Raw genomic sequence first — 115,343 nt, forward strand, 5'->3', positions numbered from 1 at the left:
TCGCTTTAGCATTTACTATGATGTGGCTACCAATGTGGGCTGATTAATATATATACTACAAAGATCAACAGCCCCTAGTATAATTTAAATAAATAGAACTAACAGCGTTAACTACAATTCTATGTATATAAAATCAAAGTATAAATTATAAATATCTCAGATATTCATTTATTTATCATCCTATCTGTATACAATATCAGCGGCTATTAAATAAGGTACACTCATAAGGTACAACCATGAAAAAACAGATCAGCTTATTGGCACTTTTATGCACCGCTTCTGGTGCCTACGCAGAATCAGCACCTAAAAATGTAATTTATATGATTGGTGACGGCATGGGTCCGGCTTACACCACGGCTTATCGCTATTTTAAAGATGACCCTGCAACAAAAGAAGTAGAAGGCACGGTTTTTGACACTATTTTAAAAGGCATGGCTCATACCTACCCTGACGACCATACTTATGTAACAGACAGTGCAGCGGGTGCTACAGCGCTTAGTAGCGGTCATAAAAGTTATAATGGCGCGGTTGGTGTAGATACAGACAAAAAACCAGTTAAAACTATGCTTGAAATAGCAAAAGAGCGTGGTATGACAACAGCGCTTGTTGTAACGTCACAAATAAACCATGCAACACCTGCTAGCTTTACAGCTCACAATGAATCTCGTTACAACTACGATGATATTGCCAACGATTATATTGATAATAAGATTGCTGGTAAATTACCCGTTGATTTAATGCTAGGTGGCGGTACTAAATATTTTATTCGAGATGACCGTAATTTAGTTGAAGAATTTAAAGCGGCAGGTTATCAATACGGTGACGATATTAATAATCTGGGCCAAATCACACAAATACCTGCCATTGGTTTGTATGCAAGCAAAGGCCTGCCATTTGCACTTGATATAAACCCAACTCGCCTTACTCAGTTAACATCTAAAGCGCTTGGTTTACTAGATAACCAGAACGAAGAAGGCTTTTTTGTGATGATTGAGGGCAGCCAAATTGATTGGTGTGGTCACTCTAACGATATAGCCTGTGCGATGGCTGAAATGGACGACTTTGCTAAATCAATCGAAAAAGCAAAAGCGTACGTTGATAAAAATAAAGACACTATACTTGTAGTTACAGCCGATCACTCAACGGGCGGCTTAACTATTGGTTCGCACGGCCAATTTAAATGGGAAACAGACGTAATTAAAGGTGTTAAGGCAACGGCTAGTAAGTTAACAGACAAACTTATGGAGTCTAAAGACTTAAAACCAGTATGGACTGCTAACACCAATATTGAATTTACAACCGAAAACCAAATCAAACTAGAGCAAGCTAAAAAAATGGGCGAAAAAGCGCTTAATTTAGCTGTTAAAAGTATTATTAGTGATGCGAGCTTTACTGGCTGGACAACCGGCGGACACACCGCTGTAGACGTTCAAGTATTTGCCTATGGCAAAGGCAGTGAGCAATTTATTGGCTCACAAAATAATACTGATATTGCCGATAAGCTAATTGGCTTTATTGAACAGTAATACCAATCCGCAATAATACTTAATCAATTTGAGGGGTTAAATCTGACGTTAACTACGTTAAAAATTTCTGATATAGAACAACTAAATAACGAAATTTTTGCCTTGTTATCGACACGATTTTCTTCCCTCAAAATAGATCACTTAATTAAGCGAATTGGTATAATTTCACCTCGTTTTTAACACAAAAAGCCCGAACACATGTTCGGGCTTTTTATTGAATTTTATCGCTGTATTTATCTAAAACGTTTGAATGAGCTTTAAGCGTATATATCAACGCCTATTAAATTTTGTACTTCGGCTCTGCGTTCTAAATTGGCAAATTCAGTATAAGTAGAAATCGCTTTACTTACTTGAGCTGTCGGTTGGTCGTAAATTGTTTGGCTGTATTCATTGCTTTTAGCACTACTTTTAAACAGTTGATTAGCCAGTTCGACGCCCTCGACACTGCTTTTTACATAATCGGTATTCGTTTTTTGAGCAGCCGGCTGGTCTAATAAACTCTGTGGTTTATTAGTAACAACTTTAGTAGGGCTAACCCTACCCGGAATATCTCCGGTAAAAAAACCTGAACCAATAGGCAGCGTCATTACGCGTCTCCAACCTTAATATTGCATAAAATTATGATTTAAAAACAACCAATTTGCAAATAATATGATTACTCACGTCCTGGTAGCTTTTTCCACGTTACCGTATCGCGCACATATTTAGGTTGAGCGTCACTCGCTTTTACAACGTCACCCGCTAAAAACGCGGCTTCAACATGCGCTAACATATAACGCGCATCAGGCAATGTAATATCAGTATTAATTGTCACGTTTTCAAAGTCATTAAGCACATCAGGATAGGTTTTAAAGCCTGTGCCCACGGCTATAGATGGCTCACTGGTCGCTATATAATCATTGTTTAGTAAATCAGGTTTTATAACGCATTCTTGGTTAACTAAAAGCATTAGATTATTTTGCGCTTGGTAATGTGCAAAGTATATCTCACCCATGCGTGCATCTATGCTTGGATAAACACTAAGACTACCGTTTTGTTCAAATGCTTGTTGCGCCATAATAGCCAAAGTAGACACACCTACAAGCGGCAAATTAGTTGAATACGCCAAACCTTGTGCTATTGCTACACTAATACGCACACCAGTAAAACTACCCGGGCCTTGCCCAAAACCAATGACATCTAAGTCTTTTAATTTACAGTTTGCTTTAGTTAATAGCTCATCCACAAGTGGAAGTATTTTTTGGCTATGTTGCTGCGGACATTCTTCAAAATGATGAAATGTTTGGCCCTGAAAATGTAAAACAATTGAAAGTGCTTCAGTTGAAGCATCAAGGGCAAGAATATTACTTTTGATCATTTTATTACTCTAATTAATTTGTTTTAAAAATGTATTGGCATCTTCTAAGCTTCGCGTGCGGCGCATCGGCGGTAAGCTTTTTAAAAATACTTGGCCATATTGGCGTGTAACTAAGCGATTATCGCATATTACAAGTACGCCTTTGTCTTTACTATCTCGAATTAAACGCCCTACACCTTGTTTTAGCGCAATAACAGCCTGCGGTAATTGTATGTGTGAAAAAGGGTCTTTTCCCTGCATTTGGCAATCTTGCATTTTAGCTTGAAGCAATGGATCGTCAGGGGCTGCAAATGGCAATTTGTCTATAATAACACAGCTTAACGTGCTGCCGCGTACATCAACGCCTTCCCAAAAAGAAGCCGTGCCGAGTAATACCGCATTACCATGGCGGGTAAATTTCTCTAAAATAATACGCTTAGACATTTGCCCCTGCATATAAACTGGGTAGTCTATTTGTGTAGTGAGCCCTTCGGCAACTAAGTGCATCATTCGATAGCTCGTAAATAACACAAAACAACGCCCTTGCGCTGACTTTATAAGCTCAAGTGTTAATTTTACAATCGCATGCGGCATATTATCAGCGTGTGATTCGGGTAAGTAACGCGGTAAACACAGCAACGCCTGATTAGGGTAATCAAATGGGCTATCTACCATCATGCTTTGTTTTGGTTTTAAACCAAGGCTTGCATTAAAATGCTCTAGTTTGTTGTCGACCGAAAGTGTTGCTGAAGTAAATACAAAGCCTGCGCCCGTGTCTTGCATCATTTGAGCAAATTTAGCTGATACATTTAATGGCGTTATATTAATAGTTAAATAACGGCGCGTTGTTTCATACCAGTAACTAAAACCGGTTTGGGCTGTATCAAAAACCCGCTCTAACTGCCCTTTAAACGCAAGTGCACGCTCAAACGGGTGCTCAATTTTGTCGCTTCTATCTAGGCAAAGTTTAAGTACTTGATAAACAAAATCTAAATCACTAATGACGCGGTGAAGCGCCGCGCATATTTGTTTATCACTTAGCTTTTCTCGCCAATCGCCTCGACTGCCATCAACACCAAACTGTAATCGTAAATCAGCAACGCTTGTTTCAAGCTTATTTAAGCTTTTACCTAGCTGCAGCATATCGGGAATTTCGGCTCTATAAATAGCACGTAAATCATTAATTAAATCCACCAGCTTTTTAGTACTAATACTCTCACCAAAATAATCACTGGCAATTTCGCTTAACTGGTGGGCTTCATCAAATATATACGCGTCAGCTTTTGGCATAAGCTCAGCAAAGCCACTTTCTTTTACAGCCATGTCGGCAAAAAATAAATGGTGATTAATCACAACTACATCGGCATCGGCCGCAGTTAAACGTGCTTTGCGTATATAACAGCTTTGAAAATCTGGACACTCTTTACCTAAGCAATTATCGGCTGTTGAATTTACATAAGGCAGTACTTTCGCGTCATCTTCTATACCAATACAATCGGCTAAATCGCCTGACTGCGTTTCACTGGCAAACTTAGCCACCATCGCTAGTTGGTGCATTACGTCGGAGTCATCAGTAGGTACATGCGCAACATGCTGATTAAGTCGGTAGGTACATAAGTAATTGGCACGCCCTTTTAATAAGGCGGTTTTTTTAGAAGCACCAAGCGCTTTCACTAATTGAGGTAAATCGCGGTGATATAACTGTTCTTGTAAAGCTTTAGAACCAGTCGATATTATCGTTCGGCCTTTCGATTTAAGTGCAGGGGCTAAATATGCAAATGTTTTACCAGTACCCGTGCCTGCTTCAACAACTAATTGCGAACTGTTTTTTAATGCATCTGCAACAGCTACTGCCATATCAATTTGTGGTTGGCGAGGCGTATATCCATCTAACGATGACGCCAAAGGCCCGGTTGCACTAAACAGCTGTTTGATAATACCAATCACTTTAAAATAAATAATAGCGGGATTTTACGTAAGCAAAGCATTTAGGGCAAGTAATTACAAAATCGACTTTTATTTTATGATGCAACACACGTTTCAATAATGTGATTAACCACTAAAGTTTACAACAAACACTGTATTTATAACGTACATTTAATTTAATAATGACAATATTTACAAAGCCACATTTCCTATTAACTCTTACTAAAAACAATCCGTATTAAAAGCTATATTTAGGCATAAATACTGTGACTCTCAAATATTACAGGAGTAACATACGCGGGTTTATAATCCTCCTTTTTGTGTGTCGTTTAAAAAATAGTTAAGGTTAATCAATGAATGCTTGGTACCTCATTTGTTTTCTCTCTGCAATTGCAATTTTTATAGCCTTTGCAAACCAGTACATCCTCAAAATGCAAACTACTATTGCCATTACTACCGGCTCTGTGGTTATTTCTTTATTACTGATTATTGCAGTAAAATTATTAGGCGATCAGAACGCATTAGCAATGACCCAAATTGTTTCCAGTATTGACTTTAACGAGTTACTACTTAAAGGCATGTTGGGGTTTTTACTTTATGCGGGTGCGCTCGAAATAAACCTACTTGCCCTGCGTAAGCAGCGGTGGGAAATTACTGCACTGGTCTTGTTTTCAACCATTGCCTCCACATTTATAGTGGGTTATTTAAGCTTTTATTTATTTTCAGTTTTTGGTTTTGATGTCCCTTTTATTTATTGTTTACTGTTTGGCGCGCTTATTAGCCCAACCGATCCTATCGCTGTACTTGCTATTATTAAACAAATGCGAGCGCCAGAAGGCATCTCAGTTCAAGTAGAAGGTGAGTCGCTATTTAACGATGGTATTGGTTTAGTTATATTTACCACTATATTTTCTGTTGCTTTTTATGGCACAGATGCACAATTTGGTGACATAGCAGAGCTATTCTTTGTTGATGCAATAGGGGGCATTGCGTTTGGTTTAGTCATTGCATTAGTAGGCCACTTTTTAATTATTAATAGCCGCGATGTAAATATTCGCCTATTAATTACCTTAACTATCCCAACAGCAGGTTTTGCTGCAGCAAATATTTGGGAAATATCTGGCGCACTTGCCATGGTAACCAGTGGCATATTGATGGGTAATATTACCCGCACTAAAGCAACCGAGCGTACGGGCCCCGAAGACACGCGCTACGTAAAAGATTTTTGGCATGCAACCGACAGCTTTCTAAATGCTCTACTGTTTTTAATAATAGGTATGCTAATAGTCACTATGCCAATCACGCTTGGCGAAATTGGTTTAGGGTTATTAATGGTACCTGTTGTATTACTAGCACGCTTTATAAGTGTAGGCGCACCATTTGTAATTTTTAAACGCTTTAGAACTTACGATAAACACAGTGTTAAAATTTTGACCTGGGGTGGACTACGTGGTGGCCTTGCTCTGGCAATGGCGGCAGCAATCCCACGCGAGCAAGTTTTTGTAGGCGGTTCAGACCTACATAACCTAATCGTTATTGTTACTTACGTAGTGGTTATATTTTCTATTATTGTACAAGGCTTAACTATTTCGCCGCTTATTCAAAGCAGCATTAAGTCAGCTGAGCAAGCCAAGTAATAAATGCTTTGTCTGCAACACATTCAGTAACCAAGTTATTATAAAAATCACTTGGTTACTGTTACTCACGTGTTACAAAAACACTTTAAAGTTCTATAAATTGTTATCCTTTTTATTTATCTGCTTTGTTTAAATTAATCCGCTTGAAATGCAAATGAAAACAATTATAATTTTGACTTTTCCTCTACAGGGCTTTTCGATGTCCATAAATAATTCTCACATGTTTTTAAATTTGGTGTCTCTGAGCAAACGACAATTTCAATGTTTTTTTATGCTTTTTATAATGGTCATGGCAAGCTTTAGTGTTTCAGCCTCGCCTAATGAGCAAACAAAAATAAAACAAATTGCACAGCTTGCAGAGTATGTAGGTGTTGATTACGTGGCAGCTGTTGGGAATGGTGAAATACTTGATCCTGACGAATATCAAGAAATGACTGAATTTTCGCACGTTATTATTGAGCAAGCTGGACAGCTATCAAGCCAAACAAATGAGTTTGATACAGTAAAGGCACAAGCTAAAGCCCTGCATACAGCGATTGCCAATAAAGCGAGTGTTGCCGATGTACGTGCAGCAAGCTCAGCGCTTCGTGAGTCGCTACTGACCTTTATGCCGCAACTATCGTTACCTACATCACTACTTCCTGTTGAGCAAACCAAAGCGCTTTTTGCTGCTAACTGTTCAATGTGTCACGGCCCTAGTGGTCAAGGCGACGGCCCGCTTGCAAAAAACTTATCGCCAGAGCCTACCAACTTTACCGATGAAGAACGCGCAACTAACCGCTCATTAATGGGGTTATTTGACGCTGTAAGTAACGGTATTAACGACACGCCAATGGTTGCTTTTACTCAATTTAATGAACAACAACGTTGGTCTTTAGCTTTTTATGTAGGTAGCTTGGCATTTAAAGATGTTCAAAAACCACAAAATCTAGAGCAAAACATTACCGCTTCGCAGATTGTAAACTTAAACCCTGCACAATTATCGGCAGGTCAAAGTGAAGCACAAGCACATTACGTTAAATGGCTTCGTGGTAATCCAGAGCAACTATTTACCGGTAAAAAGAATCCGATAACGGTTACTCGCACACAGTTGCTTGCAGCGCAAGCCGCGCATGCTAAAGGCAATTACTCACAAGCAAGTGATTTAGCAATTAGCGCTTACCTAGATGGCTTTGAGCTTGTTGAAAACAACTTAAATGCCTACGACGAAACACTGCGTAAAAACATCGAAGTACAACTGATGAACCTGCGCCAAACATTTAAAAACGAGAAAGATGCAGCCATCGTTGACGAAAAAGTAAGTGCAGCGCTAGCTCAACTCGCTAAAGCAGATAGCATGCTAAACGAAACCAAACTAACTGATGGTGCACTCCTCTCAGCGAGTTTAGTTATATTACTACGCGAAGGCCTAGAAGCACTCCTCGTTATTATTGCCCTTATGACTGTGCTTATTAAAACGAAACGTCAAGACGCACTTAAATATGTACATGTTGGTTGGGTAACCGCACTTATTGCTGGTGGCTTAACGTGGGCTGCGGCGCAAACATTAATAGAAATAAGTGGTGCAAGTCGCGAAGTTATGGAAGGTGCTGGTGCATTGTTTGCCGCTGTAATTTTACTGTATGTTGGCGTATGGATGCACAGTAAAACCAGTGCGCAGCAATGGCAAAAATACATCAAAGACAATATAGATAAGCGTCTTGAGTCGGGTACATTATGGGGTTTAGCAGGGCTTTCTTTTATTGCCGTATACCGTGAAGTATTCGAAACCGTACTGTTCTATCAGTCTTTATTAACGCAAAGCTCGCCTGCTCAATATTCATCTATTGCTTCGGGTTTTGCGATAGCTGTAGCAATACTGGCTATTATTACGTGGGTATTAATTAAGTACTCAATTAAATTACCGGTTGCTAAGTTTTTTGCCATTACCACTTACCTATTATTTGCACTCTCGTTTGTGCTTATGGGCAAAGCTGTTATTGCATTACAAGAGGCCGACATAATAGGGATTGCGCCGCTACCAATGAGCTTTGACATTGCATGGCTTGGTATAAAATCAACATGGCAAGGTATTGTGGCTCAAATATGTGTGTTCGCTATATTTAGCTTTTATATATTTAAAAGCAAAAACCAAGAGTAATGCCAATCTGCTTAAGAGTTTAAGCTAATTGGCATAAGCAAAATACATAGTAAAAAGGCCCGCAAGGGCCTTTTTGAGTTAATTGCTTATGTATTTAGTAAAGTTGGTATTATCAAGCCCATGTATCTAAATGGGTGTTTTCGTCATCATCTAGGTTGGACTTTTTTTTACTATTTTGATCATCAAGCATATTGAGCTTTTTCTTTTTTTGTAACTCACGCCTTTTTTTATTCTCTAGCTCAACTTTTTCAGCGGCAGCCCCACTTTGCACACCCGCAATATGAAAAGCACTTTTTGACTCAACTTCTAGCCTAGTTATTCTTCCTAAATAAGGGATCATAATATCCATAAGTACTTCCTTATTTTTTCATTTTATTCATTAACCACTTGGTTTGAGTGATAAACAACCAATTATTGGCGAAAATTGCGCTTATTATCTTAATATTATCGACAGTTATAACATATGCTTTAATTAAGCTAAAAAAAACTTGCCATAATATAGCTGTTTATGTTTTTATGAATGCGAAATTTATTTAAACAGATAACAACTGCACGTTAACAAAACAACGGGCAGTTACATAGGATAAAAAATGCGCTTAAACCTGACAACAGTACATCATCACCACCATTCACCGGAATAACCTGTCAGGTCTTTCGCTGAGAGGTTATTCCTAAAAGGAACCTCTGGCGATTCAAATAGCATTGATTCATTTTCGCCCTGAGGTTCCCCTCGGGGTTTTTAGTTTTTAAATTAAAGGAAAATGAATAATGAACAACAGTAATCGTCTACGTATCGCCATCCAAAAAGGCGGCCGCCTATCTAAAGATTGTCAAGATCTGCTTAAACAGTTAGGTGTTAAACTTAACCTTCGTGAACAACGCTTAATTGCACACTCAACTAATATGCCAATTGACGTACTACGTGTGCGCGATGACGATATTCCGGGTTTAGTAATGGACGGTGTATGTGACTTAGGTATAGTTGGCGAAAACGTACTTGTAGAAGTTCAAGCAGAACGTGAACGTCAAGGTGTTCCAAGCGAAGTAACCAAACTTTCAAAACTAGACTTTGGTTACTGTCGTCTTGCACTTGCATGGCCACAAGAGCTTGGCGCTCGCGATAAGAGCTGGTTTGAAGGCAAACGTATTGCTACTACCTACCCAGAAATCTTAACTCAGTGGTTAAAGCGCGAAGGTATTAACGCAAGTACAGTAATGCTTACGGGTTCTGTTGAAGTAGCACCGCGTGCAGGTTTATCTGATGCAATTTGTGATTTAGTATCTACTGGCGCAACACTTGAAGCTAACGGCTTGATTCAAGGCGAAACAATTTTAGAATCAAACGCGTGTTTAATTCAAAATAAAGATCTTCAAGATGCTGACAAACTAGCACTAATCAATAAGCTTATGCCGCGCCTACGTGGTGTTAGACAAGCTAAAGAAAGCAAATACATCATGCTACACGCACCAAAAAACAAACTTGATGAAATTTGTGAAATTTTACCAGGTTCTGGTCAACCTACTCTACTTGCCCTTGCTGGTAACGATGAATACGTAGCACTTCACATGGTAAGCAGCGAAACATTATTTTGGGAAACAATGGAGCAGTTAAAAGCCCTAGGCGCTAACTCTATTTTAGTTATGCCAATTGAAAAAATGATGGAGTAAGTGCCATGCTTCGTTGGAATGAGGAATCTTCACAAGTACAAGCAGCGGCGCTAATGCGCCCTGCAGTTTCTGCCAGTGCCAAGGTTGAAGCTATATGCAAAACTATTTTAGCTAACGTAAAAGAGCAAGGCGATGAAGCCTTACTTAGCATGGCTAAAGAGTTTGATAATAGATCTAACCCTCGCTTATGTGTTCCGCTTGATGAAATTAACGCATCAGAGCAAGCACTGAGTGCAGAGCTTAAATACGCAATTGATACCGCTTATGCAAACGTTAAACGTTTTCACGAAGCGCAATTGCCAAAAGATATTAAATTATCGACCCAACCAGGCGTTGTATGTGAACTGAAATATCAAGCCATCGAAGCAGTCGGTATTTATGTACCCGGTGGCAGTGCTCCACTGCCATCGTCGGTTATTATGCAGGGTGTATTAGCGCAGTTAAGCGGCGCAAAAACCGTTGTACTTGCTACACCGGTACAAGGTGATAAAGCGATTAACCCTGCTATTTTATATGCAGCTAAGTTATGTGGCATTACTACATTAATAGAAAGTGGTGGCGCAGGCGCAATTGCAGCAATGGCTTATGGCACCGAATCGGTTCCTAAAGTGAACAAAATATTTGGCCCAGGTAATAGCTTTGTAACAATGGCTAAACAGCTCGTTGCGCAAACTATTCCAGGTATGGCAATTGATATGCCAGCAGGTCCGTCTGAAGTACTTGTTATTGCAGATGAACGTGCAAACCCAGAATTTATAGCCGCCGATTTACTCTCACAAGCAGAGCACGGTGCAGACTCGCAAGTTATTTTATTATGTAACAGCGAGAGTATTATAGAACAAACTCAGCAGGCACTTACACGCCAGCTGGCTAATTTGAGCCGCAAAGAAACAGCCGAGCAAGCGCTCGCTAATTCTTCACTTATTTTAGTTGATTCAATTGAGCAAGCATTTGATGTATCGGCGCAATACGGACCAGAGCACTTAATTTTACAACTAGGCGATGCAACACCATACCTAGATAAAGTTAAAAACGCAGGCTCAGTATTTGTAGGTGACTACACGCCAGAATCTGCAGGCGATTACGCATCAGGTACTAACCACGTGTTACCAACCTATGGTTACAGTGCAACATATTCTAGCTTAAACTTACTTGATTTTTTTCGTACATACACAGTGCAAACAATTACTAAAAGTGGTTTAACGCAGCTTTCAAAAGCTATTTTACCACTTGCAGATGCAGAAGGCCTTGATGCCCACGCTAATGCGGTTTCAATTCGTTTAGAGGCAATTAAAAATGAGCAATGAGAGCGCACAAGCGTCTAGCTTATTACCTAAGAATATTGCAGCCCTTGCTGCATACAGCTCTGCAAAAAGTGAAAAGCTAACCGGTACTACGTGGCTCAATGCTAACGAAAGCCCGTATGCTAAAAACCTTGAACTGAGTATTGAAGATTTAAATCGCTACCCCGATCCACAACCGCAACTGGTTATTGACCGTTACGCCGCTTATACAGAGCTTGAAAGCGAAAATGTATTAATGACGCGCGGCGCAGATGAAGGCATTGAGCTTTTAGTGCGCACATACTGTGAGCCAGCTAAAGATAGTATTGCGCTATTTTTACCAACCTACGGTATGTACAAAGTTACCGCCGATACACACAACGTTGGCATTAACGCGCTTACCCAAGAATTATTATTAAGTGGCAGTGCTGACGAAATAGTCGAAGCTGTTGGCAGCTCAAAACTGGTATTTATTTGTAACCCAAATAATCCAACTGGCAGCTTAACGCCACTTGATAAAGTAAAAGCGATTGCAACAGCACTTGCAGGTAAAGCATTAGTTATTGTTGATGAAGCCTATATAGAGTTTTGCCCAGAGCAAAGCGCGACTAAACTTATTAATGAGTTTAGTAATGTAGTGGTTTTGCGTACGCTTTCTAAAGCCTTTGCGTTGGCAGGCCTTAGAACAGGCTTTACCCTTGCACAAGCAGCAACTCTTGCGCCAATTCGTAAAGTCATTGCGCCGTATCCGGTATCTGGCGTAGTAGCAAGCATTGCAGCGCAAGCAATTGCACCCGATGCAATTACATCAATGCGCCGCCAAGTCACTATTTTAAATAGCTTAAAAGCTAAATTGGTAGATTGGCTAAACGCATCCCCTGCTGCATTAAAAATTCTCACTGGTGAAGGTAACTTTGTTACTTTAAAATTAGCCGATAAAAACTACTTTAAAATTGCACTTGAGCAAGGTTTGGTTATGCGCGCTTTTACGCTATACGGTGAAGACGACTGGCTACGAATTTCAATTGGCAGTGAACAAGAACTTGAACAAGTAAAAATTTGGTTAGATGGCTTACAAACGCCGGCTACCGCAGCATCTTTAGCAGGAAACGAAGTATCATGAGTAACCCCTATTTATTTATAGACCGCGACGGCACTATTATTGAAGAGCCAATTACCGACAAACAGGTAGATAGCCTTGAAAAGCTAGCATTTTTACCTGGTGTTATTCCTGCGTTATTACAATTACAAGCCGCAGGTTACCGTTTAGTAATGGTGTCTAACCAAGATGGTTTAGGCACAGATAGCTTTCCTACTGCTGATTTTGACATAGCACAAGACAAAATGATGGACATAATGCAAAGCCAAGGCATTAGCTTTGACGAAGTATTAATTTGCCCTCACTTTAACGAGCAAAACTGCGACTGCCGTAAACCTAAAACAGGCTTACTTACCGAGCTTATGCGCTCAGGCAAAGTAGACTTAGCACGCTCTTTTGTTATTGGCGACCGTGAAACTGATATTGGCCTTGCTCAAAACTTATGTTGTGAAGGTATTTTATACGACGGCGATTGGAGTGCGATAGTGACTAAATTGACCACCGCAAACCGCGAAGGTCGTGTTACACGCAACACAAAAGAAACCCAAATTGATGTGGCAATAAACCTAGATCAAACTAAAAATGGCAGCATAGACACCGGACTTGGCTTTTTTGATCACATGCTTGATCAAATTCGCACGCACGCAAACATTGGTTTAAACATTAAAGCCAAAGGCGATTTACACATAGATGAGCACCACCTTGTTGAAGACATTGGTATTGCTCTTGGTGTCGCACTTAAACAAGCGCTTGGCACTAAATCGCAAATTGCGCGCTATGGTTTTGCTCTTCCTATGGATGAATGTAAAGCCGAAGCACAAATTGATTTATCAGGTCGTGCATCATTTGTATTAAACGCTAACTTTAGCCGCGAAAAAGCCGGTGATTTAGACGTACAAATGGTTGAGCACTTTTTCAAAAGCTTAAGTGATAATGCCGCTATTAGCCTTATTTTATCGGTAAGCGACGGTAACTGCCATCACCAAGTAGAAGGCTTATTTAAAGCGTTTTCGCGCGCTCTTCGTATGGCAGTAGCACAAGACACGACCCAACAAACAGCCAGCTCTAAGGGATGTTTATGATTGCCATAATTAATACCGGTTGTGCCAATATAAATTCAGTACGTTTTGCGTTTGAACGCCTAGGGCAAACGCCAACAGTAATTACTTCACCAGAGCAATTAGCGGGTTTTGAGCGCGCTATATTGCCAGGTGTAGGTCACGCATCGGTTGCTATGAAACGCCTAGTCGATAACGGCTGGCAACAAGCTATAAATGAATACCAGCGCCCGCTTATGGGTATTTGTTTAGGTATGCAGTTACTGTGCGAAAGCACCGAAGAAGGTAACGTACAGTGCCTAGGTAAAATACCAGGGCAAGTAAAAGCGCTTGATGTAGGCAATTTAACGTCGCCGCATATGGGTTGGAATAACTTAAGCGTTAATAAAGAGCATGCATTAACTAAAGGGCTAACGCTTGATGAGCAAGTGTATTTTGTTCACAGCTTTGCGCACACCGTAAACGACGCAACACTTGTAAGCGGCGAATACGGTCAAACCTTTTCAGCCATTGTTGCTAAAGACAATTACGCAGGCATGCAATTTCACCCTGAGCGCAGCGCAAAAGTTGGCGCACGTTTATTACAAAATTTTGTTGATTGGCAGTTGTAAGCTGCCCATTAACTAACAAAAAAGAGATTATTTGTGATTATTCCAGCATTAGACGTATTACAAAATCAAATTGTGCGCTTGTACCAAGGTAAATACGACACAGCACAGTTTTACCCTTTCGAACTTGGCGCGCGTTTAAAAGAATACGCCGACAGCGGCGCAGGTAAACTGCACCTTGTTGATTTAGAAGGTGCACGCGATCCAAGTAAAAAACAGTGGAAACATATTCAAGCTGCAACCAAAGCACTTAACGTACCTTACCAAGTGGGTGGCGGTATTCGCTCAGAGCAAGATGTAAGTGATTGGCTAAAAGCCGGTGCAAACCAAGTTGTTATTGGTTCAATGGCAGTAGAAAAACGCGAACAAGTAAAAGCCTGGATTGAACAATTTGGCGCAGAGCACTTTGTAATTGCCCTTGATGTAAATAAAACAGCCACGGGCTGGGCACCTGCTACACACGGTTGGTTAAGTGAATCTGAATTTGGTTTACTCGAGCTGGTAGATTTTTACGTAGGCTTAGGTGTTATTGATTTTTTATGCACGGACATCAGTAAGGATGGCACCATGACGGGTCCATCATTTGAGCTTTACGAAGACTTAACTCGCCACAACAGCACTATTAAAGTGCAAGCCTCAGGGGGCGTAAGCTCACTAGATGACATTAAAAAGCTTAAAGAGCTAGGTGTTGGCGGCGTTATTTTAGGTAAATCATTGCTTGATGGCGCATTTAGCGTTGAGGAGGCATTGGCATGTTATCAAAACGCATAATTCCATGCTTAGACGTTAAAGACGGTCAAGTAGTTAAAGGCGTTAAGTTTAAAGGTCATGAAGTTGTTGGCGACATTTTGACAATGGCTAAAGCCTACAGCGAAGCTGGCGCCGATGAACTAGTTTTTTACGAAATCAGCGCAAGCGTTGAAAAACGCCTACTTGATGTAAACTGGGTAGAAAGCATTGCACGTAATATCGATATTCCATTTTGTGTAGCCGGCGGTATTAAATCAGTAGCTGATGCAGCGCGTGTTTTAGAGCGCGGTGCTGACAAAATAAGCATTAACAGCCCTGCTATTGCGCGCCCTGAACTTATTAAAGAATTACACGATGAGTTTGGTAAGCAATGTGTTGTTGTAGGTATTGATAGCTTTTTTGATGAAACGACAGGTGAATATTTAGTTTACCAATTAACTGGCGATCCTAATGCATCAAGCCGTACGCGCTATAAAACACAAGAATGGGTTAAACGCGTACAAGATTTAGGCGCAGGCGAAATTGTATTAAACTGTATGAACCAAGATGGCGTTCGTAACGGTTACGACAACGAGCAACTAAGTAAAATTCGCGAGCTGTGTGACATTCCTTTAATCGCCTCTGGCGGTGCGGGTAGTATGCAAGATTTTGTTGATGTATTTAAACAAAGCAAAGTAGATGGTGCATTAGCCGCCAGCGTTTTTCATAAAAATGTGATTAACATTGGCGAGCTAAAACAATTTTTAACAGATAACCAAGTGGCAGCAAGATTATGCAAGTAACACAACAAAACCAAGCTCAAGTCGATTTCGCTAAAAGTGAAATGATCCCTGCTATTATTCAAGATGCCCGCTCGGGTGTTATTTTAATGCAAGGCTTTATGAACAGCGAAGCACTCGCTGTTACGCTTGAGAGTAATAAAGTGACGTTTTACTCGCGTTCAAAATCGCGTTTATGGACTAAAGGCGAGTCATCAGAAAACTACTTAAACGTAGTATCTGTGCATACCGATTGTGACTACGATTCAATTTTAGTACTTGCCAACCCAGAAGGCCCAACGTGCCACTTAGGCACACAAAGCTGTTTTGGTGATGAAGCAAAACCAAGTTTAAGCTTTTTAGCACAGTTAGAAGATGTGATTGTAGCGCGTAAAAACGACGACCCTGAAAAAAGCTACACAGCGTCATTATTTGCAAAAGACTTAAGCCGTAGTTGTCAAAAAGTAGGTGAAGAAGGCGTAGAAGTTGCCCTTGCCGCTATGAAACACGATAACGATGAGCTAACAAACGAGTCTGCTGATTTAATTTATCACCTTACCGTATTGCTACAACGCCAAGGCTTAGCCCTTGAAGATGTAGTTAAATGCTTGCAAGGTCGCCATAAATAGCATTAGTTGTGACTAACAAAAAGGCTCATATTTATATGGGCCTTTTTATTTTTACAGTAAATCACGTGTGATATAGTGCGTGGCTAAATTAATCGGTTACTGTGAACTATGAAAAACTATATTATTCCTTCTATTGTCGCATTTATTTTAGCAGGCTGTACCAGCAAAACTAATCAGACTACAACTACAACAACCACTACTACAACGAATCAGTCTGTAAAAACCACAGTAACACTCGATGAATGCAGCACCATAAATAACCTAATAAATGGTTATGAAGCTGGTTTTAATTCAATAAAAACAGATAAAGTAAATAACCAGTTTACTAATAAATGGCGTACTAATACTCATATTATTGGAGCAACCTGTACGGTTACTTTAAATAAGTCAGAGCAAGCAAGCTACCAATGCCAAACACCTGTTAAAACACAAACGCAAACAATAAAGTCTCATCAAAAACTGGCTAAGCAATTACGCCAATGCTTAACCACAACAGGTTGGTTTGAAAGCCAAAAAGAAACAGCAAATTCAATTTACAGCACCTTTGTACTTGATACTAAAACCCCTGTCATTACACTCTCTACCAATCAAGAAGGTAATGGGTTCACTACTCGCTTTGAAATTGCACCACCGTTAGGGCTTTAATAATGCGCCAATTAAATCAAAACAAAAAACCATCTAAATTTAAAACTGATTGCCTAGGAATATGCGAAAGGCGCAGCGGTTACTGCACCGGTTGTGGGCGTACCAACGAAGAAATTTTTGATTGGATAATATTATCTGAAGATGAAAAAAAAGCGATTTTAGAAACACCACGAACAGATGCTAACTCATAACAAATAAAGCCCCTAATGTTAAAAGTAACAGTTAACTGATTAACTAAAAACTTTTTACTTGTTGTGGCTATTCATTTTAGTTGCGCTAATACAGCTTTCGACTACTTGCTCAAATGAGTTATTAATATCTATATTTATAACATTGGGCTCATCTTCTTTTGGAACTTCTAGCGCTTCAAATTGGCTTTTGAGTAAATCAACAGGCATAAAATGCCCTTTTCTGTCCTGCATACGGCTTTTAACCAGCTCAAAATCACCATAAAGATGTAAAAAGGTAATGCCTATATTTCCGTCACATATTTGTTCTCGGTATTTCTTTTTTAATGCAGAGCAGACTATTACCGCAATTTCATTTTTCTTTTCAATGCTAAATGCAGCATCACGTATTCTTTCTAGCCAAGGCACACGATCAGCATCGTTTAAAGGCTGCCCAGATGACATTTTTAATATATTAGCCTTGGGATGTAAGTCGTCTCCGTCGATAAATTTAGCGCCAATGCGCTTTGCTAATGCTTCACCCACACTTGACTTTCCTGTGCTTGAAACCCCCATTACAATATAAACACGACCTACATTTGTGTTACTCATGTATTTACCCTCGCCTTAATTTAATAATTAATTATTTTCAATGTATATATTATATTGAGTTACGGGTAACATGTTACCCGTAACAAATGCGAAAGTGAAGTTAAACACACACTAAACATCATAATTCACACTGAATATAAGTAGGGAAAAATGTCAGATTTATCATTAATACTAACAGCGGCAGGCTCCATATTTTTATTGCTTTTCTTAGTAATGAAAGTACGACTACATGCTGTCGTCTCTTTAATCCTTGTTTCTATGATTGCAGGATTACTCTCAGGAATGAGCCCTGAAATAATTGCCGCTACAATTCAAAAGGGAATGGCCGGAACACTAGGCTTTGTAGCGGTTGTGGTCGCTTTAGGTGCCATGTTTGGCAAAGTAATGGAAGAAACCGGCGCGCTGGATCGTATTGCCCACACACTTTTACACCGTTTTGGAGAAAAAAACGCTAATTGGGCGCTTACCTTTACGGGCTTTATTTGTGCCCTCCCCCTGTTTTTTGATGTAGCCGTTGTACTTTTAATCGGTATTGTTTTTGCTGTGGTACGAAAAGGCGGTGGCAGCGTTGTTAAAATTGGTATTGGGCTACTTGCTGGGATAGCGTCTTGTCAGGCGTTTCTTATTCCTGCGCCAGGGCCGATTTTGGTTGCCTCTCAATTAGGCGCTGACTATGGTTATATGATTTTATTTGGCCTTATTGCTGCCATACCGGCAATGATTATAGGCGGTCCAATTTGGGGCTCTATTATTTCTAAATCTATTCATGTAGAACTCCCACAGCACGAACAAATTGACGATAACCAAAGAGTGGGTAAAGGCACGCCTAGTTTTGGATTAGCATTAGGTTTAATTGCTCTGCCATTAATTATGATTAGTTTAAATACTATTGGTAGCCGCTTTGTTGAAAAAGACTCTGATTTATATAATTGGTTAGCTTTTATAGGTCATCCATTTACAGCAATTTTAGTTGCCTGCCTAATGGCATTTTATTTGCTCGGTGCAAGGCGCGGTGTCCCTAATGCTAGAATCATGGAAATTTGTGGTAGTGCCTTACAACCTGCGGGAATTATTATTCTTGTCACTGGTGCCGGTGGGGTATTTAAACAAGTATTAGTTGATTCAGGAGTAGGTACTGCACTGGGTAATTACTTAGCTGGCTCAGGCTTACCGATTGTAATACTCGCTTTTGTATTATCAGCCGCTGTGCGGGTCATTCAAGGCTCTGCGACAGTAGCTATGCTTACAGCGTGTGGCTTAATTATTCCAATGCTTCAGCCTTTAGGCCTTGATGGAGCGCAGCTTGCCGCTGTCACCATCGCTATTGGTGGGGGCTCTATTGTGCTCTCCCATGTAAACGACTCAGGATTTTGGTTAGCGAGTCGCTATCTCGGTTTGAGCGAAATGCAAACTCTTAAAACGTGGACGGTAATGGAAACCATTATTGGTACTGTTGGCGCACTTGTCGCTATGATTATTTCTCTGTTTTTGTAAAATTACAGTATGTAGAGTTATCATCACACATATAAAAATTACCTGAGCCTTTTGTTATTTAGGCTCAGGTAATTAAGATCATGTAATTAAGCTCATGTAATTTGAGTATTTAAACACTTTCACCTAGATGAACTATATAACCAGTATCAATTACTTGCTTATAATTCATGCTAGTATCCAAATCGGAATTAATCCGGCTCAACAACTCTCTTCCCGCAACATTACCTATCTGATAACGAGGGGTGATCACACTTGCTAATTGAGGCACCATTGCTTGGCCAATATCATGACCATGAAAACCCACAATCCCCATTTGGCTAGGCACTAAAATATTGTTTCGCTGGCACTCAAAAATAGCCCCAATTGCTAAATCATCATTAGTACAAAACAAACAATCAGTATTTGGGTAGTCAGTACGCGCTTTTTGTAAAAGTTCAGCGCCTAAACTATAAGATGAAGCTTGATCAGTCATCACACTTTTAGGCGTAAAGCCTTTAGCTAACATAGCATCTGAATAACCTTGAAATTTTAGGCGTGTTCGTACATCGAGCCTCGCACCTATATAAACAATATTGCAATAGCCTTTATTTAAAAGTGCTGTCGTCATATCAAAAGCGGCTTTAACGTTATCAAAACCAACCGCTTGCTGCATAGGAGAGTGATGAGTATCCATTATTTCAATCACAGGTACGCCTGACATTTCAATCATTTTTAGCGTTCTGTCTGTGTGTGTGGTTTCTGATAAAATTAAACCATCAACGTGGTACGACAATAAATACTCAACCCGTTTTTCTTCAATTTCAGGGTTGTAACCATAATGGGCTAACATTGTTTGATATCCTGCAGGTCCTGTTACATCTTCAATACCTCTTATAACTTGAGCAAACACGTGATTCGTTAACGATGGGACTAGTACACCAATAGAGTAGCTTTTAGCATTAGAGAGTAAATCAGGGGCTTTATTTGCAATGTAACCTAGCGTATCAATAGCTGCACTAATTTTAGTGCGAGTAGACTCTGATACTTTTTCGGGATTACGTAAATAACGACTCACCGTCATTTTGGTTACACCAACCGCATCGGCAATATCTTGAAGAGAAGAACGTTTGTTTTTTTTCATCACACACAATTAAATAAAATGTTACTTGTAACATACCAACTATTGTGAAAAATCACTACTTTTAGCCATTTTTATTTAGGTTATCGCTAAGCGATTACCCAAGAGATTTAAATAACCTAGATCTATTTTAATGAATAAAACTGTATTTGTACCAATAACATTAAACAGAGGCTCAGATACTCCGAGCCTCATCGTAATTAAAAACTTATAGCAATCTCAACAATTGCGAACCAGGTATGCCGCTTTGTGGTAATAACGCGGGGGTAACTGCAAATACTTCTGGAATTTTACTTTTAATTTCATCCATCTTTTTACGGTTATTTTGTTTATCATAAACATAATATTTAAGGATATTTCCGTATACATCGTCTTTTGCATCAACCTGCTCTAGGGTTTTTAACGCTTTATCGTAATCAGCAAGGTAAATGTATGCCAGTGCTAAGTTATCAGCAGAGCCAACATGTAGCTTACCTTCAAGCTGTTTTGCTAAATCTTCAAGCTCTGCAACAGCAAGCTCATAACGCCCTAGCTGTATATAGGCCGTTGCTAGTGAATTTTTTAAAAAGTAAGGTGGGTTACTGCCCGGCTCGTACCATTTTTCGTAAGCACTCAATATGTCTTCATATTGCTCAAGTTTAGAGTAAACGTGATTTAGCAGCCTAAAGCTTTGTAGTTTGATTTCAGCTTCTTCAAAACCAGTAAGTTTGTCTCTATTCAAGTGCCAATCTTGAATGCCTTGCGCAGCTTGGTTTAACAGTTCAGGTGTATCACTTTTTGCCCCAGCAGCACTTTTTAGAAGCTGTGCAAGTTGTTGTTTATATTCTTCACTTTTAACAGGAGCCTGAGACGTATTATTACTTGGCTGCTTGTTATCTGAACTACCATCTACAATTTGCGCTGCAGCTAAAGCACTAAAAGACATTGCCGCCGCAACCATAACCAAATATTTACTTTTCATTGTTTTTTCCTTGTTTAACATTTTGATCCTCTGAATATTAAAACTCTTAGAATGAGCAATATTCAAAAGTGGGGGGGTAAAAAAGTTATGCGAGCTTTTAGCACTTTGCTTTTGTAGCAATAAACTGGCTAAATCCAATTGGTATTTACCTTTTAGCTTTTGCATACACAACTCATCACAGCTAAGTTCGAGTTGCTCCCTTGCTAAACCAGTTAACTTTAAGCAAATAGGATTCCACCAAAAAACGCTTTCTATAAAACAAATAACCCACGTCCAATAAATATCACCTTGTTGTAAATGAGTTACCTCGTGTTGAATGACTGAATCTAATTCTTTACGGTGTGTCATCGTCGACTCTAACCAAATAACAGGCTTTATTAACCCGGTAGCAAAAGCAGGTTCTGTATGGGTTGTTAGTCTAATTGGATACTGATTGTTAATGTGTTTAAGTTCAGGACTTGGCTTTGAGTTAATGTATAAATTTTTTATAAGCTTTACATATAAGCCCATGCGTAATAAAAACAATCCAAAACCAGCTAAAACTAAAACCATAAAAACAGTACTAAGTGATGGCAATAAGTCCCATATACTCATATCGCTTTGTAATTCGTCCTTAGTTGCTACTTGTTCAGCATTTGGTATTAATGCTTTAACATCGGGAATCAATTGCGCCACGTTAAATGTGTAACGATTTTCCCCTTCAAATAAGGGTAACTGGGAAAAATATTGCCAAGGGACAAACCAACATGCCAAAGCAGTCATTAAAATGTAAAAGTTTAATCGTGCTGGGGCATTTTTTAGTCCTTTTACTGTAAGCAAAATACATAAGCTAATAAGTGTGCAAGTTAGTAAATAATCCGTCATTACCCTCTCCTTTAATCTAACTTCTTATTTTTTAAAAGCGTTTGTAAATATTCTATATCTTCATCATTTAGCTTTTCTTCTTTGATAAAGTGGGCAATTAAACTACGAGAATTACCTTTAAAAAATCGTTGCATAAAACTAGGCATAGCTTGCTCCGATAATGTGTCTTGAGTCACGATTGTTCTAAAAACAATAGCTCGCCCTTCATGTCCACAACGCTCAATCGCTCCTTTGTGTTCTAACCTATCTACAATAGTTTTAACTGTTGTATAGGCTACTTTTTTATCTTTTTGCTTATCAGCTAAAAGCACCTTATGTAGTTGACTCGCGGTACAGGGTTCTTCCTGCCAGAGCAGCTGCATAATATCCATTTCAAAATCACTAAGTTTCATTGTCGCTCCTATTACTACACTTGTAGTGGTACTGTTACAAATGTAGTAGTAAGTAATCTTAGTGTCAATACAAAATTGACATGTGAATAAAAAACAAGCGATAAAAATATAAAAGCCATGGGAAGGTTTTATAAAAAAGGTAGATAAAATAAAGAGGTATACTTATTAATAGATTTTAGAAAAACATAAAAAACGATAGTTTATTTTCAACTAACGCTTTTTATGCTTTAAAGTTTTTTATGAAAGGTAGTGAGGTAACTATGCTTTATCGAGCGCTTGGCTTACATCGGCAATTATGTCAGCAATGTTCTCAATACCGACCGATAAACGAATTAAATCGCGGCTTACGCCCGCATTAGCAAGCTCTTCATCATTTAATTGGCGGTGTGTGGTTGACGCAGGATGGCACGCAAGCGATTTGGCATCGCCAATATTAACTAAGCGTAAAATCATGTTTAGCGCATCAATAAAACGAGTACCTGCTTCTAGGCCACCAGCAATACCAAAGCTTAAAATACCCGATGCTTTACCACTGGTAATTTTTTGACTCATTTCGTTATACGGGCTTGATTTAAGCCCTGCGTAATTAACCCAAAGCACTTTTGGATGATTTTCTAAATACTCAGCCAAGTGCTGTGCATTTTCGCAGTGGCGATCCATTCTTAAGCCTAAGGTTTCAAGGCCGATTAAAATGTCAGATGCGTTTTTAGGGGCAAGCGCTGCGCCGGTATTTCTAAGTGGCACTACTCTGCAGCGACCAATAAATGCAGCTTCAGCAAAGGCTTCGGTATAAACCACATTGTGATACGACGGATCGGGCTCGTTCATCATTGCAAAACGTGTAGCATTCGCTTTCCAATCAAATTTTCCTGAGTCGACAATCATGCCGCCAATAGCAGTACCGTGCCCGTTTATATACTTTGTAAGTGAGTGAACCACTATATCGGCGCCCAGCTCAAATGGGCGGCATAAATACGGCGTAGCCACGGTATTATCAACAATAAGCGGCACACCTTTGCTATGTGCAATACGTGCTAAACGTTCAATATCAACAATATTACCTGCAGGATTACCAATAGATTCACAAAAAACAGCGCGGGTGTTGTCGTCAATTGCATTCTCGAACGCGGTAAAGTCATCGGCTTTAATCATACGTGCTTCAATACCTTGCCTAGGTAGTGTATGTGCAAATAAGTTATACGTGCCACCATATACTTGGCTGGTACTTACAATATTAGTGCCTACTTCACACAAACATTGAATAGCATACGTAATAGCAGCCATCCCAGAGGCAACAGCCAGCCCACCAATACCCCCTTCCATTGCTGCAATACGTTGTTCAAGTACGGCATTGGTTGGGTTCATTATGCGGGTGTAAATATTTCCAGGTACTTTTAAATCGAATAAATCAGCGCCATGCTGCGTGTTATCAAATGTATAAGAAGAAGTGTGATAAATAGGCACGGCTGCCGACTTGGTCGTTGCCTCAGATTCGTAACCGTGGTGCAGTGCTAATGACTCTAATTTCATAATTATTCCCTTCAATTAATTTACCACTAACCTAGCACTTCTTGGTTATAAAATGCACATGAAATATATTAAAGGGTGTTAAGGTGATTTGATTAAAGTCAAAGGCAGCTCGGAGCGATAACCAGTCATTAAGGGGGAGCTATAGTTAGCTCAGTAACCCTCAGAGAAAACTATCACTTTTTTATATAGTAAAATAACCTTTACTAGACTTAATATTTATAGGTGGCAATAACTTACACTATTTGCTATTAATAGAAACTCATGAAATAAGGACGTTTTCGCGCAAAATAGGGAAAGTGTCCGCTGATAAAGATGTCATACGGCTGAAGTGGCGTCAGTTGATACGAATAAATTTTGCAAAACCAAACAAGCAAAAAGTAAATTAAAATAAAAAGGATTACTTCAACAAATGACAACGGATGGAAAACAGCTCAGCAATCCTTTTTCGACAGGCAGTGGTGGCGCAAGATTTGAGGCCAATATCCAGGCCACATTCGTTACCTTAATGCTAAGTGGCGGTTACGCTCCCTGCTTGCCCTCATGGCCAATCGTAGAAATAAAGCTACAGGGCGCAGTAGCAGGCTATGAGACAGATGATCTGATAGTTTTTGTTGAAAACCTTGTAAACAATGATCGCCGTCGGTTACTTGGGCAGGTAAAAAATTCAATTTCAATTACTACCAAGAGCAAATTATTTGCCGAGGTTATTCAAGCAGCTTGGAATGATTTTAATAATCCTAATGCCTTTACTAAAGGAAAAGATATAATTGCTCTAATTACGGGGCCAATCAATGCCACAGACACTGACGGGGTTAATGGGCTATTAGAACAAGCTCGCCATACACGTGACGCTGATGAGTTTCTAACCCAAGTAGAACGGGCTAATTTTTGCTCAGACAATGTCAGGAATAAACTGGCAGCATTTAAAGCACAACTCAAAACCGCCAATAAAGGCAACGATGTTGAAGAACAAGACTTATATGAATTCCTTAGACACTTCCACCTCCTTGGTTATGACCTTGCAAAAAAGGGAAGTGTCGTTTCGTCACTTCTGCAATCGCATATTGCACAATTCAATAAGGATATTCCCGATAAGATTTGGTACCAGATAGTCAATGAAGTACAAAATTTCAATCAATATGCGGGTACAATTACTCTCGATACCCTACCTGATGATTTGGTCGAGCATTTCAGAGAACCCGAGATCACACATATACCTAAAGAACTTGCCAAGGAAAATGTAGAAGGTGACGTTACAGTTCAGCCAGTCGCAACTGATTGGAATCAGCACGCTTTTGCTCAAAAGCTGGCTGTTGCAACTCTAATCGGCAGTTGGAATGAAGGTAATGAGGCTGACATCACGGTTGTCACGCAGATTATTGGAGAGGATTACAGTAACTGGATAGCAAATCTGCGAGAAACATTGCAGGTTCATGATTGCCCTTTATCTTATAAAAATGGCTTATGGCGCTTCAAAGACCGTTTAAAGTCTTGGAAGGAGTTAGGAGTCAGGATTTTTGACAATCACTTGGATACTTTTAAGGCCGTTGCCCTAGAGTTACTCCGAATTGATGACCCTTCTTTTGAGCTGCCCGGAGAAGAGCGATATGCCGCTGCCATCCACGGGAAGGTGTTACCGCATTCTAGCAATTTACGTGAGGGCTTGGTGGAAGCATTAGCGCTTATTGGTAGTCAGGCAGCTGCTTTAACTAATTGCACCCAGGGAAAGGCCGGTGCTATTGCGGTGTTATCAGTGCGCGAATTGTTCGAGGAAAGTGATTGGGTCCGCTGGGGCAGCCTGAATAGCTTACTACCAACCCTTTCAGAAGCGAGTCCAGATGAGTTTCTGTTGGCTGTAGAAAATGCCATCGCTGCTACACCCTCGCCCTTTGATAAGTTATTTGAGCAAGAAGATGCGGGGGCTTTCGGCAGAAACTATATTTCTGGCCTTCTATGGGCGCTTGAAGGAATCGCATGGGAGGAAGCTTACTTGAGCCGCACTACTGTTGCTTTGGCAGAAATAGCCGCACATGACCCCGGCGGTAACTGGGCAAATAGGCCCAGTAATTCACTAACAGATATTTTTCTTCCTTGGATGCCACATACATTAGCTTCCGTTGAGAAGCGACAAGCAGCACTTAAGACAATCTGTGCTGAGCAACCCGAAGTAGCCTGGAAATTGTTGGAGAGCTTACTTCCAAATCAACATTCAACGACTTCCGGTACTCATAAACCGAGCTGGAGAGAAACGATACCTGAAGGCTGGGAGAAAGGTGTTACAAATGACGAATATTGGGAGCAGTCTCGCTTTTGTGCTGAATTGATTGTCGAACAAGCAGGCTTTGATGTCGTTAAGCTCGCGTCTTTGGCGGGTAACTATGACCATTTGCAACCGCCCGCCTCTGAAAAATTTAGAGATAAGCTTCTATCTGAGAGTTGTTTAATGCTATCTGAGCAAGAACGTTTGCCACTCTGGGTGGCATTGTCCAAATTTATTTCTCGCCATCGTCGTTTTCCAGAGGCTGAGTGGACCTTGGGAGAAGATTCTCTGCTTCCAATGGCGGAAATAGCGAGTCAACTGGCTCCAAAAAGCCCAACTCTCCTGAATAAGCGACTGTTTTCAGATGCTGATGCTTATCTCTATGAAGACGATGGGGATTGGGAAGAAAAGCAAGAGAAACTATTCCAAATCCGAAAATCAGCCATTAGGGATATCTTGGGTGAAGGGGGGATCCCTCAGGTACTAGAGTTTGCCTCAACAGTTTCCAATGCTCACCTTGTGGGTGAAGTGATGGCAAATTTGGATCAACCTGAGTTTGATGCAGAGCTTTTACCTGCTTTGCTAGATGTGGCAAATCAAAAGCTTTGCTCCTTAGTTGCGGCCTATGCATGGCGCCGGAGGTTCATGGGCACCTGGCAGTGGTTTGATGATATTAACAAGGTAGGCTGGGAGCCAAAGCAGATAGCTTTACTGTTGTGCGCTTTGCCATTTGAGAGAAATGCTTGGGATAGAGCAGTAAAGTTGCTTGGTGAAAATGAAGGTGAGTACTGGAACATGACCAGCGCCAATACCTACCAGACAAAGGACGATACTGAATATGCTCTCAGGAAGTTGCTTGAATTCGGTCGGCCAGATGCTGTGATAGATGGACTTAGCAGAGACTTATTTAAGAAGAAAGGTATCAACTCGGACTTGGCGTGTGATGCTTTGTTGTCGCTGGTCCAAGTTGAAGAGCCTACTGGAAGAATTGACAGCTACCACATCACCAAAATCATTAAAGCTCTTCAAGAGGATACTACCACCGATCAAGATAAACTCTTTCATGTTGAATGGGCGTATGTGTCTTTGCTTGACAGGCACAGTGATGGTTCTCCAATCACCTTGGAAAATAGGCTAGCTTCCGATCCCAACTTTTTCAGTGAGCTTGTTCAAATGATCTATCGTGCTGAGGGTGCTGAGCCAGAAGAGCCCTCTGAGCAGCGTCGTAATATTGCCTCTAACGCATACCGTTTACTTTCTGCATGGAAAGTTGTCCCCGGTGTTCGGGCGGGTGGCGGGTTTGAACCAGATGCGTTTACGAAATGGCTGACTGAAATGGAAGAGATAGTCAAAGCCTCGGGGCATTATGATGTTGCGATGATTCAACTTGGTGATGTGCTCGTTAATGCCCCAGAGGGGCCAGATGGCTTATGGATTCACCCTGTGGTTGCAGCAATAATGAATAACAGAGAGCGCTCTAGCCTACGTGATGGATATAGCACGGGTATTCGTAACTCTCGTGGAGCCCACACAGTTGACCCGGAAGCTAAGCCTGAGAGAGCACTCGCGGAAAAATATCGACAGCGGGCTGATCAGGTTGAGAATGTTGGATACCAACGATTAGCTACGACCTTACGGGGTGTGGCCGATAGTTATGACCGAGATGCTGAGCGAATCATTTCACACGGCGGTGTTCCACACTGGGGAACCGTATAACAAGCCACTGCACTCGGAATTTTACTCGCTTCGCTCCTAAAATTACGGTTAGTGGAGCGTTAGACGTTTATCATATTTCAAATGTCGTAATATTTTAAGGATAAAAATGGCAAGACTAAATTTTAAGGAAATCGACTCAACAAAAGACTCAGATTCTGATCAATTTGAAAAGTTCAGCAAGCAGTTCTTCGAACATGTATTAAAGTTTGAAATTATTAGTGGCCCAAGTCGAGGACCTGACGGAGGAATTGACTTGTGTGTGCGTGATAGAACAAGCGAAGAAAAACTACTTATCAGTTGTAAGCATTATGCTCATTCTGGCAAATCTGTCGGTCGGGGAAATGAAGAGGATATTTTGGATCGGCTTGCAGAGCACGATTGTAATATATTTATTGGTTTCTACTCTACAATTGCATCATCAGGCTTGGAACAAAAGCTTGATAGACTGAAACAAAGAAGAGGTATAGATTACAAAATCTACGACAACGAGAGCATAGAAGCTGATTTACTTGATGGAGTAGCTGGTTTTCGTATAGCAAAAAGATTTTTCCCTCTATCCATTAAAAATGTTTGGCCTCAGATTATTTCACTAAACCAGACTTATACTGTTACTGACGCATCTGAAAATAGCGATGGTAATTGGATTGTTTTGGAAGAGTTTAATGGCAGTGAGACAAAGCCGTATGTGAATACCGTTGAAGATGCGGTATCGATTGCAAATGAATCTGCAATGTCTGTGATTCATCAGCCAATGTTTCTTTCTGCATGGAAAGACGCAGTATCTTTATATCCTAAGTATTTTGTCATACCTCAAAAAGGCATCGATCAAGTAGAAAATTGGCGTGAATTAGCTCCAAACTGGGATGAGAAAAGTAATTTAGGCAACTTAAAACCTAATTCTAGATGGACGCTACTCGCGATCTGGAGCTTGGTGGATGCAAAAAAAGTACGAAGTATTCTCAAAGAATTGGGACGCGATGCGTCGCAACAGGGTCTGGACCTAATGAGTTTTCAATGGCTTGCAGAGTATACAGCTACAAACCGTAGAGACATACTAACTAGACTTTTTGCATATTACTAAAAACGTCTAACAAGCAATGTTTCGTTCCTCAACAAATTATAGCCCACTATTTTAGTCCGCTTATGTGAGCGTTATATTCACAAGGAGTTTTGAATTGGCAATAGATGTTGCTTTTAGCATTCAGGCAAATGATTATTTAGACCCTGATCGAGCATATGATCTTTACTGGTCTGGCGTTATCACAGATAAGAAGAAGTTTCTTTGTCCAGGAACTGATTGCACGGCGCAAGTAACCTGCGCAAACTTGGATGAAGATCTTCTAGATATGAAGGTCGTCCCGCACTATCGAATCTACGGAGAGCATTCTAAAGACTGTGAAGTTTTTAATAATAAGCCTCTCAATCTTCAATATGAAGATGGCACATCTGTAAAGGAAGAAAAGCGGACTGTAGATGAATCTATTGTAGATACCTTTCTTCTAGAGCGACCAGATTCTTATTATGATGAAGCTCGATCTGACCGTGGAGCTAATAATCAAGTTTTTAAAAAGCCCGAGTTTGTCCGCAGATCAAAAGACACGAGACTGAGAGAAACAGGAAGTATCGGGAATATATACTCTGTTCGGTCTGTTGTTGGAAGATATATCAGATATAGAAACGATGGCTCCATTAAGCAGCGTAGAGTAAACATATTAGGCAAAGACATATATTACCGAAGTATATTTAAATGTATATGGGAGCAAGACTTGAATGAGCTTCCAAGCTATCCTGTAATTTACTATGGATGGGCATTTATAAATAGGCTTCCATCGGGCGCTGGATATCAGATTAAATTTAAGAAGAAATTCAAGAGAGGTGATGATGAATATACGAGCACGATAATGATCGCCGATCGTTTGATTGAAAGCTATAAAATAAAAAAGTTAGTTGCAACAAGGCTTGAAAAGATAAATGCACAAGATAAGCCAACAGCGTTTGTATTTGTGTATGGTGAACCCAGTGAGAACATATCACAGGCGGGTAACAAATATGCCAACTTCTCAATAAAAAACCTAGACATGATAGACATTAATTATGATTGTCCGTTGCCAAAAGAATATAACAAGTAAAGCCAGCCGACGCATAAATGAGAGCGAATGGGGTCAAACTTTGACTTCACACATTAAAAACCTTCATTGTCTGCTAATGGCTGTGAGTTCGGCCACTCGACAACATAAAATGTTGTTTATAATTGGTAAGGTATTTTACTGTGTCGGATGGCGCTTCGCTTATCCGACCTATGTCAAAAGGTTGGTGGGTTAAGCCGAAGGCGCCACCCAACAGCGTTTCAGATTCAGGCCTTGAAGGTCCGAAAATGGCACTTAGCAGTCATAAACGAATCAAACATCAACAAAAAAGGCGCCTCCTTTACGGTAAGCGCCCTTCTGTTATCTCACTAATTACTTATTTTACGATTGTCATTTCGTCTAACAAGTTTTGTGCATTATCTACTTTATCCATTACCCACAGCATGTAGCGTGAATCAACGTGGATTGAGCGATTAAGCTCAGGGTTGTAATCCCAGTCACCAATAATACTTTCGTAAACACCGTCAAACAGTAAGCCTACAAGCTCTGCTTTGCCGTTAAGTGTTGGCGAACCTGAGTTACCACCGGTAGTGTCTACATTTGATAAAAAGTTAACGGGTACTGTATTCATGCCACCCGTGTAATCACCGTAAAGCTTGGCTTTAATTTGCTCTTGTAACTTTTTAGGTGCATTAAATGGGTCAACATCAGTGTTTTTAGCTAGTAACCCTTCAAGCGAGGTAAAAGGTGTTGCTACCAAGCCATCTTGAGGTGAGTAGCCGCCTACGGTGCCATAGGTTACTCGTAATGTGCTGTTAGCATCGGCGTATACCGGTTTGTTTTTAGCTTTGTTAAACGCAATGATTGCGCTCATTAGCTCTGGGCGAGCGGCTTGTAATTTACCTGCAAGTGCTTTTGATTTATCTTCCTGTGCTTTCATTACTTTAAATATTGCTTTAGCGTACTGCACAAATGGGTCTTGGCTTTGATTTAGCTGGCTAAACGATTGCTCAAATAATGAATTGCGAACAGTGGCATTATCAAGTCTTGACTGTTCATACATGCTATCTAGTAACGCGCTTTGGGTTGCTTTATCAAACCCATTTTGTACTTTAAATACGTTATCAACGTCGCTAAAACGCTCTTCTTTTGGAAGTGCTGCATACAGTTCTAAAAAGTGCAGTAAAATAGCTTTGTCTACTTTGCTATCATAACGGCGCGTCATGCGCTCAAGCCCTGCTTTAATGCGAGGTAAGTCACGCTCTTGATAACCAGATTCACGTTCGCTATTTGGCTTTTGTTTTTCGTAAGCTAAGCGGTATAAACGTCGTGCTGTACTGATCATTTGTGAGCGGTGTACATAACCTAACATACGGTCGCGTTCACTGTGCTCTTGTGATTGCGCAATTAGCTCAGATAGCTCACCTAATACGCTTCCGTATTGCTCTTTACGCTCACCGTCACTATTGATCCATTGTGTTAGATCTTGCTCAAACTGTTTTTTGCGCTCAAGCATAGTGCCTTTTTTGAAGCTTTCGATCATCGAACCATAGTTTTTAATATAGTTGTTATAACCTGCAATGGTGCTTTCGTAAGCAATACGCGCTTTACTGCCGTCTTCTGAATTTTCTTCAATAAGCGACACGTATTTTGAGTTATGAACGCGTGCTTTAGGGTAACTGTCGTTAAATACGTTATCTACCTCTGTTGCAATGCGGTAGCGGTTAGTACGCCCTGGGTAGCCTGTAACCATTACAAAGTCGCCTTCTTGCACGCCTTTGGCACTTACTTTTAGGTAAGAGTCAGGTACGTAAGGTACGTTGTCTTCGCTGTACTCTGCAGGTTTTCCATCTTTGCCTACATAAGCGCGGTAAAAACCAAAGTCGCCTGTGTGGCGCGGCCACATCCAGTTATCTATATCGCCGCCGTATTTACCTACGCCCATAGCTGGTGCGTAAGTTAAGCGTACGTCTTTTATTTCAAGTGACTTAATTAGGTAAAACTCTAAACCACCGTGAAACGAATACACATTACAACGATAGCTTTCGTCGGCTTCACATTGGGCTACTAGCGCTTTTTCATTTTTTTCGAGTGCGTCGTAGCGTGCTTTTGCTGTTAGCTCGTTAGTACCTTTAATTACTTCATCTGTTACATTGGTAACCGTTTTTGTTACATATACGCGTGAGCCCGGCGCTGCAGGTAAATCTTCTGTAGGACTTTTAGCTAAAAAGCCATTTTCTAAAATGTTGTTCTCAGGCGTTGAGTTGTATTGTACCGAGCCATAAACACAGTGATGGTTTGACACAACTAAACCTTTAGGCGATACAAACGATGCTGTACAACCACCTAGGCTAATTACCGCATTCATTGGGAATTCGGTTAATTTAGAAATAGATTCAACATCAATTTCAAGCCCTTTAGCTTTTAAAATTGATTCTAACTCTGGAAGTTGGTGTGGTTGCCACATGCCTTCGTCGGCTATGGCACTACTTGAAAGTGATAAAGAAAATGTGGCTACTAATGTAGCTACAAGAGGTTTTAAACGCATTATAGAATCCTTTTTATTTGTTTCTATAACAGGTTACTCGCGATGGGACAATAAGGTCAATAGCCGTGCAATGAATTGTTACAATCGAGTGTTTAATCTTACTTTTTATCAAAATTCATCGAAAAATCAAGAAACTGTTTTGCTGGTATTGGTTTACTAAAATAGAAGCCTTGCATAAAATCACAACCCAATTCGTTCAATAAAGTATGCTGCTCTTTTGTTTCTACACCTTCGGCTACCACTGTCAGTCCTAAGCTGTGCGACATAGCAATAATTGCCTTTACGAGATTACAATCTTCATTGTTTAGTACAATACCATCAATAAAACTTCTATCTATTTTAAGTACATTAAAAGGGTATTCTCTCAAATAACTTAATGATGAATAACCTGTACCAAAGTCATCCATTGATAAGTTAATGCCTAATGCAGTAATTTCAGTCAGTATATCAACAACATTAGTGTGGCAACTCATCAATACTCCCTCAGTTATTTCAAGCTCTAAACTTTCGGGGTTTACGTTTGCTTCACTCAATGAGTTTTGAATAAAACTGAGCAACCCTACGTCTCTAAATTGGCGAGGAGATAAGTTAACAGCCATGGTGTATTTTTGTTGGCGTTTACAGGTACTTTGCCATGTGTTTAAAAAGTGTAATGCTTGGCTAATTACAAACTTACCAATAGGTACAATTAATCCTGTATTTTCGGCAATAGGTATAAACTCATCGGGTGTTACATTACCTAGCACAGGGTTATGCCAGCGTAATAACGCTTCTGCACCAATGATGTGTTTATTTTTGGCGTCAAATTGGGGCTGGTAGAATAACTCAAATTCATTACGCTCAAGGGCGCCACGCATCTGCTCTTCTATTACTAGTCGGCGCTGAATAATTACGTTCATCTTTTTAGTAAAAAATGAATAAGTATTACGACCATATGATTTTGCTTGATACATTGCAGTGTCAGCATTTCGTAATAAATCAGCAACGGTTGTGCCATTTTCTGGGTATATGGCTACACCAATACTCGCTGTTAGTATATGTTCCCGGCCCTCAATTTTAAAAGGGGCTCTAAAGTTATTGACCAATTTTTCAGTGATTTTTAGCGCTGCATGGTGATCAGTTATACCTCGTAGTAATACGATAAACTCATCTCCACCTAGGCGCCCTACCGTGTCGTCTTTTCGCAGTGCCTCTTGTAGCCTTTGCGCTGATTCAATTAAAAGTTTGTCTCCTGTTTCATGGCCTAAAGAGTCATTTATTTTTTTAAAATCATCTAAATCCAAAAACAGTACTGCCGCTTTCTCGTTATTTCTTTGTGCTTCAATAAGTAATTGCGACAAACGATCAAGTGCTAAAAAACGATTTGGGAGTAAAGTTAGACTATCGTAATACGCTTGATGTCTAATTATTTCATCTGATTTATGCTGTTCTGTAATATCTCGAATAATAACCATTAACTGGTTATGTTCTGTTATTTTATTTATTCTTGCTTCAAAAAAAACGAGCCCATGGGGCAAAGCTAGTTCGTATTTAAAGCTCATCATCTGCTCTTTTTCTAATACAAGGCTGATATAGGTTTCAAATTTTTTGGCTACATCTTGAGGGAGTACATCACCCATTTTTTTACCAATAAATTGCTTTGGCTTGGTGTAGAGATCGGTCTCATTACTGGCATGATACTCAATAATAGTTCCATCATTTTCCATCAAGAAAAATAAGTCAGGAATTGCTCCAAAAATAGTTTTTAGCATATGCTCATTAAATGACGCATCTGCTTGTGCCTTTTTAACCTCAGATAAATCAATATCAATACAGTACATTTGTTTTGTATTATATTGATTTGTAAACATAACATGGCTGGAAAAAACCGATACATTGTTTCCATCTTTGTCTTGTAAGATAATTTCAGATGCTGGAATTTCTATATCTTTTTTTACCCAATCACTATGTGCGTTAATAACTAATTCACACATTGGCTCTGGAATTATAAGGTCTTCTATTTTTTGTCCTATGGCTTCTTCTTTGGTATATCCATAAAGTCGCTCACTGCCTTCATTCCAATAAATAACACGACGTTCATTGTCATAACCTTGAACAGAAATAACATTTACCGCATCAAATAACTGATGCAAATAGTCGTTAATTACAAATTGATGGGTTAAGTTTGAAGTCGGGTTATCTAATTTCATTTTGAGGCTATATCCATAAATAATTTTATTTAATAATAGAGAAATACTAAATAATAATTAAATTTAATTTTAATATTAAATTTCCATGTACATTATATACGCCATTATACAAAACAAAAAAAGAGCCGAAGCTCTTTTTTAATAATTGTTAACTATATTTAAACGCTATAAAAACTGAATTTATTTTTTTGTCACATCATTTGGATGTTCCACGCCAATCCATGCTTTGAATAGTGCTTTTTGCTCAGGCGTTGCCTCTTTATCAGCAACTACTTTTTTAGGCTTATCAAAATCTTCTGATAGTACTAATGTTAAGCTTTCAAGAGCATCGCGACGAAGATAGTCAATGGTTACTTTATCGCCTTTTTTAAACGTTTCTAAGCTGGTTTTTAAATCTTTACCTACGTGATGTTTGTTTATAGCGACAATTTTATCATCGGTAGTTAAACCTGCTTTCCACGCACTGCCACCACGGCGAACGTAACTTAACGTAAGTAACTCGCCTGTGTTTTTAGCGGTAGCATCAATACTTGCAAGCGCTTTTGCTTTTTCGGGACGTTCAAATTTCAAGCCTACTTTAGTAAGTAAGTCGTCAAAGTTAATACTTGCAGGCGACTCAACATTTTCTTGCCACCAGCTTGAGTAATCACGCCCTGTTAAATCTTTTAAGATATTAAGTACATCTACATCTGTAAAACCAGCTGGCATTTTATGATTGTTATAAAGTGCTTTGTGTACGTCGCGATAGCTTATTTTACCTTGGCTTTTTTCTAGCAAGTCGATATCTAAAACTAATGAAAGTAATGAACCTTCTGAATAAATATTAGTGCTGTAGTTACGTGCATGATCGCCACCTTGGTTAATCCATTTATCAAAGCTTGTTTCGCTTGCGCTTTGCACTTCACGGCCCGGTGTTTGTAAATGACGATTAATGGTTTTACTCATCACTTTAAAAAATTCATCTGTGGTTTCAATACCAGAGCGAACCATTAAATGATCTTCAAAATAACTTGTTGAACCCTCTGCAATCCAAAGCAGTTTAGAGTAATTCATATTAGTGTAATCGTACGGCACTAAACCTTGAGGGCGGTATGCTTTAACATTCCACGTATGAACAAACTCATGCGCAGCGGTGCTAATAAAGGCTAGGTAATCTTCGCGGCTACCAAATCTATCGCGTGGACGTTGAATAATTGTTGAGTTTAAATGCTCTGTTGCACCACCAGCACCCGACGTAGCATGAACCATAAATACATAACGTTCATATGGATAGCCATCCCAAATTATATTACCAGTAGCAACTAATTTTTTAAGATCGGTAAGCATTTGCTCTACATCGTAGTTACCGTCGCCCCATATAACTAAATCGTATTCACGGCCATCTACTTCAAATGTGTGTAGTTGGTTAATACCCGTTTCGATTGGTGAATCAACAAGCACGTCGTAATCTGCTGCTTTAAATGAATTTTTGCCTTTTAAATTATCCATACCCGATACAGAGCGCCACTTTTTAGGCACCTCTAAATTAACGGTTACTGGCTCTTGGCGAAATGATTCACTAAACATAAAAAAGCCTGATGCATCTATAAATGCATGGCTGTCGTCAATGTGGCGAGCGCGCTTACCAAGCTCATTTGCATAAACCTGGTAGTCAACATTAACTTCGGTTGGCTCATTAAGGTGTACACGCCATGTACTATGGTCAATTTTTTCCCATTTTAATTCTTTACCATCTTCATCTTTAGCTTTGAAGTAACGAATGCCATTGGCAAGGTTTAGCATTTCGTAGCGACCCGTTCGCCATGCAGGAAGTTTTATATCAAGATGTGCTTGCGCTGTTTTTGGAAACTCAACACTTACATCGCCTAAATGATGTTGTGGTTGCGAAATTTCTAAAGAATAATTTACATCGGCAAATACAGGTGCTGAACATGCAGCTAAAATAGATAGGGCTAATAACTTTTTCATAGAGACTCTTAGTGGAAACTTAATTGCCTGCAAGACTAGCAAGCCCCTATTTAAAAGTGAATTAAATACGACAAATTGCCCCGTATACGAGTTTATACGTAGTAGCTTATTAAAATTTCTAAGTTTTTTACTAGATAACTACACATAATAAAAATTTGTTGTAAACTGAAGATAATAAAATTAATTTGATGGCGGTACGCTTAGGTGTCTGAAAGATCTAATCCAACAGATAAAAAACTCAAACAAGCAATTGATGCTCGTATGGCTATTGAGAGTGCACGCAAACATCAAGTGGATATTTTGTGCGACTTTGCAGCTAAACTTTCGCTAAGCTGTAAAGGGCTTGATATTGAGTTAGATAATCGCCTTGCTAAATTTAGAAGTGCACTCAATAAAGGTATGAGCTTTGAAGACCTCTCTCCCCTTGTTAGTGAAACTTTGATATTACTTAAAAATCAAGAATCGATTCAGCAAGCTCAGCAACGTGATTTATTCAACAGTGTACAAAATGCAGGTAAACAGTTACAAAAAACTAAAGGTTTACCTGACGATACTCGCAGAGCCCTGAGAAATTTACTCGATCAAGAGATTAATAACGTTCAGTCAACCCATGGTTATATTCCGCTACTTGATCAACTTATTCTTTTTTATCATGAAGCATTGCTAACTAAGCAAGACCCTCAAGCCGATAATCAGCGCCCTGTAAAACAAGCTCGTGCAAAAAAACTACTTGAGCTAGCTAACGAACTTATACTTGAAGAAGAAGCTACACTACAAATTAATAGTATAAAAAATAATATTACGGAAAGTGACACCATCGACGCATTACTCGATGTTGCGATTAACATAATTGAAGTCGTAGTAAAAAACATTAGCAAAGAGCGTAAATCTGCACAAAGCTTTTTAGTTTCATTAAATCAAACCCTCGAAGATCTACATAATTCTATTGTCTCTACTAGTAGACACTCAGAATCGATGAGTATTGAGTTTGATTCGTTAAATAAAAGCATTGAACTAAAAATAAAAAACCTCAATGAACAAACACAAAAAGCAACGTCAATCTCATCTTTAAAAGAACTCGTAGATAACGAATTAAAATCACTAAGCGAAGATTTTCTAGCAAAAGAAAAGCTAGAACGAAAAGACAGAGAAATGCTTAGCACTAGCTTTAGTGAAATAAACAAACGAATTGTTACTTTAGAAGATAAGTTAACAACGTATAAAAAACGCTTAAACGAACAGCGCTTTAAAAGTTTACTTGATGGGCTTACAAAACTACCTAACCGAGCTGCATTTGATGAACGTTACAATCACGAAATGCATTTGTTTAATGTGCAGCCATCAGATGTTACGCTTGCGGTTATTGATGTTGACCACTTTAAATCTATCAATGATAGATTTGGCCATACCGCAGGTGACATTACCTTACAGGTTATATCAAAAGCGTTGCAAAAATCGGTAAGAAAGTCCGATTTTATAGCGCGTTACGGCGGTGAAGAATTTGTATTGTTAATGCCAGGTGTGTCGCTTGAAAACGCAACATTACCTCTGGATAAAGTAAGAAAGGTAATTAAAAATATACCTTTTAAATTTAGAGAAAAACAAATTGAGATCACAATCTCGGTAGGTGCAACTCAGTTCAAAAAAGGCGATACTCTGTTAAAGGCATTTGATAGAGCAGATGATGCTCTTTACGAGGCCAAAAATTCAGGACGAGATAGACTTTGTACCAGTAAATAATGTCATAGCCATTATAAATTTTATGACAAGTAGTTTTTTACGATTTAGCAGTAAGGAGAACGTCTATGTTAATACAGTTAAACCCAACTGGGGTTTTAGATTTACTGTCGCAATTAGAAGTTGATTTATTAGAGCAATCTTCTGCTAGTGAGCGTTATAAGTTATTTAGAAACTGCGTACTAGCAGTGCTTAATGTAGGTAGCCATACCGACGAAAGTAGCGATATATACGACAAATACAAAGATTTTGATATTCGTTTAGTAAGCCGCGAACGAGGTATTAAAATTGAGCTTGAAAACCCACCCGAAACCGCATTTGTTGATGGCGAAATAATTACCGGAATTCACGAGCATATATTTTCTGTTATTCGCGATATTTTGTTTATTTGTCAAAAATACGAAAAAGATTTAAAAGAGCAAAAAGCCATTACTCATATGGTATTCGATATGCTCAGAAATGCAGGTGCATTACGTGTTAATAGCGAGCCAAGTATGGTTGTTTGCTGGGGCGGACACTCAATAAATGAAGTTGAATATAAATACACAAAACAAGTTGGTTACGAACTGGGCTTACGTGGATTAAATATTTGTACTGGTTGTGGCCCTGGTGCCATGAAAGGCCCAATGAAAGGTGCCACTATTGGCCATGCAAAACAGCGCAATACCAATAACCGTTACTTAGGCCTAACAGAGCCAAGCATTATTGCTGCAGAGCCACCAAACCCTATTGTTAACGAATTAGTTATTTTACCTGACATTGAAAAGCGCCTTGAAGCTTTTATAAGAACAGCTCACGCTATTATCATTTTTCCTGGAGGCGCAGGTACTGCTGAAGAATTGCTATATTTATTAGGCATATTACTTCATCCAGATAACACCAAACAATGTTTGCCTGTTATTTTAACTGGCCCTAAAGAAAGTGAAGCGTACTTTAAAGAGCTGTGTGAATTTGTTGAAATGACGCTTGGTAAAGAAGCATTAGATAAGTTTGAAGTTATTATTGATAATCCTGAGTTAGTTGGGCAAAAGCTAAGATCGGCTATGGCCAATGTTCGTGATTACCGTAAAAGTGAAGGCGATGCCTACTACTTTAACTGGACGTTAAAAATCGATAACGATTTTCAACAACCTTTTGCACCAACACACGAAAATATGGCAAGTCTTGATTTACATCTTGATCAACCAAAGCAGTTATTAGCGGCTAATTTACGCAGAGCTTTTTCAGGTATTGTAGCTGGAAATGTAAAAGACGAAGGCGTTAAAGCCATTAAGCAAAACGGTCCATACATTTTAAGTGGCGAGCCTGCCCTTATGGAAAATATGGATACGTTATTACAAGCATTTGTTGATCAAGGCCGTATGAAACTCCCTGGCAGCAAATACATTCCGTGTTACAAAATAAAAGCATGAGTTTTATAGTTTGAAACCCCATTTACTTCTTATTGATGCGCTTAATTTAATTAGGCGCATTTACGCCGTTGACGCTAATCAAAAACATCACAGCGATGAACAAATGATACAAACGTGCTGTGCACGTGTAGCTCATGCGTGTAAAAAGCTTTTAGATACAAGTAATGCAACCCATGCGATTGCGGTATTTGATGGTGACAAAAGCTGGCGTTATCATTTTTATAAAGACTACAAACACTCCCGTGCCCCAATGCCTCAAGTGCTAAAAGATGCCTTAGAGCACTTTAAAACCGCAATAGAAGAAACCGGTATTGTTGTATTTGAGCCTATTAACGATGAAGCCGATGACATTATTGCAACGCTTGCATTTAAGGCATCAAATAATCAAATAGCTAATACTGTTGTCTCTACTGATAAAGGCTTTTTACGCTATTTAGGCCCCTACATTACAGTTTATGATTACTTTAAAAAACTCTATTTAGATGAGACAAGTATAAAAGAGCGTTTTGGTGTTGAGCAAAATAAGCTCGTTGATTTTTGGGCTTTGGCTGGCGATAAAACAAATGATATTCCGGGAGTAAAAGGAATAGGTACTAAGTCTGCGCAGCAAATAGTTAATAACTATAATTCAATTGAGCATGCGGCCGAAGATGAGTCTCTAAGCCCGAGTATTAAAGCAAAGTTAGCCGCTAATATGGATATGTACGTAATCTCAAAGCACTTGGTTAGTTTACGCACCGATATAAATTTAGGCTTTAGTTTAAAGCAGTTAAGACTTAATTAGTCGCAAGTTAATAGCCTCTAAACATTACAAAACGTATACTATTATTAGTTACCGGAGTCAGAGTAAACCATATTGAAAAAATTTATCCGATATTTAATCTTAGGTTTAGGGCTATATGCACTGATAGCAGCGTTGGTGATAACCTTTTATAAAGACGATCCTCAGGCTATGATCTGGCAAGACCGAGAAGCTTTTAATAAACGTTATATCGAAAAACTATCACTTGAGCAGCCCACAACACTCAATACTGTGCTTGATTATTTAGGCAGCCCCGACCTTACTTATGCCAAACGAGATGGTGAACAGGTATTTCAGATAGTTTTTTACCGTACACAGCATAAAACATCTGACGGTATAACCACTATGGATGAATGTACTGGGTTATTATTTAAAAATGGGCAGCTATTTTTATGGGGTCCTAGTGCATATAATAAATATCAAGAACAAAATTAGGTGAAGGTTTAATGGATGAAGCTGTTTCAACTACTTTAGAGCAGCTGCTTAATAATACGCAGCTGTTTTTAAGCTATTATAACAATAAACAAAAATGGACAGCCTTATACCCCATGGCAAGTAAGCTAGCTGAGCAATATAGAGTGCTCTATAGTGAACAGCCATTCGCATTACAAGCTCGTTTAACACTTTATAATCCTAATTATTCTTATGCCACCAACTTAGTTGTTAGTCAGAGTGTAATAACCGCTGCACTTTGTAAATCTCAACACTATAACAATGCCCTAAGCGAGCTATACATAGCGGCTTCACTCATTGAGCATTTATGTGTTGGAGCGCAATTAAACAAACTTTGCGAGCAAACACCTTTTCAAGACTCCGATAAAAACATATGGAAAATGCGTCATCAGTTAGCTGCAAAAGTAATGTTATCCAGTGGCGATTCTGCCAAACCCGTTACGCAATTATTAGCTAAGTTAAGTAAATATAAACAAGCATTGGTAAGTGCTCCTAAAATAATGCTTTACGATGGGGGCATAACACTAATTGCTTTAGCAAATATTATTAGTATGAACATTACTAGTAATACGGCTAATAAACACATGAGTTTATTTAAGGCACTTACTGACTTGTATATTCGCACACCAAACTTGTTTGCACTGCAGCTAATCAAATCACTTATAGCCCATTTAGGGCCACTATTACCGGGAAGCCGCGTTTTTTATGCCGAGCAAACCATGATTTATTTAGCGACTGATGCGCAGCAAAAACATATTTTAATTAGTAACACTAACCCAAATAAATTAGCTTGGTTTAGCGTTAAAGCAACGCTTAACGACAACCCAAAACAATGGCATTGCGCTGATAAAACCATTAGCTTCAAAGTATTTAACAGTGAACATGTTAAGTCAAAAAGTGTGGTTGGCGATGATAAAGCACAGTCTTTACTTGAACTAATAAGTAATATTAAGTCACAGCACGAATATAGCTATAAAGGGCTAAGCCAGCTAATGGCGGCTCACCCTCAGGTAGTTGCTAATTTATGTGAGGCAGTAAAACCTTATAATAAGGAGCATCAGGCCGCTAAAGACTTAAAGCATAGTTTATCGATGGTCGGTTATTATAATGCGCCTGCGATAATTCAAAGAGTTGTTTTTGAGCAATTAGTTAATGTTACCCCACACCCTCTGCAAGCCTACGTTACTAACAGATTAAATGGTTTGGTGAAAATAATGGCCTTATTAGTCAGTAAAAATAAACACGACCAGTTTGAACACATTACATTACCTTTATATGCTTATGCTCATTTTTTATTAACGCAATGCAGTACACAGCTTTCTCGTAAAACGCTGATTGACGACACACCAAATAAAACATTAAGTGCCCCTATTTGCTCATTTTTTGGAGTAGATTCAATTAATAACGAGCAACTAACGCAACAGCTTACTCATTTATTAAGTGACAACCCATGGACAACGGCACTTTTAGAAGCAGAGCAAACACCTAAAAAACACTTAACTGATTCTCATAAACTCTGGATCACACTTAAAATTGTTGCACAGAGTGTTTTTAAACCAGAACTTGCGCTAACAGCGTGGCAACTGCAAATATTAAACGAACAACTGAAAATACTAAATTGGCAAAACCCAACTGATTTTAATCAAAAATTAGAATCTCTCGCGTTATTTAATAGTATTTAATTTATGGGGCCCTATTTAACGTCTTTATACCCATTATAACTTTGGTGTATACCCAGTATTTCTTGTATAAACTAGCAAAATGGGTGATAAGTTGATATAAATGCGCCCTTAAATTTTCAAGCACGTTCACATAAATGATCTAACAAGCGATTACCCTCTCAGGGTAATAATTTATGTGCAAATCAAACTCTTTAAAGGAAAAGTCAATGGCCAAACAAACCATCACAGTGATCAAAGGCGACGGCATCGGTCCGAGCATTATCGACTCAGCACTTGAAATATTAAAAGCCGCAGGTTGCGACTTTGATTATGAATTTGTTGATGCTGGCCTAGCTGCACTTGAAAAAACAGGTGAGTTACTTCCACAAGACACGGTTGATACAATAGCTAGAAACAAAATCACTCTTAAAGGCCCTTTAACAACGCCTGTAGGTGAAGGTTTTACGTCTATTAACGTAACACTTCGTAAGCAATTTGGTTTATACGCTAACGTACGCCCTGTTAAATCATTTGTTGGCACTAAAGCGCGTTACGACGATATTGATATCATTACTATTCGTGAAAATACGCAAGGTATGTACTCAGGTGCAGGCCAAATAGTAAGTGAAGACGGTAATGAAGCAGAAGCAAAATCGATAATTACGCGTGAAGGCGCAGAAAAAATCGTAACTTTTGCATATGAGCTAGCGGTACGTGAAGGTCGTAAAAAAGTAACTGCTGTTCATAAAGCTAACATTTTAAAATCAACATCTGGTTTGTTTTTAAAAGTAGCACGTGAAGTAGCTGAGCGTTACCCACAAATTGAATCAAATGAAATGATTGTTGATGCAACGTGTATGAAACTGGTAATGACACCTGAAGAGTTTGACGTAATTGTTACGACTAACTTATTTGGTGATATTTTATCTGACCTTTGTGCTGGTTTAGTTGGCGGTTTAGGTATGGCTCCAGGTGCTAACATTGGTGAAGACGCTGCAATTTTTGAAGCTGTACACGGTAGTGCACCAGATATTGCTGGCAAAAACCTAGCTAACCCAACATCTGTAATTTTAGCGTCTATCCAAATGCTTGAGCATTTAGATATGGGCGATACAGCAGAGCGTATTCGTAGTGCTGTTGCTGATGTAATTAAATCAGGCGACCGTACAACTCGCGATTTAGGCGGCAGCCACGGTACAACTGATTTCACTCAATCAGTAATTGACCGTTTATAATTAATATTTGTTATTAATTTAAATAGCCCGCTAATTTAGCGGGCTTTTTTTATTTGTTAATTAAGCTTATACCAACCTGGTGTATTTATGCAGGTTAGTATTAAACCTAAATAAACTTAACAGTAGTAATCCTAATAAACCTGCCAATGATCCGCCACTTGAACCCGAACTACTTTGTTGCTTTTGCACTGTAAGAGATAACTCTTTAGTAAAAGTATCATTGGTTTGAGTATCAGTAACATTCAACGTTACATTAAATGTCCCGTCAGTTTGATAAGTATGCCTTGGGTTTTGTAAGTTTGATACCGCACTGCCATCACCAAAATCCCAACTGTAAGTATAACTATTAAAGCCGCCGGTTACTTGCGCATTAAATTGAGCGCTTAAATCATTTACTGTAACGTTTGCGTCTATGCTAAGCGGAACAGTTGCAGTTACATCAACCGCTTTAGTTTGCTCCGTGCCTTCGTTATCTGTCACTGTAAGCGTTACTTGGTAATCACCAGAGTATAAATAATTATAAGTGAGCGATTGCGTCGTTAAAGTACTTCCATCCCCTAGCTGCCAATTATAAGTATACGGTGCGACTCCACCTGTAAACGAAGCTTGAGCTGTTAATATTCCTTGGTTTATTTCATATTCAATTTCATTTACAGATAATGGCTCAACTAATGTAACTTGAGCTACAGCTACTTGCTGTGAAGTATCATTACTTGCCATAAACTCAACGCTATAGGTGCCATAGTCTTGGTATTCATGAGTAGGCGTTAACTCTGTGCTTGAGCTACCATCGTCAAAATTCCACGTGAATTTATCCGCAGGCGTGAGTGCAAAACCTTCAACATTAAAATTAACGATTAAACCTGTTTTAGTAAAATTAATTCCCTTAGTAACATTGTAATTAAGCTCTACTTCTATGTCTTCACTGTCTACTGACTGGCTTGTAATACTAAACTCAAAACCAACCTGTGGAAGCACAACACCTGATGGTTTTTGCGCTGCAAAGCTATAATCGGTTTTATCAGTAAACCCTGTGATAGCTGATAAATCATCATCACCTAACCCTGCCCTTTGTTGATATAAACTAAAAGCAGCATCACGTATTTGAATTGCTGAAGCAGCCGGAGTTTGCGTACTGCCTTTATTTATCGAGCGCTGATCAGCATCTACCACTAATGCAAAACCACTACCTGGATGCTCTGTCGTGTTGTTATCTGCTTGAGATTCATTGCTATACCACAATAATAATCCCGGTGAGTACTGCTCTGCTTGCAAACTACTGTCAACGCCTGTGTATGAACGCAATTGTAAATAGTAATGTGATGGCGATACATATGTGTAACTACCTATTTTTTCAAAGCCATTAAACTCGGTGTTAATTTGATCTTGTGCATTATTTTGCCAAATTAAAGTATCACTTTGCACAATACGCATATCATCCACAACAAAACCATAATAATGTGTGTTCGCATCTGTTATGTATTCAATTTTTAGATCAATTATTTGCCCAGCATAAGCTGATAAATCAAACTTATGAGTTAAATAGCCGTTAGGCTGCTTAGCATCACTATTAAAAAATGAATCACCTGATATATACGGACCAATGTCACCATAGTATGGGTTAATTGCTTGCGTATAATTACTAGCAATAGGCTCCCCATTTACTTTTACCTGTACTAAATCATAGTCGCGCTCAATACTGTAATAAGCAATAAAGCTTAAAGTAAGTGCCTCAGTTGTGTTTGGTAGCGTTACTGTATTAACTAAGCTGTTACTAACATTGTCGCCCGTATTTGAATAGTATTGAAAATCACCTTCTACTGGCGTTTTAAATTTTTCGAGTCGAGATGGCAGTGTTATTTTTATTTGGCTTTGTAGTTGTGAAGTACTCGCAGTATTAATTAATGTTTGCTGTGCGTTAGCATCTATCTCATCCATATCAAGCGTGAGCTGATTAACCCAATTACCCTGGTATCGATTTTGTAAATATTCAAGCGCATAAGGGCTAAACATAACAGGCTCTGAGCCTCGTGGCGAACCTGCCCAACTTCCTGTCGACATAACTGACCAAGACGCGACAGGCTCACCTACCGTGTTAGATTGTAAGTCGTATTCATCTAATAATCCCAAGTCATGCCCAAACTCATGCACCACCACGCCAATCCCAGCATCAATTGGATTAATTGTGTAACCAAAGAGTTTAATACTGCTGCCTGCAATCTCGCTCGGCCCGCTATTTTCATCAAATACATAATAGCGGTGCGACCAAATAGCATCGGTGCTTAGGTAACCACCACCCGCTTCCTCGCCAATACTTGAATGAAAAATCATTACATGGTCAATAATGCCGTTGGGTTCATTAATAATTCCGTCGCCATCAACATCATCTAAATCAGTTAAATCATAGTCCGCTAAATTAATATTAAACTTTGCAACCGCCTTCTCCACAGCCTCTTTGACTAAAGCGGGCGCATTTTTATCACGCGTACTGCCTTGGCGTTCACCATATATTTTTGCATTACTATCAGCGGTTACCCAGCCATATACCTGCCCGTTAAAGTTTAAGCTATTACCAGACGCTGCTTTATAATAATCTGCAGCCGTTGATAAGCTTTGTTCATCAGGGCCCGCATAACCTTGAGTATTAAAAAGCATTTGCTGATAGTGTTCAGTTGAATAATCAGCGTAAAACATGTCGGTGTCTTGCTCTACAAGTTGATTGTCGTCATGTTTAAGATCAGGGAAATCAATTAAGATAGCTAACACTTTTACATCATTAACGCTTTGATCTGGCACTAGCGACGTTGAAAAAGCGACCTGTTGTTTATTTGTATTTGAAAAAACGTTGGACGAGGATTTAAATTGCCTAAAGCCATTTTTAATTGAGTGATTGCCAACGTCTTTGTTACTCATATATGACTTAAATGAACTATCTAACTCACTTGAAGATATTTGGTCTCTTTTTTTAAGCCAATATAAAATACGTTCTTCGTTAGTTATACCAATATCATACGGGCTTAAATTATTAGCCGCTACTATAGGGCTTAATAGCGTAGTTAAAAGCGCAATTAACGTCACTTTTTTCACTGTGTTTTCCTCAAACATAATTATGTAGCAATCATACCTAATAATAGAAATTTAAACATGCGATAAAAACATATAGTTAACATATGCAATTAAAGCTAATGGTCTCTCACACTCTTTTATATCTAAAATCGAACTTACAACCTAAAATGCATAATTTCTGCCAGTAAACTCAATTAAACATAGGTTTTCTGCAGGTTTAAATTAAAAAAAGCCACAAAACGAATTTAAAATGCAAAAAACCACTTTCAAGGTTGACATAAGGGTTCAAAACCCTTAAAAATAAACCTATACAGAATTTTTAATTTAAAAGCAGTGTTTTGCTAAGTAGAGTAAAAACTATGAACACACAAATTAACCTTTTAGTCGTACTCGTACTGGTCTTAGTTATAAGCCCAGCGGGGATGTATTAAAAGGTGATACTGCTTTTTAAAAACCCTCGCACTACGCGGGGGTTTTTTTATGCATAAAAAAGCGCACAGAGGAATGAGGATGAGCAAACAAGAATATAATGGCTCTGAACTAGTAGTTCAGGCATTAAAAGAGTTAAAGGTAAAATACATATTTGGCTACCCCGGTGGTTCGGTTTTAGACTTATATGATGCACTTTTTCAGCAAGATGATATTGAGCATATATTAGTACGTCATGAACAAGCTGCCACACATATGGCTGATGGTTATGCTCGTGCTACTGGAGACGTTGGTGTTGTACTTGCAACCTCAGGCCCTGGCGCTACAAACTGTATAACGGGTATTGCAACGGCCTACATGGATTCAATTCCTATGGTTGTATTATCAGGCCAAGTGCCTACAAGTTTAATTGGCGATGATGCATTCCAAGAAACTGATATTGTTGGCTGTTCTCGCCCTATAGTTAAACACAGCTTTAACTGTAGAAGTGCTAAAGAAATCCCAACAATCTTAGCTAAAGCCTTTTATATAGCCAGTACAGGTCGTCCTGGACCTGTTGTAGTTGAGCTTCCTAAAGATATGCTTAACCCTGCTATAAAGTTTGAATACGAATTTCCTAAAACAACAGAGCTAAGAACATACAGCCCTAATACTAAAGGGCATTCAAAACAAATTCGTAAAGCGGTAACAACTATTCTAGAGGCCAAAAAACTGGTTATCTATTCTGGCGGTGGTATTGTTATTTCAAATACGTCAGAGCAATTAACGCATTTAGTTGAGTCGTTAAATGCGCCCATTACCAATACACTAATGGGGCTTGGCGGCATATCAGGTGTACATCCAAACTTTGTAGGTATGCTAGGCATGCACGGTACGCTTGAGGCCAACAAAGCAATGGCAAACGCCGATGTGATTTTAGCGCTTGGTGCTCGTTTTGATGATCGAGTAACTAATAACGTTAAAAAGTTTTGTCCAAATGCCACAATTGTACATGTAGATGTAGATCCAACTTCAATTTCAAAAACAATCAAAGCGCATATACCGGTTGTAGGTTGCTTAGCAACAGTACTAGAACAACTACAAACGGGTATTGATAAAAGCCCAATTAAAATAGATCGCAGCGCGCAAGAAGATTGGTGGCGCCAAATTATCAGCTGGCGTGAACAAAAATGTTTAAGCTACAACACAGATGGCGACAAAATTAAGCCACAAGCCGTAATTGAAGCTGTTTATAAAGCCACTAATGGCGATGCTTACGTAAGTTCTGACGTTGGTCAGCACCAAATGTTTGCAGCGCAATATTACCCATTTAAGCATCCTCGTCAGTGGATAAATTCAGGCGGCCTAGGCACTATGGGCTTTGGTTTACCTGCTGCTATGGGCGTAAAATTAGCCTTTCCTGATAAAGAGTCAGTGTGTATTACAGGTGATGGCTCTATTCAAATGAATATTCAAGAGCTATCTACCTGCTTGCAGTACAACCTAGCGGTAAAAGTTGTATCACTTAATAACCGCTCTTTAGGTATGGTACGCCAATGGCAAGATATGGTTTACGGCGGTCGTCATTCATCATCTTACATGGACTCGCTGCCTGATTTTGTTAAGTTGGTTGAAAGCTACGGGCATGTGGGTATTAAAGTAAACACACTTGATGAGTTACAACCTGCAATCGATAAAGCTATGAGCATAAACGATCGTTTAGTCTTTTTAGATATTCTTGTAGACGAGAAAGAACATGTATACCCAATGCAAATCAAGTTAGGTGGCATTGATGAGATGTGGTTACGTAAAGGAGTAAAAGCATAATGCGTCGTATTTTATCTATTTTACTGGAAAACGAACCGGGTGCACTGTCGCGTATTGTTGGGCTTTTTTCACAACGTGCATACAACATTGACAGCCTAACTGTGGGCACAACTGATGATCAGTCGTTATCACGTATTACCATTACCACCATGGGTGATGACAGAGTGGTTGAGCAGATCACAAAGCAAGTTAACAAATTAGTCGACGTGCTTAAAATTATCGATTTAACAGAAATGAGTCACATTGAGCGAGAGTTATTGCTTGTTAAGGTATTTGCTCAAGACGAGACGACTCGTGCAGCGGTTACCCGCGTAGTTGATGTGTTCCAGGGTGTTATTTTAGATATGGGCCGACAAAGCTATAGCCTGCAACTAGTGAGTAGTACAGACAAAATAGAATCGTTTTTAGACACACTTCGTCATGAAACCGATATTATTGAAGTTGTACGTTCTGGTGCTGTTGGCATTGGCCGAGGCGATAAAGCCTTAAAAGCATAAATTTATAATATAAAGGCATCAGTTGATGTCTTTATTAAACATAAAAAAAAAGAGCTAAATAGCTCTTTTTTTATTTTAATTCGTTAAACCTATTAAGGGTTTACTTGGTCTTTAAGACCTTTACCTGCTTTAAAGCTTGGGATAGTTGCCGCTGCGATTTGGATCTCAGCACCCGTTTGTGGGTTACGGCCAGTGCGAGCTGCACGTTCTTTTACTGAGAAAGTACCAAAACCAACTAATGCTACTGAATCACCTTCTTTTAAAGAAGAAGTTACAGCACCTGTAAACGCGTCAAGAGCACGAGTAGCAGCGGCTTTAGAGATTTCTGCATCAGTAGCAATTTTTTCAACTAATTGAGCTTTATTCATTGTTAGATTCCTATTCGTTATTATTTTGCCTTCGCAAAACCTATCTTTATGCATTTTTAAAGAGTTAGCAACAGCAAATTGCATTTTTTGCTTAAATTCTTAAAAAATGAGTAAAATTTAAATAATTCTCGGTAGAATACAGCGTGTTGGGTTAACAAAGACTTAATTTGAGTACAATTTTGGCGCAAGTTAAGCAACTGGGTAAATAAGCTATATTTTTTCGATAACTAAGGTCACTTCCCCGACCTCGACTCCAAACTTAACAATAGATGTGCGGTTTATCAAGCGCGATTGTGTAACCAGGTACATCCAATCGTCAAAATTCACTTCTAAAGTACTGCCATCGTATGGAAGCTCTACATCATAATTCCAATGAAATACGCTGCCGTCACTTTTGCCTTTTGCTGTACCTATAACATCAGCTGCTGTCCCCGTTAAACTATTGTCTTCATTTAACGTTATTTTCCAGATTCGCTTTTGGGTTTCGCCATCATCATAAATAAAGTCTTCTTCAATAACGCCCTGGTTACCGTCCCAAGTCGCATTCATATCTACGACAAGCTTTCGGGTCAATTCGCCTTTAAAGTCTTGTACAACACCATAGGCTTTCAAATTTCCGCTAAAAAACGTTTTAAAGTCGAAATTTGGCGATGTATTTTTATAATGTTCAACATTTGGTGCCGAACAGCTAATTAAAAGTAGAGCCGAGAGGCTCATAACAGCTGCTTTTAACGTGTTTAATATGTTCATATTAATTCCCTAATAATTGCTTTCGTAATTTTGGTTCAGAGGTTTTTTCATCAAGCCAAATAGCTAAAAAGTCACTCGAAAATTGAGGTTCATCAATTTCACCCATTTTTTCATCATTATGATAAAAAGTGCTCATACCTTGCTCATTTGTCACTAATGTTAGTGAGTCACCCTTTTTTATATCAGGCCAAATAGACAACAATTTACTGTCGTATTTATCTGCCAGCCCTGTTTTTCCAAGATGTTCCCACTGCTCATTTGTTGCTTTTACTATTTCTTTAGCGTCAAAGTCACGTAAATAGGTAAGCTTAAACTTAACAGGATGTGTTCCTGCGCTGTAATTACCTGAAGGGGTAAATAGCACAGCGTCATATACATCCCAAAATAAATACTCCATTCGTGCTTCGCCTACTTTATTAAATTGTGTGTTAGCTAAAACAATTGAAGTGGTAAGCAAATAAAAAGTAACTGCCTTTAGTAAAAATTTCAAAATAAGCTCCCTTTGAGTCAATGGGTAATGTTACGAAATAGAAATTGTGGAAGATCAGCGATTGATGAATAACTTGATTTTTTGGTTTATGAAAAGAATAACAGTAAACACTGTAGACCAAAGCGCCCCGTAAACGAGCCAGAATTGCCATAAAGGTAAACCTAAACTTATTACTTCAAAGCGCGCTCCAGCCCAATAACTTGCTGGCGCAAATGCCATACATACCAAAAAGGCCTGCCAAAGCTTTAATTTACTCAAAAAAACCATTGAGGTATTTAAAGAAAGTAGTAATGCAGCCCATAAAAACACGAGCCATAGAGGGAAGGGATAAACTTTAAATTCTAACAAGCCTAACTTTACCGCTATAAATTCTAACAATAGTGCTAAAGGTAGGGCTTTAATTAATAGTAAGGAGTCTTGTTTTTTCTGCTTTGACAAACAAAACATTAAAACAATAATCAAGCCACTAAAAAGTAGCGAATTGGCTTCAAGCAGCAATGATAAAAACCACACTGCTTGAAATAAAACAAAATTAGTAACCGAGCGCAATATCATCGTTATCACTAGTAAAACGAGGTTTACGCGCCATTAAATGTACCGTACTTGTTGCTCTGGCTCTAAACGCACCTTCACAATAAGCAAAATAAAATAACCATAAACGATAAAAGCGTTCATCAAATTTAGAGCGGTCTAAATCAGGCCAGCTTTTTATAAAACGAGTTCGCCAATCTGCTAATGTTCTTGCGTAGTGAGCACCAATATCATTAACAGTATGAATAACCATATCGGTATTATTTTTAATCTGCTCACTCATTTCGTTAAGCGATGGCAAACATCCGCCCGGAAAAATATACTGCTGAATAAAGTCAGAGTTTTTTAAGTAGTGCTTATAACGCTGATCGCCAATAGTAATTGCTTGAATAAGCATGGCGCCATCGTCTTTTAGGAGCTCACCACACTGAGTGAAAAAGCTCGGCAAATAATCATGACCCACTGCTTCTATCATTTCAATAGAAACAAGCTTGTCGTATTTACCTTTTAGTAGTCTGTAATCGAGCTTAAGTAATGTTATTTTACTTTCAAGACCAAGTTCAACAATCTTGTTAGCTACATAATCATGTTGCTCATCAGATATGGTTGTTGTTGTTACATGGCAACCGTAATGTGTGGCTGCATATATAGCAAATGCCCCCCACCCTGTACCAATTTCAATTACTGAATCATTTTTTTGAAGCTCAACTTGCTCACAAATGCGTTTAAGCTTGTATTGTTGAGCCTCTTCAAGTGTCGCTTCTTTTGTAGGATATACAGCACTTGAGTAAAGCATTTCTTTACTTAAAAATGATTCGTACAAATCATTACCTAAGTCGTAATGAGCAACAATATTTTTCTTAGAACCCGATTCTGAATTTTTGTTTTTTATGTGATTAAATCGGTGTGCGATATTACTAAAAAATGCGAATTTTTTTTCAAACTCATCAAGTTGCTTTTCGTTTATAGCAAATATCTCAATGAATGAAGTTAAGTTGTCACAAGACCAATGCCCCAAAATATACGCTTCACCAGCGCCAACGCTCCCAGATAACGCAAACGCTTTATACATAGCTTTATCATTAACTGTTACTGTTACTTTTAACGCAGACGATACATCACCAAAAACTGTACGCTCATTTCCTTCAATTAAAACAACTTGACCTGTTTCAATTGACGAAAAGGCTTTAGTTACTAATTTTTTATATATATTAGTTAACCAACTAGTGCTTTGTTCGCAATTTAAGCTCGACACTTTATCCATTAAAATACCTATTAATTGTCCTGACTACCTATGTGCTTTATGGCTTACCTGAGTGACCTAAAAAAGGCACTCGCTTTATAAACAACTTTAATGCTTGATAATAAATACCTTTGAAAATAGACCATGTCATGGCCGGAAAACGTTTAAACAACTTATTAATCTCTTCGTTAGTGAGGTCTTTACGTTTCAAGCGAAGTGTTGCATCAAATAATAACTCTTCATTTCGCTTATTTTCAATGTGTATCAATGTTTTATCAGGCGATTGTTTAACATGCCAATGATAGTTCATATCCAGATTCATAAAAGGTGATACGGAAAAAACCTTCTTAAAGTTCACTTTTTTTTCTAAAGGGACTAAATAATAATGACGCTCGTTCCATGGTGTATTACTCACTTCAGCTATCATGTACTTAAAACGGGTGTCGTTGTGGCCAAAAAAGTAAAAATTAACAGGGCTAAAATACACACCAAAACAACGAAATTGCCCTAGCATGTAAATATGAGAAAAGGTTTCAGTAATACCTAAATTGGCAAGTTGATCATGCGCACGCTCAATAAGAGGTCGTTTAGCAAGTTCTGAGGTATCTTTAAGATAATCAGCTTCATTAAATTTTAACGCTTTTAAGCCTGACGTACCTAAGTGTTTATGCACACCATTTAGTTGTTGAGGATTATTTAAATCTACCCACATCATATACAAAGGGTAACTAAAACGATGTTCTTTAACAGCAAAACGGCGATGTTTTACATCGCCTAAATACACTGCACTAGTCAAATTCGACCCCAAGTTGCTTGGCTACATCTACACCACTGTGTACGCCATCTTCATGAAAACCATTGTACCAATAAGCACCACAAAAATAACTATTGTTTTGCCCATCAATACTGTGTTTAAGCTTTTGAGCAGCAATTGACTCTTGGTTAAATACAGGGTGATGATAAGTAAACTCGCGCAAAATTTTACTTTGGCTTATTCCTTCAAGGTGATTAAGCGTTACACAAAACTGTGTATCCGATTGTATACCTTGTAAAATATTCATTTGGTAAGTAACAACAGCTGCTTTATCAGTGTTGTTATTAAGCAGGTAGTTCCAACTTGCCCATGCCGCTTTTCTATCAGGTAAAAGGTTTGTATCGGTGTGCAGCACAACTGAATTCTCAGTGTAAGCTATTGCACCCAATACTGACTTTTCTTGCTCAGTTGCATCACCAAGTAGTGCAAGCGCCTGATCTGAATGACAAGCAAATATTACTTTATCAAACTTACTTAATTCACCATTGGCAAACTCTAATGTTACTTCATCATTTTGACGCGTAACAGATTTAATATCTGTATTAAGTTTAATTTTATCAGCAAAACCTCTGATCAGTGGTTTAATATACTGACGAGAGCCACCTGGTACTACATACCACTGTGGTCTGTTTGTTACATCTAAAAGGCCATGATTAAAGAAGAACTTAACAAAAAATTCAACGCCTACATTTTCCATTTCTTTAATACTGGTAGACCAAATAGCCGCGCCCATCGGAAGAATATAATGGTATTTAAAAAAGTCATTAAAGTGATTGTCGCTAAGCAGTTGCCCTAATGATTGATCAGATTGGTAATCATCTTTTTCATGTAGTGCTTTACACAATTTGTTAAACCTAACAATGTCGTACAATAATCGCCAAAACTTAGGTCTAAAAATATTACGACGCTGTGCAAACAGGCTTGTAAACGTATGGCCATTGTATTCAAAGCCAGTGGCTTCGTTATGAACACTAAAGCTCATTTGGGTTGTTTGTTTATCTACACCAATACGCGATAGTAACTTTTCAAAGTATGGGTAAGTTCTGTCATTAAATACAATAAAGCCAGTATCAATTGCGTATTTTATGCCGCATACATCAACATCAACCGTTGCGGTGTGACCACCTATATAATCATTTTTTTCAAATACGGTTACATCGTAATGTTTATGAAGCAAATGCCCACATGTTAAACCAGATACACCAGTTCCTATTATTGCTATTTTTTTCAACGGGCTAATCCTTTTGCGATTTTAAGCCAAATTGGGAGTGGTAAAATACGTAATGCTTTTAATATAAGTGTAAAACGGTACGGAAAGTGAACATCTTTTCGGCGCTTATGTATTCCCTTAATCATATAATCTGCGGCTTTTTCAGCGGTAACGGCCATAGGCATCGGGAAATCATTTTTATTAGTAAGCGGAGTTTTCACAAAGCCAGGGTGAACTAAAGTCACATCAACATCATCTAAATCAACAGCTAAGCTTTTTGCTAAGTAACTTACACCCGCTTTTGATGCACCATAAGCTTCTGAACGAGGTAGCGCAAGATAGGTAACACTTGAGCTGACCAAAACAAGCTGACCACCTGAATTTATTTTAGGAAGTAGCGCCTCAAGGCAATACCCCATAGAGAGTAAATTTACGTTTATTACACGTTCAAACAATGCACTATCAAAGTTTCGTGCGTCATCTATGTATTCACAGTTACCCGCGTTTAAAATAACACGGTCAAAATGAGGAAAGCCAACTGTCGACTCTTTAATGTCTTGTAGATTAGTTGCATCAAATTTACATGCTTGAATATTGTCGTATTTAGCAAGCTCAGCGAGCTTTTCACTATTACGGCCACAAGCTATAACAGTGTCTCCCAACTGCGCATATTTAATTGCTAACTGCTCACCAATACCAGAAGTAGCACCCGTTATAAGTGTGATCATAATTAACCTGCCCTTTTATCAATTAGCTTTATAACACTACCAAGTAAAGGAATATGTTTGTACAGCAACTCGCCCACATTAAAGTAGTCTCTGTGCTTGATAATTTTGCCATTTTCAAAAATAAGCTTGCTATGACCTTCTACCGAAATAGTTTTACCTGATGAAAGCTTTGGATGTGCATAGTGCATAGTCCAATAGATAAAAGCATTGTTGCCGCTATCAAACGAATCATTAATATCAAACTGACAATGCTTAACATTGCTATATAAGTTAGCAAAGTACCTGCGCAATTCTACAATGCCATTAATTTCATGCATCGGGTCTATAAACTGTATGTTGTCACAGTAAATATCACTCAATAAATCAAGATTAGTGCTATCAAGCTGTTGGTATATTTCAACAAATTTATCTACTGGTAACTGGTTATCCATATCACACCTTAAATGCAGCAAGTGCACGTTCTCGTGCCGCTTTATGATCAACTATTGCTGGCCAGTAACATTCCTTATCTTTACCTATTGCGGCTAAATAAGTGTGTGGAAAATGAATGTGTTTATCTGGCACGTTTTCAAGCTCTGGCAAATACTTACGGATAAACTTGCCAGTTGGATCAAAGCGCTCGCTTTGTCTGATAGGGTTAAAAACTCTAAAGTAAGGCTGAGCATCACACCCGGTACTTGCAGCCCACTGCCAGCCACCATTATTTGAGGCTAAATCGCCATCAATTAGGTGCTGCATAAAAAAGCGCTCACCTTCGCGCCAGTCTATTAATAAATGCTTAGTTAAAAAGCTCGCAACAACCATACGTAAACGATTGTGCATCCAACCGGTTTGCTTTAGTTGTAGCATTGCAGCATCTACTAACGGGTAACCTGTACGCCCTTCACACCATGCTGTAAATTCATTTTCGCTTTTACGCCACACTACGGCGTTATACTTTTCGTTAAAGTTATCACCGCGCGAAAGCTTCGGAAATTCAGCAATTAAATGCCTGTAAAATTCGCGCCAAACAAGCTCGTTAATCCACGTAAACGTTTTACTTTTTGACGTAGTTAAAATATCAGGATAACGCTGCTGAATATTAATAAGCAGCTGTTTTGTGCTTACAATACCAAGTGCTAAATACGGGCTTAAACCTGATGTGCCTTTTACGCTGGGTATATCACGCTGATCGTCGTAGCTTGTAAGTTTGTCACATATAAAATTATCAACTACGGTTGAGAGTGTTTCGTCGTCAACCGGCCACTTATCTGAGCATCCATCACTTTTTAGTAAATCACTCTCGTCAAACTCAATAGGGTCAGAAGTTAAAGGCCATTGTGGCAAACTAAAGTGTGTATCTTGATACTGCTTTAACCATGCTCGCTTAAATGGAGTAAACACTTTATACATTTCATTACTTTGGTTTTTAACCGTTCCAACAGGTGCAATTAAATCACCTTCGTACAAAGTAAAAGTAATTGAAAGCTCATCGCATTCGTGCAAAATTGCTTTATCGCGGTTTACTTCATTAAGCTCATATTCTGTATTAGCAATTACGTGTTTTACATCGTTTGCTTTACAAAAATCAATAAGCTCACGCGTACAATCAGAAAAGCTAGGCGCTTCAATAACATGTAAAGTAATGCCGTAATCAGCAAGCTGAGATTGAAGATAAGTAACTCGGCGCTTGAGTAAGTCAATCTGAATAGGCGCAGCTTGGTGCTGTTGCCACTGTTTTTCAGACACAAAAAAAATGGCGTGTTTAGCGCCATTATTTAGCGCTTGAATTAACGCTTCGTTAGAAAAAAGGCGCAAATCGCGCCTAAACCAAAATAATGTATCCATTAAATACCAAATCGTAGTTTTAAATCGTGAGGGTAAGGGTTAAAAAACACTTGTTTTTCAAGGTACTCATTTGGGTGAACCTTCAAATGATGTTTTAACAAGGTAAGTGGTACATACAATGGCACCAAACCTTCGCGGTATTCATCTATCGCATCACGAAGTTCTTGTTTTTCAACCTTCGATAAATCAGTTTTAAAGTAACCTTGTAAATGCATTAGCGTGTTGCAATTATTTCTGCGAGAAGCTGGCTTTTTAAGACCCGTCATCAAACCTAGAATATATTCATCAGCAACTGCATTTATATCGTCACCTACATAAGTCCCCAGCAGGTTACCCAAATCACGATAAGCTTGATAGTTATGAGCCATCAACAAGTACTTATACTGAGAGTGAAATTGAGTAAGCTTATGGACCGTAAGCGGCTCTTGTACTAATTTTTGCCAGTTTTTAAATACGTAAATTCTCATTACAAAGTTTTCACGTAAATGCATGTCGTTTAAACGTCCGTTTTCTTCACATGGCAATAATGGGTTGTGCTTCATTATTTGCTCAGCAAAAAAACCAACGCCTTCAGAGGTATTACCTGTTCCTGCTTCATTGTATATTTTAATGCGCTCCATGCCGCAACTTGGGCTTTTTGCACAAAATACAAACCCGCTTAATTCTTTAGCTTGTTCAGTTGCAACTTTTTTACCATATTCAGTAAGTTGTTGTCCTACTTCGCCGGTGCCATCTGGGCGGCATACTTTAATAGTATCGCCAACTTTAACTTGGCGAATAGTTGGACGAGGTATCGGTAAACCAACAGCTACTTCCGGACAAAACCGTGTGTATTCAACGTGTTTGCCTAGTTCATCCATACAAAAATTTGACTTTTTATGTCCTGTGTCAAATCTAACTTTTTCGCCTGCTAAGCAGGCGCTTATACCTATTTTTATTATATCTGTGTGCATATATTCTCTTAGTAAATCAAATTACCTATTGGATTTAGTAACTTGCTGAAGCCCTTATTAAAATGTAGCGCACTACTGACAACTGTAAAGCATAAACATCCATCTTTCGTTAAAGGTGTATGTTGATGACTACCATCTTGCCAAATAAAATCGCCTGGTACGTAATTACCATCTTCATCACTAAACTCACCGTCTAGTAGTAAAGTAACTTCAAATCCGGTATGTGTATGCTCAGGAATTTCGCCACCAGCATCAATATGCAGTAGGCTAGAACGCAGCGCACCATCATCAAGCGAAACGCGAGATCGTGCCAGCTTACCAACTTGTGTAAATTTGCTATGAGAAATACGTGTTAAAGCACGTGGAAGTTGGTAGTTATGCTCATTCACTTTAATAGATACAGGCTCTACTTCGTAAACTTCATCGATAGAATCATCAGACATGATCATATCGAGAACATTTAGTTCAAATTCTTCAAGTAAATCAGATTTCTCGGTTTGAGGTTTCTCAAATTGAGCAGGCTCTTCACTAAATAATGCATTTGCATTACTTGCTTCAATTTTAGCTACTTTAGCTTGGCACACAGGGCACATGTCTACGTGAATAGAAACGGCTAAACTCAATGATGTAGCAAGTGATGCATCGCAATACTGTGTCAGTAAAGTTTCACTCGGGTGATGTTTAATCATGCTGATCTCCCATTTCATTACGTAATTTTTGCAAGGCCAAACGTAACCGTGATTTTACCGTGCCTACTGGAATATTAAGTTGATGTGCAAGTTGCTCTTGCGACATATCTTGAAAATAAACGCCTCTTACCACTTCGCGTTGAGCAATTGGTAATTTGTCTAAATAGCGCTTAATTTGCTTATCTTCTAAATGATCACTGTATTCGTGATGCGTATCTTGTGAGTCGTTTAGTAACGGCCAAATATCTTCGCTTATATTTTCTTCTTTATTACTTTTCATTTTACGAAGCATATCGAACGAAGCGTTACGCATAACGGTATAAACCCACGTAGTAGCAGCGCCTTTTTCACTATGATACAAATGTGCTTTACGCCAAACAGACGTTAATGTTTCTTGCACAAGCTCCATGGCTTGGGCTTCAACACCAAACTGCTTAATTCCAAAGCGTTTAATTTTTGGCGCAAAGTATTCAAATAAATATGAAAACGCTTTTTTATCGCGTGATTGCGCAACATCTATAAGCGCTTGCATGAGCTCTTTACTCGGCGTTTCTGGCATGGCAGTGTACTTACCTGTATTAGGTTCACAACGTGGTGACTGTTGTTGACTTACCATAATAATTTATCCCGTTATTGCTTTTGTATTAAGTAATACGGGCAATAATTAATTTAGGATCATAAAATTTAGGAAAATTCGTTATTAATCACAGTATGGAGGAAATTAAGTAAGTTATCAAAATTCGTTTCAAACGCAAGTTGCTGTTTTTTCTCAATAGAAACAGGTAGGAGTTCAAGCCAACGTGCTGCAATCCATGGAAGCTTGTCAAAATGAGTTTTCTTGTACAACAAATTAAGTTCCGGATTACCTTGAAATACGTTTTTAAGCGCGTCGTGTAGTAGGTAATGTTCACCAATTTGATTGTTAGAATCTTTGTACCAATACGGCGTATTACAAGGCGATACCAAGCCATGACGTAATTCGTCTTCGTCTTGATAAACATCATTAATTTGCACATTTTGCGATGCAAATACATCAATTAATAATACATCGTTATCGTCTTGGTCAAAATCAATAATATCAACAAGGCAACCTTGCGCGCTTATATTAAAAGGCGTGTCATGCTCGAACGTACAAAGCACAAACCCTGTATTATTTTTTAATGCGGTTTTAACCATATTTAAGTAGCGAGGCTCAAATATGCGTAATCGCGTATAACCTTCAGGTAACATAAAAATGGGTAATGGAAAAATCGCACGTTTCATAAAGTCTACTTATTTCAAACACTCTGCCTTTATTTACGTGCGCTTTTGCTAAGTCGATCAGCTTTGTATGAATCGAATTAATTACCAGCTATATAATTGGCTAAAGATTAAACCAACCTCCCATAGCTTTAAACACTTGAACCGAGTAATAAGCGCTAATCATACTGACTACGGGTGCTAACATTAATGCAAATAATCCAAGTTCACTGCTCATCGTTTTAATCCTTTAAATGATTTATTTTACGTTTTTTATACTAGTGTCAGTATTTTTAAGCGTTGCGCTATCTGTTAAAACTGGCTCATCTAATAACCCCTCTAAAACAGTTTTAGCATCAAAATAAAGCGTTTCCTTTAGTGATTTTTCAAGCTCGATTGTGGTTTGCTTTACGTAGCTTGCTACACTTTGAGTTAATATATCAGTTACATCTAGGTCCACTTCTACTGCATGAACTTGCGCAGAACCTAATACTAATAAACTTGCCATAGCGATTTTAATTGAATGTTTCATAATGGTATTCCTTGTTTGTGTATTGTTTAGACGTAGTTATATACTCAAGGGTTGTGCCAACATAAAAACAAATCTTAACCAGTTGTAATTAAACAACTTTACACGCATCACTTTAATTTAAAAAATTCACCCCTCGTTAATTTAACCATTTAATTTGATTTTTTGACTACTTTTTAGTTAATAAATAAAAGGGTTTAAAGGTATTAATTCCGTCACAGTAAATACATTTAGCGTTTATAAAAACGTCATATTTAATCGTTAAAATACGCACCACTATAAATAATTTAAAAAGTGCAGTATGACTCTTTCATCACGTCGAAATTTTTTAAAAACCTCAGCAGCAAGCATATTTACCGTCGCAGTATCGAGTGCCATTACAGGTTGTGCTCAGACATTAATAAACAAACCTCTATCGGCTATTGAATTTAAACACGGTGTAGCCAGTGGCGATCCGCTTAGTCATGCTTTAATAATTTGGACACGTGCAACCACTTCTCAATCAAATTTTGAAGTTACTGTTGCTTGGGAGCTGGCAGGTGATTCTCAATTTAAAAACATTATTCGCAGCGGGCAAGAACAAACAGATAAAAGCCGAGACTTTACAATAAAAATAGATGTGCAAGAACTTGCTCCAAACACAGAGTACTTTTATCGTTTTATAGGTTTGCAAACACAAAGCCCAATTGGCCGAGCTAAAACACTACCAATAAATAACATTGAACAAATTAAAATGGCTGTTGTGTCGTGCTCAAACTACCCTGCTGGGTACTTTAATGCCTACACAGATGCCGCTAAGCAAAAAGATTTAGATGTAGTACTGCATTTGGGAGATTACATTTACGAATACCCAATGGGCGGGTACGCTACCGAAAATGCTAAAAGCATTGGCCGCCAATTAGCAGCTGATAACAGCGGTGAAATTATTACCCTTAGCGACTATCGTAAACGTTATGCTATTTACAGAACAGACCAAGGCCTTCAAGCACTTCACGCTGCAGCGCCTTTTATCGCAATATGGGATGATCACGAAGTTACTAACGATACCTATAAAAGTGGTGCTGAAAATCATACCCCTGATGAAGGTGACTTTTTTAAGCGTCGCGCAGCAGCTATTCAAGCCTATTACGAATGGCTGCCAATTAGACCGCCTATGGGCGAACAAAGCCCGCAAATATATCGCACCTTCGATTTTGGTAATTTAATAAGCTTACATATGCTAGATACGCGCGTAATAGCACGCGATAAACAACTTGCTTACAGCGACTATAAAAACCCCGAGACCAAGGAAATGGATGTTGCTCGCTTTGCCAGTGATTTAAATAATCCAAATAGGCAGTTACTAGGTAACACACAACTAAACTGGCTCACGAGTGCAATAACTAAATCAAATGCAAAATGGCAAGTATTGGGCCAGCAAGTATTGATGACTAAAATGTGGCTACCTACTGAAATATTCTCGCAATCCGATCGCACTAAAATACCGCAGGTGTTAAAAGAGCTTGTTGCCATTAAAAAAGCCGTGTTAGCTAATAAAGCGGTAACACCCGCGCAACTCGCACGCGTAAATACTTTAATGCCTTATAATTTAGATGCGTGGGATGGTTACCCAAGCGAGCGCGAAGCATTGTACAAAAGCGTTACCGCATTAAATAAAAAATTAGTGGTGGTTGCAGGTGATACGCACAATGCGTGGCATGGCACATTAAAAAATGCAAAAGGCGAAAGCGTAGGAGTAGAATTTGCAACACCTGGTGTTACATCCCCGGGTATGGAGCATTATTTAGCGCTTAATACAGCACAAGCAAAGCAAATGGCTGACTCGCTTTCATTGCTAATAAACGACTTAAACTATTGTGACTTATCACACCGTGGTTATATGTTGCTTACAATCACTAAAGAGCAAATCACAACCGATTGGCGCTATGTAGATAACACTAACACTTCAAGCTACAACATTGCTGCTCAACACCAAAGTGTCTATAAGGGCTAACATTTTGTATAAAAAGAGAAGGTAAACACATTATTTACCTTCTCGTTTATTTTATTAAACGTGCTTAATTACAAGTATAAAGAAGCGTCCACGAAGCATCACTTCCTGGAATGCTGTTTGTATACCAATTTGCGCTGTATGCATTACCTTGATATTGCATTTTATCGTCAGTGTTATTGTGAGTAAACGGACCACCTGAGTAATCTTTGTTCACCCAATTAGGGTATGCATTAATACCATTACAATCTGTTGAACTTACAACACTGCATCCGTTTGTATCAACACTTGTACCAGCGGGTGTATCTGGGCACTGATCAATATCATCATTCACACCATCGTTATCCGCATCGCTTTGTGGCTCAACTACTTCAACAACACAACCTATATTATTAACAGTTTCACCTGCAGGTGTATTAGGACATTGATCAATACTATCGCTTATACCATCAGCGTCGCTGTCAGTTACTGCACAGCCAATACTATCAACCGTTGTACCTGCGGAAGTATTATCGCACTGATCAAGGCTGTCACTTACGCCATCCCCGTCGCTATCTAAATCAACATTGCTACTACCACCACCCCAACCTTGAATGATCTCTTTAACTTTAGAGCCTGACGATGTTAGTGAATTCCAACTACCGCCTGGAGTAAATAACGATGCACCTTCGTTTTTATCGTTTAAAGCCCAGTTAGCGTGGCTAATATTGTTTGTTTTAAAAAATGCCATCCATGCATCGGTTTCATTGATATTAACACCACCATTGCCATCAGCATTAACTGTTCCCCACTCTGTGGCGAATAGTGCAATGCCGTTATCGAGTGCTGTTTGTGCTTTATTTCGATACGATTGACCATGCGTGCCAGCATAAAAATGCAGAGTGTAAGCAATATTGGCGCGATCAATTGGGTTTTGTGATGCCACATCAACATCTTGCGACCACGTAGGCGTTCCAACCACAATTAAGTTATCAGGATCGATTGCTCTAATTTTATCAATAACTGTTTCTGCGTAAGGCTTAATATCGTTAACCCACGAGATTTGTAACGGCTCATTATAAATTTCATAAATAACATTATCGTTGTCACCATATTTAGTGGCTACTTCTTCAAAAAATCGAATGGCTGTTGCTTGATCGGTATGTGCTTCATGGCTATGAAAATCAATAATAACGTACATATCTTCGCTAATAGCTGCGTTTACAACAGTATCAAGACGGCTCATATTGCCCTCCCAATCAAAGTTCAAACTGCCACCCGTACTTGTGCCATGGCCAATAGCTGCACGGATTAATGTTGCATTAAATTCAGTTTTTGCCTTTGCCACTGTTTCAGCTGTGTAAAATTTTTCAGCGCCCCACCCCGTGTTACTCCAAAATAAGCTAGGCCCTGCAAAGCTTGTGTTTTCTCCACCCGCAAGAACTTGATTCCCACTTACCGTTAACTTCTCAACAGCAGCATTGGCCATTGTTGAGCATCCTAATAATAAAGCTAACGATAAACTCGCCACTTTAAAATCCTTTCTTTTGTGATTATTTGAACTGTTATTCATCGTATTTCCTTAAATTGAAATTATCAGTCGTCATTGCTTGACGTAATAAATTGACACCAAACCAATACTTAATAGTCAAATAAAGTTAATTTAGCGAGCAGAAAGTACCATTTATTTATTAACATTAAATGAATGAAAAGGTACAAAGATAAGGATTTTAATTAACTAAATATCAACAAGTGAGCGATTTAACGAGGTTTGAGGATTTTACTGGGTATATACAGGCATTTACACGATGTTTACATGATGCGGGCAAAAAATCTCGGTTACAAAAAATATGTATAAAAATGAAAAGGCGGTAATAATAATTATTACCGCCATCAATAATAGCTAAATATCAGGGATAAATATGCGGGAAGAAAATTAATAAGCCAACCAAACCGAGTTCTAATTAAGTGGCTTATTTTTTAGTGGGCAGCGCTTTTCTGCCCAAACGGTATGCATCCATCATACTCAGCACCCAAATTATAATCATTAAAGGTACATACTTATATTCAGCGAGTTGAGCGCAAGCGTCAGATGGTTGTTGCGCTGCTTTTAAAATGGCCGTAACCGACATGGGGATTTTTCCGTTTACAATTTCATTTGCAGTACACTGTGCAATCGCAAATATATCTTGTAGGGTTAAAATTAAAAGAACAGAAAATACGCCCGCAAAAATAGCGCCTATAAGGTGTTTTTTTAGAGAAAAATGCCCCGCTCCAGGATAAACAATGGCGGTAAGTAAAGCAGCTTTTAGATCTTGTTTCATGGTTATTTCAGCTCGTAATATGTATTACACTAGACACCAACATAGTGAATTAATTCTCTTTAAAATCAAGTAAAAGCTAAATTAGCGTATCAAATAAAGTTATTTAGAATTACTCACAGCTAAGATTGAAACATTCAGCGTACAGTTGTACACTGAAAATTAATTCCAATAGTGGTAGGAACCGTTATGTCGTTAGAAGCGCCTTATTCCCGTAAAGAAGAACAACTAAACGTAATCAGCCATGCACTCGGTATTATTTTTGCCGTATTTGTAATGTGGGATCTATTTAGCCAAGCCACCAGCACTAAAGCGTATATTAGTACTGCAATTTATGGCAGCAGTCTATTTGTACTGTTTTTGTCGTCCACTTTGTACCATGCCAGTATTCAACCGCGCTTAAGAGCCTTTTATAAAAAGTGCGATCACTGCGCCATATACTTATTAATTGCCGGCACCTACACTCCCTTTTTATTAATCTCATTAACCGGTGCTTGGTCATGGGCAACACTTACATTTATATGGACTGTGGCACTGGCGGGCGTTGCGTACAAAGTATTTGTAAAAAACGGTAATAAAAAAATATCACTCGCCACCTACTTACTCATGGGTTGGTTTGCACTGGCTATTGTATATCCGCTTTATTCAAGTGTTGATGTAAAAGCACTTTACTGGCTACTTGCCGGCGGTATTTTTTATAGTTTAGGCACTTTTTTTTACAGTGCTAAAAGCACCCAGTTTAGCCATGCAATTTGGCATTTGTTTGTAATTGCCGGGTGTGCTTGCCATTATATTTCGATTAGTAACTATGTTTATTGAGTAAGTTAGAGAGCAAGTTAATTGACCTCTACAGCTGCATATGCAGCTGTAGAGCTTGTTGTTGAGGACCCTAAGTGAACTCAATTTTCTAAGCTGCCTGTGCGGCAGTGAACTAAATGATATTTCTACGGTGCGTGCCGTGAATTTTCTAAGCTGCCTGTGCGGCAGTGAACACCTAATTAAAAGCGGTGTCGCTGTTGTTGTTTTTCTAAGCTGCCTGTGCGGCAGTGAACTGGGTGAGTATTTCGCTAATCGCTTAGATGATTTTCTAAGCTGCCTGTGCGGCAGTGAACCAGATACACACTCAATTGATTTAATGCTAGATTTTCTAAGCTGCCTGTGCGGCAGTGAACTCTTCAATCACTGACAATTCAACTCACTACACTTTCTAAGCTGCCTGTGCGGCAGTGAACAGAAACGGCGTACAAGTTAAGCATGAAGTAGATTTCTAAGCTGCCTGTGCGGCAGTGAACTCGGTTATTAACGCAATAGACGACGCTGAAGATTTCTAAGCTGCCTGTGCGGCAGTGAACACCATTGGGTAGCACTGCAATCATCAACACCATTTCTAAGCTGCCTGTGCGGCAGTGAACTCCATATTTGTAGCAGTTTGGCGTACAAAGCTTTTCTAAGCTGCCTGTGCGGCAGTGAACTTGAAGTAATGCCAGGCGTTGGCTATACAAATTTTCTAAGCTGCCTGTGCGGCAGTGAACCGCTGGCCGCGTTCGCGATTGGTGGTGTATTCTTTCTAAGCTGCCTGTGCGGCAGTGAACCATAAAAGATACTACTCTGAAAATTCCCATAATTTCTAAGCTGCCTGTGCGGCAGTGAACATTTAATATAATGCACGATAATAGTATTGTGTTTTCTAAGCTGCCTGTGCGGCAGTGAACGGTAAGTACAGCCTAGCTAGTTCATCTTTTAATTTCTAAGCTGCCTGTGCGGCAGTGAACAAAGCAGACGAACTAGCCGCCCTTATTGGTGATTTCTAAGCTGCCTGTGCGGCAGTGAACTCTTTGGGCAGTATGGCGAGATTAGCATTACATTTCTAAGCTGCCTGTGCGGCAGTGAACGTATCTACACAGTCTATTCAGTATGAACAAGATTTCTAAGCTGCCTGTGCGGCAGTGAACTGTTACAAGCGCCACTGTGTAGGTACTCTTTGTTTCTAAGCTGCCTGTGCGGCAGTGAACTTAAATATGCCATACATGGTGCCCATGTAATTTTTCTAAGCTGCCTGTGCGGCAGTGAACCTCTAACCACTTTTATATACCCTTTATCTAAATTTCTAAGCTGCCTGTGCGGCAGTGAACTTAATGAGTTCGTAGGGCTTGTATTCACTGTTTTTCTAAGCTGCCTGTGCGGCAGTGAACTCGATAAGACATTAAAAACGCTTAGCGCTACCTTTCTAAGCTGCCTGTGCGGCAGTGAACAGTGAATATTGGACACAGCGCTTTTTAATTTGTTTCTAAGCTGCCTGTGCGGCAGTGAACAAATCAAGGTTTGGTAAAAGCGCAGCGTCTTCTTTCTAAGCTGCCTGTGCGGCAGTGAACCACTTCGTATGGCTTTATTTCTTCAAATAAATTTTCTAAGCTGCCTGTGCGGCAGTGAACGCTTGATAGTGAACGCCTAAAATTTCTTTTAATTTCTAAGCTGCCTGTGCGGCAGTGAACAAATTTGAAGGTTTTCAATAAACTCCGCTAATTTTCTAAGCTGCCTGTGCGGCAGTGAACTAATGCTGCTGTCAGTACTGCTAACTGTGTAATTTCTAAGCTGCCTGTGCGGCAGTGAACCAAAAGTAACCGCCCCACCCGAACCCGAGCAATTTCTAAGCTGCCTGTGCGGCAGTGAACAATAGAATAACAGCAAAAAAACAAGTTACAACAAACAGTTGATTATAAAAATCAACTTTTGACCTTTATTTTTACTGTGTTTATAACTTGTTGTTTATTTTACTAATTTTTAAAGAGCGATTTTTTAGGGTAAATACTAAGTAGTTAACCTTTCTTAAATTGATAGCTTAATGTAATGAACGTGCAGCGGCGGCTTTTCCAACACTTTGCTTTTGATGCAAAATCATCATAATGAACACTTGTGTATTATCTATGCGGTATATAAGTCGAAATGATTTAGTGAGCAACTCTAAACAATCTTCATCAGTTAATGTTAGTTCTTTCGGTAAATGACCCAGCAATGGTTGTGTCGCTAATACATCTATCGCTTCTTCTATTTCAGCTAATAATTTATTAGCTAGCTGATCATTCACACGATTCAAATAATGTAGATATATAATCTCTAAATCTTTATTGGCACTTTCTGTTAGCTTTACTTGATACAAAACCACTACAATCCTCTGCGGCTACGCAATTGTGCCAATACAGTTTTAGCGTCATGCATGTTACCTTGTTTGATATCTTTATCGCTTTGGGTCAGCATTTTTAACATGGCTAAGGTTTCTTGGGTTTGCTCATATTCTGCAACCGATTGCACCACCATAGCGGCCTCACCATTTTGCGTAATAATATACGCTTCACCATCATTTTTTAGTTCTGCGGCAATTTTAGCTGCGTTCGCTTTTAGATAACTGATTGGTTTTACATGTGTTGATAACGACATACTTTTTATCCTTGCGACTGACAATAGAGAACCAAATATAAACCATATTTGGTTCTCTATAAACTAATAATTAACCCTGTCATGAGCTTTGATATTTAAAACCAAGGCACAGTGGCGGTTTTGCTTAGGCCAAACTGGTCAAACTCACCGCCAATAGCATTAGGTAATAAGTTACCGAACTGAATGTAACGTCGATGTAAATGCCCCGTTGAACCACTTTCCAGTTCAAAGTACGGGTTATCTAAGCCTTTTGTGAACATTTTCGCTTTATAAGCTTTTATTTCTTCTGCTGATATTGTGTTTCGTTTAATCAGGCGGTTAAGTTTGGCGTTTGTCATAGTACTTTGTTTACGTGAAATAACGCGATATTGCACTTGTTCAGGTATTGGTAAAATATCGCTTACTTTGCAGTAACCACTCAAACCACCTAACCAATTAACCGTTTGTAATTTAGTGAGCGCATTCATATCTCCATGAATACGTATTGCCCTACCTAATAAAATTTTATATGTAGGGAAGCTAATACCAATATTAGTCGATTGCTCATCAAATAAGGCTTTGTGCAGCTTAGTGTAAACTTTGTTTAGTAAAACGTTTTCTCGCATTTCAGCATCAGGCTGTAGCGTAATGTCTATATAATAATTCATCTTTAAGCCCTTATCTTTGTGACATAAGCAATACCTTTTTTACCAAGGTAAAAGGAAGAAACGCCAGCATTTTCTATAAGTTGAGCTAATTCACGCCCTGCATCTTTACTAATGCCAAGTTCAATATCTAATTTCCCACTGGCCTTGGTCATTAGGTGTTTTATTTTCCCCTCTCCTTTAATAAATTGCTCGTGAATATAGGGATTACCCCATATTTTTTTCTTGTCTCCCGTTGTATAGCGAGCCATGAAATCCTTTTTAGTAAAACCATTATTAGATATTCCGCTTATGCCACCTGCTTTAGTTTTCGCAGAACTCATATCAAACCGAGTAGTAAGTCGCTGTAATTGAAGATACAAAGCAGAGCAATAAAGGCTAATAGGGAATATTAAACCTTTATTGTTTAACCCTTTAAACTTTTCAAATTCATTTTTTAAATTATTAAAAGCTGTTTTAACCTCTTCATCATTTTCGATGACTTTAAGTTTATGTAGCTCTTCTAAACGCTCAATTACCGATAATGGTTCGCAAGTTATTTTTTTTTCAATGAGGATGTCGTCATTTATAAACTTACAAAGCTGTGATAAATCTAACGCTAAAACACCCCAGAATTCTTCTGAATAATTGGAATTAAAAATAGGATCGTTAATTTTTACTGTTCCGGTGAAAGAATTTTGATCTGTACTACCCGTTATATTTCGAATAAATGTCATTTCGTTATTTATAACGCTAGGTTTATCTTCAAACTGAACTACGTCTTCAATATCTTTAAAGTAATAATTTTCTGCCGTTCTTGATTGATATAGCTTGCGTTGATCACCTATCAACCGATTCAAAACGCCCATAACGGTATCTAAGGAAATATCACGTTCTTTAAAGTTTTCTTCTTTGCCTAGGCTAGTCATAGAGCCTATAAATTTACGCCCTGCATTTGGTAGTGCTTCATTGTTACTACCATCTAAAAATGAATTTCGCCAAGATGATTCGTATTCTATGGTTATTTTCATGGTTACCTCGACTATTTAGCGTAAAAATAGGTAGCAAATTCAATGTTCGCTTGTTCGCAGATAGAACTTTCATCACGTTTAATACGCATCATTTTATTACTATCGTTATAATCTAAAACTACATCGTCAACATACATGTATGACTTAGCTTGTCTGATAGACAATTCTGAAATTAAGCTAATGGTGTACTCAACTAATGCTTTAACAGCATCATCGTTTAATAAAATACCATTCTCTCCTTCTTCAAAAATAGTACCGCTTCTAACATAGTTTTGATGAAAGATGGCTTTTGGCTTTAAGCTTGGATTTAATGTTTGAATAAAATCCTGCACAGTTTGTGCTACTTGCTCACCCTGCCCTTCATTAACGTTCATCGCTTCACGGTCAAACTTTTTATCAAGTGAAATAAATTGCAGTTGCTCAATACTAATAGATCCGTAAGAAATATATTTAGTATCACCAAAGGTTGTTTTTGAGAAGAAAGAGGAACTATCGCGCTCTCCTGCTTGCCCAAATTGTTCAAAGTTACCGTTACCTAATTGATCAACAAAATCCTCTATTAATAATGGGCTAGTACGTTTATTTTGTGTAGCAGGAACAACATAGCCTCTAATTAAACCTGTTACTGACGCTAATACGTTATCTAAATTTGTTTTTTTAGCGTAGTGCAAATCAAATGCCTGTGATCTAAACAAATGATGACGAATACAGTTTTGGCTAATATAAAGCGGTGTTTCTTTAAAGTTTATATCTGTTGCTTGTTTCTTATATTTATAACCTGTTTCTTCTTTTACCTTACCACTTAAGTTCGAATAACCTCGGAGCTTGGGCATTGTGTGATTATTTAATTCAGTTCCTTTATCACCTGTTAAGGTTGTTGGTCCATTCCAATTCACTACCCCATGACCTAATGCGGTAATTTTAAAATCTACACTTTTAATTCCTGTTACTTTTTCCATGATTTATTCCTCATCTTCTGTTGTGTTATTAAGTTGTTTTAGCGCCATTGCGCCAATGGGTTGTTTGTCGCATGTCATGTAATAAATAGCATGTGAATGTCTTGCTGATTCACCGCCAACCGTCAGTAAATCGTTAGACGTATAGCTTAGGTATACCGGTAATTCAGGATCACGTGCTTGGTTTAATAAGGCGTTATCGTTATAAGGCTTTATGCCGCCCACTGCGTTGTGATGTTTTTTATACATGTTCGATAATAAGTCTTGATCGCTTTTGCCATAACCTTTAATTGCTAAAGCTGAATAAGTTAAGTTATCTATATCGGAGGTATCATCAAGTGGCATTATGTAAGCATATTTGTTAATAAATTTAGGTTCGTGCTGATTGCTAACATCACAAACCGCCATTTGCACAAAACGATTATTGCCACGTAGTGAATTTTTATTCATTTTTCCACGTGATTTTTCTTGTGCTTTTTTAGGTGGTATTACAATAGGGTCAACTACTTTGTTATTAATATCTAACACGCTGTTTTTTAAAGCTGCAATTAAATCACTTTCTATTTTATCTCTACTTGAAACTTCCTGATGAAAACGCCTATACATTTGATAAATTTCGGGAAGGGTAAAAGCTTTATTGTCAAAATGTTCAAGTAACGACTGATACCATGCACGCGTGCTAGCTAAACTGTACATTTTGTTTAAAAATCGAGAGGCTGAACTTTGCCCTTTGTCATTCGCAATAGTTTCAGGAACCGCTAAGCAATATGTGTTAAGTTGCTCGTTTAACCCAAATCTGTCCAATCGCCCTAAGCGCTGCAAGGTATTTTCAGGGTTAGATATTTCCGCAACCATATAATCGCAACTAATATTTAAAGAGGCTTGAACAATCGGGCCACTACGTAATACATCATATTTATTGGTGCCATTTTGTTTAAATGCGTTGTAAACCTCGTTAAACCAAGTTTGCTTATCACTTTTTTTAAATTTGGAGTGTAGTAATATATTGTTTTCTACTTGTTGGTTGGCAATAAAACTATTTTGTGCCGATAACGCTGTGTTACTAATGACAAAGGTTTTGTTTTTATGCGGTTTTAACAGTGGATTGTCATTACTCAAATTAGCATCATCAAAAATATCAAATTTAATTTGATATTTACTTGAGTTAAAAGATGGCATTTCGATAATGTCTTCTTTCTCAATATCTAGTACTTCTTCGACAAAAACATAATGTGGCGTAGCTGATACAAGTAAGGTGTTTGCTAATTGACCTTGTGCTTTTTTACAGGCGACTAATTCAGCAAATAATAAATTAAAGGCTGACATATTGATGTATTCGTGAAATTCGTCAAAAACTACATGTGCATTTAAATAGTCAATTAAGCTATTTGCTTTGGTATGACTAATAACACTGCCAAGTATTTGATCAATAGTGGTTATAACAATATCGCCTGAAAAGTAATCTTCTTCGGTAGTCTTATTGCCCCACTCATTTTGAAACTTAAACTCACCTGTTAATATTTCAATGGTTGCATCAGGTAAATATTTATCAGAAGTCAATTCAGCAAATAAACCTTGGCAAACTTGTACGCGAGGACAAACCCAAATAATTTTTTTCGCTTGTTTTAGTGCAGCCCATTCCAAGGCTATTTTAGTTTTACCGCAACCTGCAGCACCCGCGAGTACACCAACATCTTCAACCTCAGTTAATTGCACGGCAATATCATGCTGTTTTTGAGTTCGTTCACCATCGGGGAAGTTAGCAAGGCAATTAGTAATATAAGTTGATAATGAAGAGTCTGTTGTAAATTGCTCTTCAATAATTTCATTAAGGGTTTTAGTTTTAATTGCTTGGTGCAGCTCTTGCGCAGTTAACGCTGAAACAAGCCTGTCAGCCGTAATTACACATGCTCTAACAATATTATTGTTGGCATTACATTGAATGCTTTTTTGATAATCGTTACTTGCTTCTTCTGTTTCATATTCTTTATACAGTGGTAATTGTGGCGCATTAGGCAGCAACTCTTCGGCATCTTCAATTGCACTACTTAAATAGGCTTTAGTAATAGTTGCTTCACTTGTTCGGTAGCTAAGCTCGATCTCTGATACTTTTTTTAAAATATTTTGTGCTTGTTCGATAAAGTCAGTGAGTGATTTATCTTTATTATTCGCTAGAATTTTTTTTGACAACCCTTTGTAGCTGTCAAATTCTGGGGCTATTTTATCATTACGATATGCTCTAGCATGGTGCCAATATATAACGTGGCGAATAGAACGCTTATTGCCTGCACTAACAAATTTTAGGCTTACATCATCCAATAAATGATAAAGCAGTAAAGACAATTCATTATGTCTTGGGTATTTTTCAAAGCTAAATTTAGCCGTGTCAATATGCTGCCCATCATCAGCAATTATATTTTTCTTTTTAGGATCAATTACCCATTTTTGAAAATTGGGATCGAGTTTCCCTAAATCATGCAAGCAACCAGCAATAAAACACGTTGTTGTATATTGTTTATCTAAATTAGGAAATAATTGTTTATGTAATAATTCGGCTACATAACCAACAGCAAATAAATGTTCAACCAATGTTTGTAAATGCGTATTAGCGTAAGCCACGCCTTTAATTGGTTTGTTGTTATTCGTGTCCATAAAAACCTCTTTTGCTGTTGTATTCACAGGTACGACTCCCCGTTGATTAAATTTTGATTTTGAACCCACTACCCAAATAAACTGACTACGCGATCGGCTTCGTATCCAATGACAACTGACTGCTGTACTTTTGCTTGCGGTTTGCTTGAGCATTTTTTTAACGGTTAATAAACCGTCTTCAGTGATTAAGGTTTGCCAGGTATTGTCGCCAATTCTGTTCGCAAAGGCGTCGAGTACGCGGCGTGTTTTTTTAAGCGCGTTTTTTTCGCACTGTGATACAAACGTAACCATCATAAATTATGTTCCTCTATGTGGCTTTGTGAGTAATTTTGCAGTGCAATTGCTTTAATCGTATCAAACATAAAGTCGAGTGATTTATGATCTGTAAAGGCTTGTAATACTTGTTGGCGAAACTCTTGCTCTGTGGCATTTTCTTTGGCGCATATAAATGCCCAAGGTAGTACGATGGCATCTTTTATTAAATCGGCTACATCAAACACTAAGGCACCGCGTCTGGTTTTTCCATGCATTACGGCAAAACCATGAGGAATGCCTAACACCCACAAACAACTTGCAGCTAATCCATAGGCAAGGTAGTTACCATGATTTAAAAAGTCGTTTGCTTTGTCGGTGCTTTGGTGCAGGCGTTTAAATGCTGCGGTGCTGGTATTATTTGCAGCATATTTATAAAGTACTTTGGTTAATTGTGCTTCGGTAAGTAGTAACTCTGATTGCTTAGTTGCTGCACTAGTACGCGTTTTAAACGTACTCAATGCTTTTTGCATTTGTTCGCTATTGAAGTCAAACCCTTCGTTTTTTAAGTCGCGGTCTTTGTTCCATACTTTTTGTAAGTAACTAATGCGGGCTTGTTGCATTGTTTTTGCGGCTAATAGACGTTTTTCGTCTTCAAACCAAAACTGTAGCCAGCCATGCAAATATTCGGTTGGTCTATATTCGCTTTGTGGTGTAAACCACTCGACCTCGCACGCCATATGTAAAGGAGTGCCTCCGCCACCGGTAAAACCAACAAGCACGCCTGCTTGGGCTAGCATTCTCATTGCTGCTTGCGTTATTGATGTTCCATTTCCCAGTAATAGTACGGTGGTATTAGCAATAGGTACGTTAAAGTATTGGTTTTCGTTTTTAGCTTCGGTAAGGTACAAAACACGCCCATCTTTTTGCATAACACGGCAGTATTCTAGGTAATACATATTGGCACGTTTTGAGTGTAAAATTGTTTTTAAGTCACTTGGGCTAAAATCATCCATTACTTTCATCCTTTATTGTTATTCCCTTTAAATTACTGGCTGTTTAGCTTTTGGGCAACACTGTACGTTTATCACCTGTCGTAATTTTATGCATATTTTTAGTTTATTATTATTTGCGTTGCTCGTTAAATACTATGGCATATAAGGCTGTAAGTTAGCTAAGCAATTGGGGCTGAGTATAATTTGTTGCGCTTCGGGGTTTACTTGGTAACTGTCTACACGTAGTTGTTTTAATACATAAAGTAGTAAAGCGGCGCGTATTTTTATATTGCGTGTGTAATGGCCATTTGATTGCTGATTCATTTGGTGATCGAGCGCTATTATTCTTGCCTTATTAGCGGTTAATCGAGGGTCGGGCTCTATGCTAACAATAAGTTGGGTTTGCCATAATGTGTCGTGTTGTTGGTCGTACTCTGCGGGCCCTTCTATTTCACACTCACCATTAAAACGAGTAAGAACAAAGTCTCTAAAATCTCGATTTTTTTCACAATACGCACGTACATGCCAGCGAGTGCCATCAAAAACTAAATTATGCGGACTAATAATACGTGATTCGAACTCAGGACTTGATACAGAAGCATAACCTACATCTATTCGTTGTTTATGTTTAAGTGCGTGTAATATACCACTTACCTTTTGAGGGTTTACTGGCATTAGGGGGGATTGCATTGCAGTAAAGTGATTATAATATTCGCTTTGAATACCTTGCTGGGTAATACTTAAATAAGTACCAAGATCGTGTGTACCATACTCTGGTATAAAGTATTTTGTAGCTTGATATCCTTTTTTTGAGTTGTTGTAAACCAAAAAATCAGAATGCTGTTTTAAGTAATCTTGTATGTATTTAGATGCACTTGAACGGCTTATGTTGAAGTGTTGCTGTATGTGTTTAGTAGTTAAGCGATTTTCCCAAAATACAATAAGTTCTATAAAATGAAAACGCTTAATCAGATCGTAATTTAAGTGTACTATCACGCTGTTCCTTAGCTATTTTTTTCCTTTTTACAAAGTATCAAATTAGGTAAAAATAACAATAAAAATTTACCCTCATTGTTATGGAGACACGAATTATAATCTACTAACTGTGTGAGTGATTATTTTTATAACTTTAAATTACATAAATGCTAAACATGCCCTTTGAGTTGTCTCTGGCTAATTTACTCTTTGTCACCCATAGATATAAGTAAAGGCCGTTAGCTGGAGAGAATGGGGTCAAATCCTGACTTCACACATTAAGAATCTTCAATGTCTCCTTATGGCACTCTCCAGCCACTCGACAACGTGAAATGTTGATAATAATTGGCAAGGTATTTTGCTGTGCCGGATGGCGCTTCGCTTATCCGACCTACACTGGCACTTACCTGCCGATAATAATCATGTCACTCCCACCGGCACTCGCGCATATTCACTTTGTCGTTTTTAAACAATACACCTTCTGATAATAACTTTTCGCGCTGTTCTTGGTATTTTTCGCTACCTGCAGGGAATGATATTTTACCTTGGCTATTCACTACCCTGTGCCAAGGTATAACCGAGTCGTTTGGCATCATTTTTAATAAGCGCCCGACCAACCGTGAGTTTTGCGGGTAGCCCGCAAGTGCTGCAACTTGCCCGTAACTTGATACTTTTCCTACTGGTATGCCTGCGATAACAGTATAAATAAGCGTTTCTTTATCAATATCCATTGTTGTTAGAATATTCCTTACTTAATTGTTTAAATTGCTCCCAGATAGTACGCGCTACAGGGCCGTGGTGCATTGCATGCTGCCTAAAGGCTCTAATTTGCGCGCTAAATTTATGCTCTCGGTCAGTTATGTGTATTTCTTGAAGTAAGCCTGCTTTTATTTCAGGGTCGCAGTGCTCTAGGCTCATCATTGCCCAACCCGCGCCTGAGAGTAAAAACGATTTTAGGGTCGATACATCATCAATTTTCATCATGGCGGAGCCTTTTGAGTACGATAGCCTGTCGCTGTCGATACTCAAGTCACTTTCAAACATGGCTAAACACGGATACGTTTGCAGTTCGCTATAGGTAAGTTTTTGAGGGAGTACGCCTTTAGCGCTCACAATACCAATATCGAGCCTGCCTATGGGTACGCTTTCTAAATCGCCTGTCGCATGAAATAAATCAAACCACGGGCCAATGCCTAATTCGGCTTGCCCACTGTTTACTTGCTCTAATGAAATAAAGCGCTTCCCGCTGGTTAAGCTAAACTCTGTGCTGGTAAACAACCTAAAAGTATTACTTATGATCTCGTTATAACTCTGCATATGACAAAGTTGCTCGTAACAAACTCTAAATTGGGGTTCATTACCGAGTGCCAATTCTTTAGCGAGCTGTGCTAGCTCGTCGTTGGCATGCAGTAGTTGCTGCGCTTCGCGGTGAAAAACACGTCCTTTTTCAGTAAGCTGTAATCGGTACTTACTTCTGTCTAGTAACTCAAATCCTATTTTGGCTTCTAAGTTTTTAATGGCGAGTGTAAGCGCTGGCTGCGTTTTATGTAGCTTTAGTGCTGCTCCGCTTAGGCTTGCGCTTTGCACTATGGCATCTAAAATTATTAATTGATTCAGCTTCATATACCGCTCTGCAACATCATAAATAAAACTTATTGAGTTTCTAAAATTTAATGATTTTTATTTTATATGTTTGCAGCGTATGCTGCACTTAATTATTTTGCCATCATTGCAACGGAGAAGACATGAAACTCTTTCGTCTATGTTTATTAACAACGACCTTACTTAGCTTAATAGCCTGTTCTGAGCCAGAACAGCAAGTTAAAGAAGAGCCTATTCGCCCTGTTAAATTATTCAACATAGGTCATGATACGCAAATTAACATTCGTAGTTTTCCTGCTGAAGTTGTTGCAAACCAAGGCTCGTACCTTGCTTTTAGGGTAAACGGCGAACTTGTTAAGTTTCCTGTGCTTGCTGGTGAACACGTTGAAAAAGGTGATTTATTAGCAAAACTGGATCCAGAAGATTTTCAATTACAGTTTGACGAACGTAAAGCGCGCTTTGAATTGGCAAAATCACAACTTGGTCGTATTGAGCAATTGTTTGAGAAAAAAATCACCAGCCAGTCAGAATTAGATCAAGCCACTGCTAATATGCAAATTGCTGAATCTGCATTTAGAATTGCACAAACGAACCTTGAATACAGTGAACTACGCGCACCATTTTCAGGCACTGTCGCTAAGGTGTTTGTTAAAAACTTTGAAAACATTCAAGCCAAACAAAATATATTACGCTTAGAAACACGCGATTTAATGGACGTAGAAATTCAGGTTCCTGAAAAAATAGTCGCTCGCTTTCAAAAAGGCACCGATTACCACCCTACTGTAAAGTTTGATGGCTTTGACGACAAAGAATACATACTTGATATTAAAGAGTGGGATACCCAAGCAGATCCTGCAACACTTACTTATAAAGTTGTGTTTTCGCTACCAGTACCTGAGGACTTTAATTTACTAGCCGGTATGACGGGTAGCGTGCTTATTGATTTAAGTAAAGTAACGCGCTCGCAAGTGGCTTATACAATCTTACCTATCGAGTCGGTGTTTTCTGAGCCGCAAGAATCAATTGAAGATAACGCCTACGTATGGCTTTTTGATTCAAAAACTAGCCAAGTGCATAAACAAGCTGTAAAGGTTGGCCAGTTGCACCGCGATGGCATTGAAGTATTAAGCGGTATTGAAGAGGGCCAAATTGTGGTTTCAGCCGGTGTGCATTCACTAAAAGAAGGCATGAAAGTAAGAGCATGGAATAAAGAGCGAGGCTTATAATTATGAGCTTTGCACAACTCTCCATAGAGAAAAAAGTAATCAGTTGGATGTTTACGCTGCTGCTATTAATTGGCGGTAGTGTGTCGTACTTTGATTTAGGGCAACTAGAAGACCCTGAGTTTACGCTTAAAAAAGCCATGGTTATTACCATGTACCCTGGCGCTTCGCCGCAGCAAGTTGAAGAAGAAGTTACTTTTCCGATTGAAAACGCGATTCAGCAACTCCCTTATGTTGATTACGTTACCTCTATTTCATCTAACGGTAAATCACAAATTTCAGTAGAAATGAAAAGCAATTATCGTAAAGAGCAGCTTCGCCAAATTTGGGATGAAATGCGTCGTAAAATTAACGACCTTTCTCCGTCGTTACCCAGTGGTGTTTACCCAAGTACTATTTTGGATGACTTTGCCGATGTTTACGGTGTTATGTATTCGGTAACTGGTGATGGCTACTCGTATGACGAGCTTAAAGATTACGTCGATTTTTTAAAGCGTGAGCTGGTATTGGTTAAAGGCGTTAGTAAAGTAACCGTTGCGGGGCAACAACAAGCGCAAGTAATGGTTGAAGTTTCTACGCGTAAGCTTGCTCAATTAGGTATTGCGCCAAGCCATATATTCCAGTTATTGCAATCGCAAAACACGGTATCTAACGCAGGTAAAATTCGTGTGGGCGATGAGTCAATTCGCTTGCACCCTACTGGCGAATTTAAAGATGTAAAAGAGCTCGAAACCTTATTAATTTCAAAATCAGGTGCCAATGAGCTTATTTACTTAGGCGATGTAGCCAAGGTTTACAGAGAGTACGCAGAAGTACCAAATAACATTATTCGTTATAACTCTCAGCAAGCTTTACTTATTGGCGTGTCGTTTATGTCGGGTGTTAACGTGGTTGATGTGGGTAAAAACATAGACGAGCATTTAGCATCACTTGAATATCAACGCCCTCATGGTATTCACATAAATTCTGTATACAACCAACCACAAGAGGTTCAAAAATCGGTTGATGGTTTTATTATCAGCTTACTTGAAGCCATTGCGATTGTTATTGTTGTACTGCTGTTATTTATGGGCTTAAAAAGCGGCATTTTAATTGGTGGTATTTTACTGCTTACCGTACTGGGTACGTTTATATTTATGAAGTTGTTTGCTATCGACTTGCAACGTATATCGCTTGGAGCACTTATTATTGCTCTTGGTATGCTAGTTGATAACGCAATAGTCGTCACCGAAGGCATATTGATAAATCTTAAACGTGGCCAAACAAAACTAAAAGCGGCTGTTAATATTGTTGAGCAAACAAAATGGCCTTTACTAGGTGCAACAGTAATTGCAGTCACTGCCTTTGCGCCAATTGGTTTAAGCTCTGATGCCAGTGGTGAATTTGCCGGTAGCTTGTTTTGGGTGTTGTTTATTTCGCTTTTATTAAGCTGGATAACGGCCATAACGTTAACACCATTTTTTGCCAATTTAATGTTTAAAGAAAACGAATTTAAAAACGAAGAAGGCCAAGAAGATGAAGACCCATATAAAGGTTTTATTTTTAATGGTTACAAAGCGATTTTAGATTTAGCGCTGCACTTTAAAAAAACCACGCTTATATTAATGGTTGTTTTGCTGTGTACTGCGGTTGTTGGTTTTGGCTCTGTAAAACAGTCGTTTTTTCCTGCCTCTAATACACCTATGTTTTATGTAGATTATTGGCAAGAGCAAGGCTCTGATATTCGCTCAACCCTTGAGGGCGTTAAAAAGCTCGAAGAGTTTTTACAAAAAGAAGACCTTGTTGAAGAAGTAACAAGCACAACAGGCCAAGGTGCACCGCGCTTTATGCTTACCTACGCGCCTGAAAAATCATATCCCGCGTATGGGCAATTAATTATTCGTGTTGCCGACAGAGAAGCCGTAGCAACTGTAATGCAAACAGTGCGTGATTACTCAAGCAATCATGCACTCTCTGCACAGCTTAAAATTAAACCGATGGAAATTGGCCCTTCTACTGATGCAAAAATAGAAGCGCGTTTTTCGGGCCCTGATCCTGTTGTTTTAAGACAACTCGCCGCTAAAGCCGAAGAGCTGATTGGTGAAGACGAAGGCGCGTATAATATTCGTGATGACTGGCGCGCACGTACCAAAATGATTCGCCCGCAGTTTAACGAGCAAAAAGCACGTCGATTAGGTATTAGTAAATCAGACTTAGATAATGTGTTGCTAACGAGCTTATCGGGTAAACAAGTGGGCGTATATCGCGATGGTACACAGTTACTACCTATTATTGCTCGCTCTCCTGCTAACGAGCGCTTAAACGTAGAAAGCGTACACGACCTTCAAATATACAGCCCAGTTCTTGGTGTCTTTATACCAGTGACTCAAGTTGTAGACGAATTTGATGTGCAGTGGGAAGACAGCCTAATAATGCGCCGCGATCGCAAACGAACTATTACAGTAATGGCCGATAATAATGTATTAGGGGATGAAACACCCGCTAAATTATTTGCACGTATTCGCGGCCCAATAGAGAACATGGAACTACCACGTGGTTACCAACTAGAATGGGGCGGCGAGTTTGAGTCATCAAGCAAAGCTCAAAAAGCAATATTTGGCTCATTACCACTGGGTTATTTAGCTATGTTCGCAGTAACCGTACTACTTTTCAACTCGCTTAAACAGCCGCTTGTAATTTGGGCAACTGTACCCTTGGCTATTATTGGTGTAAGCGCGGGCTTACTAGCGATGAATGCTCCGTTTAGCTTTATGGGGCTACTTGGTTTGTTAAGCTTAAGCGGTATGCTAATTAAAAACGGTATTGTATTAGTTGATCAAATAAATCTTGAATTAAGGGAAGGTAAATCGCCCTATGAAGCCGTGTTTGACTCTGGTGTGAGCCGTGTACGACCGGTTGCAATGGCAGCTATAACTACTATTTTGGGTATGATCCCGCTGTTATTTGACGTGTTTTTTCAATCAATGGCGGTAACAATTATGTTTGGTTTGGGCTTTGCTACAATTTTGACTCTAATTGTAGTGCCGGTACTGTACACGGTTATATTTAGAATTGATTACGAGCCACGTAAGTAGTTAACATATAATCGGTTAACATTAAAAAATGCCACAGGCTCAAAATCCTGTGGCATTTTTATTTAATACCGATAAAAAAAGAAAGGCTACATATTTAGTTGTTAAGAAACTAACCGCAACACTTTTTATATTTTTTGCCGCTACCACATACACAAGGTGCGTTACGCTCTGGTACTTTATCAAATACTTGTGGCGTTGATTTACTAAGCGCAAAGTCTAGTTCGCGAATATCTTCTGGTACTTCTGCTTTAACTTCAATTGAAGCAAACAGCGAATGCTCTTCTAGTATTGCTTCTATTTCTGATTGTCGTTCAGCTGAGTTTACAATTAGCGTTAACGGATGTAACTCTGTGCCGACCTTTGCGGTACGATTCGGCGCAAATCCATTACTGTTATTTTTACCCATTATGTCGGGCTTACCCATAAAGAAAAATTTTGACATGTTACTTCTATAACCTTTCTACATTATTAAGACGGCGCATCTTAACAGCTTACCCAACATATAACTAAGGTGTACTTGCTAATGCACAATATAAATCAAGCTTTCGTGTATATACGCCTAATATAGCGACATAATGAGGCCATTTAATGGATTTAGGCAAAATTTGAATTCGATATATAGTAAAATTATACTAGCTAGACTCAGTGGCGTTTTAATATCTAACTCAATATTATGGAAAAGCCTTGGAAAACTTTAAAATTGCAGTACTAATAGCGGGCAGCCTTTTTATACTTTTTGGTTATTTACGCTTTATAACTGACGATAATGGTAACGTGAACTTAAACAACTACCGTTTTACAGGGGGCATACTACTGATTATTTCCGGTATGGTTGATGGCACACGCGACCTTGTTAAGCGCCTGCGTTCTAAAAACGCATTATCGGCGATTGCAGTTTATTTAGGTATACTCTTATTTTATATTGGCTTTAGCATTCAATAGCTAAACATTAAGCGCTAATTTGGGCTTTATACAAGCAGCATTTTATAAGTGAATCCCCTGTGACCTTTAAACAACTATTCAACAGCGCTCTGCTACTTTTAGCAACGGCTCCTCCACTGGTTTTACTTGCATGGGATGAACAAGTCGATCCCGCTTTTATCCCCAATGATATATATAACACCTTAACATTTACGTTATTTCCAATAATGACGATCGTGTTATCGGTTGCTTTATTTAAGCACCTATATAAAAAATACAATAATAACTTTGAATTTAAACATACGGTTAAAGATTATATTGTTGAGCACGGGAAATTCCGTTCAGTATTTATACCAATCGGTTTACCTATTTTAATTTACTTATGGTTGTGGACGTCAGTATGTATTTCAGTAAAGTTACTGGCTAATAAATACGGCGATAATATATGGCATCAAGAATATCAGTTACTCGAAGTAGGTACTTGCCCAACTGATTATGAATACAGTTGCGCAAAACTGACTGTACTAGATTTAAAAAGCTATAAAAAGCATACTTTTAGATGGTATTTAGATAAAGGTAGATTGGTGAGTTTGCAAAATAACAACGTAAACTTAGTGGGCGTTAAAAGCCCACTTGGTAATATAGTACAAGAAATACAGTGGTAGTAGAATACCACTTAGCTGCACATTATTTTTTTAGACTGAGAATACGGTCCGAGCTTGGTTTTGAGTCTGATTTAGCATTAGACGACTTGTTCTCTTTAATGCTTTTTGGCTTACCCACATACGTTGTAGAACGCTTTTGGTAAGGAGTATTACTGCGCTCATTTTTGCGCTCTCCGTTAGCGTTGCTGCGCTCAGAGTTACGATTTGTATTTCGCTCAGTACTACGCTCATTATTTCGATCACCATTATTAAAGCGTCGTGGGTTTTCGCCCTGAAAATCACGTTTTTTAGGTGCTAAAGGTGCATTATTTTCTGATTGCTTATTAGTATCAAGCGAGTGCTCTTGGGTTTTGCCAGAATCAGAAATCGAATCGTTTATTTGCGCCATTTCAATATCTGACAAGTGACGCCATTGCCCTACTTTTAAACCTTTAAGTGTTACGTTCATTATGCGCGTACGTTTTAAGGTTACAACTTCGTAGCCTAAGTATTCACACATGCGGCGTATTTGACGGTTTAAACCTTGAGTAAGTACTATTTTAAATTCTTTTGGGCCACTTTGCGTTACTTTACATTCTTTAGTAACGGTATCTAAAATAGGCACACCATTCGCCATTTTTGTAACAAACTGACGATTAAGCGGTTTATCTACCGTAACAACGTATTCTTTTTCGTGATTATTGCCCGCACGTAAAATTTTATTAACGATATCGCCTTCGTTAGTTAAAAATATAAGCCCTTCAGACGGTCTATCTAAGCGCCCTATTGGGAATATACGCGTAGGATAATTTACCGCGCGAATAATATTACTTTGAATTTTACTTTCGGTAGTACACGTTATACCAACGGGTTTATTGTAGGCAATGTAAACGCGCTTTGGCGTGGCTTTAAGAGGCTTACCATCAATTAATACAACATCGGTAGCGGCTACTTTTACGCCCATTTCTGGTGAGTAGCCATTAACGCTGACACGACCTTGCTCAATATATTTATCGGCTTCGCGGCGTGAACAAAATCCTGTTTCACTAATAAATTTATTTAAACGTTTTAATTCGGTCATGGCACTTATAGCGTAGTAATTTTTAAGGCGAGTAGTGTAAACCACCCACACTATTTTTTCGCCCCTAATTTACTATTTATAGGCGTTTAAGCACTAATTTTTACTTTAGTTAATTTACGCCATACACATTCAAGCGGACCTTGATTAAAATAGCGGCTGTATAAAAAGGTAAATATGAGCTGCAGCGCAACTAATGCCGTTGCAACTAACCAATAGTCAATACGATCAAAACTGAGCACCCAGTGGGTAAATAGCACTTTATATAACAACAGTTGTATGAGTGTTTGGCTAATATATAAAGTAAATGCTAAGCGCCCTGCTTGTTGAATAAGCATGCCGACGTGTGCGCTGTTATTGCAAAATTTAACAATTAAATGAATATACAGCGTAGCCATACCTAGGGCCGCAAACATATTTACAAATTCTTGCACCCCATATCCTAAGCTGCCATTAAGCTGTGATGCATAAAGCCTGATCCCACAAAAAACAAGGGTCATTGCACCGCAAACTATTAATTGCTGAGTCGTTAAGCCTTTACTAAAAACGCCTTGTTTATATAAATAAATGCCAATGAGCATAAGGCCCACGCACATCCACATTGTCATTATTGGCACCATAACAAGCATCAATGTGTTCATGGCGAGGTTACTAATAAAGTAATCAATATAGTGTGGGTTATATAAATCTATAAACTGTGCTGAATCACGGTAAATCACTTCATCGGGTACGCTAGATACAATAAGCACAGTAGCTACACCCGATAACAAAATAAACTCAAGTCCTCTTTTTAAAAGAACAGTGCTATCACTCTCTAAATATTTAATAACAAACCAGCCAGATACACCGTAAACAAATAAAATATCACCTGCCCAAAGTAAAAAACCATGCGCTAAACCAAAGAGGATTAACCAATAGAGCCTGCTTTTTAACTGCAATTCAGACTTATAACGTTGCCACTGAATGTAAAGCCCAGCACCAAAAAGCAAACTAAACAGTGTTCTAAAACGCCCGTCTACAAACAAACTGCTAAAGGTGTGAATAATTGAGTCGCTAACAGGAGGATTAGTTAAGGAGGTATACCCGTATTCAAAAAGGCCGAAGGCGTAAGCATTCATGTAAACTAGGCCAAGTACGGCAACGCCGCGAATAAAGTCCATATTATAATTGCGCATTAAAGCTATTATCCGTTAAATATTATTCTTATAACTGTCAGCCCAATCGACTGACTGCTGGTAAAGTGGAGGAAGTATAGCACTGTCTATATTTAGCAAAAGTACAGCTTGTTCAAGTGCCCACCAGCTTCCTGTTTCGTATGCTTTAACAACGTTTAAAATATAATAAAGTGTGTTTTTATCCCCTAATAATGCCGTTTTTATTTCATCAGGGAAAGGTAGCTTTTCAACAAGCAAGCTCATTGGTTGATCAAGGATTGCATCTAGCAGTGAAAATAACCCAGTTAAAAATGCTTCGCCTGACTGGCTTTTATTAACATTTTTTGCTAACAACTCACAAAAACGAGCACGTACAACACACACTTGCATTAGCTCTGCAGGCTTTTTACCCGCTGTATGAGCAGTAACAATAAGGCTCACAAACTTTTTAAGGCGTTCATGGCCTAAATACACAAGCGCTTGCTTTAATGACGATATTTGGCTTTGTATAGGAAAAACACCGCTGTTAATTAAACGCAGTAATTTATATGCAAGTGCAGCATCAAGCTCAAACAGTCCAGATATAGCTTTTATATCTGGACTGTTTTTCATTATTTCGGCGTAAATAGCGACGACTAAACCATAATTATAATCAATGTCATTTTGTTTGATCATGGTAGGTTTTGCAAAAAAATAGCCTTGAAAATAATCAAACCCCATATCAAAGGCGAGCTTATAGTCTTCTTGCGTTTCTATTTTTTCGGCTAGTATTTTTATTTGTTTATGCGTTTGTAACTTATTAATTATGGGCTGTATTTCGCTAAGAGGTGTAATCGCAATATCAAATTTAATGAGCTTCACAAGCTTTAAAAAACGATCCCACTGTGGTTTATATACAAAGTCATCGAGTGCGAGTTTGTAGTTACTATGAAATAAACCTCGGCACAGTTCATAGTTATCGTCGGTGGGCTCTATGGTTTCGAGTAACTCAATCACAACGTCTTGGCATGGTAGGAAAGCACATAAATCGAGTTTTAATGATTCTGGTCCTATATTAATAAGCGCTTTTTTGCCTGATGTAATATGGCGTGTACCTAAATTTAATTGATTTTCCATAATAAGCCTTGCTGTTGCTTGGCCTTCTGCAATATCTGGAAAATAATTTTTTGGACTATCACGAAAAAGTAGCTCATAGGCTACTACTTTTTTACTTCGATTGAATATTGCTTGCCTTGCAACAAATACAGACACATTACCTACTTCTTAGTTTTTATATAATACTAAGTAATTAAACCCTAAGCAGGTACATTTGTCACTAAACTTTAAAGTACAGCAACGATTTACCGGTATAAGGTTGTTATATAATCAGTTGCCACTTGTGGCCACGAAAAACGCATTTGCTCTGCGCTGTGCTTAATTTTATGCCACTTTTTAGGATTTTGCTTTTTAATTAAGAGAGTTTCGTCTAAACAGCTAATTAAATTACGCGTTTGCGTTGCTAACGTATCTCCATTAAAGCTAAAACCATTTTCGTGGTGTTTAACAGTATCTTTTAATCCACCAACACTGTGTACTAAACACGGTTGCCCCGCACGCATTGCTAGCATTTGGCTAATACCACAAGGTTCAAACGAACTTGGCATTAAAAATAAGTCACCTAGCTGATACATTAAATCGCCAACACCTTGACCATAGCCCTTCAAAAATAAAAGATTAGAATTACGCGCCATTGCTTTGGTAAATATGCTTTCGAGCTCTTTATCACCCGAGCCTAGAATAATAAGTCTGCCGTTATGTTCATTAATGACTTGGCACACTTTATCAATAGCTAAAGCCTCATTAACCTGCTGGCACAATAACAACACTTTTTGCTCTGTAAGTCGGCCAACGCTTGTGATTAATGGGCCATTATTAACCGTTGCTTTAAATTGCTGTAGTCGTTGGTGCGCAATATAGTAGCCGCTTTGTAACTGCTCGCTATTTGCCATCCAAGTAAATAAAGTGTTCTCGGCTTGGCTATAAAAATCAGCGAGAGTTGCTCCTTCAAGTGCATTGCTTGGATATTCGCAGCCATTTAAAATACCGACAAGCTTACCTTGGCTTGCTGCATTTTGCAGATCTTGCTCAAGCCCTTCGCCACCAAAAAAACCATGCTCGTAATTACTAGGTTCAAGAACCTCTTGGCTGTAGGTTGGTGATACAACATGTATTTTATCGCACAGATTTATTGCACTGCGCATAGGATTAAAGCAATGAGGGTAACGCGGGTCGCATAGTTGCTGGCCATTATAACTAAGTGACGGAAACCATGCCTCTAAGCTTGAGTCGTCGTGTTTAAAAGGTCTTATACCTTGCAGTGCAATATTATGCACTGTGTAGGCAATGGGTAAGGTATTAAGTGAGCTATAACGTGGCTCAAACTTAAGTAAAACTGCAACGCAGGCGCTGTGCCAATCATGTAAATGTAGCGCTGTAGGGCGCTTTAATACACCTTGTAATAATGCTTCGCAGACAGCTGCATTAAATAAAGCAAATTTTGTCGCGTCGGTAGCAAAAGGCCTCCCCGGTGCATCGTTACAATATACACTGCCTGATTCACTAAATAGCGGGTGGCTAATAACAATTTGGCTTACGTTATTTTGGGCTTGTTGTACTTGAAAAACTGTTAATACATGGGGTTGAGCATTAAATGCAACGGTTACTTCACCTATATAAATACGCTCAAGAGGCTCAAACCCGTAGTCAGGAATAACAACGTCAACCGTTATACCTTGCTTTGCGAGCGCCCTTGGGGCATCGCGTACTACATCTGCCACACCGCCTACTTTTGCGCCTGGTAACGCGTCATTTTCTGCTGCAACCATTAATACATGCATTAATTTACTACTTCCTTTAACCTGTGTGGGCTTGCTCATAAATGAGCAAGCTTTGTTGTCGTGCTTAATATTTAACGTGTTTTACGCTAGCTTTTTATTCTCACGCGCTTGGCGCTCTAACTTTTTTGCAAGCTCAGTGAGCATATCACGAGTAACAAGAACGATGCCTTTCTTAGATACTCTAAAGCCGTTTTCTTCATCTGTTTTTTTGTCAAAACCGATTTCGAGACCTGCCGGTATTTCACAGCTCCTATCTATAATCGCACGCTTAATTTTACAACCTCGATTTATAACCGCACCGGGTAAAATTACCGACTGCTCAATGGTACAAAATGAGCGAACGTGGACATTAGAAAACAAGAGTGACTTTCTAACCGCAGAGCCCGAAATAATACACCCACCCGACACAGTTGAGTCTAATGCCATACCGCGCCTATCTTCGTCATCAAAAATAAACTTAGCAGGTGGTAGTTGCTCTTGATATGTCCATATTGGCCACGTTGGGTCGTATAAATCAAGTTGTGGCTCAGGCATTACCAATTCCATATTAGCCTCCCAGAACGAATCTAGGGTACCTACATCACGCCAATAAGGTTGCCCTTCTTGATTTGGATCTCTAAATGGGAACGCAAATACATTATGCTCTTCTATAATCGCTGGAATAATATCGTGACCAAAATCTCGGCCAGAACCTTCATTCTCAGAATCTTTTTTAAGTTGCTCAAACAAAAATTCAGTATTAAAAATGTAGTTTCCCATTGATGCTAAACATGTACCTGGCTTGCCAGGTACGGAGCTAGGCATTGCTGGTTTTTCATCAAAACGACACACTCTGTTTTCTTCATCAACGGTCATTACACCAAACGTGTCTGCGGCTTCCTCTACGGGCACTTCAATACAACACACTGTCATATCTGCACCCTTTTGCACATGTTCAGCCAATAAAGCACCATAGTCCATGCGATACACGTGATCTCCAGACAAAATCATCACATATTTAGGAAGCTCGTGACGAATAATATCTATGTTTTGAAAAACAGCATCTGCGGTTCCACAATACCAATCATCACCTTGGCGCTGAGATGCAGGTAGTATTTCAACTGACTCTCCTAGCTCTTTTTTAAAGTGCCCCCACGCGCGGTTTACATGGCGTATTAATGAATGTGATTTATATTGTGTAGCAATACCAACACGTCTCACACCCGAGTTAATACAGTTTGATAGTGGAAAATCAATAATTCGATGTTTACCACCAAAGTAAACTGCTGGCTTTGCTCGCCAATCGGTTAGCTCATGCAGGCGAGAACCGCGTCCGCCTGCCAGTATTAACGCGTAAGTTTCTCTGGTTAGGCTACTTATGTAGCGATTTGCATAATTGGGCATAATACTCTCTCCATTTAGTCTAGGCTGTTAGTGGCATGGCTTTTAGTTGTCGTTAAGTCTGTTTCACTAATATTGAGGGGTTCTAAATGCCAAATGTCTTCACTGTATTGGCTTATGGTTCTATCACTTGAAAACATGCCACTGGCTGCCGTATTTAAAATACTCATTTGTGTCCAGTAGGTTTGATCTGCGTAAGCTTTATCAACTTCTTTTTGAGCTGCTACATAACTTTCAAAATCGTGCGCAACAAGCCATGGATCGTGTGGGCTTTTAATTGCATTTGTTATATCGTCAAATAAGCATGGTTCAAACAAGTTAAAATGGCCGCTTTCGAGTAGTTGCATTACATTATTTAAATCGCTATTTTGTGCGATTAAGTGCTCAGGATTGTAACGCGATTTAATATCATCAATTTGATGAGCTTGTGCCCCAAACAAAAAGAAGTTGTCTGCACCAACTGCATCTCTAATTTCAATGTTTGCACCATCCAGCGTGCCTATTGTCAATGCACCATTCATCATAAACTTCATGTTGCCAGTACCCGACGCTTCTTTGCCTGCGGTAGATACTTGTTCTGACAAATCGGTTGCAGGACAAATCACTTCCATAGCGGTTACATTGTAATTAGGTAAAAAGGCGACGCGTAAATACGGGGCCGCTAACGGATCTTTATTTATAACCTCTGCCACGTTATTAATAAGCTTAATAATTTTTTTAGCCATGTAATAACCCGGTGCTGCTTTACCGCCTAATAACACACAGCGAGGAACAAGCCCTTGGGTATCACCACGGCGAATACGGTCATATAAATGAATCACATGAAGTATGTTTAATAGCTGACGTTTGTATTCGTGAATACGTTTTACTTGTACGTCAAACATCATCGATACGTCAAAATCAACATCGCAGCGCGCTTTAACTAAATCAACTAAACGCTGTTTGTTTTCGCGTTTAGCATTTTGCCATTGCCCATGAAATGCTTTGTCGTCGTAAAAGCGACGTAGATCGCTAATTGTTGAAAAGTTTTTAACCCAGTCATGACCAATTTTTTCGCTGATTAATTTACTTAAAACGGGATTACAATGTGCAAGCCAACGTCTTGGTGTAACACCATTTGTTTTGTTATTAAACTTATCTGGCCAAAGCGCGTAAAACTCTTTAAATAAACCCGCTTTTAACAGTTCGGTATGCAGTGCTGCTACGCCATTTACAGAGTAACTACCTACAATGGCTAAGTAAGCCATACGAATTTGCGGCTCATCGCCCTCTTCAATCAACGACAATGCACGCTGTTTATTAACATCACCCGGCCATTGCTGTGCAACTTGTGCTAAAAAGCGTGCGTTTATCTCGTAAACTATTTCTAAAATGCGTGGTAATAATTTTGAAAACAACGAAACAGACCACTTTTCAAGCGCTTCAGGAAGTAACGTATGGTTTGTGTAGGCCATTGTTTTAGTAGTGATTTGCCAAGCATCGTTCCAATCAAGTTCGTAATCATCAATTAAAATACGCATCAGCTCTGCAACAGCAATACTTGGGTGCGTGTCGTTTAACTGAAAAACATGAAAATCAGCAAAGTCGCTAAAGTTCTCGCCATGTTGGGAAACCCACTGATCAACTACGTCTTGAATACTCGCAGATGATAAAAAGTATTGTTGGCGCAATCTAAGCTCTTTACCATTTTCGCTGCTGTCGTTTGGATACAGCACCATGGTAATTTGTTCAGCTAGGTTTTTTTGTGCGACGGCTTCTGAGTAACTGCCTGCATTAAATTCGGTCAAATTAAATTCATCTGTCGCTTCTGATTTCCATAAGCGTAGCGTATTTACAATATTGTTTTTATAACCTGGGACAGGTACATCGTAAGGTACAGCTAATACATCTTGTGAACTCATCCATTGACGATGCTCTCGGCCGAATTTATCTGTGTAACTTTGCACGTAGCCGCCAAATTTCACACGTTTTGCATGCTCTGGCGCGCTTAGCTCCCATGGGTGCCCTTCGCGCAGCCAGTTATCTGGTTGCTCAATTTGGTTACCATCTTTAATTGATTGGTTAAACATCCCGTATTCGTAACGAAGGCCATAACCAATGACAGGTAACGCTAGACTTGCACAGCTATCTAAAAAGCAGGCAGCTAGGCGGCCTAAACCACCGTTACCTAAACCTGCGTCGTGCTCGGCATCTTCAAGCGTTTCTACTGTTGTGCAGTATTCTTGTAATGCAGCAGCAACTTGGTCGTCTAAATCTAGGTTTAGTATTGCATTACCCAGCGCACGTCCCATTAAAAATTCAAGAGAAAGGTAAGCCGTTTTACGGCGTTTCTCTTGCTTAATTTGTTGATTCGTTTCTCTGCAGCGGGCAACAAGTCTGTCGCGAATAGTCAGCGCTAAAGCATGGTATAAATACAGTCTTGATTCGCCGACCTTATCGCGACCTAGGGTATAATAAAAATGCCGTGTTAAGTCATCTTTAAGCGTACTTTCATCTATAACAGGACCTTCTTGCCAGCCCTTTACTACACACACTTGTTCACTTTGTTTAGCCATGACTTACATCCTCTAAATTAGCACTAAAAACCCAACTACTTTGTGCTGAAATTTCAACCATCGCATCTTCATTACTACTCACAGATGCATTATTTACACTTGATAAAACCATTTGCCACGGCGCATTAATAGGCGAAGGCGGCATTTGGCAAAAAACTGTTTTTTTACTGGCATTAAATACCATCAGTAATGCATGATTATTTTGCTTATCAAGTAAGCTATACATTAAAAACTGTCTGGTATCTTCATGCCAATGAGCGTCGGTCATGGTTTTACCTTGTTCAGTAAACCACTTAACGGTAAAACGCTCGTCTATATCATCTAAAAATACACTGTGTTTGAACGCGCTGTGCGCACGTCTAATTTTTAAAGCATCATCAATAAATCGTGTTAGCGAATGATTAAGTTGAGAATCTTTCCAGGCAAGCCAGCTAGTGCGATTATTTTGGCAATAAGCATTGTTATTACCCCCTTGAGAGTGCGCCATTTCGCTGCCAGCGGCAATCATGGGAACACCTTTTGAGAATATCAAAGTAAGCAAAAAGTTCTTTTGTTGTTGCAAACGCAGTACGTTTATTTTTGAGTCACTGGTAAAGCCTTCTACTCCACAGTTGAACGAGTGATTTGCACTGTGCCCATCTCTGTTTTGCTCACCATTGGCTTCGTTATGCTTTTCTTCATAACTCACTAAATCGGCAAGCGTGAAACCATCATGACTCGTTATAAAGTTAATGCTATTAAGTGGTCCACGTTGGCTGTGCTCAAAAATATCAAACGATCCATGCAAACGTTTTGCAACGTTGGCAATTATGCCCGTTTCACTTTGCCAAAAACGTCTAATTACATCGCGGTATTGATCGTTCCATTCTCGCCATGGCGGCGGAAATGCCCCAAGCTGATAGCCACCAGGACCTATATCCCAAGGCTCACTTATTAGCTTAACCTTATTCAGCACAGGGTCTTGGGCTACTGCTTGTAAAAAAGTATGTGCAGAGCTAAAGCCTGCTTTTGAGCGCCCTAAAATGGTCGCTAAATCAAACCTAAAACCATCAACTCCCATTACCTCAACCCAATAACGAAGGCTATCAAGTACAAGTTGCAGCGTTTTAGGGTGATCAATATTTATGGTATTTCCACAGCCGGTATCGTTTATATATACATTAGGCTGACCCTCTACTGTGCGGTAATACGCTAAGTTATCAAAGCCTCTTAGCGATAATATAGGGCCATCGGCCCCCGCCTCTGCGGTATGGTTATAGACAACATCTAAAATAACTTCTATGTCGGCAGCATGAAGCTCGCGCACCATTTGCTTAAACTCGTTTATATCGTCGTTTACTAAATAGTCTTTATGGGGGGTAAAAAAGTTAAGCGTGTTATAACCCCAATAGTTTTGCAGCCCTTTTCCTGTTAAAAATTGCTCACTAATAAAAGAATGAACAGGTAAAAGCTCAACTGCTGTAATGCCAAAGCTCTGTAAATGCTCAATAAAGCTTGGGTGGCTTAACCCTAAAAACTTTCCTTGTAGAGATTTAGGTATTTTAGGATGACGACACGTTGTGCCTTTAACATGGCACTCGTAAATAACCGTGTTTGACCAACGGTGGTTTGGCTTTTTATGCGCATACAACGTAGGGGGTGCTACTTTTGACTTAGGTATATCAATCGCATTATTTACGGTGCTTTTAGTGCCAATTGGCATTTGCCCATAATGGCGTTCGCTCCATGTAAACTCACCAAACAAGTCTTTTGCGTATGGGTCTATCAGTAGTTTATTTTCGTTAAATAGTTGACCATTTTTAGGGTTATATTCACCCTCAACTCTAAAGCCATAAAGTGCGCCGGCGCTTAATGGCGAAATATGAATACTCCAAATACCCCCTTCGTTAATATTCATCGCCATTTTTAGAATTTCTGAATGGCCACTTTTATCAAACAAACACACATAGGCTTGGCTTGCACCTGGCGCATAAAGCGCGAAGTTAACCCCATTATTAATAACACTAGAACCTAGCGGTTCTACATTACCGGGGGCTACATCAAATTGGTTACTCATCATCAACCTTTTGTAAGTAAATAGTTGTTAAGCCACCAATGGCAATTGAAATACTGTGTTTAAACCCATGATTTGATTCATTTATTGCCTGAACTATCTGCGATGAATCTTTAGTTACTTCAACGCCAGAGCCAAAAAACTGAGTATCGTCTGTATTTAAAACAACTTTATAACGCCCTTTACTCGGTACGCCAATAACGTAGTTTTCATATGACGCGGGGGTAAAATTAGCAATAACAACCACAAAGTCTTTTGCGTTTTTAGCATAGCGAACAAAGCTTAAAATGCTCTGCTGATTATTATTGTTATCTATCCAGGTAAAACCAGCCGCGCTCGAATCTAACTCATACAACGCGGGTTGGTTTTTATAAACGGTATTGAGCGCTTTTACGGTGTGCTTTATACCGTTATGGCTTTGGTGCTCAAGTAAATGCCAATCGATAGAATGATCGTGTCCCCACTCTTTTCGCTGTGCAATTTCACCGCCCATAAACAAGAGTTTTTTACCCGGGTGTGCCCACATAAATGCGTAGTAAGCGCGTAAATTTGCAAATTTCTGCCAATCATCGCCTGGCATTTTTTCAATTAACGATCCTTTACCGTGTACTACTTCATCGTGGCTTAATGGCAATATATAGTTTTCACTAAAAGCGTATACCATCGAAAAAGTCATTTCGTGATGATGATGCTGACGGTATAAAGGGTCGTGCTGCATGTAATGCAAACTATCGTTCATCCAACCCATATTCCACTTATAGCCAAAGCCTAAGCCGTTGTGCTCAACACTTTGGGTGACGCCCGGCCACGCTGTTGACTCCTCAGCCACCATCATAATGCCTGGGTTGTTTTTATAGCTGCGCATATTGACTTGCTTTAGGCACTCAATCGCACCTAAGTTTTCGCGCCCGCCGTAACAATTAGCAATCCACTCGCCTTCTTTTCGGCTGTAATCTAAATACAACATAGAGGCTACGGCATCTACACGCAGACCATCTAAACCAAATTGATGTAACCAATACATAGCATTTGAAATCAAAAAGCTTTTAACTTCAGGGCGGTCGTAGTTATAAATGTAGGTATTCCAATCAGGATGAAAACCTTGGCGCTTATCGGCATGCTCATATAAATGAGTGCCATCGAATCGATGTAAGCCATGCGGATCGCTGGGAAAATGCCCAGGCACCCAATCAAGTAAAATACCTAAATTAGCTTTGTGGCATTGCTCTACAAAGTATTTAAAGCTGTTGTAATCGCCAAAACGGCTGGTAGGTGCAAATAAACCAACAGGCTGATAACCCCACGAACCATCAAACGGGTATTCACTTATTGGCATAAGTTGAAGGTGGGTAAAATTCATTTCAAGGGCGTAGCTAACCAGTTTGTCAGCAAGCTCTGTGTAACTTAAATAGCGGTTGTTTTCAGCGCGTTGCCATGAGCCTAAATGCACTTCATAAATACTAATTGGCGCATCAATATGATTACGCTTTTGTCTGTTTTGAAGTGCCTGAGCGCCGAGCGTTATAGGTTCTGGTTTATACTGCAGTACACTTGCAGTACCCGGTGCTTGTTGCATTTTAAATGCATAGGGGTCGGCTTTTTCGAGTACTTCTCCACTTTGGGCGGTAATTGCAAATTTGTAGCACATGTCGGCTTTAAGGCCTGGTACGAATAGCTCCCATACACCACTTGCAGGATGAAAACGCATAAAGTGGCGATTAGCTTGCCAAAAATTAAACTCACCAATAATAGAGACACTTGCAGCATTAGGCGCCCATACACAAAAGCGCACACCCTCTACATTTTGTTGAGTGCTAAAATGTGCACCAAAATGAGAGTACGCATGTTCAAGGCTGCCTTCGTTAAATAAATACATTGCCTCTGCATCAAGTGTGCTTTCAAAGCTGTATTCATCATAAAAGGTAGTCCTGCTATTTGTGTACTGAGCAATGCATTGATAAGGCGCAGTGGGCAGCGCATCAACTTTGACTATAAATAAGTCACTTTGTTGGTAGCGCTGCGCCTTAATACTTTTATTGTTTAATGTAACACTCACACTTATTGCACAAGGTAAGTAAAAACGAATTTCAACCTCAGCATCCGTTTTATGTGCCCCTAAAAAGCTAAATGGGTCTTTAAATCGTCCTGTATTTAATGCATGCACCTGTGCATCGTAACTATTTTCATTAGTTGTACTGCTCATTTAACCTTTCCTTATTGAATCGATAGCAGCTAAAAGTGAGGCATTTTTGGTAAAAATTTCTTCACTGGTATGCGTTAATACACGTCGCCAATTAGGATATTCTTTGTCTGTCCCGGGGATATTAACCGGATACTTCTGCTCATCTAAATCATCTATTTGTATTGCAAATAAACGCGATTGAGAACCCGCCAAACATAATGCTAGTGCGTTATATACTTCGACTGAATTACTATGTAATAGAAGCTCGGTTGTATTGGTATGGCGATTAATAAATCGTAGTATCCTATGTTGCTCTTCTATTCGTTGTTGCTTTAATTGCTCGTATTCATTGCAAGTAATAAGCTTGTATTGTTGCTTAATATTTAAATCAGCATGCTGCCACCAACCTGTAAAAGGCGGTACATCATGATTCGCTATCATTAACAAACACTGTGTTGCTAGCTCATCAGTCGATAAAAACTCACCACTGTGTTGTTTTTCAAAATAAAATAAGCTGTTAGAAAAAATACCGCTAGATGCCAAAGCCTGCCTTACCTCTGGCGGCACAACGCCTAAATCTTCTCCAATAACAATACTCTGATTAATATGTGATTCAATTTTTAAAATGGCGAGTAAGTGCTCAAACGGGTAGTAAACATAACAGCCATCTTGTTCACTATTGCTTTCAAAGCACCACCATAGGCGCCTAATAGCCATTACGTGGTCAATTCTAAGTCCACCTACATTTTGCATGTTTGCGCGAATGAGCGAGCGATAAAATTGGTAGTGATTATTACTAAGACTTTGAGGATTTAGTGCTGGAAGCCCCCAGTTTTGGCCAGCTTCGGCCCATGGATCTGGTGGAGCACCTACACTTGCACCTTGGCTAAACAGTGGCTTTTGATTTTTAAACTCGGCCCCATCACCCGCACAACCAACAGCTAAATCATTGATTAAGCCAATAGCCATACCTCGCTCTGCACAACTTTGTTGACACAGTGCCAATTGCGTATGCGCTTGCCACTGCAGGTAATAATCAAATGTTAAGTTATCTGATTCGAGGGTATTTAACGTAGTTGAATGAGTATTACAAAAATCAGTAAACGCTTGGCGACGCTCATCACTTGCCGTTAATTCAAACTGATTATAAAGCGCTTCAAATAACGCATACTTTATACGGCTTACATTTTCATAATCTATAAATTGATCATTACTTTTTATAAGTGTAATTACATCGCCTCGTTGCATGAGGTCATGCAGAACTGTGTTATTTTGTGCGTCTTCGCTTAATACTATAGAAATATAAAGAGGGTTTAATAAAGCCCGACTACTAGGGCTATAAGGGCTTGCACGCTCTGGCATATCAGCAAATAACAAATGCAGTGGATTAAGTAATATGTAATCCATATTTTGCGAGCTGCATAATTTTGTAAGCGTTAGTAAATCGTCAAAGTCGCCAATACCTAAATGCGCTTTATTTTTTAATGTGTAAAGCTGAATAGATAACCCTGTGCGCTTTGTGTCTTCAACTTGATAGACTTGCTCAGGCACGCACCAAATTTGTGTAATAGCGTGTTGCTCACCTACCTGAACATTAGCGTCATGATAGCCAATTGGCATAGTTTCTATGGGTAGTGCCAGCTCAATATAGCGAACGCCATGCAAGTAATATTCACCAGTGACAGCCAAATTATAAAGGTTCTCAACCGCTATATTAATCCCAAGAGAAGGGACATTAATGTTGGCGGCTAAATACTGCTGACGTTCGTCTATACGAAGCTTTAAAGCGCATTTTTTTTGGTCAACCAAACTCACACTGGGTACTAAATCCAGCCAAAGCGATGCATCTAAATCATAAGTTAGTTGAGTTATTTCGGCTTCGTTATTTGTATCAACACCGCAACATTGCAAAGCACGTTTACGCGTGTCTTCGCTAAAAAGCACCTGTTCACCTGTATACTTAGTGAATTCAAAGCCAATACCATGCAGGTAAAACAACTGCGAAAGAGCATCCATTGAATCGCCTTAATTAATGCGTTGAGTATTTACTATGCTGTTTTCTGTGCCAAATGTATTGCCAATATAACCATCAGCTTGGTGGTCGTTATCCCAAATGTCTCCATTTATTAAATAACGAAAGTGAAATTGTTGATCGATAGGTAAGCGTTGTTTAAATTTAAACACACCTTGTTTTTTATTAAGCTTCATTGGCACAGGTTGCCAATCATTAAATTCGCCTAATAAGCAAACTTCTTCTGCCTCTGGATGAGAAAATTCAAAGGTTACTTCAGCTTCATCTTTTGTTTTAAAAAAACGTTTATTCAACATAGCAGGCTCCAACTAAACCAAAAAGGGTACTTAATCTTTGCCACAGGCCATACAACTAAACAAAAAGGCGATGTGGATTCCATTCAAAATCATTAAACACGTTGTAAGTTAACCAAAACTTTATTTACGCATTATTACAGTGCAACAATTCATTTTTTCTGCACTTAAAAAGTGCGGTTAGTATATAAACAATCTTTTTTAAAAAGCTCAGTAGTACAGAGCAATATTTGAACCAACTAAGCGTACATCACATATTATTTATTTAATCGAATTTAAAGTTAAATAATCCAAAAGTATTGCCTAAATTTATAAAATTCTTTTGTTCTGTACTTTCATCAGCGATAATACACAGCATCTTAATACTCTGAAATATCATAATTTTCATGTTGAAAAAAAGCATTTTAATAACTATAGCCATCATCTTTTTAATAATAGCCACACTTGTTGGTTCTTCAATCTATACCCTTTATAGTAAAAAAGAAATCTCAGTTGATCCTAAATTAAAAGAAATCTCAGGTATTGAATTTGATAAACAAAAACGTCTATGGGCTATTAACGACGGAGGCAACGAACCCAAGCTTTACCGCCTTAACAAAGATGGTTCTATCGCCAAAGAAATTTTGGTTGAAAACGCTAAAAACATTGATTGGGAAGACATGACCCAAAACAAATTTGGGCACTTTTTTTTAGGGGATTTTGGTAATAACAAAAACGATCGTAGATGGCTCACTATTTATAAAATAGAAAACCCTATAGATATAAAAACAAACACAACCCAAGCCGAAATAATTAAGTTTACCTACCCTGAAATGGATGGCAGTCCAATAAAACCCAATGACCGCAATTTTGATTTAGAAGCATTTGTAGCACTAGGTCGTCATTTATATTTATTTACTAAAAACCGCACAGAACCTTTCGATGGTATTACTAAAGTGTATAAAGTGGGCGATCATGCAGCAAATTTTGATGCTGAGCTAATTGACTCTTTTAAAACGTGTACCACGCTTGAAAAACTATGCTGGATAACCTCTGCGGCGCTCAGCCCCGATCGTAAAAAATTAGTCTTACTTGATTCAACAAGTCTTTGGTTATTTGAAAACTTTGAAGGTGATAAGTTTTTCTCTGGTGATGTATCAAAAATAGATTTAGGGATTGTTACTCAAAAAGAAGCAGTCACCTTTTTTGATGACAACACGATTGTATTTACAGATGAAGAGTTTAAAGGCATAGGCGGTAATGCTTATTTTATAAAGCTTGATAAAGCCAAAAAAGAAGTTATAAGAAAAAAACCTATTTCAGAAAAAACACTTCCATAGCATCTAGTTAGCTAAGCTAAAGCATTAAAGCTTAGCTAACTTATGTGAAAGGTAATGAGTTAATTACTCTTTTCATTTGACGAATGAAGTGCTTTTTCTACATCAACACCTAAAATCAACACTCCAATATGACTATTATTATCATCTAAAACAGGAAAACTTAGCTGAACTTGAAAATGATGTGTTGATGCATCATATGTGACGCTATCAAAGTTAAAATATTTTGACTGTTTAAATGTTTTAGTAAACTTATTTTCATCTCCTTGCCAGTAGTCACTGGTTAGCTTACTAATAGCGATGTTTTTTCCTTGGTTATCAGTCAATATTAGCTCAGTAACAACACCTTTGAATTGAGATTGCCATTTTTTAAATACTTTAGATAACGGTAAATTAAGCATAGCTAATCCATCAGGGTGCTTTACTTGTTTACTTTCTTTTATCCATAGCTGGTCTAGTCTTTTAATTTCAGATTCACTTAAGGGAGACTCATTACTTATTTGAACTTGTTCTACTAAACTAGGTAAGTTTAGTAAGGTTTTAGCACTACTGGACAATCTATCAAGTATTTGCTTTTCTTCACTTTTTGATAGTGAAAATGGTGCCTGCGCGCAAGTATTTATATTTTCATCAAACTGCTGCATAAATTTAGGGAAGCGTTTAATAAGTGAATGCGAAGCAAATAATCCCAAAGGTACATACCTAAAAAATTCTCTTTGATACTCATCTTCATTAATGCCTAGCTTTGAGGCTGCTAATTCAAAATCGTCTAAATCAAGTAGAATTCTATCAATCCGCTTATGGTGCATAACATTTACTATTTCTTCTAATGAATTTACTTCTACCTCAGCAATAATATTCTGAGTTTTAAACCAATTAGCCTGGTAACTCCCTCTTACTGCACCATAACGCATTTTATTTTTTGGTTTATTAATGCTCTCTGGATGAGTAAACCAGTACCAGCTTTCTAAAAATATGGGGGATGATATGCGCCCATAGGCCTTCATTTCAGGCATTAAATGAGTTGTGAAATAACCATCTAAGCGGTCTAACTTTACTTCTCGACGTGCACGTAACCATGGCAAGGTTTGTAGCTGAAAAGGGGCTCCCATTTCAAATAAAATACACTCAACTTGGTTGACTGCATTATCAGGTGCACTGGTGGGTAAGTTTGTTCCAAACTGAAGAGGCTCAGTTAAACCCAATAAGAGGGTAAAAAAATATGCAGGCATAATCCATTACTAAATATTGTACAAATTAAAATGAGTATAGTCATGCATATTAAAAAAGCATAAATTCTCCTTACAAAATTTTGTATCTTATCAATGGCTTCAATATTTAAATCTATGTTCTACTGCTATTAGCTTATAAAAAGTACACTTAAATATTTAAATTAATGCATTTATATCTAGGGTCTGTTGATCTTTGAGGATTAAAATCCGTTCAAACTAGGCGCTATTTAATCGCGGCGCGAGATTTGTAACCTAGTGGGCTCGATAACTGCTCCTGCGTTGTTCTAATAGCTTACATCTATGTAGGCAACCAAGAGTAAATAGCGCCTAGGAAGAACCCTATGGGGAGTAATCACACTGCATAGGCTCTGCCTTGCCTGAATACTAAACAGACTACTGAAATTCAACCTTGAAAGATCAACAAACCCTAGCCTTTCTATTACTTACCTAAAGTATACCGAGTGTTCACTTAACGACTAAAAAAAAACTCACTGACTCTAGCGCTTAAATTTAGTTTCTAAAATAACAGAAGATGTTGTGCGTTCTACTCCATCCAGATTTCCTATATCGTCTAGTAAATGGCTAAGCTGCTCTAAATTTTGAGCCTGTACTACAGCAATTAAATCAAACTCACCACTTATGGCATAGAGCTGCGAAATTGCATCAATTTGCTTAAGCTCAATATTTGTTTTAGTTGTTAATTTTTGCTTAACTTTAATAGACACATGAGCTGATACCATTTTGCTGAGGTAGTCATCTCCATAATCTACGCTATACCCTTTAATTACACCCGTTTCTTCTAATTTAAGCATACGGCTTTGTACCGTTGAACGAGATAAATCAAGCATGCGAGCAAGATCAGAAATACTGGCTCTTGCGTTTGTTTTTAATACAGATAGTAGCTTTTCATCTTGTGGAGTTATCATAATGGTTATTTATTTCGTTATTTTGACTTTTATTTTAATCATTTTTCACAAAATAGCACTGCAATTTTAACAGCTAACCTTCGATAATGACGCCCTACAAGAAATAATAACGTGTTTGCTGAAGAATAAAGGCTATATTCTTCTTTGAGTTAGCAACTAATCTTTTATCTAAGCCCATTAAATTTAGGTGTAAAAATGCAAGTAACAAGAGACTTATTTAACGACGTAATGGTACCAAACTATAATCCATCAGCAATCATTCCAGTTCGTGGTGAAGGTTCACGCGTTTGGGATCAAAATGATAACGAGTTTATCGATTTTGCTGGTGGTATTGCCGTTAACTGTTTGGGTCACTGTCATCCTGCATTAGTTAAAGCATTAAAAGAGCAAGGCGAAAAAATTTGGCATTTATCGAATGTTATGACTAATGAGCCAGCACTTCGTTTAGCTCAAAAAATGGTTGAAGCAACATTCGCTGATAAAGTTTACTTTGCAAACTCAGGCGCAGAAGCAAACGAAGCAGCGCTTAAGCTAGCGCGTCGTTATGCACTGGACCTATATGGCGCTGAAAAAACGCAAATAATTGCATTTAATAAAGGTTTCCATGGTCGAACATTTTTCACAGTCACTGTGGGCGGGCAAGCTGCTTATTCAGATGGCTTTGGTCCTAAACCTGCTGACATAGTACATTGTGATTTTAACGATATAGCAGCATTTGAAGCGCTGATCAGCGATAAAACATGTGCTGTTATGATGGAACCATTACAAGGTGAAGGCGGTATTATTTCACCAACAGATGAATTTGCTAAAAAAGTACGTGAACTTTGTACTAAACATAACGCGTTACTTATTTTTGATGAAGTACAAACGGGTGTTGGTCGCACAGGCGATTTATACGCTTATGAAGGTTTAGGCGTTGTTCCTGACATTTTAACAACTGCAAAAGCATTGGGTGGTGGCTTTCCAATTGGCGCTATGATCACTCGTACACCAATTGCTGAGCATTTAAAAATTGGTACTCACGGTTCTACTTATGGCGGAAACGCACTTGCTTGTGCTGTTGCTGAAGCGGCATTTGATACAGTAAATACACCAGACGTACTAAACGGTGTTAAAGAGCGCGAGCAATTATTCCGTGACGGATTAAACGCAATTAACGAAAAATACAACGTATTTAGCGAAGTACGTGGTAAAGGCTTATTAATTGGCGCAGTACTAAATGATAAATTTGAAGGACGTGCACGCGACTTTTTAGTAGCAAGTGCTAATAATGGTTTAATGAACCTTGTAGCGGGCATGAATGTAATTCGCTTTACACCGTCTTTAGTTATCCCGTTTGAAGATATTAAAGAAGGCTTAGCGCGCTTTGAAAAAGCCGTTAGCGATGTAGTAAACGGTTAATATAGTTTAAATTAGCACGCCTACAGGCGTGCTATTGGAGCAAGCAATAAATGCAAGTATTACGTCCTATTACTGCCAATGATTTTGACGCGCTTAAACAAATAGCGATTGAATCCGGTCATGGGTTTACCTCTTTACCTGTGGACGATGCACAGCTTAAAGAAAAAATTGAACGTGCTGAAAAAAGCTTTGCCAAAAACATTAACCAGCCACTTGATGAAAGCTATTTATTTGTTTTAGAAGACAGTGAAACAGGTGACGTTATTGGCACAACCGCTATAGAAGCTGCGGTAGGTTTATCGGTGCCTTTATATCATTATCATTTAGGTAAAACAGTACACCACTCGCCTACTTTAAATGTATATAACACCGTTGATATTTTAAGCATGTGTAACGACTACACAGGCTGCTCTGAAATATGCACATTATTTTTGCGCGAAAATAGCCGCAAAGGTTTAACGGGTCGATTTTTATCGCGTTCACGCTTTTTATTTATGGCTCAGCATAGCGAGCGTTTTGCCGATACTGTTATCGCAGAAATGCGCGGTGTTAGCGACGAAGACGGCCATTCTCCTTTTTGGCAATGGCTGCAAGAGCACTTTTTTAGTATCGAATTTCCAGAAGCGGATCACTTAGTTGGCTTAGGCGATAAGGTATTTATTAGCGAGTTAATGCCTAAATATCCTATTTATGTGAACTTGCTTAGCAAGAAAGCCCAAGCAGTTATTGGGCATGTGCATGAAAAAACAAAACCTGCGCTAAAATTATTAGAAAAAGAAGGTTTTGAGCACAGAGGCTACGTTGACTTATTTGACGCAGGCCCAACGGTTGAAGCAAAGCTTGGTAATATTCGCAGCATTCGCGACTCTCAAGTTTGCCCTATTACTATTGGTGAGCTTGATCACATATCACAAAATAGCTCTGATACGCTGGCTGTATGTAATCAAGGCGTAAGTGGCTTTAGAGCAACATTTACCAAAGACGCACATTACAATCATGCAAAACATACTCTCGTCATTAGCCAAAATGTGGCTAAAGCACTTAATTTAAGTCAAGGAGATGCAGCGCGATTTTTCCGCCTGTAAATTATTTATGAATACACACCTAATTAATAACCAGTGGCATGCAGGGCAAGGTCCAGCATTTGAGTCAATCAATCCAAGTAATGGCGATGTGGTATGGCAAGGTAATGGCGCAAACGCCCAGCAAGTAGATTCAGCTATAAAAGCAGCCAGAGCAGCACAGGTACAATGGGCAGATAAGCCGCTTGAAGAGCGTATAGCCATTTTAGAAAACTTCGCAGCTCAATTAAAAGAACACAGTGAAGAATTTGCGACCATAATTGCACGCGAAACAGGTAAGCCATTATGGGAAACCCGTACCGAAGTGGGCGCAATGACAGGCAAAGTAGCTATTTCAGTTAAAGCGTACCATGAACGTACCGGTACAACCGAAAACCCAATGCCAGGTGCAAAAGCGTTTATTAGACACAAACCGCATGGCGTTGTGGCTATTTTTGGCCCGTATAACTTTCCGGGGCATTTACCAAACGGGCATATTGTTCCTGCAATTTTAGCAGGCAACACCGTAGTATTTAAGCCATCAGAACTAACACCGCACGTTGCAGAATTCACCCTCTCACTTTGGTTAAAAGCGGGCTTACCAGCGGGTGTTATTAACCTTGTCCAAGGTGAAATTGAAACAGGCAAAGCGCTTGCTTCTCATAAAGATATAGATGGATTGTTTTTTACCGGTAGCTCAAACACAGGTCACTTACTACATAAGCAATTTGCAGGACACCCTGGCAAAATTTTAGCACTTGAAATGGGCGGTAATAATCCTCTTATTGTAAAAGACGTGAGTGATGTAAGCGCTGCTGTGCACGATATTATTCAATCAGGCTTTATTACCTCAGGTCAGCGCTGTACGTGTGCACGCCGCTTATTTATTGAAAAATCGCTCAATGGCGATGCTATTTTAGAAAAGCTAATAAGCGCGACTAAAAACATAGTTGTAGACGACAGTTTTGCTACAGAGCAGCCTTTTATGGGTGCAATGATAAGCGAAAAAGCAGCACTGGGTATGGTCGCTGCGCAAAGTGAATTAGTGTCAAAAGGCGCGCAAATCCTTGTTGAACTTAAGCAATTAAAATCAGGCACCGGTTTTGTAAGCCCAGGTATTATTGATGTAACAAACATTACCGACATGCCAGATGAAGAGCATTTTGGACCGCTTATTAAAGTGTATCGTTACAACGACTTTGACAGCGCAATTATTGAAGCTAACAACACAAGCTTTGGCTTATCTGCAGGTTTACTTAGCGACAGTGAAGATGATTACACTCACTTCTTAAAGCGCATTCGTGCAGGTATTGTTAACTGGAACCGCCCTATTACGGGTGCCTCTAGCGCGGCTCCATTTGGCGGCATAGGCGCCAGTGGTAATCACAGAGCAAGTGCCTATTATGCCGCCGATTATTGTGCATACCCTGTGGCATCTGTTGAGTCAGACAAAGTGAGCTTACCGCAAACCCTAGCGCCAGGCTTGGTAATTGAATAAGCAATAAAACCAAAATTTTAGATTTAAGGATTTAACATGCATACTGATGTAAACACATTATTTGAGAGCCTTTGGAAAAACTACTTAAACGTAACACCATCGGCAGACAAAATTCATGACCTTTTAGGGTCAACGCAAAAAGATGACATTATTAACGATCATATTGCGCTGCGTACGTTTAATATTGAAAAAGTGGGTCTTGAAAAGCTCGCTGCTCACTTTTTAGCTATTGGTTACAAAGAATGTGGTGAGTACCATTTTGAAGCTAAAAAACTCTATGCAAAGCACTACGAGCATAGCGATCCTAACCAGCCAAAAGTGTTTATTTCTGAGCTATTAGTTGAAAAATGCTCGCCTGAGTTACAAGCCATCGTAACCGACATGGTTGACAAAATTGATGAAAGCGCAGTAACAGCTGATAACTTTTTGTATTCAGGCACGCATTGGCAAGTAAGCACCGATACTTATAAGCAGCTGCTAGCTGAAAGCGAATATGCAGCGTGGATGTCGGCGTGGGGTTACCGCGCCAATCACTTTACCGTAAATATTAATACGCTTGCTAAGTTTGATAACATTCATGATGTTAACCAAGCCCTAAAAGACGCCGGCTTTTCGCTTAATACGTCAGGCGGTGAAGTTAAAGGCTCACCAGAGGTGTTACTAGAGCAATCGTCAACACTTGCTGATGAATACTCTGTTACCTTTAGTGACGGTGATATGAGCATCCCTAGCTGTTTTTATGAGTTTGCTATTCGTTACCCTAAAGCCGACGGTGAGCTTTATACTGGTTTCGTTGCAGCCTCAGCTGACAAAATATTTGAAAGCACCAATGCTCGATAGCAAAACCTAAAGTACTTTATTTAAAAAGCCCGTTATGGGCTTTTTTTATGTCGGTAGGTTATGTTGATTAATTATAAAAATAACGGTTTATAATCGTTTTCTAACTTTTCAAACGATAAATCGCCAATAAAGCGGCCAAAGCTCAACCAAGTTGCCAAACCGCGTAAGTCTTTAAAGTGTGGAGGCACAAATTGTGGGCTCTCTATTACACCTAAATCATGAAGCTGCGAAATTAATCTAAAGTCATCTATTGATATTTTACCTACCAGTAATAAAGGTAGTCTATCTATTCGACCAAGCTGTATTGCAACGCGTATTAAGTTATAAACCAATACAAAGCCTTTAATGTAAGCAATATCTTTTGTAAAAGGCAAACCTGTTGGCGTACTGCCTCTAAATACACGCTGCGCGAGTGTGTAACTGTCATCTTTTGATAAACCTTGCGCTACATAGTCACGGTAAATATCTACAAATTCAGCACCGTCAATTACCTTTGTAACCGCTTGAATACGGTTAACTAATTTAGATAAGCGCCTTGGGGTCGATTTTAAAGTAATAATTTCGGTTAATACCGCTAGGCCTTCTTGGGTAATAGTAGAGCTAGGCGTGCCTTTACTCAAACATGTTAAATACGGCTGTGCTAAACCATTTTGAGTGGTACCTACGTGTATCCACCCTTCGTGAACTTCTAAAATATCAAGTTCACGCTGAGAAAACTTAACATCTTGATTAAGCTTTATATTATTAGCACCTGCGGCTGCATCACTGACAATACCATCGCTAAGCATTACCTCTACGTTTATGCCTGCCATACTGGCATTTACTTGCTCAGACAAAATACGCACAGCATCAACAGCATCAATATTTTTAGGGTCGTCAGGCAGTATGTCGGCTATAAGTAAATTTTGCAGCGGTTTATCTAGCATATTAGCTAGCTCAGAAAGTGAGGGCTCACCAGCATGGAATAAATCTTTAGGGTGTCCAAATAACTCCACTGATAAGTCATGAAACTCTGGCGTTCCACGATATTCAAGCATACTTAATACCGTTTTATACTCGGTGCACATTTTTCCCATATATTGAGCAATCGGATTTAACTGTCCCAATTGGTTAATAATGTTACGGTGCAAAGTAGAAAATGCTTGGCGCAGCTCGCTAGGTACAAAACCAAGGTCGCGCTGTTGATAATATGCACGATCGATGAGTGGGTTTTTTTGACATTTCTGTCTAAAAAACTCCTCTTTAGTTTGTTTATCCCAATTAATAGCATCGAGTATCCTAATTGGAGTTTGCAATGCAATTAATTGATCCGATAACTCACGAGTTTTTAGTAGTAACGCCTTGTCTATCATGCTCTAAGCTCAACAATAAATGAGCTTTGAGCATAATTTAAAAAAGCGAAATTACAAAGCAATATCACACTTTTTTAGCTATTGTTTTTAAGATGATCGACCCTCATATCTGTATCGTATGAGTTACTAAACGAAGGGCATAAAACATGAAAAACGAAATCGACAATAAACAGATTTTAGCCGTATATGAACGTATAATTCAAAAAGGTGAAATGACTGATGAAGGCAAGCATTATCAAGGTGTTACTGCTTATTCAGACGTAGATGGCTACACAGTATACCTACAAGGTAGCGGCGTTGAACTGCGCTTTGGTTTTCATAATACTTACCACCTTGACTACGAACATGAAAAGCATAAAGACGACTTTTTGAAAAAATTATATAACATTGCAAACGAGAGCTAATGCACCCACGAAAACGCAGACACCGCCCTACCAGTAAGCTCAATACTACTTTTATAAACCAAGTAGTAGAAGAGCTTAGAGCTGATCCAAGCAAAGTCTCAATTATTCAAGAAAATTTAGAACAGTACCGTGCTCAAACTCATTTAAAGCGTGGTTTTTTACTGGCTATAGAGCGCTTTGATTGGGTTTTTGAAGCAAGCAAAGATATAGACTTTATTTGCCAGCAAATTTTAGCTGATGACTATATTGGCAATAGACTAAGACGTTACCCCCTACTTTTTAAAGGCGTTATTAATAATGCCTGACCTTTCAAAACCAAGCGCTTTAAAACGATAAAACCACAAAGTTTACTCTCTATATAAATTTTTTAGAGCACTAAGCAATTGCAGGTTTAGTGCGCTTTTGTATTAAATTAATACTATTAGTACTCTAACTATTACTGCACTAATGATTATTGACCATTTTATTCATTTATTGCTGTAAACAAATCATTACTATTATTTAATTTCAAAATAAAATTCACAAGCCTTTGTTTTAAATAAAATAAAACAAAGTAAAACCTTATCTCCTTTATCGCATTAGTTGCGCTTTTATTAATGATTAATCTACATTTTGGCATCTAGATATTTACTTCAGCCTTGAATTGTTAGAGCTATTACCTTAAGCTTATGTTTATTGAACGTTCAATTAATAAAAATCATGCCTAAAGTCGGAATGGAACCTGTCAGACGTCAGCAGCTAATTGACGCGACTATAGAGTCAGTTGCAACTAATGGACTACAAGGCACAACTATAAACAGCATTAGTAAAAATGCCGGTTTATCGTCTGGCATTATTAGTCATTATTTTGGTGGTAAGCAGGGGTTAATTGAAGCCACTGTTAGATACTTACTAACAAGCTTAAAACAAGGCTTGATAAGTAAAGTAAATAACCAAACGAATGCCATTGAACGTTTAATGATTATTATCGAAGCCAACTTTGCGCTTGTACAACAGCGTAATGATACAACCCGAACGTGGTTAAGTTTTTGGGCGCAATCGATGCATGATGAAGAATTACACAGACTACAAAACGTAAACAGTAAACGCTTGCAAAGTAATTTAGCATTTTCTTTTAAGCAATTAATGCCTATTGAGCAAGCAAAGCAAGCTGCAGAACTTAGCGCCGCAATGATCGATGGCCTATGGTTAAGAGCAGTACTGAGTAAATCAGACAATAATCAGTTTAAACACAGTGAAAAGTTAGCAAAAAGCTACGTACTTTCACTTATCAAGCAATATGGAGCCTAGCGTGACTACACCTGTCTATCAAAATTTTATTAACGGCCATTTTCTTGCAAACCAGAACGGCAAAACATTTGATGTAACAAACCCAGCAACGGGCGAGGTTATTTACGCAGTAGAAATTGCCGACGAATTTATTCAAAACGCAGCCATTGCCAGTGCAAAGCAAGGTTTTGCTCAGTGGTCAGCAATGACACCCATTGAACGTAGCCGCATTTTATTAAAAGCAGTGGCTATTTTACGCGAGCGCAACGATGAGCTGGCACTTGTAGAAGTACTTGACACCGGTAAACCAATGCAAGAAGCAAATTGTGTTGATATTGAAACCGGCGCTGATGTAATTGAATACTTTGCAGGCCTTGCGCCAGCACAAGTAGGCCAACAACAAATGGTTGGTGATGACTTTTACTACACACGTAAAGAGCCATTAGGTATTTGTGCGGGTATTGGTGCATGGAACTACCCACTACAAATTGCGTGTTGGAAGTCGGGCCCTGCCCTTGCAGCTGGTAATGCATTTATATTCAAACCATCTGAAGAAACACCACTTGGCGCACTTAAACTTGCAGAAGTCTTTGTTGAAGCTGGCGTACCTGCAGGTGTGTTTAATGTTGTTCAAGGCGCGGGCGATGTAGGCCAGTGGCTAACGCAGCATAGCGATATTGATAAAGTATCATTTACGGGTGAAGTAGGCACAGGTAAAAAAGTAGTAGCAAGTGCTGCCGGTACTTTAAAAGATGTCACGATGGAACTTGGTGGTAAATCTCCACTATTAGTATTTGATGATGCCAACATTGAGCAAGCGGTTAGCGCTGCTATGTTAGGTAACTTTTATACGCAAGGCGAAATTTGTACTAACTGTACACGTATTTACGTTCATAAAAATGTATATCAGCAGTTTATTGATGAGCTTAAAGCGCGCACTGAGAAAAACATTATTGCTGGCGACCCACAAGATTTAAATACTAACTTTGGCGCACTTATTTCTAAAAAGCACCAAGAACTAGTAATGAGCTACGTTAATAAAGGCATCGAAGAAGGTGCAACGCTATTAACCGGTGGTACAACGCTTTCACCTAAATCTGCACCTAATGGCTATTTTGTAGCACCGACTGTGTTTATTGATTGTAATGACGATATGACTATCGTTAAAGAAGAAATATTTGGCCCTGTAATGAGCGTGCTTGTTTTTGACGACGAAGACGATGTTATTGCACGCGCTAACGGGACTCACCTAGGCTTAGCTGCAGGCGTATTTACTAGCGATATTAAACGTGCGCACCGCGTGATTCATAAGTTACAAGCCGGTATCTGTTGGATTAATGCATACGGTAACTCACCTGCTGAAATGCCGGTTGGCGGTTATAAGCAATCGGGTATTGGCCGTGAAAATGGTATACAAACTCTTGATCAATACACGCAAACTAAGTCTATTTATGTTGGTATGGCCGACATAGAAAGCCCATTTTAAGGCGCCCTACTATGAGTAATCATTACGACTATATTATTGTTGGCGCGGGTTCGGCTGGTTGTGTTTTAGCAAACCGTTTATCTGAAGATTCAAGCAACCGCGTGTTACTACTTGAAACTGGCGGTAGCGATAAAAGTATTTTTATAAAAATGCCAACCGCGTTATCTATTCCTATGAATAGTGACAAATACGCATGGCAGTTTCATACGCAACCTGAGCCTCATTTAGATAACCGTGAAATGCATTGTCCTCGAGGCAAAGTATTAGGCGGCTCGTCATCTATTAATGGCATGGTATACGTACGTGGCCACGCAAAAGATTTTGACGAATGGCAGCAACACGGTGCAAACGGCTGGGATTACCAATCGTGTTTACCGTATTTTCAAAAAGCAGAAAGCTTTTACCTTGGTGAAAATACTTACCGTGGTGGCAAAGGCCCGCTTGGCGTTAATAACGGCAACGAAATGAAAAACCCGCTTTACCGTACCTTTATCAAAGCAGGTGTACAAGCCGGTTACGCCTCAACAGATGATTATAATGCGTCGCAGCAAGAGGGTTTTGGCCCAATGCACATGACCGTAAAAGACGGCGTGCGCAGCTCTGCTTCTCGTGAGTACTTAGACCCTGTTAAATCGCGTAGTAATTTAACAATTATTACCGGTGCACTAGCACAACGCGTGATTTTAGATGGCAAAAAAGCCACTGGCATTGAATACAAAGTAAATGGCGACGTTAAAACTGCACATGCTGCAAAAGACGTTGTACTAAGTGCAGGGCCAATTGGCTCTCCACATATTTTACAACTCTCTGGGATTGGTGATACTCAAGTGCTTGAAAAAGCAGGCGTTGAAGTACAGCATCATCTACCAGGTGTTGGTCAAAACTTACAAGATCATCTTGAGTTTTACTTTCAATACAAGTGTAAGCAACCTATCACGCTTAACGGCAAACTAGGCATTGTTTCAAAAGGGTTGATTGGTGCGCGCTGGTTATTAACGCGTTCGGGTTTAGGTGCAACGAATCATTTTGAATCGTGTGCGTTTATTCGCTCAAAGCCCGGTGTTGAATGGCCAGATATTCAGTATCACTTTTTACCGGCGGCTATGCGTTACGATGGTAGAAGTGCATTTGCAGGTCATGGTTTTCAGGTACATGTTGGTCATAACAAACCAAAAAGTCGCGGTAGTGTGACTATTGCTTCTGCGAATCCTGAGCAACCACCAACCATTTTATTTAATTACCTTGAACACCAAGACGATATTGAAGGCTTTAGAGCGTGCGTTCGCTTAACACGCGACATAATCGAACAAAGTGCCTTTGATGAATACCGCGATGAAGAAATTCAACCTGGTAAACATATTCAAACAGATGAAGAAATAGATGCCTTTGTACGCCAAGCCGTAGAAAGTGCCTACCACCCTTCTTGCTCATGCAAAATGGGTGAAGATGATATGGCCGTTGTTAACTCAAATACGCAAGTACATGGTATTGAAGGACTACGTGTTGTTGACTCATCTATATTCCCAACTGTTCCTAACGGAAACTTGAATGCGCCTACTATTATGGTTGCCGAAAAAGCAGCTGACATAATTTTAGGTAAAGACCCATTACAGAAATCGGATGTGAATGTTGCCATAACAACAAACTGGCAAGAAACACAACGTAGTACGGAGATCTAACTTTAGCCACATGCTTAGGTTTAGTCTCGTCGGGCTAAACCAATGCGTGCCTTGCAGTGGCACACGATGTAAATAGGTTACGTTGTGTTAATGCGAGAATAAAACAATAAAATACGGAGTGCTTATGAATTATTTTTATTCATTACTGGAGGGTAACAATGACTATTTGGCTTAATGCAGGGATCATTTTTACCTTACTTGCCATTATCACTATTTTAATTAAATGGGGTAATGTTCGCGTAGTAGGTGTAACACCAGTTCGAACCTTTACGTTTATAGCAATACTATTTACTTCTGGCCTAGATGTTGGCCTTATCATGTTTCCTTTAACTGAGTTTGCAGGTTATGCAGACATAAAAGCAAGCCCAGAATACGCGTTTGCAAATCCACTGGCTATTGAGTTTGGCTACTGGGGATTTTTGATCTGGGGATTTTACTTTCTTACGTGCTTTTATTTCTGTGTAATAGAACCTAAAGTGAAATTTTTCGAAATTCCTTGGGTTAAATTTATCAATAACGTTGTAATTATTGGTACATGTGCATTTACCGCTTATTTGCTGCTTACAAACCTACCGTGGTATTTACCCGAACTAGGTGATGGAACAAGTATAGTTTCTGAGTTTTACTTGATTGTGTTTGCGGCTATCTGTTTTGCTGTGTACTCAAGTACTGATATTAAATATGTACGTATTTTAAGTATTTCTACTACCTGGTTATTTTTAGCTTTAATCGCCTTTATGTGGGCTGGCGCATTTGTGATTGGTGATAGTCAAATGTCAGCATTTACAGATAACTTAGGCTCTATTGGTACTTACTTTGCGAACATTAATGAATTTGTTTTACCGCTTAATGATTACCATGAGTTCTACTTATTCTGGTGGTTTGCGTGGAGCATAATGATTGGTCAATTTACATCACGCTTTGTTGGTGGACTTAAAACATACCAAGTATTAGGTGCTATGTTGATTTTCCCTTCTATTCCTATTGCGATTTGGTTTAGCGTACTTTATCACTACCATGAAGCGGGTATTCCAACTCAAGGCATTAAAAACTTTGCAATGGTATTTGTAGGTATTGTATTTGTAATTAACTCACTCGATTCGTTAGTGCGTTTATATACAGATAACCTAAACTTTACCGTAAAGCGTTTTGGCAAAATGAAATAC

General features: G+C 38.9%; 96 protein-coding genes and 1 CRISPR repeat array (1 of these 97 running past the window's edge). Of the genes, 42 read left to right on the forward strand and 54 right to left on the reverse strand.

The annotated features are described in order from the left end of the window. The first annotated feature begins 236 nt into the window (after nucleotides 1-236). Nucleotides 237-1,526: an alkaline phosphatase gene (locus AAEY68_RS00005; protein WP_197111923.1), complete on the forward strand. Its 1,290-nt coding sequence runs from the start codon at nucleotides 237-239 to the stop codon at nucleotides 1,524-1,526. Between the two features lie 257 nt (nucleotides 1,527-1,783). On the opposite strand, the gene AAEY68_RS00010 is transcribed toward AAEY68_RS00005, so the two are convergent. From AAEY68_RS00010 to yoaA, 3 genes are all read right to left on the reverse strand, one after another. Beyond that, nucleotides 1,784-2,113 carry a hypothetical protein gene (locus tag AAEY68_RS00010; RefSeq protein ID WP_007580633.1) on the reverse strand — a complete coding sequence of 110 codons (330 nt, stop codon included), beginning with the start codon at nucleotides 2,111-2,113 and terminating at the stop codon, nucleotides 1,784-1,786. 68 nt (nucleotides 2,114-2,181) lie between these two features. Further along, nucleotides 2,182-2,883 (reverse strand): tRNA (adenosine(37)-N6)-threonylcarbamoyltransferase complex dimerization subunit type 1 TsaB, encoded by a 702-nt coding sequence (gene tsaB / locus AAEY68_RS00015; protein WP_350585301.1) that lies wholly within the window; start codon nucleotides 2,881-2,883, stop codon nucleotides 2,182-2,184. Between the two features lie 9 nt (nucleotides 2,884-2,892). Further along, nucleotides 2,893-4,809 carry a DNA repair helicase YoaA gene (gene yoaA, locus AAEY68_RS00020; RefSeq protein WP_101163490.1) on the reverse strand — a complete coding sequence of 639 codons (1,917 nt, stop codon included), beginning with the start codon at nucleotides 4,807-4,809 and terminating at the stop codon, nucleotides 2,893-2,895. A gap of 332 nt (nucleotides 4,810-5,141) precedes the next feature. On the opposite strand from yoaA, the gene AAEY68_RS00025 reads away from it, so the two are divergent. Next, nucleotides 5,142-6,425: a cation:proton antiporter gene (locus AAEY68_RS00025; protein ID WP_007580638.1), complete on the forward strand. Its 1,284-nt coding sequence runs from the start codon at nucleotides 5,142-5,144 to the stop codon at nucleotides 6,423-6,425. A gap of 283 nt (nucleotides 6,426-6,708) precedes the next feature. Next, nucleotides 6,709-8,565: a cytochrome c/FTR1 family iron permease gene (locus AAEY68_RS00030; protein WP_350585388.1), complete on the forward strand. Its 1,857-nt coding sequence runs from the start codon at nucleotides 6,709-6,711 to the stop codon at nucleotides 8,563-8,565. 112 nt (nucleotides 8,566-8,677) lie between these two features. Here the strand turns inward: AAEY68_RS00030 and AAEY68_RS00035 are convergent, their stop codons facing one another. Beyond that, complete coding sequence (locus AAEY68_RS00035) at nucleotides 8,678-8,914, reverse strand: hypothetical protein (RefSeq protein WP_024594333.1); 237 nt, start codon at nucleotides 8,912-8,914, stop codon at nucleotides 8,678-8,680. Nucleotides 8,915-9,333: 419 nt separating this feature from the next. Between AAEY68_RS00035 and hisG the strand changes: the two genes are divergently transcribed. The 10 genes from hisG to AAEY68_RS00085 all read left to right on the forward strand — a co-directional run bounded on the left by hisG (nucleotide 9,334) and on the right by AAEY68_RS00085 (nucleotide 17,254). Next, the gene (hisG, locus tag AAEY68_RS00040) at nucleotides 9,334-10,233 is read left to right on the forward strand and encodes an ATP phosphoribosyltransferase (RefSeq protein ID WP_007580644.1); all 900 of its coding nucleotides are present in this window, start codon (nucleotides 9,334-9,336) and stop codon (nucleotides 10,231-10,233) included. 5 nt (nucleotides 10,234-10,238) lie between these two features. Continuing rightward, the gene (hisD, locus tag AAEY68_RS00045) at nucleotides 10,239-11,540 is read left to right on the forward strand and encodes a histidinol dehydrogenase (RefSeq protein WP_007580646.1); all 1,302 of its coding nucleotides are present in this window, start codon (nucleotides 10,239-10,241) and stop codon (nucleotides 11,538-11,540) included. Continuing rightward, complete coding sequence (gene hisC, locus AAEY68_RS00050) at nucleotides 11,530-12,639, forward strand: histidinol-phosphate transaminase (protein ID WP_350585302.1); 1,110 nt, start codon at nucleotides 11,530-11,532, stop codon at nucleotides 12,637-12,639. The genes hisD and hisC overlap by 11 nt, the downstream gene beginning before the upstream one ends. Continuing rightward, nucleotides 12,636-13,697, forward strand: a complete 1,062-nt coding sequence (gene hisB, locus AAEY68_RS00055; protein ID WP_007580650.1) for a bifunctional histidinol-phosphatase/imidazoleglycerol-phosphate dehydratase HisB — start codon at nucleotides 12,636-12,638, stop codon at nucleotides 13,695-13,697. The genes hisC and hisB overlap by 4 nt, the downstream gene beginning before the upstream one ends. After that, on the forward strand, nucleotides 13,694-14,284 hold the full coding sequence (hisH, locus tag AAEY68_RS00060; RefSeq protein WP_002960265.1) for an imidazole glycerol phosphate synthase subunit HisH: 591 nt from the start codon (nucleotides 13,694-13,696) through the stop codon (nucleotides 14,282-14,284). The genes hisB and hisH overlap by 4 nt, the downstream gene beginning before the upstream one ends. A 33-nt stretch (nucleotides 14,285-14,317) precedes the next feature. Then, nucleotides 14,318-15,052, forward strand: a complete 735-nt coding sequence (locus tag AAEY68_RS00065; protein ID WP_010552951.1) for a 1-(5-phosphoribosyl)-5-[(5-phosphoribosylamino)methylideneamino] imidazole-4-carboxamide isomerase — start codon at nucleotides 14,318-14,320, stop codon at nucleotides 15,050-15,052. Continuing rightward, on the forward strand, nucleotides 15,034-15,813 hold the full coding sequence (gene hisF / locus AAEY68_RS00070; RefSeq protein WP_170071461.1) for an imidazole glycerol phosphate synthase subunit HisF: 780 nt from the start codon (nucleotides 15,034-15,036) through the stop codon (nucleotides 15,811-15,813). The genes AAEY68_RS00065 and hisF overlap by 19 nt, the downstream gene beginning before the upstream one ends. Then, complete coding sequence (hisIE, locus tag AAEY68_RS00075; RefSeq protein WP_010552953.1) at nucleotides 15,804-16,418, forward strand: bifunctional phosphoribosyl-AMP cyclohydrolase/phosphoribosyl-ATP diphosphatase HisIE; 615 nt, start codon at nucleotides 15,804-15,806, stop codon at nucleotides 16,416-16,418. Before hisF ends, hisIE begins: the two co-directional genes overlap by 10 nt. Before the next feature lie 108 nt (nucleotides 16,419-16,526). Beyond that, nucleotides 16,527-17,063 carry a hypothetical protein gene (locus AAEY68_RS00080; RefSeq protein ID WP_350585303.1) on the forward strand — a complete coding sequence of 179 codons (537 nt, stop codon included), beginning with the start codon at nucleotides 16,527-16,529 and terminating at the stop codon, nucleotides 17,061-17,063. Nucleotides 17,064-17,065: 2 nt separating this feature from the next. After that, the gene (locus AAEY68_RS00085; protein WP_350585304.1) at nucleotides 17,066-17,254 is read left to right on the forward strand and encodes a DUF1289 domain-containing protein; all 189 of its coding nucleotides are present in this window, start codon (nucleotides 17,066-17,068) and stop codon (nucleotides 17,252-17,254) included. 54 nt (nucleotides 17,255-17,308) lie between these two features. Here AAEY68_RS00085 and AAEY68_RS00090 read toward each other — a convergent pair whose 3' ends face one another. After that, entirely contained in the window at nucleotides 17,309-17,842 is a 534-nt protein-coding gene (locus tag AAEY68_RS00090) for a gluconokinase (RefSeq protein ID WP_350585305.1), read from the reverse strand. 150 nt (nucleotides 17,843-17,992) lie between these two features. Between AAEY68_RS00090 and gntU the strand changes: the two genes are divergently transcribed. Continuing rightward, nucleotides 17,993-19,336: a gluconate transporter gene (gene gntU / locus AAEY68_RS00095; protein ID WP_197100480.1), complete on the forward strand. Its 1,344-nt coding sequence runs from the start codon at nucleotides 17,993-17,995 to the stop codon at nucleotides 19,334-19,336. 109 nt (nucleotides 19,337-19,445) lie between these two features. Here the strand turns inward: gntU and gntR are convergent, their stop codons facing one another. The 4 genes from gntR to AAEY68_RS00115 all read right to left on the reverse strand — a co-directional run bounded on the left by gntR (nucleotide 19,446) and on the right by AAEY68_RS00115 (nucleotide 24,200). Then, entirely contained in the window at nucleotides 19,446-20,456 is a 1,011-nt protein-coding gene (gene gntR / locus AAEY68_RS00100) for a gluconate operon transcriptional repressor GntR (protein WP_350585306.1), read from the reverse strand. A 205-nt stretch (nucleotides 20,457-20,661) separates the two neighbouring features. Then, a complete protein-coding gene (locus AAEY68_RS00105; RefSeq protein ID WP_350585307.1) occupies nucleotides 20,662-22,278 on the reverse strand; it encodes a M56 family metallopeptidase in 1,617 nt (538 codons plus the stop codon). Nucleotides 22,279-22,289: 11 nt separating this feature from the next. Further along, on the reverse strand, nucleotides 22,290-22,670 hold the full coding sequence (locus AAEY68_RS00110) for a BlaI/MecI/CopY family transcriptional regulator (protein ID WP_002960288.1): 381 nt from the start codon (nucleotides 22,668-22,670) through the stop codon (nucleotides 22,290-22,292). 258 nt (nucleotides 22,671-22,928) lie between these two features. Beyond that, a complete protein-coding gene (locus AAEY68_RS00115) occupies nucleotides 22,929-24,200 on the reverse strand; it encodes an O-acetylhomoserine aminocarboxypropyltransferase/cysteine synthase family protein (RefSeq protein ID WP_290174035.1) in 1,272 nt (423 codons plus the stop codon). A gap of 409 nt (nucleotides 24,201-24,609) precedes the next feature. On the opposite strand from AAEY68_RS00115, the gene AAEY68_RS00120 reads away from it, so the two are divergent. From AAEY68_RS00120 to AAEY68_RS00130, 3 genes are all read left to right on the forward strand, one after another. Beyond that, a complete protein-coding gene (locus AAEY68_RS00120) occupies nucleotides 24,610-28,176 on the forward strand; it encodes a hypothetical protein (protein WP_350585308.1) in 3,567 nt (1,188 codons plus the stop codon). Between the two features lie 106 nt (nucleotides 28,177-28,282). Next, nucleotides 28,283-29,257, forward strand: a complete 975-nt coding sequence (locus AAEY68_RS00125; RefSeq protein WP_350585309.1) for a restriction endonuclease — start codon at nucleotides 28,283-28,285, stop codon at nucleotides 29,255-29,257. A gap of 94 nt (nucleotides 29,258-29,351) precedes the next feature. Beyond that, the gene (locus tag AAEY68_RS00130; RefSeq protein ID WP_350585310.1) at nucleotides 29,352-30,305 is read left to right on the forward strand and encodes a hypothetical protein; all 954 of its coding nucleotides are present in this window, start codon (nucleotides 29,352-29,354) and stop codon (nucleotides 30,303-30,305) included. A 334-nt stretch (nucleotides 30,306-30,639) separates the two neighbouring features. Here the strand turns inward: AAEY68_RS00130 and AAEY68_RS00135 are convergent, their stop codons facing one another. The 3 genes from AAEY68_RS00135 to AAEY68_RS00145 all read right to left on the reverse strand — a co-directional run bounded on the left by AAEY68_RS00135 (nucleotide 30,640) and on the right by AAEY68_RS00145 (nucleotide 36,968). Continuing rightward, complete coding sequence (locus AAEY68_RS00135) at nucleotides 30,640-32,811, reverse strand: S46 family peptidase (RefSeq protein ID WP_350585311.1); 2,172 nt, start codon at nucleotides 32,809-32,811, stop codon at nucleotides 30,640-30,642. A 98-nt stretch (nucleotides 32,812-32,909) separates the two neighbouring features. Further along, nucleotides 32,910-35,000 (reverse strand): bifunctional diguanylate cyclase/phosphodiesterase, encoded by a 2,091-nt coding sequence (locus AAEY68_RS00140; protein WP_007580673.1) that lies wholly within the window; start codon nucleotides 34,998-35,000, stop codon nucleotides 32,910-32,912. A gap of 180 nt (nucleotides 35,001-35,180) precedes the next feature. Then, complete coding sequence (locus AAEY68_RS00145) at nucleotides 35,181-36,968, reverse strand: M61 family metallopeptidase (protein WP_350585312.1); 1,788 nt, start codon at nucleotides 36,966-36,968, stop codon at nucleotides 35,181-35,183. A 204-nt stretch (nucleotides 36,969-37,172) separates the two neighbouring features. On the opposite strand from AAEY68_RS00145, the gene AAEY68_RS00150 reads away from it, so the two are divergent. The 6 genes from AAEY68_RS00150 (at nucleotide 37,173) to AAEY68_RS00175 (ending at nucleotide 44,268) form a co-directional block, all read left to right on the forward strand. Beyond that, complete coding sequence (locus AAEY68_RS00150; RefSeq protein ID WP_007580677.1) at nucleotides 37,173-38,708, forward strand: GGDEF domain-containing protein; 1,536 nt, start codon at nucleotides 37,173-37,175, stop codon at nucleotides 38,706-38,708. A gap of 65 nt (nucleotides 38,709-38,773) precedes the next feature. Beyond that, on the forward strand, nucleotides 38,774-40,117 hold the full coding sequence (ppnN, locus tag AAEY68_RS00155; protein WP_007580678.1) for a nucleotide 5'-monophosphate nucleosidase PpnN: 1,344 nt from the start codon (nucleotides 38,774-38,776) through the stop codon (nucleotides 40,115-40,117). Between the two features lie 10 nt (nucleotides 40,118-40,127). Next, nucleotides 40,128-40,901: a flap endonuclease Xni gene (gene xni / locus AAEY68_RS00160; RefSeq protein WP_350585313.1), complete on the forward strand. Its 774-nt coding sequence runs from the start codon at nucleotides 40,128-40,130 to the stop codon at nucleotides 40,899-40,901. 69 nt (nucleotides 40,902-40,970) lie between these two features. Beyond that, complete coding sequence (locus tag AAEY68_RS00165; RefSeq protein ID WP_024591078.1) at nucleotides 40,971-41,354, forward strand: DUF3192 domain-containing protein; 384 nt, start codon at nucleotides 40,971-40,973, stop codon at nucleotides 41,352-41,354. Between the two features lie 11 nt (nucleotides 41,355-41,365). Beyond that, nucleotides 41,366-43,054 (forward strand): hypothetical protein, encoded by a 1,689-nt coding sequence (locus tag AAEY68_RS00170; RefSeq protein ID WP_350585314.1) that lies wholly within the window; start codon nucleotides 41,366-41,368, stop codon nucleotides 43,052-43,054. A 206-nt stretch (nucleotides 43,055-43,260) separates the two neighbouring features. Further along, complete coding sequence (locus tag AAEY68_RS00175) at nucleotides 43,261-44,268, forward strand: isocitrate dehydrogenase (RefSeq protein ID WP_007580684.1); 1,008 nt, start codon at nucleotides 43,261-43,263, stop codon at nucleotides 44,266-44,268. Nucleotides 44,269-44,334: 66 nt separating this feature from the next. On the opposite strand, the gene AAEY68_RS00180 is transcribed toward AAEY68_RS00175, so the two are convergent. Next, a complete protein-coding gene (locus AAEY68_RS00180) occupies nucleotides 44,335-47,355 on the reverse strand; it encodes an immune inhibitor A domain-containing protein (RefSeq protein ID WP_350585315.1) in 3,021 nt (1,006 codons plus the stop codon). A gap of 489 nt (nucleotides 47,356-47,844) precedes the next feature. On the opposite strand from AAEY68_RS00180, the gene AAEY68_RS00185 reads away from it, so the two are divergent. After that, a complete protein-coding gene (locus AAEY68_RS00185; protein ID WP_010552970.1) occupies nucleotides 47,845-49,569 on the forward strand; it encodes an acetolactate synthase 3 large subunit in 1,725 nt (574 codons plus the stop codon). After that, nucleotides 49,569-50,066 carry an acetolactate synthase small subunit gene (ilvN, locus tag AAEY68_RS00190; RefSeq protein WP_007580691.1) on the forward strand — a complete coding sequence of 166 codons (498 nt, stop codon included), beginning with the start codon at nucleotides 49,569-49,571 and terminating at the stop codon, nucleotides 50,064-50,066. Before AAEY68_RS00185 ends, ilvN begins: the two co-directional genes overlap by 1 nt. Before the next feature lie 92 nt (nucleotides 50,067-50,158). On the opposite strand, the gene AAEY68_RS00195 is transcribed toward ilvN, so the two are convergent. The 15 genes from AAEY68_RS00195 to AAEY68_RS00265 form a co-directional block, all read right to left on the reverse strand. Next, entirely contained in the window at nucleotides 50,159-50,434 is a 276-nt protein-coding gene (locus tag AAEY68_RS00195; protein ID WP_002962474.1) for an HU family DNA-binding protein, read from the reverse strand. Nucleotides 50,435-50,644: 210 nt separating this feature from the next. Continuing rightward, nucleotides 50,645-51,184: a DUF3833 domain-containing protein gene (locus AAEY68_RS00200; protein WP_024592211.1), complete on the reverse strand. Its 540-nt coding sequence runs from the start codon at nucleotides 51,182-51,184 to the stop codon at nucleotides 50,645-50,647. 1 nt (nucleotide 51,185) lies between these two features. Further along, nucleotides 51,186-51,674, reverse strand: coding sequence for a chalcone isomerase family protein (locus AAEY68_RS00205; RefSeq protein ID WP_010552972.1), 489 nt, complete (start codon nucleotides 51,672-51,674; stop codon nucleotides 51,186-51,188). A 54-nt stretch (nucleotides 51,675-51,728) separates the two neighbouring features. After that, nucleotides 51,729-52,229, reverse strand: a complete 501-nt coding sequence (locus AAEY68_RS00210) for a DUF2878 domain-containing protein (protein ID WP_007580697.1) — start codon at nucleotides 52,227-52,229, stop codon at nucleotides 51,729-51,731. After that, complete coding sequence (locus AAEY68_RS00215) at nucleotides 52,207-53,469, reverse strand: SAM-dependent methyltransferase (protein WP_024592210.1); 1,263 nt, start codon at nucleotides 53,467-53,469, stop codon at nucleotides 52,207-52,209. Before AAEY68_RS00215 ends, AAEY68_RS00210 begins: the two co-directional genes overlap by 23 nt. Nucleotides 53,470-53,506: 37 nt before the next feature. Further along, the gene (locus tag AAEY68_RS00220; protein ID WP_024592209.1) at nucleotides 53,507-54,244 is read right to left on the reverse strand and encodes a DUF1365 domain-containing protein; all 738 of its coding nucleotides are present in this window, start codon (nucleotides 54,242-54,244) and stop codon (nucleotides 53,507-53,509) included. Then, entirely contained in the window at nucleotides 54,237-55,493 is a 1,257-nt protein-coding gene (locus AAEY68_RS00225; RefSeq protein ID WP_024592208.1) for an NAD(P)/FAD-dependent oxidoreductase, read from the reverse strand. The genes AAEY68_RS00220 and AAEY68_RS00225 overlap by 8 nt, the downstream gene beginning before the upstream one ends. Continuing rightward, complete coding sequence (locus AAEY68_RS00230) at nucleotides 55,490-56,200, reverse strand: SDR family NAD(P)-dependent oxidoreductase (protein WP_007580704.1); 711 nt, start codon at nucleotides 56,198-56,200, stop codon at nucleotides 55,490-55,492. Before AAEY68_RS00230 ends, AAEY68_RS00225 begins: the two co-directional genes overlap by 4 nt. 2 nt (nucleotides 56,201-56,202) lie before the next feature. Continuing rightward, nucleotides 56,203-56,631, reverse strand: a complete 429-nt coding sequence (locus tag AAEY68_RS00235; RefSeq protein WP_024592207.1) for a nuclear transport factor 2 family protein — start codon at nucleotides 56,629-56,631, stop codon at nucleotides 56,203-56,205. 1 nt (nucleotide 56,632) lies between these two features. Continuing rightward, entirely contained in the window at nucleotides 56,633-58,027 is a 1,395-nt protein-coding gene (phrB, locus tag AAEY68_RS00240) for a deoxyribodipyrimidine photo-lyase (protein ID WP_024592206.1), read from the reverse strand. Continuing rightward, nucleotides 58,027-58,980 (reverse strand): YbgA family protein, encoded by a 954-nt coding sequence (locus tag AAEY68_RS00245; protein ID WP_007580711.1) that lies wholly within the window; start codon nucleotides 58,978-58,980, stop codon nucleotides 58,027-58,029. The genes phrB and AAEY68_RS00245 overlap by 1 nt, the downstream gene beginning before the upstream one ends. A gap of 8 nt (nucleotides 58,981-58,988) precedes the next feature. Continuing rightward, nucleotides 58,989-59,669 carry a ChrR family anti-sigma-E factor gene (locus AAEY68_RS00250; RefSeq protein WP_024591091.1) on the reverse strand — a complete coding sequence of 227 codons (681 nt, stop codon included), beginning with the start codon at nucleotides 59,667-59,669 and terminating at the stop codon, nucleotides 58,989-58,991. Continuing rightward, the gene (locus AAEY68_RS00255) at nucleotides 59,662-60,285 is read right to left on the reverse strand and encodes a sigma-70 family RNA polymerase sigma factor (protein ID WP_010552978.1); all 624 of its coding nucleotides are present in this window, start codon (nucleotides 60,283-60,285) and stop codon (nucleotides 59,662-59,664) included. Before AAEY68_RS00255 ends, AAEY68_RS00250 begins: the two co-directional genes overlap by 8 nt. A 68-nt stretch (nucleotides 60,286-60,353) precedes the next feature. Beyond that, on the reverse strand, nucleotides 60,354-60,932 hold the full coding sequence (locus tag AAEY68_RS00260) for an LON peptidase substrate-binding domain-containing protein (RefSeq protein ID WP_350585316.1): 579 nt from the start codon (nucleotides 60,930-60,932) through the stop codon (nucleotides 60,354-60,356). A gap of 235 nt (nucleotides 60,933-61,167) precedes the next feature. Further along, on the reverse strand, nucleotides 61,168-61,440 hold the full coding sequence (locus AAEY68_RS00265; RefSeq protein WP_024592205.1) for a hypothetical protein: 273 nt from the start codon (nucleotides 61,438-61,440) through the stop codon (nucleotides 61,168-61,170). 298 nt (nucleotides 61,441-61,738) lie between these two features. On the opposite strand from AAEY68_RS00265, the gene AAEY68_RS00270 reads away from it, so the two are divergent. Further along, on the forward strand, nucleotides 61,739-63,430 hold the full coding sequence (locus tag AAEY68_RS00270; RefSeq protein ID WP_350585317.1) for an alkaline phosphatase D family protein: 1,692 nt from the start codon (nucleotides 61,739-61,741) through the stop codon (nucleotides 63,428-63,430). A gap of 64 nt (nucleotides 63,431-63,494) precedes the next feature. Here AAEY68_RS00270 and AAEY68_RS00275 read toward each other — a convergent pair whose 3' ends face one another. Continuing rightward, nucleotides 63,495-64,979 (reverse strand): cellulase family glycosylhydrolase, encoded by a 1,485-nt coding sequence (locus AAEY68_RS00275; protein WP_024592204.1) that lies wholly within the window; start codon nucleotides 64,977-64,979, stop codon nucleotides 63,495-63,497. A 400-nt stretch (nucleotides 64,980-65,379) separates the two neighbouring features. Then, nucleotides 65,380-65,730 (reverse strand): hypothetical protein, encoded by a 351-nt coding sequence (locus AAEY68_RS00280; RefSeq protein ID WP_024592203.1) that lies wholly within the window; start codon nucleotides 65,728-65,730, stop codon nucleotides 65,380-65,382. 186 nt (nucleotides 65,731-65,916) lie between these two features. Between AAEY68_RS00280 and trhA the strand changes: the two genes are divergently transcribed. Continuing rightward, complete coding sequence (trhA, locus tag AAEY68_RS00285; RefSeq protein WP_024592202.1) at nucleotides 65,917-66,546, forward strand: PAQR family membrane homeostasis protein TrhA; 630 nt, start codon at nucleotides 65,917-65,919, stop codon at nucleotides 66,544-66,546. A gap of 85 nt (nucleotides 66,547-66,631) precedes the next feature. After that, nucleotides 66,632-68,399: a CRISPR direct-repeat array (repeat unit 28 nt; unit sequence TTTCTAAGCTGCCTGTGCGGCAGTGAAC). A gap of 167 nt (nucleotides 68,400-68,566) precedes the next feature. Here trhA and AAEY68_RS00290 read toward each other — a convergent pair. The 10 genes from AAEY68_RS00290 to AAEY68_RS00335 all read right to left on the reverse strand — a co-directional run bounded on the left by AAEY68_RS00290 (nucleotide 68,567) and on the right by AAEY68_RS00335 (nucleotide 78,269). Beyond that, the gene (locus AAEY68_RS00290; RefSeq protein WP_024592162.1) at nucleotides 68,567-68,890 is read right to left on the reverse strand and encodes a type II toxin-antitoxin system RelE/ParE family toxin; all 324 of its coding nucleotides are present in this window, start codon (nucleotides 68,888-68,890) and stop codon (nucleotides 68,567-68,569) included. Beyond that, a complete protein-coding gene (locus tag AAEY68_RS00295) occupies nucleotides 68,890-69,162 on the reverse strand; it encodes a type II toxin-antitoxin system Phd/YefM family antitoxin (protein WP_024592163.1) in 273 nt (90 codons plus the stop codon). The genes AAEY68_RS00290 and AAEY68_RS00295 overlap by 1 nt, the downstream gene beginning before the upstream one ends. Before the next feature lie 95 nt (nucleotides 69,163-69,257). After that, nucleotides 69,258-69,809, reverse strand: coding sequence for a type I-F CRISPR-associated endoribonuclease Cas6/Csy4 (gene cas6f, locus AAEY68_RS00300; RefSeq protein WP_350585318.1), 552 nt, complete (start codon nucleotides 69,807-69,809; stop codon nucleotides 69,258-69,260). Between the two features lie 2 nt (nucleotides 69,810-69,811). Further along, nucleotides 69,812-70,816: a type I-Fv CRISPR-associated protein Cas5fv gene (cas5fv, locus tag AAEY68_RS00305; protein WP_024592165.1), complete on the reverse strand. Its 1,005-nt coding sequence runs from the start codon at nucleotides 70,814-70,816 to the stop codon at nucleotides 69,812-69,814. Nucleotides 70,817-70,827: 11 nt separating this feature from the next. Next, nucleotides 70,828-71,775: a type I-Fv CRISPR-associated protein Cas7fv gene (gene cas7fv / locus AAEY68_RS00310; RefSeq protein ID WP_024592166.1), complete on the reverse strand. Its 948-nt coding sequence runs from the start codon at nucleotides 71,773-71,775 to the stop codon at nucleotides 70,828-70,830. 3 nt (nucleotides 71,776-71,778) lie between these two features. Further along, nucleotides 71,779-74,718 (reverse strand): CRISPR-associated endonuclease Cas3'', encoded by a 2,940-nt coding sequence (locus tag AAEY68_RS00315; protein WP_350585319.1) that lies wholly within the window; start codon nucleotides 74,716-74,718, stop codon nucleotides 71,779-71,781. Then, nucleotides 74,715-75,692, reverse strand: coding sequence for a type I-F CRISPR-associated endonuclease Cas1f (gene cas1f / locus AAEY68_RS00320; protein WP_024592168.1), 978 nt, complete (start codon nucleotides 75,690-75,692; stop codon nucleotides 74,715-74,717). The genes AAEY68_RS00315 and cas1f overlap by 4 nt, the downstream gene beginning before the upstream one ends. 132 nt (nucleotides 75,693-75,824) lie before the next feature. Next, nucleotides 75,825-76,667 (reverse strand): BrxR family helix-turn-helix transcriptional regulator, encoded by an 843-nt coding sequence (locus AAEY68_RS00325; RefSeq protein ID WP_024592169.1) that lies wholly within the window; start codon nucleotides 76,665-76,667, stop codon nucleotides 75,825-75,827. A gap of 404 nt (nucleotides 76,668-77,071) precedes the next feature. Then, the gene (locus AAEY68_RS00330) at nucleotides 77,072-77,377 is read right to left on the reverse strand and encodes an MGMT family protein (protein ID WP_024592170.1); all 306 of its coding nucleotides are present in this window, start codon (nucleotides 77,375-77,377) and stop codon (nucleotides 77,072-77,074) included. Further along, nucleotides 77,367-78,269 (reverse strand): LysR family transcriptional regulator, encoded by a 903-nt coding sequence (locus AAEY68_RS00335; protein WP_010552989.1) that lies wholly within the window; start codon nucleotides 78,267-78,269, stop codon nucleotides 77,367-77,369. The genes AAEY68_RS00330 and AAEY68_RS00335 overlap by 11 nt, the downstream gene beginning before the upstream one ends. 122 nt (nucleotides 78,270-78,391) lie before the next feature. Here AAEY68_RS00335 and AAEY68_RS00340 point away from each other — a divergent pair, with 122 nt between their 5' ends. Together AAEY68_RS00340 and AAEY68_RS00345 are read left to right on the forward strand one after the other, a co-directional pair. Next, a complete protein-coding gene (locus AAEY68_RS00340; protein ID WP_024592173.1) occupies nucleotides 78,392-79,474 on the forward strand; it encodes an efflux RND transporter periplasmic adaptor subunit in 1,083 nt (360 codons plus the stop codon). Nucleotides 79,475-79,476: 2 nt separating this feature from the next. Then, on the forward strand, nucleotides 79,477-82,545 hold the full coding sequence (locus AAEY68_RS00345) for an efflux RND transporter permease subunit (RefSeq protein WP_350585320.1): 3,069 nt from the start codon (nucleotides 79,477-79,479) through the stop codon (nucleotides 82,543-82,545). A 109-nt stretch (nucleotides 82,546-82,654) separates the two neighbouring features. Here AAEY68_RS00345 and AAEY68_RS00350 read toward each other — a convergent pair whose 3' ends face one another. Next, entirely contained in the window at nucleotides 82,655-82,987 is a 333-nt protein-coding gene (locus AAEY68_RS00350) for a PBPRA1643 family SWIM/SEC-C metal-binding motif protein (protein ID WP_024592175.1), read from the reverse strand. Nucleotides 82,988-83,229: 242 nt separating this feature from the next. Between AAEY68_RS00350 and AAEY68_RS00355 the strand changes: the two genes are divergently transcribed. Both AAEY68_RS00355 and AAEY68_RS00360 read left to right on the forward strand, forming a co-directional pair. Next, nucleotides 83,230-83,487 (forward strand): MetJ regulator of methionine regulon, encoded by a 258-nt coding sequence (locus tag AAEY68_RS00355; protein ID WP_350585321.1) that lies wholly within the window; start codon nucleotides 83,230-83,232, stop codon nucleotides 83,485-83,487. A gap of 59 nt (nucleotides 83,488-83,546) precedes the next feature. Continuing rightward, entirely contained in the window at nucleotides 83,547-84,131 is a 585-nt protein-coding gene (locus tag AAEY68_RS00360; protein WP_350585322.1) for a hypothetical protein, read from the forward strand. 22 nt (nucleotides 84,132-84,153) lie between these two features. Here AAEY68_RS00360 and rluF read toward each other — a convergent pair whose 3' ends face one another. The 10 genes from rluF to AAEY68_RS00410 form a co-directional block, all read right to left on the reverse strand. Continuing rightward, nucleotides 84,154-85,191 carry a 23S rRNA pseudouridine(2604) synthase RluF gene (gene rluF, locus AAEY68_RS00365; RefSeq protein WP_197139377.1) on the reverse strand — a complete coding sequence of 346 codons (1,038 nt, stop codon included), beginning with the start codon at nucleotides 85,189-85,191 and terminating at the stop codon, nucleotides 84,154-84,156. An 86-nt stretch (nucleotides 85,192-85,277) separates the two neighbouring features. After that, the gene (locus AAEY68_RS00370; RefSeq protein ID WP_502935703.1) at nucleotides 85,278-86,363 is read right to left on the reverse strand and encodes a DUF418 domain-containing protein; all 1,086 of its coding nucleotides are present in this window, start codon (nucleotides 86,361-86,363) and stop codon (nucleotides 85,278-85,280) included. Between the two features lie 15 nt (nucleotides 86,364-86,378). Beyond that, nucleotides 86,379-87,593, reverse strand: a complete 1,215-nt coding sequence (locus AAEY68_RS00375; protein ID WP_350585323.1) for an EAL and HDOD domain-containing protein — start codon at nucleotides 87,591-87,593, stop codon at nucleotides 86,379-86,381. Between the two features lie 89 nt (nucleotides 87,594-87,682). After that, a complete protein-coding gene (locus AAEY68_RS00380) occupies nucleotides 87,683-89,218 on the reverse strand; it encodes a glycogen synthase (RefSeq protein WP_169044110.1) in 1,536 nt (511 codons plus the stop codon). An 81-nt stretch (nucleotides 89,219-89,299) separates the two neighbouring features. Continuing rightward, nucleotides 89,300-90,601, reverse strand: a complete 1,302-nt coding sequence (glgC, locus tag AAEY68_RS00385) for a glucose-1-phosphate adenylyltransferase (RefSeq protein WP_002958601.1) — start codon at nucleotides 90,599-90,601, stop codon at nucleotides 89,300-89,302. 14 nt (nucleotides 90,602-90,615) lie between these two features. After that, on the reverse strand, nucleotides 90,616-93,153 hold the full coding sequence (locus AAEY68_RS00390) for a glycogen/starch/alpha-glucan phosphorylase (protein WP_121954772.1): 2,538 nt from the start codon (nucleotides 93,151-93,153) through the stop codon (nucleotides 90,616-90,618). Then, nucleotides 93,146-95,209: a glycogen debranching protein GlgX gene (glgX, locus tag AAEY68_RS00395; RefSeq protein WP_197173675.1), complete on the reverse strand. Its 2,064-nt coding sequence runs from the start codon at nucleotides 95,207-95,209 to the stop codon at nucleotides 93,146-93,148. Before glgX ends, AAEY68_RS00390 begins: the two co-directional genes overlap by 8 nt. After that, entirely contained in the window at nucleotides 95,202-97,409 is a 2,208-nt protein-coding gene (gene glgB / locus AAEY68_RS00400) for a 1,4-alpha-glucan branching protein GlgB (protein WP_350585324.1), read from the reverse strand. The genes glgX and glgB overlap by 8 nt, the downstream gene beginning before the upstream one ends. Beyond that, the gene (gene malQ, locus AAEY68_RS00405; RefSeq protein ID WP_350585325.1) at nucleotides 97,410-99,404 is read right to left on the reverse strand and encodes a 4-alpha-glucanotransferase; all 1,995 of its coding nucleotides are present in this window, start codon (nucleotides 99,402-99,404) and stop codon (nucleotides 97,410-97,412) included. A 9-nt stretch (nucleotides 99,405-99,413) separates the two neighbouring features. Next, nucleotides 99,414-99,716: an isoamylase early set domain-containing protein gene (locus AAEY68_RS00410; protein ID WP_007580752.1), complete on the reverse strand. Its 303-nt coding sequence runs from the start codon at nucleotides 99,714-99,716 to the stop codon at nucleotides 99,414-99,416. A 383-nt stretch (nucleotides 99,717-100,099) separates the two neighbouring features. Between AAEY68_RS00410 and AAEY68_RS00415 the strand changes: the two genes are divergently transcribed. Continuing rightward, a complete protein-coding gene (locus tag AAEY68_RS00415; protein WP_007580756.1) occupies nucleotides 100,100-101,032 on the forward strand; it encodes a hypothetical protein in 933 nt (310 codons plus the stop codon). 59 nt (nucleotides 101,033-101,091) lie between these two features. Here AAEY68_RS00415 and AAEY68_RS00420 read toward each other — a convergent pair whose 3' ends face one another. Further along, complete coding sequence (locus AAEY68_RS00420; RefSeq protein ID WP_350585326.1) at nucleotides 101,092-102,261, reverse strand: transporter substrate-binding domain-containing protein; 1,170 nt, start codon at nucleotides 102,259-102,261, stop codon at nucleotides 101,092-101,094. A 497-nt stretch (nucleotides 102,262-102,758) separates the two neighbouring features. Next, the gene (locus tag AAEY68_RS00425) at nucleotides 102,759-103,187 is read right to left on the reverse strand and encodes an Lrp/AsnC family transcriptional regulator (protein ID WP_024598140.1); all 429 of its coding nucleotides are present in this window, start codon (nucleotides 103,185-103,187) and stop codon (nucleotides 102,759-102,761) included. A 195-nt stretch (nucleotides 103,188-103,382) separates the two neighbouring features. Here AAEY68_RS00425 and AAEY68_RS00430 point away from each other — a divergent pair, with 195 nt between their 5' ends. From AAEY68_RS00430 to AAEY68_RS00445, 4 genes are read left to right on the forward strand one after another with little or no spacing between them, the layout of a single operon-like run. Beyond that, the gene (locus AAEY68_RS00430; protein WP_165722753.1) at nucleotides 103,383-104,588 is read left to right on the forward strand and encodes an aspartate aminotransferase family protein; all 1,206 of its coding nucleotides are present in this window, start codon (nucleotides 103,383-103,385) and stop codon (nucleotides 104,586-104,588) included. 50 nt (nucleotides 104,589-104,638) lie between these two features. Beyond that, nucleotides 104,639-105,673, forward strand: coding sequence for an arginine N-succinyltransferase (astA, locus tag AAEY68_RS00435; RefSeq protein WP_350585327.1), 1,035 nt, complete (start codon nucleotides 104,639-104,641; stop codon nucleotides 105,671-105,673). Between the two features lie 7 nt (nucleotides 105,674-105,680). Further along, nucleotides 105,681-107,147 (forward strand): succinylglutamate-semialdehyde dehydrogenase, encoded by a 1,467-nt coding sequence (gene astD / locus AAEY68_RS00440; protein ID WP_350585328.1) that lies wholly within the window; start codon nucleotides 105,681-105,683, stop codon nucleotides 107,145-107,147. Between the two features lie 36 nt (nucleotides 107,148-107,183). Continuing rightward, on the forward strand, nucleotides 107,184-107,987 hold the full coding sequence (locus tag AAEY68_RS00445; RefSeq protein WP_007580767.1) for a DUF1338 domain-containing protein: 804 nt from the start codon (nucleotides 107,184-107,186) through the stop codon (nucleotides 107,985-107,987). Nucleotides 107,988-108,058: 71 nt separating this feature from the next. Here AAEY68_RS00445 and AAEY68_RS00450 read toward each other — a convergent pair whose 3' ends face one another. After that, entirely contained in the window at nucleotides 108,059-109,339 is a 1,281-nt protein-coding gene (locus AAEY68_RS00450; RefSeq protein ID WP_008169642.1) for a flavohemoglobin expression-modulating QEGLA motif protein, read from the reverse strand. 146 nt (nucleotides 109,340-109,485) lie between these two features. Here AAEY68_RS00450 and AAEY68_RS00455 point away from each other — a divergent pair, with 146 nt between their 5' ends. The 6 genes from AAEY68_RS00455 to AAEY68_RS00480 form a co-directional block, all read left to right on the forward strand. Beyond that, the gene (locus AAEY68_RS00455; protein WP_002958616.1) at nucleotides 109,486-109,743 is read left to right on the forward strand and encodes a DUF3081 domain-containing protein; all 258 of its coding nucleotides are present in this window, start codon (nucleotides 109,486-109,488) and stop codon (nucleotides 109,741-109,743) included. Next, nucleotides 109,743-110,048, forward strand: coding sequence for a hypothetical protein (locus tag AAEY68_RS00460; RefSeq protein WP_165725464.1), 306 nt, complete (start codon nucleotides 109,743-109,745; stop codon nucleotides 110,046-110,048). Before AAEY68_RS00455 ends, AAEY68_RS00460 begins: the two co-directional genes overlap by 1 nt. 409 nt (nucleotides 110,049-110,457) lie before the next feature. Continuing rightward, entirely contained in the window at nucleotides 110,458-111,033 is a 576-nt protein-coding gene (gene betI / locus AAEY68_RS00465; RefSeq protein WP_010553010.1) for a transcriptional regulator BetI, read from the forward strand. 1 nt (nucleotide 111,034) lies between these two features. After that, entirely contained in the window at nucleotides 111,035-112,498 is a 1,464-nt protein-coding gene (betB, locus tag AAEY68_RS00470; RefSeq protein WP_024591762.1) for a betaine-aldehyde dehydrogenase, read from the forward strand. An 11-nt stretch (nucleotides 112,499-112,509) separates the two neighbouring features. Next, nucleotides 112,510-114,177 (forward strand): choline dehydrogenase, encoded by a 1,668-nt coding sequence (betA, locus tag AAEY68_RS00475; protein WP_350585329.1) that lies wholly within the window; start codon nucleotides 112,510-112,512, stop codon nucleotides 114,175-114,177. Nucleotides 114,178-114,335: 158 nt separating this feature from the next. Then, nucleotides 114,336-115,343, forward strand: the 5' portion of a protein-coding gene (locus tag AAEY68_RS00480; protein ID WP_024592192.1) for a BCCT family transporter. Its footprint extends 210 nt past the window's final position; 1,008 of the gene's 1,218 nt are visible here — the first part of the coding sequence; it begins with the start codon at nucleotides 114,336-114,338; its stop codon lies beyond the right edge, outside the window.

This window comes from Pseudoalteromonas sp. RB2-MNA-CIBAN-0110 (assembly GCF_040309305.1).
Lineage (GTDB): Bacteria > Pseudomonadota > Gammaproteobacteria > Enterobacterales > Alteromonadaceae > Pseudoalteromonas > Pseudoalteromonas arctica.

Coding starts and splice junctions, on each gene's coding strand:
- AAEY68_RS00005 (WP_197111923.1), top strand. CDS start 237: ATGAAAAAACAGATCAGCTTATTGGCACTTTTATGCACCGCTTCTGGT.
- AAEY68_RS00010 (WP_007580633.1), bottom strand. CDS start 2,113: ATGACGCTGCCTATTGGTTCAGGTTTTTTTACCGGAGATATTCCGGGT.
- tsaB (WP_350585301.1), bottom strand. CDS start 2,883: ATGATCAAAAGTAATATTCTTGCCCTTGATGCTTCAACTGAAGCACTT.
- AAEY68_RS00025 (WP_007580638.1), top strand. CDS start 5,142: ATGAATGCTTGGTACCTCATTTGTTTTCTCTCTGCAATTGCAATTTTT.
- AAEY68_RS00030 (WP_350585388.1), top strand. CDS start 6,709: ATGGTCATGGCAAGCTTTAGTGTTTCAGCCTCGCCTAATGAGCAAACA.
- AAEY68_RS00035 (WP_024594333.1), bottom strand. CDS start 8,914: ATGGATATTATGATCCCTTATTTAGGAAGAATAACTAGGCTAGAAGTT.
- hisG (WP_007580644.1), top strand. CDS start 9,334: ATGAACAACAGTAATCGTCTACGTATCGCCATCCAAAAAGGCGGCCGC.
- hisD (WP_007580646.1), top strand. CDS start 10,239: ATGCTTCGTTGGAATGAGGAATCTTCACAAGTACAAGCAGCGGCGCTA.
- hisC (WP_350585302.1), top strand. CDS start 11,530: ATGAGCAATGAGAGCGCACAAGCGTCTAGCTTATTACCTAAGAATATT.
- hisB (WP_007580650.1), top strand. CDS start 12,636: ATGAGTAACCCCTATTTATTTATAGACCGCGACGGCACTATTATTGAA.
- hisH (WP_002960265.1), top strand. CDS start 13,694: ATGATTGCCATAATTAATACCGGTTGTGCCAATATAAATTCAGTACGT.
- hisF (WP_170071461.1), top strand. CDS start 15,034: ATGTTATCAAAACGCATAATTCCATGCTTAGACGTTAAAGACGGTCAA.
- hisIE (WP_010552953.1), top strand. CDS start 15,804: ATGCAAGTAACACAACAAAACCAAGCTCAAGTCGATTTCGCTAAAAGT.
- AAEY68_RS00080 (WP_350585303.1), top strand. CDS start 16,527: ATGAAAAACTATATTATTCCTTCTATTGTCGCATTTATTTTAGCAGGC.
- AAEY68_RS00085 (WP_350585304.1), top strand. CDS start 17,066: ATGCGCCAATTAAATCAAAACAAAAAACCATCTAAATTTAAAACTGAT.
- AAEY68_RS00090 (WP_350585305.1), bottom strand. CDS start 17,842: ATGAGTAACACAAATGTAGGTCGTGTTTATATTGTAATGGGGGTTTCA.
- gntU (WP_197100480.1), top strand. CDS start 17,993: ATGTCAGATTTATCATTAATACTAACAGCGGCAGGCTCCATATTTTTA.
- gntR (WP_350585306.1), bottom strand. CDS start 20,456: ATGAAAAAAAACAAACGTTCTTCTCTTCAAGATATTGCCGATGCGGTT.
- AAEY68_RS00105 (WP_350585307.1), bottom strand. CDS start 22,278: ATGACGGATTATTTACTAACTTGCACACTTATTAGCTTATGTATTTTG.
- AAEY68_RS00110 (WP_002960288.1), bottom strand. CDS start 22,670: ATGAAACTTAGTGATTTTGAAATGGATATTATGCAGCTGCTCTGGCAG.
- AAEY68_RS00115 (WP_290174035.1), bottom strand. CDS start 24,200: ATGAAATTAGAGTCATTAGCACTGCACCACGGTTACGAATCTGAGGCA.
- AAEY68_RS00120 (WP_350585308.1), top strand. CDS start 24,610: ATGACAACGGATGGAAAACAGCTCAGCAATCCTTTTTCGACAGGCAGT.
- AAEY68_RS00125 (WP_350585309.1), top strand. CDS start 28,283: ATGGCAAGACTAAATTTTAAGGAAATCGACTCAACAAAAGACTCAGAT.
- AAEY68_RS00135 (WP_350585311.1), bottom strand. CDS start 32,811: ATGCGTTTAAAACCTCTTGTAGCTACATTAGTAGCCACATTTTCTTTA.
- AAEY68_RS00140 (WP_007580673.1), bottom strand. CDS start 35,000: ATGAAATTAGATAACCCGACTTCAAACTTAACCCATCAATTTGTAATT.
- AAEY68_RS00145 (WP_350585312.1), bottom strand. CDS start 36,968: ATGAAAAAGTTATTAGCCCTATCTATTTTAGCTGCATGTTCAGCACCT.
- ppnN (WP_007580678.1), top strand. CDS start 38,774: ATGTTAATACAGTTAAACCCAACTGGGGTTTTAGATTTACTGTCGCAA.
- AAEY68_RS00170 (WP_350585314.1), top strand. CDS start 41,366: ATGGATGAAGCTGTTTCAACTACTTTAGAGCAGCTGCTTAATAATACG.
- AAEY68_RS00175 (WP_007580684.1), top strand. CDS start 43,261: ATGGCCAAACAAACCATCACAGTGATCAAAGGCGACGGCATCGGTCCG.
- AAEY68_RS00185 (WP_010552970.1), top strand. CDS start 47,845: ATGAGCAAACAAGAATATAATGGCTCTGAACTAGTAGTTCAGGCATTA.
- ilvN (WP_007580691.1), top strand. CDS start 49,569: ATGCGTCGTATTTTATCTATTTTACTGGAAAACGAACCGGGTGCACTG.
- AAEY68_RS00195 (WP_002962474.1), bottom strand. CDS start 50,434: ATGAATAAAGCTCAATTAGTTGAAAAAATTGCTACTGATGCAGAAATC.
- AAEY68_RS00200 (WP_024592211.1), bottom strand. CDS start 51,184: ATGAACATATTAAACACGTTAAAAGCAGCTGTTATGAGCCTCTCGGCT.
- AAEY68_RS00210 (WP_007580697.1), bottom strand. CDS start 52,229: ATGATATTGCGCTCGGTTACTAATTTTGTTTTATTTCAAGCAGTGTGG.
- AAEY68_RS00215 (WP_024592210.1), bottom strand. CDS start 53,469: ATGGATAAAGTGTCGAGCTTAAATTGCGAACAAAGCACTAGTTGGTTA.
- AAEY68_RS00230 (WP_007580704.1), bottom strand. CDS start 56,200: ATGATCACACTTATAACGGGTGCTACTTCTGGTATTGGTGAGCAGTTA.
- AAEY68_RS00235 (WP_024592207.1), bottom strand. CDS start 56,631: ATGGATAACCAGTTACCAGTAGATAAATTTGTTGAAATATACCAACAG.
- phrB (WP_024592206.1), bottom strand. CDS start 58,027: ATGGATACATTATTTTGGTTTAGGCGCGATTTGCGCCTTTTTTCTAAC.
- AAEY68_RS00245 (WP_007580711.1), bottom strand. CDS start 58,980: ATGCACACAGATATAATAAAAATAGGTATAAGCGCCTGCTTAGCAGGC.
- AAEY68_RS00250 (WP_024591091.1), bottom strand. CDS start 59,669: ATGATTAAACATCACCCGAGTGAAACTTTACTGACACAGTATTGCGAT.
- AAEY68_RS00255 (WP_010552978.1), bottom strand. CDS start 60,285: ATGGTAAGTCAACAACAGTCACCACGTTGTGAACCTAATACAGGTAAG.
- AAEY68_RS00260 (WP_350585316.1), bottom strand. CDS start 60,932: ATGAAACGTGCGATTTTTCCATTACCCATTTTTATGTTACCTGAAGGT.
- AAEY68_RS00265 (WP_024592205.1), bottom strand. CDS start 61,440: ATGAAACATTCAATTAAAATCGCTATGGCAAGTTTATTAGTATTAGGT.
- AAEY68_RS00270 (WP_350585317.1), top strand. CDS start 61,739: ATGACTCTTTCATCACGTCGAAATTTTTTAAAAACCTCAGCAGCAAGC.
- AAEY68_RS00275 (WP_024592204.1), bottom strand. CDS start 64,979: ATGAATAACAGTTCAAATAATCACAAAAGAAAGGATTTTAAAGTGGCG.
- AAEY68_RS00280 (WP_024592203.1), bottom strand. CDS start 65,730: ATGAAACAAGATCTAAAAGCTGCTTTACTTACCGCCATTGTTTATCCT.
- trhA (WP_024592202.1), top strand. CDS start 65,917: ATGTCGTTAGAAGCGCCTTATTCCCGTAAAGAAGAACAACTAAACGTA.
- AAEY68_RS00295 (WP_024592163.1), bottom strand. CDS start 69,162: ATGTCGTTATCAACACATGTAAAACCAATCAGTTATCTAAAAGCGAAC.
- cas6f (WP_350585318.1), bottom strand. CDS start 69,809: ATGAATTATTATATAGACATTACGCTACAGCCTGATGCTGAAATGCGA.
- cas5fv (WP_024592165.1), bottom strand. CDS start 70,816: ATGAAAATAACCATAGAATACGAATCATCTTGGCGAAATTCATTTTTA.
- cas7fv (WP_024592166.1), bottom strand. CDS start 71,775: ATGGAAAAAGTAACAGGAATTAAAAGTGTAGATTTTAAAATTACCGCA.
- AAEY68_RS00315 (WP_350585319.1), bottom strand. CDS start 74,718: ATGATGGTTACGTTTGTATCACAGTGCGAAAAAAACGCGCTTAAAAAA.
- cas1f (WP_024592168.1), bottom strand. CDS start 75,692: ATGGATGATTTTAGCCCAAGTGACTTAAAAACAATTTTACACTCAAAA.
- AAEY68_RS00330 (WP_024592170.1), bottom strand. CDS start 77,377: ATGGATATTGATAAAGAAACGCTTATTTATACTGTTATCGCAGGCATA.
- AAEY68_RS00335 (WP_010552989.1), bottom strand. CDS start 78,269: ATGAAGCTGAATCAATTAATAATTTTAGATGCCATAGTGCAAAGCGCA.
- AAEY68_RS00340 (WP_024592173.1), top strand. CDS start 78,392: ATGAAACTCTTTCGTCTATGTTTATTAACAACGACCTTACTTAGCTTA.
- AAEY68_RS00345 (WP_350585320.1), top strand. CDS start 79,477: ATGAGCTTTGCACAACTCTCCATAGAGAAAAAAGTAATCAGTTGGATG.
- AAEY68_RS00350 (WP_024592175.1), bottom strand. CDS start 82,987: ATGTCAAAATTTTTCTTTATGGGTAAGCCCGACATAATGGGTAAAAAT.
- rluF (WP_197139377.1), bottom strand. CDS start 85,191: ATGACCGAATTAAAACGTTTAAATAAATTTATTAGTGAAACAGGATTT.
- AAEY68_RS00370 (WP_502935703.1), bottom strand. CDS start 86,363: ATGCGCAATTATAATATGGACTTTATTCGCGGCGTTGCCGTACTTGGC.
- AAEY68_RS00380 (WP_169044110.1), bottom strand. CDS start 89,218: ATGCATGTATTAATGGTTGCAGCAGAAAATGACGCGTTACCAGGCGCA.
- glgC (WP_002958601.1), bottom strand. CDS start 90,601: ATGCCCAATTATGCAAATCGCTACATAAGTAGCCTAACCAGAGAAACT.
- AAEY68_RS00390 (WP_121954772.1), bottom strand. CDS start 93,153: ATGGCTAAACAAAGTGAACAAGTGTGTGTAGTAAAGGGCTGGCAAGAA.
- glgX (WP_197173675.1), bottom strand. CDS start 95,209: ATGAGTAACCAATTTGATGTAGCCCCCGGTAATGTAGAACCGCTAGGT.
- glgB (WP_350585324.1), bottom strand. CDS start 97,409: ATGAGCAGTACAACTAATGAAAATAGTTACGATGCACAGGTGCATGCA.
- malQ (WP_350585325.1), bottom strand. CDS start 99,404: ATGGATGCTCTTTCGCAGTTGTTTTACCTGCATGGTATTGGCTTTGAA.
- AAEY68_RS00410 (WP_007580752.1), bottom strand. CDS start 99,716: ATGTTGAATAAACGTTTTTTTAAAACAAAAGATGAAGCTGAAGTAACC.
- AAEY68_RS00415 (WP_007580756.1), top strand. CDS start 100,100: ATGTTGAAAAAAAGCATTTTAATAACTATAGCCATCATCTTTTTAATA.
- AAEY68_RS00420 (WP_350585326.1), bottom strand. CDS start 102,261: ATGCCTGCATATTTTTTTACCCTCTTATTGGGTTTAACTGAGCCTCTT.
- AAEY68_RS00425 (WP_024598140.1), bottom strand. CDS start 103,187: ATGATAACTCCACAAGATGAAAAGCTACTATCTGTATTAAAAACAAAC.
- AAEY68_RS00430 (WP_165722753.1), top strand. CDS start 103,383: ATGCAAGTAACAAGAGACTTATTTAACGACGTAATGGTACCAAACTAT.
- astA (WP_350585327.1), top strand. CDS start 104,639: ATGCAAGTATTACGTCCTATTACTGCCAATGATTTTGACGCGCTTAAA.
- astD (WP_350585328.1), top strand. CDS start 105,681: ATGAATACACACCTAATTAATAACCAGTGGCATGCAGGGCAAGGTCCA.
- AAEY68_RS00445 (WP_007580767.1), top strand. CDS start 107,184: ATGCATACTGATGTAAACACATTATTTGAGAGCCTTTGGAAAAACTAC.
- AAEY68_RS00450 (WP_008169642.1), bottom strand. CDS start 109,339: ATGATAGACAAGGCGTTACTACTAAAAACTCGTGAGTTATCGGATCAA.
- AAEY68_RS00455 (WP_002958616.1), top strand. CDS start 109,486: ATGAAAAACGAAATCGACAATAAACAGATTTTAGCCGTATATGAACGT.
- AAEY68_RS00460 (WP_165725464.1), top strand. CDS start 109,743: ATGCACCCACGAAAACGCAGACACCGCCCTACCAGTAAGCTCAATACT.
- betI (WP_010553010.1), top strand. CDS start 110,458: ATGGAACCTGTCAGACGTCAGCAGCTAATTGACGCGACTATAGAGTCA.
- betA (WP_350585329.1), top strand. CDS start 112,510: ATGAGTAATCATTACGACTATATTATTGTTGGCGCGGGTTCGGCTGGT.